This is a genomic window from Pseudomonas sp. UBA7500 (assembly GCF_002478435.1).
Taxonomy (GTDB): Bacteria; Pseudomonadota; Gammaproteobacteria; order Pseudomonadales; family Pseudomonadaceae; genus Aquipseudomonas; species Aquipseudomonas palmensis.
Window position 1 is genome coordinate 219,642 of sequence record NZ_DLNW01000044.1, and the last position, 112,187, is coordinate 331,828.

105 protein-coding genes and 1 other RNA gene (2 of these 106 cut by a window edge) are annotated in these 112,187 nt (G+C 64.2%); 66 read left to right on the top strand and 40 right to left on the bottom strand.

Annotated elements, in window-relative coordinates:
* The 3 genes from alg8 to yaaA all read right to left on the bottom strand — a co-directional run.
* Positions 1-1,138: the 5' portion of a mannuronan synthase gene (gene alg8, locus B4I46_RS18130; RefSeq protein ID WP_370409113.1), read on the bottom strand. Its footprint begins 353 nt before the window's first position; the window shows 1,138 of its 1,491 coding nt (coding positions 1-1,138); the start codon lies at positions 1,136-1,138; its stop codon lies beyond the left edge, outside the window.
* 62 nt (positions 1,139-1,200) lie between these two features.
* Positions 1,201-2,517 carry a nucleotide sugar dehydrogenase gene (locus tag B4I46_RS18135; RefSeq protein WP_043861007.1) on the bottom strand — a complete coding sequence of 439 codons (1,317 nt, stop codon included), beginning with the start codon at positions 2,515-2,517 and terminating at the stop codon, positions 1,201-1,203.
* 796 nt (positions 2,518-3,313) lie between these two features.
* Positions 3,314-4,093 carry a peroxide stress protein YaaA gene (yaaA, locus tag B4I46_RS18140; protein WP_100633490.1) on the bottom strand — a complete coding sequence of 260 codons (780 nt, stop codon included), beginning with the start codon at positions 4,091-4,093 and terminating at the stop codon, positions 3,314-3,316.
* Between the two features lie 132 nt (positions 4,094-4,225).
* On the opposite strand from yaaA, the gene B4I46_RS18145 reads away from it, so the two are divergent.
* From B4I46_RS18145 to B4I46_RS18170, 6 genes are all read left to right on the top strand, one after another.
* Positions 4,226-5,344 carry a polysaccharide deacetylase family protein gene (locus B4I46_RS18145; protein ID WP_286901248.1) on the top strand — a complete coding sequence of 373 codons (1,119 nt, stop codon included), beginning with the start codon at positions 4,226-4,228 and terminating at the stop codon, positions 5,342-5,344.
* A gap of 337 nt (positions 5,345-5,681) precedes the next feature.
* The gene (locus tag B4I46_RS18150; protein WP_286901250.1) at positions 5,682-7,076 is read left to right on the top strand and encodes a PhoH family protein; all 1,395 of its coding nucleotides are present in this window, start codon (positions 5,682-5,684) and stop codon (positions 7,074-7,076) included.
* Between the two features lie 98 nt (positions 7,077-7,174).
* A complete protein-coding gene (gene moaC, locus B4I46_RS18155; RefSeq protein WP_058540865.1) occupies positions 7,175-7,648 on the top strand; it encodes a cyclic pyranopterin monophosphate synthase MoaC in 474 nt (157 codons plus the stop codon).
* Entirely contained in the window at positions 7,645-7,890 is a 246-nt protein-coding gene (locus tag B4I46_RS18160; protein ID WP_078479511.1) for a MoaD/ThiS family protein, read from the top strand. The genes moaC and B4I46_RS18160 overlap by 4 nt, the downstream gene beginning before the upstream one ends.
* 1 nt (position 7,891) lies before the next feature.
* Positions 7,892-8,338, top strand: a complete 447-nt coding sequence (moaE, locus tag B4I46_RS18165) for a molybdopterin synthase catalytic subunit MoaE (protein WP_286901252.1) — start codon at positions 7,892-7,894, stop codon at positions 8,336-8,338.
* Positions 8,339-8,515: 177 nt separating this feature from the next.
* Positions 8,516-9,295 carry an ABC transporter substrate-binding protein gene (locus tag B4I46_RS18170; RefSeq protein WP_078479512.1) on the top strand — a complete coding sequence of 260 codons (780 nt, stop codon included), beginning with the start codon at positions 8,516-8,518 and terminating at the stop codon, positions 9,293-9,295.
* A 28-nt stretch (positions 9,296-9,323) separates the two neighbouring features.
* On the opposite strand, the gene B4I46_RS18175 is transcribed toward B4I46_RS18170, so the two are convergent.
* The 5 genes from B4I46_RS18175 to algW form a co-directional block, all read right to left on the bottom strand.
* Positions 9,324-9,950: a helix-turn-helix transcriptional regulator gene (locus tag B4I46_RS18175; RefSeq protein WP_054914846.1), complete on the bottom strand. Its 627-nt coding sequence runs from the start codon at positions 9,948-9,950 to the stop codon at positions 9,324-9,326.
* Between the two features lie 73 nt (positions 9,951-10,023).
* Positions 10,024-10,968, bottom strand: coding sequence for an ornithine cyclodeaminase family protein (locus tag B4I46_RS18180; protein WP_286901255.1), 945 nt, complete (start codon positions 10,966-10,968; stop codon positions 10,024-10,026).
* Between the two features lie 196 nt (positions 10,969-11,164).
* Entirely contained in the window at positions 11,165-12,631 is a 1,467-nt protein-coding gene (gene rhlB, locus B4I46_RS18185; protein WP_043861027.1) for an ATP-dependent RNA helicase RhlB, read from the bottom strand.
* A 102-nt stretch (positions 12,632-12,733) separates the two neighbouring features.
* Positions 12,734-13,393, bottom strand: a complete 660-nt coding sequence (locus tag B4I46_RS18190; RefSeq protein WP_286901256.1) for an alpha/beta hydrolase — start codon at positions 13,391-13,393, stop codon at positions 12,734-12,736.
* A gap of 149 nt (positions 13,394-13,542) precedes the next feature.
* A complete protein-coding gene (algW, locus tag B4I46_RS18195) occupies positions 13,543-14,700 on the bottom strand; it encodes a Do family serine endopeptidase AlgW (protein ID WP_043861017.1) in 1,158 nt (385 codons plus the stop codon).
* Between the two features lie 240 nt (positions 14,701-14,940).
* Between algW and B4I46_RS18200 the strand changes: the two genes are divergently transcribed.
* The 3 genes from B4I46_RS18200 to cysN all read left to right on the top strand — a co-directional run bounded on the left by B4I46_RS18200 (position 14,941) and on the right by cysN (position 18,669).
* The gene (locus B4I46_RS18200; protein WP_043861018.1) at positions 14,941-15,699 is read left to right on the top strand and encodes a Nif3-like dinuclear metal center hexameric protein; all 759 of its coding nucleotides are present in this window, start codon (positions 14,941-14,943) and stop codon (positions 15,697-15,699) included.
* Positions 15,700-15,835: 136 nt separating this feature from the next.
* Positions 15,836-16,753, top strand: a complete 918-nt coding sequence (gene cysD, locus B4I46_RS18205) for a sulfate adenylyltransferase subunit CysD (protein ID WP_054914845.1) — start codon at positions 15,836-15,838, stop codon at positions 16,751-16,753.
* A 14-nt stretch (positions 16,754-16,767) separates the two neighbouring features.
* Positions 16,768-18,669, top strand: coding sequence for a sulfate adenylyltransferase subunit CysN (gene cysN / locus B4I46_RS18210; RefSeq protein WP_123752848.1), 1,902 nt, complete (start codon positions 16,768-16,770; stop codon positions 18,667-18,669).
* Between the two features lie 155 nt (positions 18,670-18,824).
* Here the strand turns inward: cysN and B4I46_RS18215 are convergent, their stop codons facing one another.
* Complete coding sequence (locus B4I46_RS18215) at positions 18,825-19,304, bottom strand: Lrp/AsnC family transcriptional regulator (protein ID WP_043861021.1); 480 nt, start codon at positions 19,302-19,304, stop codon at positions 18,825-18,827.
* Positions 19,305-19,431: 127 nt separating this feature from the next.
* On the opposite strand from B4I46_RS18215, the gene B4I46_RS18220 reads away from it, so the two are divergent.
* Positions 19,432-20,628 (top strand): methionine gamma-lyase, encoded by a 1,197-nt coding sequence (locus tag B4I46_RS18220; protein ID WP_043861022.1) that lies wholly within the window; start codon positions 19,432-19,434, stop codon positions 20,626-20,628.
* A gap of 25 nt (positions 20,629-20,653) precedes the next feature.
* On the top strand, positions 20,654-23,335 hold the full coding sequence (gene mdeB / locus B4I46_RS18225; RefSeq protein WP_286901363.1) for an alpha-ketoglutarate dehydrogenase: 2,682 nt from the start codon (positions 20,654-20,656) through the stop codon (positions 23,333-23,335).
* A gap of 129 nt (positions 23,336-23,464) precedes the next feature.
* On the opposite strand, the gene B4I46_RS18230 is transcribed toward mdeB, so the two are convergent.
* Positions 23,465-23,896 carry a YhcB family protein gene (locus B4I46_RS18230; RefSeq protein WP_043862040.1) on the bottom strand — a complete coding sequence of 144 codons (432 nt, stop codon included), beginning with the start codon at positions 23,894-23,896 and terminating at the stop codon, positions 23,465-23,467.
* 137 nt (positions 23,897-24,033) lie between these two features.
* Between B4I46_RS18230 and B4I46_RS18235 the strand changes: the two genes are divergently transcribed.
* The 3 genes from B4I46_RS18235 (at position 24,034) to zapE (ending at position 27,219) form a co-directional block, all read left to right on the top strand.
* Positions 24,034-24,669, top strand: a complete 636-nt coding sequence (locus tag B4I46_RS18235; RefSeq protein ID WP_054914842.1) for an alpha/beta hydrolase — start codon at positions 24,034-24,036, stop codon at positions 24,667-24,669.
* A gap of 24 nt (positions 24,670-24,693) precedes the next feature.
* Entirely contained in the window at positions 24,694-26,043 is a 1,350-nt protein-coding gene (locus B4I46_RS18240) for a tryptophan--tRNA ligase (RefSeq protein WP_286901260.1), read from the top strand.
* Positions 26,044-26,124: 81 nt separating this feature from the next.
* The gene (zapE, locus tag B4I46_RS18245; protein ID WP_043862043.1) at positions 26,125-27,219 is read left to right on the top strand and encodes a cell division protein ZapE; all 1,095 of its coding nucleotides are present in this window, start codon (positions 26,125-26,127) and stop codon (positions 27,217-27,219) included.
* 87 nt (positions 27,220-27,306) lie between these two features.
* Here the strand turns inward: zapE and B4I46_RS18250 are convergent, their stop codons facing one another.
* Positions 27,307-28,203 (bottom strand): GlxA family transcriptional regulator, encoded by an 897-nt coding sequence (locus tag B4I46_RS18250; RefSeq protein ID WP_167400212.1) that lies wholly within the window; start codon positions 28,201-28,203, stop codon positions 27,307-27,309.
* Between the two features lie 215 nt (positions 28,204-28,418).
* Positions 28,419-29,459, bottom strand: coding sequence for an NADP(H)-dependent aldo-keto reductase (locus B4I46_RS18255; RefSeq protein ID WP_043862044.1), 1,041 nt, complete (start codon positions 29,457-29,459; stop codon positions 28,419-28,421).
* A 247-nt stretch (positions 29,460-29,706) separates the two neighbouring features.
* Here B4I46_RS18255 and rplM point away from each other — a divergent pair, with 247 nt between their 5' ends.
* The 7 genes from rplM (at position 29,707) to B4I46_RS18290 (ending at position 34,592) form a co-directional block, all read left to right on the top strand.
* Complete coding sequence (gene rplM / locus B4I46_RS18260) at positions 29,707-30,135, top strand: 50S ribosomal protein L13 (RefSeq protein WP_043862045.1); 429 nt, start codon at positions 29,707-29,709, stop codon at positions 30,133-30,135.
* 14 nt (positions 30,136-30,149) lie between these two features.
* Positions 30,150-30,542, top strand: a complete 393-nt coding sequence (gene rpsI / locus B4I46_RS18265; protein WP_043862046.1) for a 30S ribosomal protein S9 — start codon at positions 30,150-30,152, stop codon at positions 30,540-30,542.
* A gap of 284 nt (positions 30,543-30,826) precedes the next feature.
* Entirely contained in the window at positions 30,827-31,420 is a 594-nt protein-coding gene (gene petA, locus B4I46_RS18270; RefSeq protein ID WP_043862047.1) for a ubiquinol-cytochrome c reductase iron-sulfur subunit, read from the top strand.
* Positions 31,420-32,631, top strand: coding sequence for a cytochrome b (locus B4I46_RS18275; RefSeq protein ID WP_043862048.1), 1,212 nt, complete (start codon positions 31,420-31,422; stop codon positions 32,629-32,631). The genes petA and B4I46_RS18275 overlap by 1 nt, the downstream gene beginning before the upstream one ends.
* A complete protein-coding gene (locus tag B4I46_RS18280; protein WP_043862049.1) occupies positions 32,631-33,410 on the top strand; it encodes a cytochrome c1 in 780 nt (259 codons plus the stop codon). The genes B4I46_RS18275 and B4I46_RS18280 overlap by 1 nt, the downstream gene beginning before the upstream one ends.
* A gap of 118 nt (positions 33,411-33,528) precedes the next feature.
* A complete protein-coding gene (locus B4I46_RS18285; protein ID WP_043862050.1) occupies positions 33,529-34,146 on the top strand; it encodes a glutathione S-transferase N-terminal domain-containing protein in 618 nt (205 codons plus the stop codon).
* 17 nt (positions 34,147-34,163) lie between these two features.
* Complete coding sequence (locus tag B4I46_RS18290) at positions 34,164-34,592, top strand: ClpXP protease specificity-enhancing factor (RefSeq protein ID WP_043862051.1); 429 nt, start codon at positions 34,164-34,166, stop codon at positions 34,590-34,592.
* Between the two features lie 45 nt (positions 34,593-34,637).
* Here B4I46_RS18290 and B4I46_RS18295 read toward each other — a convergent pair whose 3' ends face one another.
* The 5 genes from B4I46_RS18295 to B4I46_RS18315 form a co-directional block, all read right to left on the bottom strand.
* Positions 34,638-34,856 carry a YgdI/YgdR family lipoprotein gene (locus tag B4I46_RS18295; protein ID WP_043862052.1) on the bottom strand — a complete coding sequence of 73 codons (219 nt, stop codon included), beginning with the start codon at positions 34,854-34,856 and terminating at the stop codon, positions 34,638-34,640.
* Between the two features lie 92 nt (positions 34,857-34,948).
* Entirely contained in the window at positions 34,949-35,527 is a 579-nt protein-coding gene (locus B4I46_RS18300) for a BON domain-containing protein (RefSeq protein ID WP_043862053.1), read from the bottom strand.
* Complete coding sequence (locus B4I46_RS18305; RefSeq protein ID WP_043862054.1) at positions 35,524-36,117, bottom strand: phosphoheptose isomerase; 594 nt, start codon at positions 36,115-36,117, stop codon at positions 35,524-35,526. Before B4I46_RS18305 ends, B4I46_RS18300 begins: the two co-directional genes overlap by 4 nt.
* A gap of 135 nt (positions 36,118-36,252) precedes the next feature.
* Positions 36,253-36,624, bottom strand: coding sequence for a YraN family protein (locus B4I46_RS18310; protein ID WP_043862055.1), 372 nt, complete (start codon positions 36,622-36,624; stop codon positions 36,253-36,255).
* Positions 36,624-38,438: a penicillin-binding protein activator gene (locus B4I46_RS18315; protein ID WP_058540875.1), complete on the bottom strand. Its 1,815-nt coding sequence runs from the start codon at positions 38,436-38,438 to the stop codon at positions 36,624-36,626. The genes B4I46_RS18310 and B4I46_RS18315 overlap by 1 nt, the downstream gene beginning before the upstream one ends.
* A gap of 188 nt (positions 38,439-38,626) precedes the next feature.
* Between B4I46_RS18315 and rsmI the strand changes: the two genes are divergently transcribed.
* The 18 genes from rsmI to lpxC all read left to right on the top strand — a co-directional run bounded on the left by rsmI (position 38,627) and on the right by lpxC (position 58,012).
* Positions 38,627-39,502 carry a 16S rRNA (cytidine(1402)-2'-O)-methyltransferase gene (rsmI, locus tag B4I46_RS18320; RefSeq protein ID WP_043862057.1) on the top strand — a complete coding sequence of 292 codons (876 nt, stop codon included), beginning with the start codon at positions 38,627-38,629 and terminating at the stop codon, positions 39,500-39,502.
* 67 nt (positions 39,503-39,569) lie between these two features.
* An RNA gene (rnpB, locus tag B4I46_RS18325) (RNase P RNA component class A) lies at positions 39,570-39,929 on the top strand.
* Between the two features lie 308 nt (positions 39,930-40,237).
* Complete coding sequence (gene mraZ, locus B4I46_RS18330; RefSeq protein ID WP_043862058.1) at positions 40,238-40,693, top strand: division/cell wall cluster transcriptional repressor MraZ; 456 nt, start codon at positions 40,238-40,240, stop codon at positions 40,691-40,693.
* Positions 40,690-41,637 (top strand): 16S rRNA (cytosine(1402)-N(4))-methyltransferase RsmH, encoded by a 948-nt coding sequence (rsmH, locus tag B4I46_RS18335; protein WP_043862059.1) that lies wholly within the window; start codon positions 40,690-40,692, stop codon positions 41,635-41,637. Before mraZ ends, rsmH begins: the two co-directional genes overlap by 4 nt.
* Complete coding sequence (gene ftsL, locus B4I46_RS18340) at positions 41,634-41,927, top strand: cell division protein FtsL (RefSeq protein WP_043862060.1); 294 nt, start codon at positions 41,634-41,636, stop codon at positions 41,925-41,927. Before rsmH ends, ftsL begins: the two co-directional genes overlap by 4 nt.
* Complete coding sequence (locus B4I46_RS18345; protein ID WP_162484872.1) at positions 41,927-43,660, top strand: peptidoglycan D,D-transpeptidase FtsI family protein; 1,734 nt, start codon at positions 41,927-41,929, stop codon at positions 43,658-43,660. Before ftsL ends, B4I46_RS18345 begins: the two co-directional genes overlap by 1 nt.
* On the top strand, positions 43,660-45,126 hold the full coding sequence (locus tag B4I46_RS18350) for a UDP-N-acetylmuramoyl-L-alanyl-D-glutamate--2,6-diaminopimelate ligase (protein WP_078479520.1): 1,467 nt from the start codon (positions 43,660-43,662) through the stop codon (positions 45,124-45,126). Before B4I46_RS18345 ends, B4I46_RS18350 begins: the two co-directional genes overlap by 1 nt.
* A complete protein-coding gene (locus tag B4I46_RS18355) occupies positions 45,119-46,486 on the top strand; it encodes a UDP-N-acetylmuramoyl-tripeptide--D-alanyl-D-alanine ligase (RefSeq protein ID WP_286901262.1) in 1,368 nt (455 codons plus the stop codon). The genes B4I46_RS18350 and B4I46_RS18355 overlap by 8 nt, the downstream gene beginning before the upstream one ends.
* Positions 46,486-47,568: a phospho-N-acetylmuramoyl-pentapeptide-transferase gene (gene mraY, locus B4I46_RS18360; RefSeq protein ID WP_043862064.1), complete on the top strand. Its 1,083-nt coding sequence runs from the start codon at positions 46,486-46,488 to the stop codon at positions 47,566-47,568. Before B4I46_RS18355 ends, mraY begins: the two co-directional genes overlap by 1 nt.
* Positions 47,569-47,574: 6 nt before the next feature.
* Positions 47,575-48,921 (top strand): UDP-N-acetylmuramoyl-L-alanine--D-glutamate ligase, encoded by a 1,347-nt coding sequence (gene murD, locus B4I46_RS18365; RefSeq protein WP_104571974.1) that lies wholly within the window; start codon positions 47,575-47,577, stop codon positions 48,919-48,921.
* On the top strand, positions 48,918-50,132 hold the full coding sequence (gene ftsW / locus B4I46_RS18370) for a putative lipid II flippase FtsW (RefSeq protein ID WP_054914837.1): 1,215 nt from the start codon (positions 48,918-48,920) through the stop codon (positions 50,130-50,132). Before murD ends, ftsW begins: the two co-directional genes overlap by 4 nt.
* Positions 50,122-51,201, top strand: a complete 1,080-nt coding sequence (gene murG, locus B4I46_RS18375; RefSeq protein ID WP_043862067.1) for an undecaprenyldiphospho-muramoylpentapeptide beta-N-acetylglucosaminyltransferase — start codon at positions 50,122-50,124, stop codon at positions 51,199-51,201. The genes ftsW and murG overlap by 11 nt, the downstream gene beginning before the upstream one ends.
* Positions 51,194-52,648, top strand: a complete 1,455-nt coding sequence (murC, locus tag B4I46_RS18380; RefSeq protein WP_043862068.1) for a UDP-N-acetylmuramate--L-alanine ligase — start codon at positions 51,194-51,196, stop codon at positions 52,646-52,648. Before murG ends, murC begins: the two co-directional genes overlap by 8 nt.
* Positions 52,645-53,601, top strand: coding sequence for a D-alanine--D-alanine ligase (locus tag B4I46_RS18385; protein WP_043862069.1), 957 nt, complete (start codon positions 52,645-52,647; stop codon positions 53,599-53,601). Before murC ends, B4I46_RS18385 begins: the two co-directional genes overlap by 4 nt.
* A gap of 4 nt (positions 53,602-53,605) precedes the next feature.
* Complete coding sequence (locus B4I46_RS18390) at positions 53,606-54,472, top strand: cell division protein FtsQ/DivIB (protein ID WP_286901264.1); 867 nt, start codon at positions 53,606-53,608, stop codon at positions 54,470-54,472.
* A 15-nt stretch (positions 54,473-54,487) separates the two neighbouring features.
* Entirely contained in the window at positions 54,488-55,741 is a 1,254-nt protein-coding gene (gene ftsA, locus B4I46_RS18395; protein ID WP_043862071.1) for a cell division protein FtsA, read from the top strand.
* A gap of 56 nt (positions 55,742-55,797) precedes the next feature.
* A complete protein-coding gene (gene ftsZ, locus B4I46_RS18400) occupies positions 55,798-56,988 on the top strand; it encodes a cell division protein FtsZ (protein WP_286901265.1) in 1,191 nt (396 codons plus the stop codon).
* Positions 56,989-57,100: 112 nt separating this feature from the next.
* Positions 57,101-58,012, top strand: coding sequence for a UDP-3-O-acyl-N-acetylglucosamine deacetylase (lpxC, locus tag B4I46_RS18405; protein WP_043862073.1), 912 nt, complete (start codon positions 57,101-57,103; stop codon positions 58,010-58,012).
* A 99-nt stretch (positions 58,013-58,111) separates the two neighbouring features.
* Here the strand turns inward: lpxC and B4I46_RS18410 are convergent, their stop codons facing one another.
* The gene (locus tag B4I46_RS18410) at positions 58,112-58,561 is read right to left on the bottom strand and encodes a DUF721 domain-containing protein (protein WP_054914835.1); all 450 of its coding nucleotides are present in this window, start codon (positions 58,559-58,561) and stop codon (positions 58,112-58,114) included.
* Positions 58,562-58,824: 263 nt separating this feature from the next.
* Between B4I46_RS18410 and secA the strand changes: the two genes are divergently transcribed.
* The 4 genes from secA (at position 58,825) to B4I46_RS18430 (ending at position 64,577) form a co-directional block, all read left to right on the top strand.
* On the top strand, positions 58,825-61,560 hold the full coding sequence (gene secA / locus B4I46_RS18415) for a preprotein translocase subunit SecA (RefSeq protein ID WP_054914834.1): 2,736 nt from the start codon (positions 58,825-58,827) through the stop codon (positions 61,558-61,560).
* Between the two features lie 124 nt (positions 61,561-61,684).
* A complete protein-coding gene (gene argJ / locus B4I46_RS18420; protein ID WP_286901267.1) occupies positions 61,685-62,902 on the top strand; it encodes a bifunctional glutamate N-acetyltransferase/amino-acid acetyltransferase ArgJ in 1,218 nt (405 codons plus the stop codon).
* Between the two features lie 101 nt (positions 62,903-63,003).
* A complete protein-coding gene (locus B4I46_RS18425; RefSeq protein WP_088515537.1) occupies positions 63,004-63,636 on the top strand; it encodes a glutathione S-transferase in 633 nt (210 codons plus the stop codon).
* Positions 63,633-64,577 carry a Nudix family hydrolase gene (locus tag B4I46_RS18430; RefSeq protein ID WP_043862078.1) on the top strand — a complete coding sequence of 315 codons (945 nt, stop codon included), beginning with the start codon at positions 63,633-63,635 and terminating at the stop codon, positions 64,575-64,577. The genes B4I46_RS18425 and B4I46_RS18430 overlap by 4 nt, the downstream gene beginning before the upstream one ends.
* A 78-nt stretch (positions 64,578-64,655) precedes the next feature.
* Here the strand turns inward: B4I46_RS18430 and B4I46_RS18435 are convergent, their stop codons facing one another.
* The 3 genes from B4I46_RS18435 to B4I46_RS18445 are packed head-to-tail and all read right to left on the bottom strand — an operon-like array spanning position 64,656 to position 68,219.
* Positions 64,656-65,216, bottom strand: coding sequence for a cob(I)yrinic acid a,c-diamide adenosyltransferase (locus B4I46_RS18435; protein ID WP_043862079.1), 561 nt, complete (start codon positions 65,214-65,216; stop codon positions 64,656-64,658).
* A gap of 2 nt (positions 65,217-65,218) precedes the next feature.
* Entirely contained in the window at positions 65,219-67,255 is a 2,037-nt protein-coding gene (locus B4I46_RS18440; RefSeq protein WP_054914831.1) for an ATP-binding protein, read from the bottom strand.
* Positions 67,256-67,301: 46 nt separating this feature from the next.
* On the bottom strand, positions 67,302-68,219 hold the full coding sequence (locus B4I46_RS18445; RefSeq protein WP_043862081.1) for a putative 2-dehydropantoate 2-reductase: 918 nt from the start codon (positions 68,217-68,219) through the stop codon (positions 67,302-67,304).
* A gap of 116 nt (positions 68,220-68,335) precedes the next feature.
* Between B4I46_RS18445 and B4I46_RS18450 the strand changes: the two genes are divergently transcribed.
* From B4I46_RS18450 to B4I46_RS18460, 3 genes are all read left to right on the top strand, one after another.
* The gene (locus B4I46_RS18450) at positions 68,336-68,821 is read left to right on the top strand and encodes a YajQ family cyclic di-GMP-binding protein (protein WP_043862082.1); all 486 of its coding nucleotides are present in this window, start codon (positions 68,336-68,338) and stop codon (positions 68,819-68,821) included.
* A gap of 117 nt (positions 68,822-68,938) precedes the next feature.
* Positions 68,939-69,784 carry a mechanosensitive ion channel family protein gene (locus B4I46_RS18455; RefSeq protein WP_043862083.1) on the top strand — a complete coding sequence of 282 codons (846 nt, stop codon included), beginning with the start codon at positions 68,939-68,941 and terminating at the stop codon, positions 69,782-69,784.
* Between the two features lie 195 nt (positions 69,785-69,979).
* Entirely contained in the window at positions 69,980-71,224 is a 1,245-nt protein-coding gene (locus tag B4I46_RS18460; RefSeq protein WP_043862084.1) for an MFS transporter, read from the top strand.
* Here the strand turns inward: B4I46_RS18460 and B4I46_RS18465 are convergent.
* Positions 71,221-72,774 carry an AmpG family muropeptide MFS transporter gene (locus tag B4I46_RS18465; RefSeq protein WP_043862085.1) on the bottom strand — a complete coding sequence of 518 codons (1,554 nt, stop codon included), beginning with the start codon at positions 72,772-72,774 and terminating at the stop codon, positions 71,221-71,223. The two genes, B4I46_RS18460 and B4I46_RS18465, sit on opposite strands and share 4 nt — an antisense overlap.
* A gap of 43 nt (positions 72,775-72,817) precedes the next feature.
* Entirely contained in the window at positions 72,818-73,171 is a 354-nt protein-coding gene (locus B4I46_RS18470; protein WP_043862086.1) for an MGMT family protein, read from the bottom strand.
* Between the two features lie 143 nt (positions 73,172-73,314).
* Here B4I46_RS18470 and B4I46_RS18475 point away from each other — a divergent pair, with 143 nt between their 5' ends.
* The 5 genes from B4I46_RS18475 to groL all read left to right on the top strand — a co-directional run bounded on the left by B4I46_RS18475 (position 73,315) and on the right by groL (position 77,930).
* Positions 73,315-74,322 carry a DUF481 domain-containing protein gene (locus B4I46_RS18475; RefSeq protein ID WP_043862087.1) on the top strand — a complete coding sequence of 336 codons (1,008 nt, stop codon included), beginning with the start codon at positions 73,315-73,317 and terminating at the stop codon, positions 74,320-74,322.
* A gap of 100 nt (positions 74,323-74,422) precedes the next feature.
* The gene (locus tag B4I46_RS18480) at positions 74,423-75,154 is read left to right on the top strand and encodes a HugZ family protein (protein ID WP_286901272.1); all 732 of its coding nucleotides are present in this window, start codon (positions 74,423-74,425) and stop codon (positions 75,152-75,154) included.
* Between the two features lie 66 nt (positions 75,155-75,220).
* A complete protein-coding gene (locus B4I46_RS18485; protein WP_286901273.1) occupies positions 75,221-75,679 on the top strand; it encodes an FxsA family protein in 459 nt (152 codons plus the stop codon).
* Between the two features lie 261 nt (positions 75,680-75,940).
* A complete protein-coding gene (locus B4I46_RS18490) occupies positions 75,941-76,234 on the top strand; it encodes a co-chaperone GroES (RefSeq protein WP_009050540.1) in 294 nt (97 codons plus the stop codon).
* A gap of 46 nt (positions 76,235-76,280) precedes the next feature.
* A complete protein-coding gene (groL, locus tag B4I46_RS18495; RefSeq protein ID WP_043862090.1) occupies positions 76,281-77,930 on the top strand; it encodes a chaperonin GroEL in 1,650 nt (549 codons plus the stop codon).
* 87 nt (positions 77,931-78,017) lie between these two features.
* On the opposite strand, the gene B4I46_RS18500 is transcribed toward groL, so the two are convergent.
* Complete coding sequence (locus B4I46_RS18500; RefSeq protein ID WP_043862091.1) at positions 78,018-78,773, bottom strand: phosphatase PAP2 family protein; 756 nt, start codon at positions 78,771-78,773, stop codon at positions 78,018-78,020.
* A gap of 181 nt (positions 78,774-78,954) precedes the next feature.
* Between B4I46_RS18500 and colR the strand changes: the two genes are divergently transcribed.
* The 5 genes from colR to B4I46_RS18525 all read left to right on the top strand — a co-directional run bounded on the left by colR (position 78,955) and on the right by B4I46_RS18525 (position 82,649).
* Complete coding sequence (colR, locus tag B4I46_RS18505) at positions 78,955-79,638, top strand: two-component system response regulator ColR (protein WP_043862092.1); 684 nt, start codon at positions 78,955-78,957, stop codon at positions 79,636-79,638.
* Positions 79,628-80,929: a sensor histidine kinase gene (locus B4I46_RS18510; RefSeq protein ID WP_100633518.1), complete on the top strand. Its 1,302-nt coding sequence runs from the start codon at positions 79,628-79,630 to the stop codon at positions 80,927-80,929. The genes colR and B4I46_RS18510 overlap by 11 nt, the downstream gene beginning before the upstream one ends.
* A gap of 97 nt (positions 80,930-81,026) precedes the next feature.
* A complete protein-coding gene (locus B4I46_RS18515; RefSeq protein ID WP_043862094.1) occupies positions 81,027-81,707 on the top strand; it encodes a class I SAM-dependent methyltransferase in 681 nt (226 codons plus the stop codon).
* Positions 81,708-81,711: 4 nt separating this feature from the next.
* Positions 81,712-82,425: a lipopolysaccharide kinase InaA family protein gene (locus tag B4I46_RS18520; protein WP_043862095.1), complete on the top strand. Its 714-nt coding sequence runs from the start codon at positions 81,712-81,714 to the stop codon at positions 82,423-82,425.
* Positions 82,422-82,649 (top strand): hypothetical protein, encoded by a 228-nt coding sequence (locus B4I46_RS18525; RefSeq protein WP_043862096.1) that lies wholly within the window; start codon positions 82,422-82,424, stop codon positions 82,647-82,649. The genes B4I46_RS18520 and B4I46_RS18525 overlap by 4 nt, the downstream gene beginning before the upstream one ends.
* 81 nt (positions 82,650-82,730) lie before the next feature.
* On the opposite strand, the gene B4I46_RS18530 is transcribed toward B4I46_RS18525, so the two are convergent.
* The 9 genes from B4I46_RS18530 to B4I46_RS18570 form a co-directional block, all read right to left on the bottom strand.
* A complete protein-coding gene (locus B4I46_RS18530) occupies positions 82,731-85,778 on the bottom strand; it encodes a multidrug efflux RND transporter permease subunit (protein ID WP_123752842.1) in 3,048 nt (1,015 codons plus the stop codon).
* Positions 85,779-85,791: 13 nt separating this feature from the next.
* Positions 85,792-86,943 carry an efflux RND transporter periplasmic adaptor subunit gene (locus B4I46_RS18535; protein WP_286901282.1) on the bottom strand — a complete coding sequence of 384 codons (1,152 nt, stop codon included), beginning with the start codon at positions 86,941-86,943 and terminating at the stop codon, positions 85,792-85,794.
* 174 nt (positions 86,944-87,117) lie between these two features.
* A complete protein-coding gene (locus B4I46_RS18540; RefSeq protein ID WP_078479534.1) occupies positions 87,118-88,215 on the bottom strand; it encodes a DUF1513 domain-containing protein in 1,098 nt (365 codons plus the stop codon).
* A 2-nt stretch (positions 88,216-88,217) separates the two neighbouring features.
* A complete protein-coding gene (locus B4I46_RS18545) occupies positions 88,218-89,282 on the bottom strand; it encodes an imelysin family protein (RefSeq protein WP_043862100.1) in 1,065 nt (354 codons plus the stop codon).
* Positions 89,283-89,296: 14 nt separating this feature from the next.
* On the bottom strand, positions 89,297-90,724 hold the full coding sequence (locus B4I46_RS18550; RefSeq protein WP_043862101.1) for a di-heme oxidoredictase family protein: 1,428 nt from the start codon (positions 90,722-90,724) through the stop codon (positions 89,297-89,299).
* A gap of 168 nt (positions 90,725-90,892) precedes the next feature.
* Positions 90,893-92,224 (bottom strand): imelysin family protein, encoded by a 1,332-nt coding sequence (locus B4I46_RS18555; RefSeq protein WP_043862102.1) that lies wholly within the window; start codon positions 92,222-92,224, stop codon positions 90,893-90,895.
* Positions 92,225-92,368: 144 nt separating this feature from the next.
* The gene (locus tag B4I46_RS18560) at positions 92,369-94,420 is read right to left on the bottom strand and encodes a putative bifunctional diguanylate cyclase/phosphodiesterase (protein ID WP_054914822.1); all 2,052 of its coding nucleotides are present in this window, start codon (positions 94,418-94,420) and stop codon (positions 92,369-92,371) included.
* A 294-nt stretch (positions 94,421-94,714) separates the two neighbouring features.
* Complete coding sequence (locus B4I46_RS18565; RefSeq protein WP_054914821.1) at positions 94,715-95,311, bottom strand: superoxide dismutase; 597 nt, start codon at positions 95,309-95,311, stop codon at positions 94,715-94,717.
* A 186-nt stretch (positions 95,312-95,497) separates the two neighbouring features.
* The gene (locus tag B4I46_RS18570) at positions 95,498-96,097 is read right to left on the bottom strand and encodes a LysE/ArgO family amino acid transporter (protein WP_043862105.1); all 600 of its coding nucleotides are present in this window, start codon (positions 96,095-96,097) and stop codon (positions 95,498-95,500) included.
* A gap of 122 nt (positions 96,098-96,219) precedes the next feature.
* Between B4I46_RS18570 and B4I46_RS18575 the strand changes: the two genes are divergently transcribed.
* From B4I46_RS18575 to B4I46_RS18585, 3 genes are read left to right on the top strand one after another with little or no spacing between them, the layout of a single operon-like run.
* Entirely contained in the window at positions 96,220-97,146 is a 927-nt protein-coding gene (locus B4I46_RS18575; RefSeq protein WP_043862106.1) for a LysR family transcriptional regulator ArgP, read from the top strand.
* A gap of 12 nt (positions 97,147-97,158) precedes the next feature.
* On the top strand, positions 97,159-98,154 hold the full coding sequence (locus tag B4I46_RS18580; RefSeq protein WP_043862107.1) for an NAD-dependent epimerase/dehydratase family protein: 996 nt from the start codon (positions 97,159-97,161) through the stop codon (positions 98,152-98,154).
* A 39-nt stretch (positions 98,155-98,193) separates the two neighbouring features.
* The gene (locus B4I46_RS18585) at positions 98,194-99,018 is read left to right on the top strand and encodes an ATPase (protein WP_196932591.1); all 825 of its coding nucleotides are present in this window, start codon (positions 98,194-98,196) and stop codon (positions 99,016-99,018) included.
* Positions 99,019-99,127: 109 nt separating this feature from the next.
* On the opposite strand, the gene B4I46_RS18590 is transcribed toward B4I46_RS18585, so the two are convergent.
* The 3 genes from B4I46_RS18590 to B4I46_RS18600 are packed head-to-tail and all read right to left on the bottom strand — an operon-like array spanning position 99,128 to position 101,683.
* On the bottom strand, positions 99,128-100,177 hold the full coding sequence (locus B4I46_RS18590) for an alkene reductase (protein WP_043862109.1): 1,050 nt from the start codon (positions 100,175-100,177) through the stop codon (positions 99,128-99,130).
* Positions 100,178-100,197: 20 nt separating this feature from the next.
* A complete protein-coding gene (locus B4I46_RS18595; RefSeq protein ID WP_078479537.1) occupies positions 100,198-101,367 on the bottom strand; it encodes an MFS transporter in 1,170 nt (389 codons plus the stop codon).
* Positions 101,368-101,380: 13 nt separating this feature from the next.
* Positions 101,381-101,683, bottom strand: coding sequence for an ArsR/SmtB family transcription factor (locus B4I46_RS18600; RefSeq protein ID WP_043862111.1), 303 nt, complete (start codon positions 101,681-101,683; stop codon positions 101,381-101,383).
* 159 nt (positions 101,684-101,842) lie between these two features.
* Between B4I46_RS18600 and B4I46_RS18605 the strand changes: the two genes are divergently transcribed.
* Entirely contained in the window at positions 101,843-102,433 is a 591-nt protein-coding gene (locus B4I46_RS18605; protein ID WP_043862112.1) for an ACP phosphodiesterase, read from the top strand.
* Here B4I46_RS18605 and B4I46_RS18610 read toward each other — a convergent pair.
* Both B4I46_RS18610 and olsB read right to left on the bottom strand, forming a co-directional pair.
* On the bottom strand, positions 102,409-103,194 hold the full coding sequence (locus B4I46_RS18610) for a lysophospholipid acyltransferase family protein (protein ID WP_286901285.1): 786 nt from the start codon (positions 103,192-103,194) through the stop codon (positions 102,409-102,411). The two genes, B4I46_RS18605 and B4I46_RS18610, sit on opposite strands and share 25 nt — an antisense overlap.
* Positions 103,194-103,949 (bottom strand): L-ornithine N(alpha)-acyltransferase, encoded by a 756-nt coding sequence (gene olsB / locus B4I46_RS18615; RefSeq protein WP_043862114.1) that lies wholly within the window; start codon positions 103,947-103,949, stop codon positions 103,194-103,196. Before olsB ends, B4I46_RS18610 begins: the two co-directional genes overlap by 1 nt.
* 133 nt (positions 103,950-104,082) lie before the next feature.
* On the opposite strand from olsB, the gene B4I46_RS18620 reads away from it, so the two are divergent.
* The 4 genes from B4I46_RS18620 (at position 104,083) to B4I46_RS18635 (ending at position 107,433) form a co-directional block, all read left to right on the top strand.
* The gene (locus B4I46_RS18620; protein ID WP_043862115.1) at positions 104,083-104,976 is read left to right on the top strand and encodes an acyl-CoA dehydrogenase family protein; all 894 of its coding nucleotides are present in this window, start codon (positions 104,083-104,085) and stop codon (positions 104,974-104,976) included.
* A 93-nt stretch (positions 104,977-105,069) separates the two neighbouring features.
* The gene (locus tag B4I46_RS18625) at positions 105,070-105,651 is read left to right on the top strand and encodes a YceI family protein (RefSeq protein ID WP_043862116.1); all 582 of its coding nucleotides are present in this window, start codon (positions 105,070-105,072) and stop codon (positions 105,649-105,651) included.
* A 1-nt stretch (position 105,652) separates the two neighbouring features.
* On the top strand, positions 105,653-106,810 hold the full coding sequence (locus tag B4I46_RS18630; RefSeq protein ID WP_054914815.1) for a phospholipase D-like domain-containing protein: 1,158 nt from the start codon (positions 105,653-105,655) through the stop codon (positions 106,808-106,810).
* Between the two features lie 41 nt (positions 106,811-106,851).
* Positions 106,852-107,433 (top strand): DJ-1/PfpI family protein, encoded by a 582-nt coding sequence (locus B4I46_RS18635; protein ID WP_286901288.1) that lies wholly within the window; start codon positions 106,852-106,854, stop codon positions 107,431-107,433.
* A 111-nt stretch (positions 107,434-107,544) separates the two neighbouring features.
* Here B4I46_RS18635 and B4I46_RS18640 read toward each other — a convergent pair whose 3' ends face one another.
* Entirely contained in the window at positions 107,545-109,068 is a 1,524-nt protein-coding gene (locus B4I46_RS18640; protein ID WP_043862119.1) for a fumarate hydratase, read from the bottom strand.
* A gap of 283 nt (positions 109,069-109,351) precedes the next feature.
* On the opposite strand from B4I46_RS18640, the gene B4I46_RS18645 reads away from it, so the two are divergent.
* Both B4I46_RS18645 and B4I46_RS18650 read left to right on the top strand, forming a co-directional pair.
* Complete coding sequence (locus B4I46_RS18645) at positions 109,352-110,464, top strand: GGDEF domain-containing protein (RefSeq protein WP_054914813.1); 1,113 nt, start codon at positions 109,352-109,354, stop codon at positions 110,462-110,464.
* The gene (locus tag B4I46_RS18650; RefSeq protein WP_275728552.1) at positions 110,457-111,383 is read left to right on the top strand and encodes an iron-sulfur-binding ferredoxin reductase; all 927 of its coding nucleotides are present in this window, start codon (positions 110,457-110,459) and stop codon (positions 111,381-111,383) included. The genes B4I46_RS18645 and B4I46_RS18650 overlap by 8 nt, the downstream gene beginning before the upstream one ends.
* 566 nt (positions 111,384-111,949) lie before the next feature.
* Here B4I46_RS18650 and pyk read toward each other — a convergent pair.
* Positions 111,950-112,187, bottom strand: partial view of a pyruvate kinase gene (gene pyk / locus B4I46_RS18655; protein ID WP_043862122.1) — the final stretch only. Its footprint extends 1,214 nt past the window's final position; only the last 238 of its 1,452 coding nucleotides appear in the window; its start codon lies beyond the right edge, outside the window — the gene reads right to left on this strand; the stop codon is at positions 111,950-111,952.

The following is a 112,187-nucleotide window of genomic DNA, read 5'->3' on the forward strand; positions in this document are numbered from 1 at the left end:
GGCTGGTCCACATCGACACGCGCTGGTCGAACAGCACCACGCTGGTGAACAGGCCGAGGCGGCGAACGCCCAGGCCCAGGGCGCGGGAGTTCTGGCGCAGGTTGTTGCCGTACCAGCGGTACATCAGCTTGCGGCTGGCCTTGATGAAGCTCTTTTCCGGCGGGTGCTCGACCGTGTTGATCGCCGCATCCGGCACGTAGAACGTGTCGTAGCCCAGGCGCATGAGGCTGAACCAGCTGGACTTGTCGTCGCCGGTGAGGAACTTGAAGCGGCCCAGGCGCCAGTGCTGCAGCGAGTCGTTCTCGACGTCCTTGATGAACTCGGGGTTGGTCACCACGGCGGCGCGGAACACCGACATGCGCCCGGTCATGGTCAGCACGCGCTTGGACAGGGCCATCGAGCACATGTTGATGTGGCGCTGGGCAAAGCGCAGCTTGTGCCACTCGCTCATGATGTAGCCGCCGCGCACTTCGCAGAATTCGTTGGTGGTCAGGCCACCGACATTCGGGTAGAGCTTGAACCAGGGCACGGTCTTGGCCACCACGCCTTCGCCGAGCACGGTGTCGCCGTCGATCACCGCGACCACTGCGTTCTCGTCGGGCAGGTGGCGCGAGATGGCGCGAAAGCCGTAGGCCAGGCCGTCACGCTTGCCGGTGCCGGCGATGCGCACGAAGTCCAGCGCCACGCGGTCGGGCGGGTTGAACTTGGCCCACAGGCTTTTCACCAGCAGTTCGTCGCTCATTTCCACCAGCGAGCAGACCACGGTGGTGGGGTAGCCGCAGTCGATTGCCTCGCGGATCACCGAGCTGTACACCTGCGCGGTGGTCAGGGCGTCGATGCGAAAGCTGGTGACCATCAGGTACACGTGTGACGGGTCGGCCGCGCTGCCCAGTTTGCGCACCTTGCGTCGCAGCATCGGGTAGACGATGTAGAGGAACAGCATGCCCCGCACGAAGTGCGTGGCACCCATGGAATAACGCCAGATTCCGACAGCGCCGATGAGGAAGATGAAGTCCTTGGAGTCGGGGTCGAAAACGGTCTTGGGCAAGGCCAGGGCGATCAGCATGAGCAGGCTCACGTAGAACAGCCATCCGGCGACCTGTAGCAGGCCGTGCTTGAGCCTTTGCATGGTGTGCATCCGTAGCGAATGAATGGGAAGGAACTGCACGGGGCTGGGGCGACCCCGTGCAGTGGCTGCTGTTACCAGCAGATGCCTTCGGTGCGGCTGGTGGGGCAGGTCGGCTTGCCCATGAAGCCGACCAGGTCGATGACCTGCTTGCCGGCCGGGGCCTGTTGCGCCAGCGCACGGAACTTCTCGTCGCGGTTACCCAGCACGATCACGTCGGCGTGGTTGATCACTTGCTCGAAGTCGGCGTTGAGCAGGGACGAGACGTGGGGGATCTTCGACTCGATGTAGTCCTTGTTGGCGCCGTGCACGCGGGCGTACTCGACGTTGCTGTCGTAGATGTTGAGCTCGTAGCCCTTGCCGATCAGGCGTTCGGCCAGTTCCACCAGCGGGCTCTCGCGCAGGTCGTCGGTGCCGGCCTTGAAGCTCAGGCCCAGCAGGGCAACCTTGCGCTTGTCGTGGCTTTCGATGATGTCGAAGGCGTTCTGCACCTGGGACTCGTTGCTGGTCATCAGCGAGTTGAGCAGCGGCGCCTTCACGTCCAGGCTGCCGGCGCGGTAGGTGAGGGCGCGCACGTCCTTGGGCAGGCACGAGCCGCCGAAGGCGAAGCCTGGGCGCATGTAGTACTGCGACAGGTTCAGGGCCTTGTCCTGGCACACCACTTCCATCACTTCGCGGCCATCGACGCCGCAGGCCTTGGCGATGTTGCCGATCTCGTTGGCGAAGGTGACCTTGGTGGCGTGCCACACGTTGCAGGTGTACTTGATCATCTCGGCCACTTCGATGTCCTTGCGGATGATCGGGGCGTCGAGCTCTTCGTAGAGGGCCTGCAGCACGTCGCCGCTGGCGCGGTCGAGTTCGCCGATGACAGTCATCGGCGGCTGGTCGTAGTCCTTGATCGCGGTGCTTTCGCGCAGGAACTCGGGGTTGACCGCCACGCCGAAATCGACGCCGGCCTTCTTGCCCGAGCAGTCTTCGAGAATCGGGATCACCACGTTCTTGACGGTGCCCGGCAGTACGGTGCTGCGCACCACGATGGTGTGGCGGCTGCTCTTGTCGCGCAGTACCAGACCGATTTCGCGGCACACCGACTCGATGTATTCCAGGCCCAGGTCGCCGTTCTTCTTGCTCGGCGTACCGACGCAGATCATCGACACGTCGCTGTCGCGAATGGCCTGGGCAAAATCGGTGGTGCCCCGCAGGCGCTGGTTGGCAATGCCTTGCTGCAACAGGGCTTCGAGGCCCGGTTCCACGATGGGGGATTTGCCCTGGTTGATCAGGTCGATCTTGGTCGCCGATACATCCACGCCGATCACTTCATGGCCCCGGGCAGACAGGCAGCCCGCACAGACCGCACCTACATAACCCAAACCAAAGATGCTGATACGCATCGCATTCACCTCATGTGTTTATCATGTCGGCGCACAACTAAGCGCCAGACCGGGTTGGTTGACCAGCAAATTCAGGGTGCACGGAAGTGTCACGGTTAAACCGCTAACTGCCGGCAGGCAAATTAAATTGGAGTGCGAAAAATAAACGGCACTCAAGTTGGCGGCTAATGGCCATTTACATTAGGGGGTGAGCCCTGGACGGTATCCGTCTTTATTGCAGTACCCACTGCGCGTACTGCTGTGCTTGTTATTTCAAGTGGATTAAATCCTTTGAAATCAACCACTAGGACGATTTTTAAGGGTGCTCTCTCCTGGTTTGGACGCGTAATCTTGTCGAACAATTGCGCGGACAAAAAAGTGCTTTCAAAACTTCCTGATACTGTCCATTTGTCATGTACGTCATCTCTCACATCCATCACGAGATAATCCGTACCGGTGGTATGAGCGAGCCTCAAGGGGATAAGTTCCAGGCTCGCCCGAGTCGCCGTGAAGGATTTTTTAATATTTCAACAGTTGACGATACTTTCACTTTGATAGCACACGGCAGTTTCGTCCCGTGTCTGTAGGGCAAACTTGGAGAGGGATGTTTTTATGCCAGCATGAAAAAAAATTTCAGGATATTTCGTCAGAAAACTACGAACGGTCTTATGACGTTTGGCGATAGGGCTAGAGGGGGTGGTTTTTTGGCGCCACGGGATTGGCGCCTGGCGGGCTGTGAGGACGCCATCGCGAGTCAAGCCCGCGCCCGCAAGGATTCAGGTGATCCCGGGGGGAGCGGGGTGACCCGCGATGCTTTCTACTCGGCCGGGTGGTCGCGCAGGAACACCAGGTTGTCCGGTTTGGACTGCTCGGCACTGTAGTAGTAGCCCTGCACGTCGAACTGCTTGAGCCGCTCGGGGTCGTTGATGCGCTCCTGGGTCACGAAGCGGGTCATCATGCCCCGCGCCTTCTTGGCATAGAAACTGATGATCTTGTACTGGCCATTCTTGAAGTCGCGAAACTCGGTGTTGATCACCCGCGCCTTCAACGCGCTGCGCTTGACCGCCGAGAAGTACTCGTTGCTGGCCAGGTTCAGCAGCAGGTCGTCGCCTTGTTCGGCCAGCGCCTGGTTCAGCCACTCGCTGATGCGCGTGCCCCAGAAGGCGTAGAGGTCCTTGCCGCGGGCGTTGGCCAGCTTGGTGCCCATCTCCAGCCGGTAGGGCTGCATCAGGTCCAGCGGACGCAGCAGGCCGTACAGCCCCGACAGCATGCGCAGGTGCTGCTGGGCATAGGTGAAGTCGTCTTCGCTCAGGCTCTGTGCATCCAGGCCGGTGTACACGTCGCCCTTGAACGCCAGCAGCGCCTGCTTGGCGTTGGCCGGGGTGAAGTTCGGGGTCCAGCTGCCGAAGCGCGCGGCATTGAGGCCGGCCAGCTTGTCCGAGAGGTGCATCAGGTCGCTGATCTGCTGCGGCGAAAGTTCGCGCAGTTGCAGGATCAGTTCCTGGGAGTCGTCCAGGTATTGCGGCAGGGTGTGCCGCTGGGTAACGGGCGGGGTGTCGTAATCGAGGGTCTTGGCGGGTGAGATCACCGTCAGCATGAGGTCGGCTCCTTGAATCGTGGCGTCGATTCTACGGGCGGGGGGCGCCGATCTCCAGCTATCGCGCCAATAGCCAAGACCCTGGCGGCGCTTGGCGCTATAGTGCGCGGCGAGAAAATGGAGAGTGTGATCGTGCGCATAGCCCTTCTTTTACTGGCCGGCCTGCTGAGCACGCTGGTGCACGCTGCCCCGATCGAGCTGGCCCGGTTCGACCGCAGCGTGTGGCCCGAACAACTCGACAGCCCGGCCCTGTTCGATGTGGCCTCGCGTGCCGAAATCCTCAGCTTTGCCCGCGTGCTGTATGACAGCGAGGCCCTGAGCGAGGCGCAGCTGGCCGAGCGCCTGAACCTTCGCCAGGTCAACCTGGTGACGCTGAATGCCTTGCGTCAGCGCCTGTGGCAGCGGCTGTGGCGCAACTATGACCTGGCCCAGCAGAGCTGCGAGCAGGACGCCTCGTTCTGCTACGCCATCGACAGCCTGCCGGACCTGCGCCAGCAGGCGGGCAAGTTCAGTGTTGAAGACGATTCGTTCTACGCCGGTTGGGCGCAGCCAAGCCGACGTTTTCACGAGTACTACCTGAACGAGCAGTTGCGCAAGGCGGCGCTGTTTACCCAGACCTCCAGCGAGGTGGAGCGGTTTTCCGACCAGGAGCGCGATGGCCAGGCACTCAACGACCGGCTGTTCGTGCTCAGCTTCGATGGCGGCCCGGGGCCGGCTACCGAGGCGCTGACCGACTACCTGCGCCGGCAGAAGCTTGGCGGGCTGTTCTTCGTGGTGGGCAAGAACCTGCAGGCGCGCCGCGACCAGACCTCGGCGGCGGCGCTGCAGCAACTGTATGCCGGGCAGTGCGTGGGGTTGCAGGGCTGGCAGTACAGCTCGCATGCGCAGTGGACCGGCTGGCAGGACTCGGTGGTCTCCAGCCGGGCATTGGTACAGAGCAGCCTGCCCGAGGCATTCGTGCCGCTGTTTCGCCCGCCCTACGGGCAGCGCCGCGCCGACAGTGCAGCGTTTTTTGCCGGCCAGCAGCTGCAGGTGATGTTGTGGGATATCGACGCTCAGGACCAGGCCGGGTTGAATGCCGAGCAGTCGGCGCAGCGGGTGCTGAGCCTGATGCTGCTGTGGCGCCGCGGGGTGATCCAGTTTCATGACGGCCAGCCCAGGGCCCAGGCGGCGATCGACTGGTTGCTGCAGCACACGGCCCAGAGCGGGATTGGCTGGGGCGACTGCCGGGAATTCGCCGAAACCCCGTAATCGCTGGGCGCGGCGGCACCCGGCGGAAAAAATCGCCAGGCGTTCATCGGGGTTTGATCATTAACTGTAGTGGTGCTTGCGGCTCACGCCAAGGGCTTGACCGCACAACGAAAAATAAACTTCAAAAAAACGTAAAAACGCTTTTTATCGTCACGGGTTTTGCGGTATCAAGAAGTCAGACCGCCGAACCCTGCAGCACAGGTGGCGTACTAATGGCCCCTCCTTTGTTCGCAGCTTCCCTACCGTAACGACGCGGCCAGGGGGAGACCGGCGGTCACTTCGCGGCGCAGCACCGCCCAGGTATTGCGTCGTCTGGCCCCTACAAAGGTGACCGAGTATGGATGATCAAGGACGTAACGTTTCTTCCAACCAGCCAATCCTTTACGTGCTCGATACCAATGTTCTGATTCACGATCCGAACGCCTTGCTGAATTTCGAGGAACACCACGTCGCGCTGCCGATGACCGTGCTCGAGGAGCTCGACAAACTCAAGACCGGCAAACACACGATCGCCGCCGAATGCCGCCAGGCCATTCGTCTGATCGACCAGACCCTGGGCGATGCCACGCCCGAGGATGTCGAGCAGGGCGTACCGATCCAGCGCGGCAAGAGCGGCCCCAAGGGCTTCCTGTCGATCCTGATGACCCCACGCGCCGAACCCAACCGGCTGCTGCCAGAACACCTCAACGACAACATCATCATCAACCAGTTGCTCGAGCTGCGTAGCCGGCGTGAGGAACTGGACGTGGTGCTGGTGACCAAAGACATCAACATGCGCCTCAAGGCCCGCGCCTGCGGTATCGCCGCCGAGGACTACAGTACCGATCAGCTGGTCGACGACGTTTCGTTGCTGCCCAAGGGCTACCATTCGGTCAGCGGCTCGTTCTGGGACCGCGTCAACAAGGTCGAGACCCGCCAGGAGCGCGGGCGCACCTGGCACCGCGTGCAGCTGGCCGACAACCTGCCGGCGGTTCACATCAACGAGTTCATCATCGACGAGCAGGGCTTCGTCGGCTGGGTCAAGGGCATCCGTGACAGCGAGTTGCTGCTGCTCGACCTGCATCAGGAGCCACTGCTGCACCAGGAAGCCTGGGGCCTGAAACCGCGTGACATCCATCAGGGCCTGGCGCTGTTCGCCCTGCTCGACCCCGACATCCACCTGGTCAACCTCACCGGTGCCGCAGGTTCGGGCAAGACCATCCTGGCACTGGCCGCAGCCATCGAGCAGACCATGGTCAGCAAGCGCTATCGGCGCATCATCGCCACCCGCAGCGTGCAGGGGCTGGACCAGGAAATCGGCTTCCTGCCGGGCACCGAAGCGGAAAAAATGGAGCCCTGGCTGGGGGCGATCACCGACAACCTCGAAGCCTTGCACATGGACGACGAAAACACCCATGGCAGCGTCGAGTACATCCTCGAGCGCGTGCCGTTGCAGTTCAAGTCGCTCAACTACATTCGCGGTCGCAGCTTCCAGCAGAGCCTGATCCTGATCGACGAATGCCAGAACCTCACCCCGCACCAGATGAAGACCATCATCACCCGTGCCGGGGCCGGTTCCAAGGTGATCTGCCTGGGCAACCTGGCGCAGATCGACACCCCTTACCTGTCCGCCACCAGCTCGGGCCTGACCTACCTGACCGAGCGCTTCAAGGACTTCCCCAACGGCGTGCACATCACCCTGCAGGGCGTGCCGCGTTCGGTCCTGGCCGAATACGCCGAATCCCACCTGTAACCCCTGCCCACCGGGCGGCCTTGTGCCGCCCGGTTTTTTCCGCTGCCTAATGTTGACCCCTGGGTTTACAATCGGTGCTCCTGATCAGGAGTAACCCTGTGCTGACTCATCTCGATTCCCAAGGTCGGGCCAACATGGTCGACGTCACCGACAAAGCCGTCACCTCGCGCGAGGCGGTGGCCGAAGCGCGGGTGCGCATGCTCCCGCAAACCTTGCAGATGATCGTGGCTGGCGGCCACCCCAAGGGCGACGTGTTTGCCGTGGCGCGCATTGCCGGCATCCAGGCGGCAAAGAAGACCAGCGATCTGATCCCGCTGTGCCACCCGTTGATGCTCACCAGCGTCAAGCTCGAGCTGACTGGCGAAGGCGACGACACGGTGCATATCGTGGCGCGCTGCAAGCTGGCCGGGCAGACCGGCGTCGAGATGGAGGCCCTGACGGCCGCCAGTGTGGCGGCGCTGACTATCTACGACATGTGCAAGGCGGTGGACCGGGGCATGACCATCCACAGCGTGCGTGTGCTGGAAAAACTGGGCGGCAAGAGCGGGCACTACCAGGTGGAGGCGCCATGAACATCGACGTGGTGTATTTCGCGCGGTATCGCGAGGCGCTGGGCAGCGACGGCGAACGCCTCGACGGGCTGTTCGACAGCGTCGACGATGTGCGCAAGGCCCTGCTGGCACGCGGGGAGGGGTACGCGATGCTGGGCGAGCAGAACCTGATGTGCGCGCGCAACCAGGAGTTGTGCAGGCTCGAGGAGCCGGTGGCCGACGGCGACGAAGTGGCGTTCTTTCCGCCCGTGACCGGGGGCTGAGGTGGGCGTTCGAGTGCATGCCGGCGCGTTCGACCCCGGCGCCGAGACCAATGCGATGCACGCGGCCAACGTCGGGGTGGGCGCGGTGGTGTCGTTTGTCGGCTATGTGCGCGACTTCAACGACGGTCGCGAGGTGGCGGGGATGTTCCTGGAGCATTACCCGGGCATGACCGAAAAGGCCCTGGCCAAGATCGTGCTGGAGGCCGAGCAGCGCTGGCCTTTGCTCAAGGTCGAAGTGCTGCACCGTATCGGCGCATTGCAGCCGGGCGAGCCGATCGTGTTCGTGGGTGTAGCCAGTGCGCACCGGCAGGCGGCGTTCCAGGCGTGCGACTTCGTGATGGACTATCTCAAGACCCGCGCGCCGTTCTGGAAGAAGGAGCAGACCGGCGAGGGGCCGCGCTGGGTCGAGGGGCGCCAGAGTGATGCGGACGCGGCGGGGCGTTGGTAGACGCGCCGCCGGCAAGGCTGGCTCCTGCAACGGTGCGGTGCCGCGAATCGGTTGAAAATTAATACACAAAAGTCCAGTATGGAATTATAAGTACAAAATAGTTCCAGGCTGCCTTGTGCCCGCCGCTTTTTCCTCTGTCTTGCAACACACCCCAACAACGAGCGAGAGAGACCGCTGATGAAAACCCCATCCCTGTTGGCCGCGCTGGCGTTGAGCCTGTTTGCCGCCGCCCCGTCGTTCGCCGCTGAAAAGACCCTGCGCATCGGTATCGAAGCCGCCTACCCACCGTTCGCGTTCAAGACCGCCGACGGCGCTATCAGTGGCTTCGACTACGACATCGGCAACGCCCTGTGTGCGCAGATGCAGGTCAAGTGCCAGTGGACCGAACAGGAATACGACGGCCTGATCCCGTCGCTCAAGGTCAAGAAGATCGACGCCGCCCTGTCGTCGATCACCATCACCGAAGACCGCAAGAAGTCGGTGGACTTCACCCACAAGTACTACTTCACCTCCGCACGCCTGGCCATGAAGGTCGGCAGCCAGGTCGATGACGACTTCGCCAACCTCAAGGGCAAGCGCATCGGCGTGCAGCGCGCGACCACCACCGACCGCTATGTGACTGCGGAACTGGTGCCCAAGGGCATCGAGATCGTGCGCTACACCAGCAACGAGGAAATCTTCATGGACCTGGTGGCCGGTCGCCTGGACGGTGTGTTCGCCGACACCATCCCGCTTGAACAGGGCTTCTTGGAGACGCCCAAGGGCAAGGGTTACGGGTTTGTCGGGCCAGAGCTGAAAGACCCCAAGTACGTGGGTGAGGGCGCCGGGATCGCGGTGCGCAAGGGCAACGCCGAACTGGTCGCCCAGCTGAACGCGGCCATCGACGCCATTCGCGCCAATGGCGAGTACCAGAAGATCCAGGCCAAGTACTTCAAGTCCGACATCTACGGCGACTGACCGTCGCCTGCCCGAGGCCTGAGTTCGTTCAGGCCTTGAGCTCCTTGAGGTGCTTGTACACCGTGGCCCGGCCCATGTTCAGCACGTTGGCCACGTAGTTGGCGGCGCTCTTGCCGCGAAACGCACCCTCGGCGTGCAGAGCCAGCACCAGTTCGCGCTTGTGGTCGCGATTCAGGTTGCTCAGTGCCAGCTGGCGCTCGCGCAGCCAGCTGTTGAGAAACGTGTTGATGCGCTCCTGCCAGTCATCGCGAAACAGCGCGTCGGGCTGGGCGATCAGCCGGGTGGGCGAGAGAAACAGGTCCAGCGCCGCCTTGGCGTTTTCGAACATCGAGATGTTCAGGTTGATGCACAGCACGGCCTGCGGCTTGCCCTGGGCGTCGCGCAGCACGGTGCTGAGCGAGCGGATCTTCTGCCCGTCCCAATTGAGCTTTTCGTAGGGGCCGATGTTGGTTTCGTCGGTACCTGCCTCGAACATGTCTTCCAGGGCCGCATCGTCGCCGATCTCGCGCTTGGACAGGTTATTGGCGATGTAGTCGATCTTCTGGCTGCGCAGGTCGTGCAGCACCACCTCGGCGTGGGGGAAGAACAGCGTGGCGATGGCGTCGGCAATCGCGCGAAAGTTGCTCAGGGCGGGGTCGTGGGGCGGTATCGGCATGCAGGCGGGCTCCAGGCGGTGTCAGCGCCCTAGGCGAAGGGCGCTGGGAGTGTGCCGCAAACGCGGGCGGGCGTCACCCGTGCAGGCGGTACAGGGCGTTGGCCAGGGCGATGTCTTCCAGGCCCAGGCCGATGGAGCGGAAGAAGGCATGGCGCTGGTAGGTCGGGCGCGGCGCCTGCTCGCTGAGCAACTGGGCCAGGTCGCCGATGATGGCGTCGGCCTGCCAGCCGTGCTGCTCGCTGGCGATGCGCATCTCGCCGGCCGAGCCGGGTGTGGTCAGGCGGTAGTCGCAGTACACGTCCATGTCGGTCAGGCACTCGGGCGGCACTTCGTGGGCGCGTACCGCGTTGGTGCTGATCGAGGTGATCAGGGCCGGCTTGCTCAGCTGGCGCGGGTCGATCACAGGCTTTGCCGACGAGGTGCACAGCATGATCACGTCGGCGTCGTGCAGTGCTGATTGCAGGTCGTCCACCAGGCCCAGGCGCGGGTCGAGTGCACCGAGGGCTTCGCGCTGCTCGGCGCTTTTATCCTTGAGGCCTGGCGAGTGCAGGCGGATGTCCTGCCAGTCGCGCACGCCGCGTACATAGTGCAGGTGGGCCTGGGCGATGGGGCCGCTGCCGATCACGGTCAGGCGCCTGGCGCTGGTGGGGGCCAGGGCGTCGACCGCGACGGCGGTGGTGGCAGCGGTGCGTGCGGTGGTCAGTTCGCCGGCGTCGCACAATAGCAGTGGCTGGCCGCTGTCCATGGACATCAGCAATGTCCAGGCGGTGATCAGCGGCGCGCCTTCGCGCACGATGTAGGGCGAGGTCTTGACGCCGTAGACGCGGTCTTCGGCGAGCACCCCGCCGTAGTTGATGAAGTCGCCCCTGCCGGCCGGGAACTCCACCAGCTGTTGCGGCGGCTGCACGGCCTGGCCGGCGGCCAGGTCACGGAACAGCTTGCGCAGGATCTGCGGCACGTCCACCTGCGCGAGCAGTTGGCGGGCCAGGGGCTGGTCGATCACGCGTGGGGTAGACATGTGGCGCTCCATTTGAACTATTTTGTCTATTATGGACAAATAGTTTAATTGCGCCAACCCTATCGCGGGTCGAGCCTGCCCCCCACAATCATTACTGTTGTCGCTGTGGGAGCGGGCTTGACCCGCGATGAGCCAGCCCGGTCAACGCAAAAAAAACGCAGCCGGCGAGGGCTGCGTTTTCTGTCCATCAATCGACTCAGTGATGCTTGCGCGCCACCGGCTTGAGCAGCTCGGTCGGCGGGGTCTCGCAACTGATCTTGCGCCCCAGCAATGCCTCGATACCCGGCAACTGGTACGAATCATCCTCACCGGCGAAGCTGATCGACACGCCACTGGTACCCGCACGGCCGGTACGGCCGATACGGTGCACGTAGTCGTCCGGGTCTTCGGGCAGGGTGAAGTTGATCACGTGGCTGATGCCGTCGATGTGGATCCCGCGACCGGCCACATCGGTGGCCACCAGCACGGTGACCCGGCCTTCGCGGAAATTCTCCAGGGTCTTGATGCGCTTGTGCTGCGGCACATCGCCCGACAATTGCGCGGCATTCACGCCGTCACGCACCAGGCGCTCCTCGATACGGCGCACCTCGTCCTTGCGGTTGGCGAACACGATGACCCGCTCCCACTTGTTCTCGGTCACCAGGTTGTACAGCAGCTTGTACTTGTCGGCACCGGCTACCGCATACACATGCTGCTCGACGGTTTCGCTGGCAACGTTCTCCGGCTCGATCTCGACGATGGCCGGGTCGGTGGTCCACTGTTGCGCCAGGTTCATCACGTCTTCGGTGAAGGTGGCCGAGAACAGCAGCGTCTGGCGCTCGCTCTTGGGCGGGGTCTGGCGGATGATCTGGCGAACCTGCGGGATGAAGCCCATGTCGAGCATGCGGTCGGCTTCGTCCAGCACCAGCACCTCGACCATGTCCAGGTGCGCTTCACCGCGCTGGTTGAAGTCCAGCAGGCGACCCGGGGTGGCCACCAGGATGTCGCAGTGGCGTGCCTCAAGGGCCTTGAGCTGCTTGTCGAAGTCCATGCCACCGACGAACGTCATCACGTTCAGGCCGGTGTACTTGGTCAGCTCGGCGGCGTCCTTGGCGATCTGCACCACCAGTTCGCGGGTAGGGGCGATGATCAGCGCCCGCGGCTCGCCCATGTAGCGCTCTTTGGGCGGCGGGGTCTGTTGCAGCTGGCTGATGATCGAGATCAGGAACGCGGCGGTCTTGCCGGTGCCGGTCTGGGCCCGGCCGATCGCATCCTTGCCACGCAGGGTGAAGCCCAGTACTTCGGCCTGGATCGGCGTGCAGTACGGGAAGCCCAGGTCGTGGATGGCATGCATCAGCTCGGGCGAGAGCTTGAAGTCGTGGAAGCGGGTCTTGCCCTCTTGCGGTTCCACCACAAAGTCTTCCAGTTTCCAGGTGCTGGCCTGGGGTTTTGGCTTGCGCTCGCGGCGCGGCTTGGCCTCGACCGGTTTGCTCGCCGGTTGCTCCAGGGGTTTTTCCACCGGCTTTTCGGCGCGCGCTGGCGCGGCGGCTTCGGTCTGAGCCTTGAGCGGCGCGGCGGGAGCCGGGGCCTTGGGTGCTGCGGGCGGCTGCACGGTAGCAACGCTTTCGGTGGCGAGTTGCTCAACCTCGCTCTTTCCGAACATCTTCTTGAGTGCTTTGAGCACGGTCATCTCATCAATTGGTTAAGGAATGTACGCCGGCCAGTGTAATGCAAGATTCGGGCGCGGCGTAGTGGATTGCTCCGACAACTACAGGCAAGGCGTTTTTTAGCGCAGCCGCTCGATCAGCCACGCGCCGATGTCCTGGATTTCCTCGGGCAGCACGGCGTGTTCCATCGGGTATTCCTTCCACTGCACGGTGACGCCCCAGCTGTTCAGGTACTCGAAGGCGGCACGCCCCATGGACGGGATGACCACCGGGTCGTACACGCCGTGCAGGCACAGCGCCGGAATGCGCTGCTGGCTGGCGCTGAGCACGGTGCTGTCGGTGAAGGTCGGGGCGTAGGTGGAAAGGGCCATTACCCCGCCCAGCGTCTCCTGCCACTTTACATAGGCGGTGTGCAGAACCACTGCACCGCCCTGGGAGAAGCCGGCGAGGATGATGCGCGACAGGGCGACGCCCTTGGCCTGTTCCTGCTTGATCAGGTCGATGACCGCCTGTGCCGAGGCGTCGAGTTGCGCTTCGTCGATGGCGCGTGCACCCGGCGTCAGCGCCTTGATGTCGTACCAGCTGGGCATGGCGTAGCCATGGTTGATGGTGACCGGCTGGGTGGGTGCCTGCGGCATCACGAAGCGCGTGCTCAGCAGTACTTCCTGCAGGGCTTCGGCCACCGGCATGAAGTCGTAGCGGTCGGCGCCCAGGCCATGCAGCCAGATGACACAGGCGTCGGCGGTTTTCTGGGGTTCGAGAATCAGGGGATTGGTCATGACTGCTCCGAAAAAGTGCACGCAGGCCGGGGTGCGTGCTTGAAAAAAGGCATCGCTGGCGTTGCGTGCAAGGCTGTCACAGAACAGTCGGTTGTGCCAATCACCCGCCGCACGCAGTGCTGCGCCGATGCGGCGTCAGGCCGGCGCGGTCAGTCCTCTTCCTTGGGCGCGGGTGCAGGCGGTGGACGCAGGCCGATCTCGGCGATCAGCTTCAGCGGCTTGCCGTTGCGCACCACTTCGATGGCCACCTTGTCGTTGGGCTTGATCCGCGCCACCTGGTTCATCGAGCGCCGGCCATCGCCGGCCGGTTCGCCATTGATGCTCAGAATCACGTCACCCAGCTGCAGGCCGGCCTTCTGCGCCGGCCCGTCGCGGAAGATGCCCGCCACCACGATGCCTGGCCGGCCCTGCATGCCGAACGACTCGGCCAGCTCCTGGCTCAGCGGTTGCACCTCGATGCCCAGCCAGCCGCGAATCACCTGGCCATGCTCGATGATCGACTTCATCACCTCCAGCGCCAGCTTGGTGGGGATGGCGAAGCCGATGCCCTGCGAGCCGCCGGACTTGGAGAAGATCGCGGTGTTGATGCCGGTCAGGTTGCCATTGGCATCCACCAGCGCGCCACCGGAGTTGCCCGGGTTGATGGCCGCGTCGGTCTGGATGAAGTCTTCGTAGTTGTTCAGGCCCAGCTGGTTGCGCCCGGTGGCGCTGATGATGCCCATGGTCACCGTCTGGCCGACGCCGAACGGGTTGCCGATGGCCAGCGCCACATCACCGATATGGATGTTGTCCGAGCGCCCGATGGTGATCGAGGGCAGGTTCTTGAGGTCGATCTTGAGCACGGCCAGGTCGGTTTCCGGGTCGCTGCCGATCACCCGTGCCAGGGTCTCGCGGCCGTCCTTGAGCGCCACCACGATCTGGTCGGCGCCGGAGGTCACGTGGTTGTTGGTCAGCAGGTAGCCCTCCGGGCTCATGATCACCGCCGAGCCCAGGCTCGATTCCCAGCGCCGCTGCTTGGGCAGGTTGTCACCGAAGAAGCGGCGGAACTGTGGGTCTTCGAACAGCGGGTGCGCGGTCTTGTTGACCACCTTGGTGGTGTACAGGTTGGCCACTGCGGGGGCCGCATTGCTCACCGCATCGGCATACGACACGGGGCCCTGCATCAGCCGCGTGGTCTGCGGCGCCTGCTGCAGGTTGACGTCCTGGCTGGGCAGGCCGACCCATTGGGGAAATTGCTGGATGACCAGCAGGGCGATCAGTACGCCGGTGACCAGTGGCCAGGCAAAGTAACGCAGAGCCTTGAACATGAGATGGATCCTGGGAGGTGGCCAGAGCCGATGCCGCAGTGGGGAGTAGATGAACGCGCGCGATCATACTGCGGCAAGGCCCGTGCAGGAACTGCTAAATCACGTTGAGCCATGACGGTCATGGCGCCGCGCCCCCGGGCAGTTGCCGTCGGTTTCCCCAAAAACGGTCGACGGCTCATAATGGCGGCCATTATACGAGGCCTTGTGCCACGCTGAACCGCTGAATTGAGGAGTCTTTGCATGGCTGTTGCCCTGAGCACCCTGGTCGAGGAAGCCGATCGCTACCTTGGCAGCGCAAAAATCCAGGACTACTGCCCCAACGGCCTGCAGGTCGAGGGCAACCCGCAGGTGTCGCGCATCGTCACCGGCGTCACCGCCAGCCAGGCATTGCTGGACGCTGCGGTCGAGGCGGGCGCCGACCTGGTGCTGGTGCACCACGGCTACTTCTGGAAGGGTGAGAACCCCTGCATCACCGGCATGAAGCAGCGCCGCCTCAAGACCCTGCTCAAACACGACCTGAGCCTGCTGGCCTACCACCTGCCGCTGGACCTGCACCCCGAGGTGGGCAACAACGTGCAGCTGGCGCGCCAGCTGGACATCACCGTCGAGGGCCCGCTGGACCCGGCCAACCCGCGGGTGGTGGGCCTGGTGGGCTCGCTGGCCGAACCGATGTCGGCGCGGGATTTCGCGCGCAAGGTCAGCGACGTGATGGGCCGCGAACCGCTGCTGATCGAAGGCGACGAGGTCATTCGCCGGGTGGGCTGGTGCACCGGCGGCGGCCAGGGCTACATCGACCAGGCGATTGCCGCAGGGGTCGACCTGTACTTGAGCGGCGAGGCGTCGGAACAGACTTTCCACAGTGCTCGCGAGAACGGCATCAGCTTCATCGCCGCCGGCCACCACGCCACCGAGCGTTACGGGGTGCAGGCGCTGGGCGATTACCTGGCACGTCGATTCGCTCTGGAACACCTGTTCATCGACTGCCCGAACCCGATCTGAGGCTAAAACGCCAAGGCATATTCTTATACTGTTTCGTTCTAGTAGCCTGCCTAAATAGAATCGGGTGCTGTGATAAAGTGGCCCGCTCGAACACGGCCCGCTGGCCGTCCATAAGATTGATTTTCCGTGAGTAGCCATGGTCGACAAGCTGACGCATTTGAAACAGTTGGAGGCGGAGAGCATCCACATCATTCGTGAGGTGGCCGCCGAGTTCGACAACCCGGTGATGCTGTACTCGATCGGCAAGGATTCGGCCGTGATGCTGCACCTGGCACGCAAGGCCTTCTTCCCGGGCAAGCTGCCGTTTCCGGTGATGCACGTCGACACCCAGTGGAAATTCCAGGAGATGTACAGCTTCCGCGACAAGATGGTCGAGGAAATGGGCCTGGAGCTGATCACCCACGTCAACCCCGATGGCGTTGCCCAGGGCATCAATCCGTTCACCCACGGCAGTGCCAAGCACACCGACATCATGAAGACCGAGGGCCTCAAGCAGGCGCTCGACAAGCACGGCTTCGACGCCGCCTTCGGTGGCGCGCGGCGCGACGAAGAGAAGTCGCGGGCCAAGGAGCGCGTGTACTCGTTCCGTGACAGCAAGCACCGCTGGGACCCGAAGAACCAGCGCCCAGAGCTGTGGAACGTGTACAACGGCAAGGTCAACAAGGGCGAGTCGATTCGCGTGTTCCCGCTGTCGAACTGGACCGAGCTGGATATCTGGCAGTACATCTACCTCGAAGGCATCCCGATCGTGCCGCTGTACTTTGCAGCCGAGCGCGAAGTGATCGAGAAGAACGGCACCCTGATCATGATCGATGACGAGCGCATCCTGGAGCACCTCTCGGATGAAGAGAAGGCTCGCATCGTCAAGAAGAAAGTGCGTTTCCGTACCCTTGGCTGCTACCCGTTGACGGGCGCGGTGGAGTCGCAGGCCCAGAGCCTGACCGACATCATTCAGGAAATGCTCCTGACGCGCACTTCCGAGCGCCAGGGCCGCGTCATCGACCACGATGGCGCAGGTTCCATGGAAGACAAGAAACGTCAGGGCTATTTCTAAGTTAGGGTCAGACCATGTCGCACCAATCCGAATTGATCAGCGAGGACATCCTCGCCTACCTGGCCCAGCACGAACGCAAGGAACTGCTGCGCTTCTTGACCTGCGGTAACGTCGACGACGGCAAGAGCACCCTGATCGGGCGCCTGCTGCACGATTCCAAGATGATCTACGAAGACCATCTGGAAGCCATTACCCGCGATTCGAAGAAAGTCGGCACCACCGGTGACGACATCGACCTGGCATTGCTGGTCGACGGCCTGCAGGCCGAGCGCGAGCAGGGCATCACCATCGATGTGGCCTACCGCTATTTCTCCACGGCCAAGCGCAAGTTCATCATCGCCGACACCCCGGGCCACGAGCAGTACACCCGCAACATGGCCACCGGTGCGTCCACCTGCGACCTGGCGATCATCCTGGTGGACGCGCGCTACGGCGTGCAGACCCAGACCCGCCGGCACAGCTACATCGCTTCGCTGCTGGGCATCAAGCACATCGTCGTGGCCGTGAACAAGATGGACCTCAAGGGCTTCGACCAGGACGTGTTCGAAGGCATCAAGGCCGACTACCTGAAGTTTGCCGAAGCCATCAACATGACCCCCAGCAGCCTGCACTTCGTGCCGATGTCGGCGCTCAAGGGCGACAACGTGGTCAACCGCAGCGAGCGTTCGCCGTGGTACACCGGCCCTGCGCTGATGGAAATCCTCGAAACCGTGGAAGTGGCGGCCGACCGCAACTTCACCGACCTGCGTTTTCCGGTGCAGTACGTCAACCGTCCCAACCTGAACTTCCGTGGCTTTGCCGGCACCCTGGCCAGCGGCGTGGTACACAAGGGCGACGAGATCGTGGTGCTGCCGTCGGGCAAGAGCAGCCGCGTGAAGTCCATCGTCACCTACGAAGGTGAGCTGGAGCAGGCCGGCCCGGGCCAGGCCGTGACCCTGACCATGGAAGACGAGATCGACATCTCCCGTGGCGACCTGCTGGTGCACGCCGACAACGTCCCGCCGGTGACCGACCAGTTCGACGCCATGCTGGTGTGGATGGCCGAAGAGCCGATGCTGCCGGGCAAGAAATACGACATCAAGCGCGCCACCAGCTACGTGCCGGGCTCGATTGCCAGCATCGCCCACAAGGTCGATGTGAACACCCTGGAACAGGGCGCTGCGAGTGCGTTGCAGCTCAACGAGATCGGCAAGGTCAAGGTGAGCCTGGATGCTCCGATCGCGCTGGACGGCTACGACAGCAACCGCACCACCGGCGCGTTCATCATCATCGACCGCCTGACCAACGGCACCGTGGGCGCGGGCATGATCATCGCGCCACCGGTACTGCCTCACGGCAGCACCGGCCAGCATGGCAGGCAGGCCCACGTGACCACCGAGGAGCGTGCCTTGCGCTTCGGCCAGCAGCCGGCCACCGTGCTGTTCAGCGGCCTGTCGGGCGCGGGCAAGAGCACCCTGGCGTATGCCGTTGAGCGCAAGCTGTTCGACATGGGCCGTGCGGTGTACGTGCTCGATGGGCAGAACCTGCGCCATGACCTGAACAAAGGCCTGCCGCAGGACCGTGCCGGGCGTACCGAGAACTGGCGTCGTGCTGCGCATGTGGCGCGTCAGTTCAACGAAGCGGGCTTGCTGACCCTGGCCGCGTTCGTGGCACCGGATGCCGAAGGCCGTGAACAGGCCAAGGCGCTGATCGGCAAGGAGCGCTTGCTGACCGTTTACGTCCAGGCTTCGCCGTTGGCGTGCCGTGAGCGTGATCCGCAGGGGCTGTACGCGGCCGGTGGCGACAACATCCCGGGCGAGAGCTTCCCATATGACGTGCCGCAGGATGCGGACCTGGTGATCGACACCCAGAGCGTTGGCGTGGAAGAGGGCGTCAAGCAGGTACTGGAACTGCTGCGCAAGCGTGGCGCGATCTAAGCGCTGCTGCTGAATGAAAAGCCCGCGATGGTGAAGGCCATCGCGGGCTTTTTTGTGGCGGCTGGCCGCTTCGCCGGCAAGGCCGGCTCCTACGGTGAGCGCAAGGCCATGCAGGAGCAGGCCTTGCCGGGGAAGTGCCCAGCGGACACGCCGCTTCAAATATGCTTCTGTGCCACCGGAATCACCCGCTTCTCCTTCACCGCCTTGAACGAGAAGCTCGAATAGATCTCCTTCACCCCCGGCAGCCGCTGCAGTACCTCGCGGGTGAACTCGCCGAACGACTCCAGATCCCGCGCCAGAATCTCCAGCAGGAAGTCATAGCGCCCGGAGATGTTGTGACACGCCACGATTTCGGGGATATCCATCAGCCGCTGCTCGAATGCCCGGGCCATCTCCTTGCTGTGCGAATCCATCATGATGCTGACGAAGGCGGTCACTCCGAAGCCCAGTGCCTTGGGTGACAGGATGGCCTGATAGCCGGTGATGTAGCCCGACTCCTCCAGCAGCTTGACCCGCCGCCAGCACGGCGAGGTGGTCAGGGCGACGCTGTCGGCGAGCTCGGCCACGGTCAGTCGGGCGTTGTCTTGCAGCGCGGCCAGCAGTGCGCGGTCGGTACGGTCGATGGCGCTAGGCATGTCTTGCCCTCCATAGCCTGTTCTTGTTGTTTTTATGTCAGTGAGCGGCGCTTTTCGTAGGCGTATTTGGAAAAATTTAAGCCGGTCTGTGGAATAAGCTTATAACAAACCACAAGAGGCGGTTGCCATGCACGGCTCCAACAAGCTCCCAGGATTTGCCACCCGCGCCATTCACCATGGCTACGACCCACAGGACCACGGCGGCGCACTGGTGCCACCGGTCTACCAGACCGCGACGTTCACCTTCCCCACCGTGGAATACGGCGCTGCGTGCTTTGCCGGCGAGCAGGCCGGGCATTTCTACAGCCGCATCTCCAACCCCACCCTCAACCTGCTGGAAGCACGCATGGCCTCGCTGGAAGGCGGCGAGGCCGGGCTGGCGCTGGCCTCGGGCATGGGGGCGATCACGTCCACGCTATGGACGCTGCTGCGCCCCGGTGACGAGGTGCTGCTGGGCAACACCCTGTACGGCTGCACCTTTGCCTTCTTGCACCACGGCATCGGCGAGTTCGGGGTCAAGCTGCGTCATGTGGACATGGCCGACCTGCAGGCATTGGAGGCGGCCATGACGCCGGCCACCCGGGTGATCTATTTCGAGTCGCCCGCCAACCCCAACATGCACATGGCCGATATCGCCGGCGTGGCGAAGATTGCACGCAAGCACGGCGCGACCGTGGTGGTCGACAACACCTACTGCACGCCGTACCTGCAACGGCCACTGGAGCTGGGCGCCGACCTGGTGGTGCATTCGGCCACCAAGTACCTGAGCGGCCATGGCGACATCACTGCTGGCATTGTGGTGGGCAGCCAGGCACTGGTGGACCGTATACGTCTGCAGGGCCTCAAGGACATGACCGGTGCGGTGCTCTCGCCCCATGACGCCGCACTGCTGATGCGCGGCATCAAGACCCTCAACCTGCGCATGGACCGCCACTGCGCCAACGCTCAGGTGCTGGCCGAGTTCCTCGCCGGGCAGCCGCAGGTAGAGCTGATCCATTACCCGGGCCTGGCGAGCTTCCCGCAGTACACCCTGGCCCGCCAGCAGATGAGCCAGCCGGGCGGCATGATCGCCTTCGAACTCAAGGGCGGCATCGGTGCCGGGCGGCGGTTCATGAACGCCCTGCAACTGTTCAGCCGGGCGGTGAGCCTGGGCGATGCCGAGTCGCTGGCGCAGCACCCGGCAAGCATGACTCATTCCAGCTATACCCCAGAGGAGCGTGCGCATTACGGCATCTCCGAGGGGCTGGTGCGGTTGTCGGTGGGGCTGGAAGACATCGACGACCTGCTGGCCGATGTGCAACAGGCACTCAAGGCGAGTGCCTGAACCCGTCACGGATGAGGTCAATGCAATGGTGGCAATGATGAACCTTGTGCCTGGCGACGGCGTGCCCGGTGACAGCGACCCTGGCGAAACTGCAGAGTGGCTGGAGGCGCTGGAGTCGACCCTGGCGCACTGCGGCCCAGCCCGCGCGCGGTTTCTGCTCGAACAGTTGGAGGCGCATGCCCGCGAACTGGGCCTGGAGCGTGGTGCCCAGCCGTACTCGGCGTACCGCAACACCCTGTCGCTCGAACATCAGGGCGCCTACCCGGGCGACCTGGAACTGGACGAGCGCATCACCAGCATCCTGCGCTGGAATGCCCTGGCGATGGTGGTGCGTGCCAACCATGCTTACGGTGACCTGGGCGGTCACATCGCCAGTTACGCTTCGGCCGCAGAGATCTTCGAGGTGGGGTTTCAGCATTTTTTTCGCGGCGAGGAGGGCGGCGAGCAGCGCACGGCCGACCTGGTGTTCTTCCAGCCGCACTCGGCGCCCGGCATCTATGCCCGGGCCTTTCTTGAAGGGCGCCTGAGCGAGGCTCAGCTGGCCAGCTATCGGCAGGAGGTCGCAGGCGATGGCCTGTGCTCCTACCCGCACCCGTGGCTGATGCCCGACTTCTGGCAGTTTCCCACCGGGTCGATGGGCATCGGCCCGCTCAACGCCGTGTACCAGGCGCGCTTCATGCGCTACCTGCAGCACCGCGGCCTGGCTGATACCGCGCAGCGCCATGTGTGGGGCGTGTTCGGCGATGGCGAGATGGACGAGCCCGAATCCATCGCCGGGCTGACGCTGGCGGCCCGTGAGCAACTCGACAACCTGACCTTCATCGTCAACTGCAACCTGCAGCGCCTGGATGGTCCGGTGCGTGGCAATGGCCAGATCATCCAGGAGCTGGAGTCGCTGTTCAGCGGCGCCGGCTGGAACGTGATCAAGGTGTTGTGGGGCTCGGAATGGGATGCGCTGTTTGCCCGCGACAGCGAGCACGTGCTGCTGCGCCAGCTGGCGGCAACCCCCGACGGCCAGTTCCAGACCTTGGGGGCCAATGACGGCGCCTACAACCTGGAACACTTCTTCAACCAGCACCCGGCCTTGCAGCGCCTGGTCGAGCACATGAGCTCGGCCGAGATCAACGCGCTCAAGCGCGGTGGCCATGATTTTCGCAAGCTGTATGCCGCCTTTGCCGCCGCCAAGGCGTGCAAGGGCCGGCCGACGGTGATCCTGGCCAAGACCAAGAAGGGCTACGGCATGAGTGCGGCCGGCGAGTCGCGCATGACCGCGCACCAGGCCAAGAAGCTCGACGTGCAGGCGCTGCTGGCCTTCCGTGACCGCTTCCACTTGCCCTTGAGCGATGCGCAGGTTGAGCAGTTGCAGTTCTACCGGCCGGACGAAAACAGCCGGGAGATGCGCTACCTGCGCGAGCGGCGCAATGCCCTGGGCGGCAGCCTGCCGTCGCGGCGGCCCCAGGCGCGCACGCTGCCGGTACCGGCGCTGGAGGTGATGGGCGGTTTTGCAATGCACGCCGAGGGCAAGGAGATGTCCACCACCATGGCTGCGGTGCGCATGCTCGGTGCCTGGCTCAAGGCCCCGGAGCTGGGGCCGCGGGTGGTGCCGATCGTCGCCGATGAAGCGCGCACCTTCGGCATGGCCAGCCTGTTCCGGCAGATCGGCATCTACTCGCCCCATGGGCAGCGCTACGAACCCGAAGATGCCAGTTCGCTGCTCTCCTACAGGGAGTCGCGCGATGGTCAGTTGCTGGAGGAGGGCATCACCGAGGCCGGGGCCCTGTCGTCCTGGGTAGCGGCGGCCACCTCCTATGCGGTGCATGGCGAGCCGATGTTGCCGGTGTACATCTATTACTCGATGTTCGGCTTCCAGCGGGTCGGCGACCTGATATGGGCGGCGGCCGACCAGCGTGCACGGGGCCTGCTGCTGGGGGCTACGGCAGGGCGCACCACCCTGGGCGGCGAAGGCTTGCAGCACCAGGATGGCTCGAGCCTGGTGATGGCGGCCATGGTGCCCAACTGCCGCGCCTGGGAGCCGTGCTTTGCCGGCGAACTGGCGGTGATTCTGGAACACGCGGCGCGGCGCATGCTGGTGGAGCAGTGCGACGAGTTTCACTATGTGGCGGTGATGAATGAAAGTTATCCACACCCCTCCCTGCCACCTGAGGCACATGCGGCAGTGTTGCGCGGGATGTACCGGTTTGCCGAACAGCCGGTGGAGCATGCCCTGGGGCGGGTTCGCCTGCTGGGCTCCGGGGCGATCCTGCGCGAGGTGATCGCCGCGAGCGAGCTGCTGGCGGCGGACTGGGGCATCGCCAGCGAGGTGTTCAGTGTGACCAGCTTCAGCGAACTGGCGCGTGATGCACGGGATGTGCAGCGCGGGCAGCGTCTGGGGCTGGGTGGCAGCAGCCATCTGGCGCAATGCCTGGTGGGAGATACGCCGGTGATTGCCGCAACTGACTATGTACGTGCCTGGCCGCAATTGATTGCCGAGTACGTGCCGGCGCCGTACGTGACGCTGGGCACCGACGGCTTCGGGCGCAGCGATACGCGCCAGCGGTTGCGCCAGTTCTTCGAGGTGGACCGCTTCAGTGTGGTGCTGGCCAGCTTGCAGGCGCTGGTGGATGACGGGCTGCTGGAGGTCGATGTGATGGCGCAGGCACGGGCCAGGTATCCGGCGCTGGATGCGGCGGGCCCCTGGTATCGTTGATGTGAGGGGATGAAAAAAGGGGCCGGTGATCGGCCCCTTTTTTCTTTGTATCGGATGGTTGGGTGTGGCATTCGCCGGCAAGGCCGGCTCCAGCAGGAGCGCGCCATGCCAGTGACGGGGCCGCTGCGATCAGCGCTTGAGCCCGTAATGCTCATCCAGCATGCCCGGGGTGTTCGGTGCCTTGGGCGCGTAGTCGCGTGGCACTTCGGTGTCCTTGGGCGGGGTCAGACGGTCACGCGGGCCCTGCGCTTCGGAGTGCAGTGCGGCCAGCAGGCGCTGACGGGTCTGTTCGTCCAGGGCCAGACGGTTGGCGCCTTCGGCCAGGTGGTCCTGCACTTCCTGGTAGCTCTGGGTCAGCTTCTTGACCAGCGCCGCGGTGCTGTTGAAATGGGTCACCACTTCACTCTGATAACTGTCAAAACGTTCCTGGATATCGTCCAGCTGCCGCTGGGTGCTGCTCGGGGCGGCATTGGGCAAGAGGCGGGCGACCAGGAAACCAACGACTACACCCACTACCAGGGCCAGGGTCGGCAACAACCAAACTAAGAGCGAGAGTTCCACGAGTCCTTCCTCTATAAACGGCTTTGCTTTACGTTAACGGCTCGGACCTGCGCTGTATACCGCGAGCGATCGCAAATATCTCAGACAGAATCATCAGCTAGACGAGTCGACCCCTCCAGAGGTCACGGAGTTCACCCTTGCTTATCCGCGAAACCCCCGTATTCATCGATGGCCCGGTTGGCCAGCTGGAAGCCCTGTACCTGGACGTGGCAGACCCTCGCGGCATCGTCCTGCTGTGCCACCCCAACCCCGTGCAGGGCGGCACCATGACCAACAAGGTGGTGTCGATGCTGCAGCGCACCGCACGCGATGCCGGCTACATCACCCTGCGCTTCAACTACCGCGGTGTAGGCCAGAGCGCTGGCAGCCATGACATGGGCAGCGGCGAAGTCGACGATGCACAGGCCGCTGCAGCCTGGCTGCGCGAAAAACATCCCGAATTACCTTTGACGCTGATGGGCTTCTCCTTCGGCGGCTTCGTCGCGGCCAGCCTCGGCGGCCGGCTCGAAGCCCAGGGCGTCACGCTCAAGCACCTGTTCATGGTAGCCCCGGCAGTGATGCGCCTTGGCGGTACCGACGGCCTGCCGCAGGCAGGTGCCTTGAGCGTGATCCAGCCCGAAACCGACGAGGTGATCGATCCGCAGATCGTCTACGCCTGGTCCGATGCACTGGCGCGCCCCCATGAGCTGCTGAAAGTGGCAGAATGCGGTCACTTTTTTCACGGCAAGCTGACCGACCTCAAGGATCTGGTGCTGCCACGCCTTTCGAACTGATACAAGCCTGATAAGCGATTACCCATGACCACTCGTATCCTTACCGGTATCACCACCACGGGCACGCCGCACCTTGGCAACTATGCCGGTGCCATCCGCCCGGCGGTCCTCGCCAGCCAGCAGCCGGGCGTCGACTCGTTCTACTTCCTGGCCGACTACCATGCGCTGATCAAGTGCGATGACCCGCAGCGCATCCAGCGCTCGCGTCTGGAAATCGCCGCCACCTGGCTGGCCGGCGGCCTGGACCCGGAACGCGTGACCTTCTACCGCCAGTCCGACATTCCCGAGATCCCCGAGCTGACCTGGCTGCTGACCTGCGTGGCGGCCAAGGGCCTGCTCAATCGTGCGCATGCCTACAAGGCCTCGGTGGACAAGAACCTGGAAAGCGGCGAAGACCCGGATGCGGGCGTGAGCATGGGCCTGTACAGCTATCCGGTGCTGATGGCGGCGGACATCCTGATGTTCAATGCCAACAAGGTGCCGGTGGGGCGCGACCAGATCCAGCACGTGGAAATGGCCCGTGATATCGGGCAGCGCTTCAACCACCTGTTCGGCCAGGGCAAGGACTTCTTCGCCATGCCCGAGGCGCTGATCGAGGAAAGCGTGGCCACCTTGCCGGGCCTGGACGGTCGCAAGATGTCCAAGAGCTACGACAACACCATCCCGCTGTTCACCAGTGCCAAGGAGATGAAGGACGCGATCTCGCGCATCGTCACCGACTCGCGCGCGCCGGGCGAGGCCAAGGACCCGGACAACTCGCACCTGTTCACCCTGTTCCAGGCCTTTGCCACCGCCGAGCAAGCCGAAGCCTTCCGCAGCGAGCTGCTGCAGGGGCTGGGTTGGGGCGAAGCCAAGCAGCGCCTGTTCCAGCTGGTCGACGGCCAGTTGAGCGCGCCGCGCGAGCATTACCACCAGCTGATTTCCCGCCCGGCGGACCTGGAGGATATTCTTCTGGCCGGCGCGCAGAAGGCCCGCAAGATCGCCACGCCGTTTCTTGAGCAACTGCGCGAAGCAGTGGGCCTGCGCTCGTTCCGCAGCACGGTTCAGGTCAGCGGTGAAACCAGGAAGAAGGCGGTCAAGGCGGCACGCTTCGTGAGCTTCCGTGAAGAGGACGGCAGCTTCCGCTTCCGTCTGCTGGCAGCCGACGGCGAGCAGTTGCTGCTGTCGCGCAGCTTTGCCGACGGCAAGGCGGCCGGTGCGGTGAGCAAGCAGTTGCAACTGGGCCAGCCGCTGGATGTACGTGACGAAGGCCTGGGCTTCAGCCTGTGGCTGGAAGGCGAGTGCGTGGCCGACGGCCCGCAGTTCGCCGATGCCACGGCGCGCGATGCCGCCATCGAGAGCCTGCGCGCTGCCTTGCAGCCCCAGCAGGACTGACCGTCAATCGCAAGTCTGATTGCCATTACCCGGGGCCGTCGCTACAGTGACGGCCCGCTTTTGTTGCCTTGCTAACGAATTATGACGCCCCTAGAACGATATCAAGCAGATCTGAAACGTCCCGAATTCTTCCATGACGCGGCGCAGGAAACAGCGGTGCGTCACTTGCAGCGCCTGTACGACGACCTGGTCGCGGCGCACAACAGCAAGCCGGGTGTGTTCGGCAAGCTGTTCGGCAGGAAAGAGCAGGCGCCCGTCAAGGGCCTGTATTTCTGGGGTGGGGTAGGGCGCGGTAAGACCTACCTGGTCGATACGTTCTATGAGGCGCTGCCTTTCCCGCAGAAAGTGCGTACGCACTTCCACCGCTTCATGAAGCGCGTGCACGAGGAAATGAAGACCCTCAAGGGCGAGAAGAACCCGCTGACCATCATTGCCAAGCGGTTCTCCGACGAGGCGCGGGTGATCTGCTTCGACGAGTTCTTCGTGTCCGATATCACCGACGCGATGATCCTTGGCACCCTGATGGAGGAGCTGTTCAAGAACGGCGTGACCCTGGTGGCCACCTCCAACATCGTGCCGGACGGCCTGTACAAGGACGGCCTGCAGCGTGCGCGCTTCCTGCCGGCAATTGCCCTGATCAAGCAGAACACCGACATCGTCAACGTCGACAGCGGCGTGGACTATCGCCTGCGTCACCTGGAGCAGGCCGAGCTGTTCCACTTCCCGCTGAATGAAGCGGCCCACGAAAGCCTGCGCAAGAGCTTTCGCGCATTGACGCCGGAATGCACCCAGGCGGTGGAAAACGACGTGCTGATGATCGAGAACCGCGAGATCCGTGCGCTGCGTACCTGCGACGACGTGGCCTGGTTCGACTTCCGCGAACTGTGCGACGGCCCGCGCAGCCAGAACGACTACATCGAACTGGGCAAGATCTTCCATGCGGTGCTGCTCAGTGGCGTGGAGCAGATGGGCGTGGCCACCGACGACCTGGCGCGTCGCTTCATCAACATGGTCGACGAGTTCTACGACCGCAACGTCAAGCTGATCATCTCGGCTGAAGTGGAGCTCAAGGACCTGTACACCGGCGGGCGCCTGAGCTTCGAGTTCCAGCGTACCCTGAGCCGCTTGCTGGAGATGCAGTCCCACGAGTTCCTGTCGCGGGCACACAAGCCTTAAATCGCGTCACTGCTGTCGCGGCTCACGCCCGCTCCCACAGAGGTTTGCAGCGAACCTGTGGGGGCGGGCGTGACCCGCGATAGGCCCTCAGGCCTCCTGCATGAATTGCTGCCGATACTGGTTAGGCGACAGCTCCGTGTGCTGCCTGAACAATCGCGCAAAAAAGCTGGCGTCGTCATAGCCCACCTCGTAGCTGATGGTCTTGATGCTCTTGCGCGTCCCTGACAGCAAGCCCTTCGCCGTCTCGATCCGCAGCCGTTGCAGATAATGCAGCGGCTTGTCCCCCGTCGCACTCTGGAACCTGCGCATGAAGTTGCGGATGCTCATGCCATGGTTGCGTGCCACGTCCTCGAAACGGAACTTGTCGGCGAAGTGTTCCTCCAGCCACTGCTGGATCTGCAGGATGATCAGGTCCTGGTGCAGCTTCTGTCCGCCAAAGCCCATGCGCCCCGGGGTGTAGTTGCGTTGCACCTCGTAGAGGATGTCGCGGGCCACGGCCTGGGCCACGTTGGCCCCGCAGAAGCGCTCGATCAGGTAGATGTACAGGTCGCAGGCCGAGGTGGCGCCGCCGGCGCAATAGAGGTTGTCGGCATCGGTGAGGTGTTTGTCCTGGTTCAGCGACACCTTCGGGAAGCGTTCGGCGAACTGGCCGAAGAAGCGCCAGTAGGTGGTGGCCTCCTTGCCATCGAGCAGGCCGGCCTCGGCCAGCCAGAACACGCCGCTGGCCTCGCCGCACAGCACAGCGCCTCGGGCATGCTGCTCGCGCAGCCAGGGCAGTACCTGGGGGTAGCGCTGGCACAGGGCATCGAAGTCGTCCCAGAACGCCGGCAGGATGATCACGTCGGCCTGCTCGAGGCCGCTGTCCACCGGTAGCTGCACGCCGCTGAAGCTCTGCACGGGCAGCCCGTCGGGGCTCACGAGGCGGGTTTCGAACATCGGTTGCAGGCCCAGGCCCAGTTGCTTGCCATAGCGCAGGCTGGCCAGGTGGAAGAAATCCTTGGCCTGCATCAGGGTCGATGCGAATACCTTGTCGATGGCCAGGATGCTGACGCGCCGCAGCGATGCGGTAGGTTGGGTAAACATCATTGTCGTTATTCTTATAGGGTAGAGTGGTCAATCACCGGCTGGATCGTCTTATTTTTTGGCGATTGTGTCTACCCTCGGTTCCCGCAGCGGGCTGCGGGAACCGTTGCAGCGCTTTACGGGGCGGGGTTGGGCTGATCCTGGTGGATCGCATCGATGGCGGCCAGCAGCTCGTCACCGAGCTTCAGGCTGGCGCTTGCCAGGTTGCTGTCCAGTTGCGCCAGCGAGGTGGCGCCGATGATGTTGCTGGTCACGAACGGCTGCTGGGTCACGAAGGCCAGGGCCATCTGTGCCGGGTCCAGGCCGTGCTCGCGGGCCAGGGCCACATAACGGCTGCACGCGGCGACGGTCTGCGGGTTGGAATAGCGCGAGAAGCGGTTGAACAGGGTCAGGCGGCCGTTTTCCGGGCGCGCGCCGTTCTCGTACTTGCCCGACAGCATGCCGAAGGCCAGCGGCGAGTAGGCCAGCAGGCCGCACTGCTCGCGGATGGCGATTTCCGCCAGGCCCACTTCGAAGCTGCGGTTGAGCAGGTTGTACGGGTTCTGGATCGAGACCGCACGGGGCCAGCCGCGGCTTTCGGCCAGTTGCAGGAACTTCATGGTGCCCCACGGGGTTTCGTTGGACAGGCCGATGTGGCGGATCTTGCCTGCCTTGACCTGCTCGTCGAGCACTTCGAGGGTTTCTTCCAGCGGCGTGAAGTGGTCCTGGGGCAGGTGCTGGTAGCCCAGCTTGCCGAAGAAGTTGGTACTGCGCTCGGGCCAGTGCAGCTGGTACAGGTCGATCCAGTCGGTCTGCAGGCGCTTGAGGCTGGCGTCCAGGGCTGCCACGATGTGCTGGCGGTTGTGCTTGAGCTGGCCGTCGCGAATGTGGCTGATGCCGTTGCCGGGGCCGGCCACCTTGCTGGCCAGGATCCAGTCGGCGCGATCGCCGCGCTGGCTGAACCAGTTGCCGATGATCTGCTCGGTGGCCGAGTAGGTTTCCGGGCGCGGCGGCACCGGGTACATCTCCGCGGTATCGATGAAATTGATCCCGGCCGCCTTGGCCCGTTCGATCTGGGCGAAGCCCTCGGCCTGGTCGTTCTGCTCGCCCCAGGTCATGCTGCCCAGGCACAATGCACTCACGTTGAGGTCGGTGCGACCCAGCTGGCGATACTCCATGACGATCTCCACGGCAAAAGAAGCATAAAAGCAGGTTGATATTTTTTCTGCAATCTGGATAATTCTGCACCTCTCTCAGCAGTGGAAGTGATGCCCCGCCGCCGAAGAATCTTGCCGAGTATTGGACGTGCTGACCCGAGCCCCCGATAGCGTCCGTATCCGGCTGCCTTTGACCTTGTCAAAGTACGCACTATTCAGTAAGATCTGCCGTCTTAAAATTGCGGGACGGCCCCTGAGGCTATAAAGAATGAAAACTTTTACTGCTAAACCGGAAACAGTAAAACGCGACTGGTTCGTCGTTGACGCTGCTGGCAAGACCCTGGGTCGTCTGGCCACTGAGATCGCGAGCCGTCTGCGTGGCAAGCACAAGCCAGAATACACCCCTCACGTTGACACCGGCGACTACATCGTCGTGATCAATGCCGAGCAGGTACGTGTTACTGGTGCCAAGACTTCGGACAAAATGTACTACTCCCACTCCGGTTTCCCGGGCGGCATCAAGGAAATCAACTTCGAGAAGTTGATCGCCAAAGCGCCTGAGCGCGTGATCGAGACCGCGGTAAAGGGCATGCTGCCTAAAAACCCGCTGGGTCGCGACATGTACCGTAAGCTGAAAGTCTATGCGGGCGCTGTACACCCTCATACTGCTCAGCAGCCCCAAGAACTGAAGATTTAACGGAATAGTTCATTATGTCGGCGACTCAAAATTACGGCACTGGCCGTCGCAAGACTGCAACCGCACGCGTTTTCCTGCGTCCGGGCACTGGCAGCATCTCCATCAACAACCGCTCCCTCGAGACCTTCTTCGGTCGTGAAACCGCGCGCATGGTAGTTCGCCAGCCGCTGGAACTCACCGAAACCACCGAGAAGTTCGACATCTACGTCACCGTCATCGGTGGTGGTGTCAGCGGTCAAGCGGGCGCTATCCGTCACGGTATCACCCGTGCACTGATGGACTACGACGAAACCCTGCGTGGCGCTCTGCGCAAAGCTGGCTTCGTTACCCGTGACGCTCGTGAAGTCGAGCGTAAGAAAGTGGGTCTGCGTAAAGCACGTAAGCGTCCTCAGTACTCCAAGCGTTAATTCGCTTCGGCGTTCAAAAAAAGCCCGGTTCCTGGTGGAACCGGGCTTTTTTTATGTCTTGAATAAAAGGGGCTGCCGACCCTGTGTGACAACTTGCCGCATAGACGCAGGTCAAGTGCTATAAGGGATACAGCCTTTATGCCGGGTAATAACCTTGTCTTCGATGGGTCTTTTCATTACCATGCGGCAAATTTTTAGCAGTTCGAAATTTATTTTTAGCAGTTCGAAATTTACTTAGTAGATGCCTGTTGCAACAGGCCACAAAGCTGATGGGAGAGGACTGAATGAGCAATGACGGCGTCAATGCAGGCCGGCGTCGCTTCCTGGTAGCAGCCACGTCCGTGGTGGGTGCTGCAGGAGCGGTGGGGGCTGCGGTCCCGTTCGTAGGGTCATGGTTTCCCAGTGCCAAGGCGAAAGCTGCCGGTGCACCGGTCAAGGTCAACATCGCCAAGGTGGAGCCCGGCCAGCAGATGATTGCTGAATGGCGCGGCCAGCCCGTGTTCATCGTCCGCCGCACCGAGGAGATCCTGGGCAACCTGAAGAAGATCACCGGTGAGCTCTCCGACCCCGAGTCCAAGGCGTCGGAGCAGCCGGCCTACGTCGACCCGTCGAACCGCTCGATCAAGCCGGAAATCCTCGTGCTCGTCGGCCTGTGCACCCACCTGGGCTGCTCGCCGACCTTCCGTCCCGAAGTGGCGCCTGTCGACCTGGGTCCCAAGTGGGTGGGTGGCTATTTCTGCCCATGCCACGGCTCCCACTACGACCTCGCCGGCCGCGTCTACAAGTCCCAGCCAGCGCCGCTCAATCTGCCAGTGCCACCGCACTCGTACGAGTCGGATGACATCATCGTCGTCGGCGTCGATCAGGAGAACGCGTGATGAGTAAGTTCATGGACTGGGTTGACGCCCGCTTCCCCGCCACCAAGATGTGGGAAGATCACCTGAGCAAGTACTACGCACCGAAGAACTTCAACTTCTTCTATTTCTTCGGCTCCCTGGCCCTGCTGGTCCTGGTCAACCAGATCGTGACCGGCGTGTGGCTGACCATGAGCTTCACCCCTTCGGCCGAAGAGGCGTTCGCCTCGGTCGAATACATCATGCGTGACGTCGAATACGGCTGGATCCTGCGCTACCTGCACTCCACGGGTGCGTCGGCGTTCTTCATCGTGGTCTACCTGCACATGTTCCGTGGCCTGCTCTACGGCTCGTACCAGAAGCCACGCGAGCTGGTATGGCTGTTCGGCATGCTGATCTACCTGGCGCTGATGGCAGAGGCCTTCATGGGCTACCTGCTGCCCTGGGGCCAGATGTCGTACTGGGGTGCCCAGGTGATCATCTCGCTGTTCGGCGCCATCCCGGTCATCGGCGGCGACCTGACCCAGTGGATCCGTGGCGACTACCTGATCTCCGGCATTACCCTGAACCGCTTCTTCGCCCTGCACGTGGTGGCCCTGCCGATCGTGATTCTCGGCCTGGTGGTGCTGCACATCCTGGCGCTGCACGAAGTGGGTTCGAACAACCCGGATGGCGTGGACATCAAGAAGAAAAAGGACGAGAACGGCATTCCGCTGGACGGCATCCCGTTCCACCCGTACTACACCGTCAAGGATATCGTCGGCGTGGTGGTGTTCCTGTTCGTCTTCTGCATGATCGTGTTCTTCTTCCCGGAAATGGGCGGCTACTTCCTGGAGAAACCCAACTTCGAACAGGCCAACGCGTTCAAGACCCCGGAGCACATCGCCCCTGTGTGGTACTTCACGCCGTTCTACGCGATCCTGCGTGCGGTACCCGACAAGCTGCTGGGCGTGATCGCCATGGGTGCTGCGATCGCGGTGCTGTTCGTGTTGCCATGGCTGGACCGTAGCCCGGTCAAGTCAATGCGCTACAAGGGCTGGATGAGCAAGGCCTGGCTGTGGGTGTTCTGCATCTCCTTCGTGATCCTGGGCGTGCTCGGCGTGCTGGCGCCAACCCCGGGTCGCACCTTGCTGTCGCAGGTATGTACCTTCCTGTATTTCGCCTACTTCATTCTGATGCCGTTCTACACCAGGCTCGAGAAGACCAAACCGGTTCCGGAAAGGGTGACTGGCTGATGAAAAAGCTATTTGCAGTATTGCTCCTGGCAGTGATGCCTTCGCTGACCTTCGCCGCCGAACACGGCGTGGAACTGGACAAGGTCGACATCGACCTGACCGACAAGGCCGCCATGCAGGACGGCGCACGGACCTTTGCCAACTATTGCATGGGTTGCCACAGCGCCAAGTTCCAGCGTTACGAGCGTGTCGCCGATGACCTGGGCATCCCGCACGAGCTGATGCTCGAGAAGCTGGTGTTCACCGGCGCCAAGATCGGCGACCACATGAACATCGGCATGCAGCCGGCCGACGCCAAGGCCTGGTTCGGTGCGGCGCCGCCCGACCTGACCCTGGTGGCGCGGGTACGCGGCACCGATTGGCTGTACAGCTACCTGCGGGCCTTCTACGAGGACCCGTCACGCCCTTGGGGTGTGAACAACAAGGTCTTCCCCAACGTTGGCATGCCAAACGTACTGGTGGGCCTGCAGGGGCGCCAGGTGGTCGGTTGCAAGCAGATCCAGACCGTGGTCGAGGGCAAGAAGCAGTTTGACCCGCTCACTGGTGCCCCGCTGACCCACGAAGCGTGCGATCAGCTGACCATCGTGCCGAAATCCGGTACCCTGACCGACGAGCAGTTCGACGAGAAGGTCAAGAACCTGGTGACCTTCCTGGCCTACTCGGCCAACCCGGTCAAGCTGCAGAGCCAGCGCATCGGCACCTACGTGCTGCTGTACCTGGCCTTCTTCTTCGTGTTCGCCTACCTGCTCAAGCGCGAATACTGGAAGGACGTGCACTGATCACAGGGTAAAATCTGTTAGTTTAACGCGCGCCCTGGGGTCCCTCTGCAGTATGGAGGGCCCCCAGGGCGCGTTTGCATTTGTAATTTCATAAGTTCAACACGCGAGGAGGACCCCCATGGGCGTGACCAATCGGTTAGCCTGCTACTCCGACCCCGCTGATCATTATTCTCATCGGGTGCGCATCGTTCTCGCCGAGAAAGGTGTCGGCGTCGAGATCATCAGTGTCGAAGCCGGGCGCCAGCCGCCCAAGCTGCTGGAAGCCAACCCGTATGGCAGCGTACCGACCCTGGTTGATCGTGACCTGGCGTTGTATGAGTCGACCGTGGTGATGGAATACCTCGACGAGCGCTACCCGCACCCGCCGCTGTTGCCGGTCTACCCGGTGGCGCGTGCCAACAGCCGCCTGCTGATCCACCGTATCCAGCGTGACTGGTGTTCGCTGGTGGACCTGATTCTCGACCCGCGCAGCAAGGAGCCTGCCCGCGTGCAGGCGCGCAAGGAGCTGCGCGAGAGCCTTACCGGCGTTTCGCCGTTGTTCGCCGACAAGCCTTGTTTCCTGAGTGAGGAGCAAAGCCTGGTGGATTGTTGTCTATTGCCCATACTGTGGCGTTTGCCGGTATTGGGTATCGAACTGCCGCGGCCAGCCAAGCCGCTGCTCGATTACATGGAGCGTCAGTTTGCGCGGGAAGCCTTCAAGGCCAGCCTGTCCGCCGCTGAACGCGATATGCGTTAGGTTTTAAGGAGCCGTTGATGAACTCCAGTCGTCCGTATCTGGTGCGAGCCTTGTATGAGTGGATCGTGGACAACGATTGCACGCCGCACATGCTGGTCAATGCCGAGTACCCCGCGGTGCAGGTGCCTCAGGGCTTCGCCAGCGATGGCCAGATCGTTTTGAACGTGTCGCCCAATGCCGTGCGTCACTTGCACATGGATAACGAAGCTGTGAGCTTCGAGGGGCGTTTCGGTGGGGTTGCCCACACGCTGTACGTGCCTGCCGGCGCCATCCTGGGTATCTATGCCCGTGAGAATGGCCAGGGCATGGTGTTCGAGCTCGAGCCGCCACTGATGGAGGATGACGACCTCGAGGACGAGGGCGTCGAGCCGGATGATGACGGCCCGCCGAGTGGCGGGCAGCCGCCGCGGCCAAGTGGGCGTCCGAGCCTGAAAGTGGTGAAATGAAAAAAGGCGACCTTGCGGGGTCGCCTTTTTTTTGGGCCTGTGTGCTTACAGGTCGGTGATGGTGCGCACCTGATCCTTGTTCACACGGGTGCGTTTGCCGTCGAGCTGCTGGAACTCGTAGAAGCCGGAGCTGCGTTCGAGTTTCGGCGCGTCGACCGCCTGGAACTCACGGCCATCATTGAGGGTGATCAGGCTTGGGGTGGAGCAGCCGGCCAGGGTGGCGAAGGTAGCGATCAGCAGGGTGGCGAACAGGCCGTTCTTCATGGGTATTCCTGTGGGGTGTCGGTGGGGGTTGCGGTGCGCTGGCGGCTTCACGCCCTTCACCGGCGAGGCCGGCGAAGGGCGTGAAGCCGCGGTCAGTCGATGTATTCGAACAGCTTGACGATCTTCTGCACACCCGACACGCCTTGCACCAGGTTGGTGGCCTGATTGGCTTCCTGCTGGGTCAGCAGGCCCAGCAGGTAGACGATGCCGTTCTCGGTCACCACCTTGATGCGCGAACCGGGGATGTTGCTGTCGGTCAGCATCTGGGCCTTGATCTTGGTGGTCAGCCAGGCGTCATTGTTGCGCGCCAGCAGCGAGGAGGGCGGCAGCACCTGAAGTTCGTTGTGCACCTTCTTGACCCGCTGCACCTGACCGGCGGTCTGCTCGGCCAGGCTCTTGAGGTCGGCGCGCGGGGTCTGCCCGGCCAGCAGCACGATGCCGTTGAAGCTGGTGACGACGATGTGCGAGTTCTTGTCCAGGTCCGGGCTGGCCTTGGCCACGTTCACCGCTACCTTGGTTTCGATCAGCGAGTCGTCGATCTTGCTGCCGAAGGTGCGGGTGCCGCGATCGTCCTCGATCGGGTTTTCGCGGCTGGCAGTAATCACCGAACTGCAGCCGGTGATGCTCAGGCACAGGGTCAGGGCCATCAGGCCAAGGCGATTAGGGGTCATTCTTCACTCCCGAACAATTGGCTGTCGATCAAGTCGCAAAGGCAGTGGATCGCCAGCAGGTGGACTTCCTGGATGCGTGCGGTGACGGTGGCCGGTACGCGAATCTCCACATCTTCGGGCAGTAGCAGCGAGGCCATGCCGCCGCCATCGCGTCCGGTCAGAGCTACGACAATCATTTCGCGATCATGTGCGGCCTGGATCGCCTGAATGATGTTCGCCGAGTTGCCGCTGGTGGAAATCGCCAGCAGCACGTCGCCCGGTTGGCCCAGGGCACGGATCTGCTTGGAGAAGATCTCGTTGTAGCTGTAGTCGTTGGCGATCGAGGTAATGGTCGAGCTGTCGGTGGTCAGCGCGATGGCCGGCAGGCTCGGGCGCTCGCGCTCGAAGCGGTTGAGCAGTTCGGACGAGAAGTGCTGGGCATCGCCCGCCGAGCCGCCGTTGCCGCAGGCGAGCATCTTGCCCTCGTTGAGCAGCGCGTTGACCATCACCTGACTGGCTTGCTCGATGTGTGGTGCAAGGACTTCCATCGCCTGTTGCTTGGTGTTGATGCTGGCCTGGAATAGCTGGCGAATTCGGGATTGCATGTCCATCTGTGTGACCTTAAGTGGGGCGGCTGGTCGGGCGTGTCGCAACGTCTTGAAGACCCTGCGGCACATGACTGTGCAGCCCGCGAAACAAAGAGCAAAAAAGTTGAGTGGGTAACGGATGCATCAAGCGGGGCGGGTTCAACTGTCGAAAGCGTTCTTCAGCCAGTCGAGCGGTGTGCCCGAGTGGCCGCGGCCCTGCAGGGCAATCACGTCGAAACGACAGGGCTGGTTGGCCCAGCGCGCCTCCTGCTGCAGAAAATACTGGGCCGCTAGCACCAGTTTTTGCTGTTTGCGGGTATCGACGCTGGCCAGTGCTCCGCCAAAGCCCGCGTGCAGCCGGTAGCGGACTTCGACGAATACTACTGTATCGCCGTCAAGCATGACCAGATCAAGCTCGCCGCGTTTGCATCGCCAGTTCTGCGCCAGCAACTGCAGGCCCTGCGCCTGAAGGTAATGCAGGGCCTGCTGTTCGGCCGCGATACCCGCGGCCTGGCGAGAACCGTCGGGCATCAGCGCGGGGTGTCCGGCAGGCGCTTGACCTGACCGCCGGTGAACTCGGCCCATGGCAACTGGCGTTCGATGCGCTGGTTGGCGTTCATGCTCAGGCTGCCGGACAGGCCTTCGATACGGTTGTCCGGCAGTGCCTTGAGCTGGCCCAGGCGCGGCGCGAGGCTGTAGGCATCGGCACCCATCGCGTACAGGCGACCGATGCTGCCGGCCGCTTGCGGCCACTGGCGTACCACCTGCTGGCGCAGGCTGTTGCCGGTGTCGAGCAGCCACGGCGTTTCGCAGAAGCGAATGCCGTTCATGTCGTTGTACTCGTTGACGTTGCCGCTGGCGCTGTACACGTTGGAGGTGGCGTACACCGGTACGTCACCGGCGTACTGGAAGTTCAGTGTCGGCTTGATCTGCTGGGCCTGGGTCGGGGTTGCGGCCAGGAAGATGAAATCGATGTCCTGGCGACGCGATGGCTGTGCCGAGACACTGCCGCCCACGGTGCTCTGCAGGCTCTTGGCGCGGCCTTCGCTCTGGCGCAGCTGGAACAGGTCGGCGATCTGCTGTGCCAGGGCTACCGGCTGCGACACGTGGGCAGCGGCAATCAGGGTGCCGCCCTTGGCTTCCCAGTCCTGGCGGAAGGCCTTGAGTACGCGATCGCCCCATTCGCCGCTCGGCACCAGGGCCACGGCACGACGCATGCCGTCGGCCTGGGCGCGGCGCGAGACTTCGCGGGCTTCGTCTTCGGCGGCCAGGCCGAACTGGAACAGTTGCGCCGGGCCGGTCTGGCCGGCGTCGCTGTAGTTCAGTGCCAGGGTGGTGATCGGCAGTTGCGGGTAGGCGCTCAATTGCTTGACCAGGTTCTTCTCGAGCGGGCCTACCACCAGCTGGACGCCGCTGGCCTGGGCCTTGCGGTAGAAGTCATCGAGCGAGGTCAGGCGCGAGCTGTCGAAGACTTCGACCGAAGGCGGCTTCTGGCCGGCCTGCTGGGCCTGGAAGTGCGCCGCCATGAAACCGTCGCGCAGGGCGCGGGCAACACCTGCCAGCGGGCCTTCCTGGGGCAACAGCAGGGCGATCTTGGTCAGCGGCTGGCTGGCCAGTTCCTTGAGTTTGAGCAGGGGCTGTGGCAGTTGCACGGCGGCAGGGTGGCCGGCGTGCTGGTTGCGCCAGCTTTCGATGGCGGCCTGCTGCTGTTCGAGGGTGCCGGCGCTCTTGACGGCCAGGGCCAGGCTGGTCCAGCCGGCCATCACGTCGGTGCCGGTGCCTTGCAGTTGTTCGGTGGGCAGGGCGGCAACCAGGTTCCAGATGGCCTCGTGGTTGGCACTGGCGGCGGCGCCGCTGAGCAGGGGAGCCATGGCGACGCGCTGTTGCGCGGCAGCCAGGGTCTGGCCATCGGCTTCCAGGGCGGCGGCGTGCACGCTGCGGGTGCGCACCTGAAGCTCGGGCGGCAGTTCGTCCAACCGGGCCAGGCTCGGGTGGCTCAGGGCGGTGAGGGCGGCCTTGGGCTGGTTGCGGCTCATCGCCAGCTCGGCGCCAAGGGTGCTGGCGAACACTTGCTGGGCCGGCTTGAGGGTGTCGAGTGGCACCTGCTCGAGGATCCGCGAGGCCCGTGCGAAGTCTTTCTGATGGTAGGCCAGGTCAGCGGCGCTCAGGCGCAACAATGCGGCCTTTTCAGGTGTCTTGCTGGTGGCGGCCTGGTCGAGCAGTTGCTCGATGCTGGCATCCGGAGTGCGCGGCAGCTCACCCAGGCTGGACGAGGGCGAACTGGCGCAGGCTGCCAGCAGGGCAGCGAGGCAGAGGGCTGAGAGCAGCCGCAGGCAAGCGATCATGTAAAAATCCTGTTACTCGATCAAATTAACCTGCAATTGTACCCAAGCGCTGGCCGGGGCGCGATCTTGCTGGCGTTAATCCTTCAATATAGGTTGCCCTGCGCAGGCGTGCCGCCGCTGTGGGTAACGCATTGTTGCCGCCTTACGGGCTACAATGGCGCTTTGTTCTCTATTTACAGGTGTGTGCTGTGACCGATGCTCCAGGTGCTTCCAATTCCACTGCCGGCAAGCTTTTCGTGGTGGCTACGCCCATTGGCAACCTGGATGACATGAGCGCCCGGGCCTTGAAGGTGCTGCGCGAGGCGGCGCTGATCGCGGCCGAGGACACGCGCCACTCGGTCCGCTTGCTGCAGCACTTCGGCATCAACACGCCGCTGGCCGCCTGTCACGAGCACAACGAGCGCGACGAGGGCAGCCGCTTCATCACGCGCCTTCTGGCCGGCGACGATGTGGCGTTGATCTCCGATGCCGGTACGCCGCTGATCTCTGACCCGGGCTACCACCTGGTGCGCCAGGCGCGAGCGGCGGGCATCGATGTGGTGCCGGTACCGGGCGCCTGCGCACTGATCGCGGCGTTGTCGGCGGCGGGCCTGCCGTCCGACCGGTTCATCTTCGAGGGTTTTCTGCCGGCCAAGGCGGTAGGTCGCCGCGCGCGCCTGAGCCAGGTCAAGGAAGAACCCCGTACGCTGATTTTCTATGAGGCGCCACACCGCATTCTGGAGTGTCTGCAGGACATGGAGGCGGTGTTTGGCGGCGAACGGCCGGCGTTGCTGGCTCGTGAGCTGACTAAGACCTTCGAGACCCTGAAGGGGCTGCCCCTGGCCGAGCTGCGCGCGTTTGTCGAAAACGACAGCAATCAGCAGCGTGGGGAGTGCGTGGTGCTGGTGGCGGGCTGGACCGCCCCGGAGAACGAAGAGGCCGTGAGCAGCGAAGTGATGCGCGTGCTTGATCTTCTGCTGGCAGAGATGCCGCTCAAGCGTGCAGCAGCCCTGGCGGCGGAAATTACCGGGGTGCGGAAGAATGTTTTGTATCAAATAGCGTTGGAAAAACAGAAAGACCACTAATGTCATAGTGATATTATTTGTTTTATCGCTTGTTCTCGGGGCCCGCTGCCGTTAACCTTTGCGGCGGAGAGTCGATTGGACAGTCGCTGCCTTCTTTTGTTCCGCAAAAGAGGGGGGAGGAAAGTCCGGGCTCCATAGGGCGGAGTGCCAGGTAATGCCTGGGGGGCGTGAGCCTACGGAAAGTGCCACAGAAAATAACCGCCTAAGCACTTCGGTGCCGGTAAGGGTGAAAAGGTGCGGTAAGAGCGCACCGCACGGCTGGCAACAGTCCGTGGCTAGGTAAACCCCACTCGGAGCAAGACCAAATAGGGTTCCATATGGCGCGGCCCGCGTTGGAACCGGGTAGGTTGCTAAAGGCGTCCAGTGATGGCCGTCGTAGAGGAATGACTGTCCTCGACAGAACCCGGCTTACAGATCGACTCTCCACCTTTTCCCTTCCTGCTTGATTCGATAGCAGATGTGTTCTGGTAATACCAAAAAAATCTTACTCTTCATAAATCACTTTAACTTTGCACTCTATCCGTTTGAGTGAATTTGCCTTTCCCCGTCAAAACCCCTCTCGTTTCTCCTCTTTGTATCGCCTTGTTGCTCTAAATCGCCGATCTGTAAGGGTTTTCCTTATAAGCGCGCCTTGACGGTGTGGTGGGCGGATTCCTATAGTGTGCGCAAGTGGCGGAAAGTGGCATGAAGTGGGTTTTCAGACACAAAAAAGCTAACATTTAGGGAAGTGCAGCCGTGTTTCGCGGAGCCAACGCAATCAACCTCGACGCAAAAGGCCGTCTCGCAATGCCGAGCCGGTACCGTGACGAGCTCGATTCGCGCAGTTCCGGGCAGTTGATCGTGACGATCGACGCGGTTGATCCCTGCTTGTGCGTGTATCCGCTGGATGAGTGGGAACTGATCGAAGCCAAGCTGCGTGCCTTGCCGTCGTTACGCGAAGAGAACCGTCGCCTGCAGCGTCTGCTGATCGGCAATGCGGTGGATCTGGAGCTCGACGGCAGTGGGCGTTTCCTGGTGCCACCGCGTCTGCGCGAGTACGCCAAGCTGGACAAGCGGGCGATGCTGGTGGGGCAACTGAACAAATTCCAACTGTGGGACGAGGACGCCTGGAACGCTGTTGCTGCAGCTGACCTGGTGGCCATTCAACAACCGGGCGCGATGCCTGATGAGCTGCGTGATCTGATCCTGTGACTATAGATAGTGGCTTCAAACACATCACCGTACTGCTTGACGAAGCCGTCGAGGCTCTCGCCGTACGCGCCGATGGCTGCTATCTGGATGGCACCTTCGGGCGTGGCGGGCACAGCCGGCTGATTCTCCAGCACCTGGGGCCGCAGGGTCGGCTGCTGGGGTTCGACAAGGACCCACAAGCGATTGCCACCGGGCAAGCGCTGGCGGCCGAAGACGGCCGCTTTGTCATTGTGCAGCGCAGTTTCGCCGAGCTGGGCGCCGAAGTCGCCGAGCGGGGCCTGTCCGGCAAGGTCAATGGCATCCTGCTCGACCTGGGCGTGTCTTCGCCGCAGCTCGATGACCCCGAGCGCGGCTTCAGTTTCATGAACGACGGCCCGCTGGACATGCGCATGGACCCGAGTCGTGGCGTCAGCGCCGCCGAGTTCATCGCCACCGCGCCGGCCGAAGAAATCGCCCGCGTGTTCAAGGAGTACGGCGAAGAGCGTTTCGCCAAGCGCATGGCCAACGCCGTGGTCGCCCGTCGCGAGCAGCAACCCTTTACCCGTACCGCCGACCTCGCCGAAGTGCTCAAGGTCGCAAACCCCGCGTGGGAAAAGGGCAAGAACCCCGCCACCCGTGCTTTCCAGGGGCTGCGCATTCACGTCAACAACGAGCTGGGCGACCTCGAAGCCGGGCTCGAGGCTGCCCTCGACACGCTCGAGATCGGTGGCCGTCTGGTGGTCATCAGCTTCCATTCGCTGGAAGACCGCATCGTCAAGCTGTTCATGCGCAAGCTGGCCAAGGGAGAGGCCGACAACCTGCCGCGCAACCTGCCGGTACAACACAAGCCCTTCGAGCCCAAGATCAAGGTGCATGGCAAGGCGCAGTTCGCCTCCGAGGCCGAGCTCAAGGCCAACCCGCGCTCGCGTAGTGCGGTCATGCGTGTGGCGGAGAAGCTGCGTTGAGCAGGCTTTTCGCCAAGCCTTTGCCAGGCGGCAGCTTCCTGATGCTGCTGCTGTTCATTGGCGTGCTCGTTTCGTCGGTGGCGGTGTCCTACAGTGCGCACTGGAACCGCCAGTTGCTCAATACCCTGTACGGCGAGCTGAACGAACGCGACAAGGCGCAGGCCGAGTGGGGCCGGTTGATTCTGGAGCAGAGCACCTGGACCGCCCACAGCCGCATCGAGAACCTGGCCAGCGAACAGCTGCACATGCGCATTCCCGCCGCTGACGAAGTACGGATGGTGGCGCCATGATGAAACTTGAAGGCGCACTCTACCCGTGGCGGTTCCGCGTTGTGGTCGGCCTGCTGGTGATCATGGTGGGGGCCATTGCCTGGCGTATCGTCGACCTGCAGGTGGTCGACCGCGACTTCCTCAAGGGGCAGGGCGATGCCCGCAGCCTGCGTCACATTCCGATTCCTGCGCACCGCGGGCTGATCACCGACCGCAACGGCGAGCCGCTGGCCGTGAGTACGCCGGTCACCACCCTGTGGGCCAACCCCAAGGAAATGCAGGCTGCCAAGGACCGCTGGCCGGCGCTTGCCGCCGCGCTCAAGCAGAACCCGCAGCAACTGGCCGAGCGCCTCGAACAGCAGGCCAACAAGGAATTCATCTACCTGGTCCGCGGCCTTACCCCGGAGCAGGGCCAGGTGGTGCTCGACCTCAAGGTGCCCGGCGTGTACGGCATCGAGGAGTTCCGCCGCTTCTATCCCGCCGGCGATGTCGCTGCGCACATGGTCGGGTTCACCGACCTCGACGATCACGGTCGCGAGGGGGTGGAGCTCGCCTACGACGAGTGGCTGGCCGGGGTGCCCGGCAAGCGGCAGGTGATCAAGGACCGGCGCGGCCGGCTGATCAAGGACGTACAGGTCACCAAGAACGCCAAGGCCGGCAAGACCTTGGCGTTGTCCATCGACCTGCGTCTGCAGTACCTGGCCACCCGCGAATTGCGTAACGCGATTGCCGAACAGGAAGCCAAGGCCGGTAGCCTGGTGATCATGGATGTGAAGACCGGCGAAGTGCTGGCCATGGTCAACCAGCCCACCTACAACCCCAACAACCGCCGCAGCATGTTCCCGGCGGCGATGCGCAACCGTGCCATCATCGACGTGTTCGAGCCGGGCTCCACGGTCAAGCCTTTCTCCATGAGCGCCGCCCTGCAGAGCGGACGCTGGAAGCCGACCGACAAGGTCGAGGTCTATCCGGGCACCCTGCAGCTGGGCCGCTACACCATTCGTGACGTGTCCAGGAGCGAAGGCCCGATCCTCGACCTGACCGGCATCCTGATCAACTCCAGTAACGTGGGCATGAGCAAGATCGCCTTCGATATCGGTGGCGAGTCCATCTACCGCGTGATGTCGCAACTGGGCCTGGGCCAGTACACCGGCCTGGGCTTCCCGGGCGAGCGTGTCGGCAACCTGCCCAACCACCGCGAGTGGCGCAAGGCCGAGACCGCGACCCTGTCCTACGGCTACGGCCTGTCGGTGACCGCGTTGCAGCTGGTGCATGCCTACGCCGCGCTGGCCAACAACGGCAAGATGGTACCGCTGAGCATTCTCAAGGTGGACAAGACCCCGGAAGCCACCCAGGTGGTGCCCGAGGATACCGCCAAGACCATCCAGGGCATGCTGCAGCAGGTCATCGAAGCGCCACGTGGCGTGTTCCGTGCGCAGGTGCCTTCCTATCACGTGGGCGGCAAGTCGGGTACGGCCCGTAAGGCCACGGTCGGTTCCAAGGGCTACACCGAGAACGCCTACCGCTCGCTGTTCACCGGCTTCGGCCCGATGAGCGATCCGCGCTATGCCATCGTGGTGGTGATCGACGAGCCGAGCAAGGGTGGCTACTTCGGCGGCCTGGTATCGGCGCCGGTATTCAGCAAGGTCATGTCCGGCACCCTGCGACTGATGAACGTGCCGCCAGACAACCTGCCGGCTCCTACTCCACAGCAGCAGGCCGGTGCTGCGCCCGCCAAGGGAGGGCGCGGTTGATGTCGATGCCATTGAGTAAGCTGTTTGCCCTGAGCGGCAACAACGACCCGTTGATCCGTGAACTGACCCTGGACAGCCGCAAGGTCCGCGCCGGGGACTTGTTCCTGGCGGTGCCGGGTGCGCGTGTCGACGGCCGCGAGCATATTGCCGATGCGCTCAAGCGCGGCGCGGCAGCCGTGGCCTATGAAGTGCAGAACACCACCGTGCTGCCGATCACCGATGTGCCGATGATTCCGGTCAAGGGCCTGATTGCCCAGCTGTCGGATATCGCGGGGCGCTTCTATGGCGAGCCGAGCCGCCAGCTCGAGCTGATCGGCGTGACCGGCACCAACGGCAAGACCAGCGTCACCCAGCTGGTGGCCCAGGCGCTCGACCTGCTGGGCCAGCACTGCGGCCTGATCGGCACCCTGGGTACCGGTTTCTACGGCCAGCTGCAAAGTGGCCGGCTGACCACGCCAGATCCGATTGCCGTGCAGTCGACCCTGGGCGACCTGAAGAAGGCTGGCGCCAAGGCCGTGGCCATGGAAGTGTCCTCCCATGCGCTGGAACAGGGCCGGGTAGCGGCACTGGCCTTCGACATCGTGGTAATGACCAACCTGTCACGCGATCACCTGGACTACCACGGCAGCATGGAGGCCTACCAGGCCGCCAAGGCGCGCCTGTTCGCCTGGCCCGACCTGCGCTCGCGGGTGGTCAATCTGGACGATGCCTTCGGGCGTGAGCTGGCGGCGCAGAAGGGTGATTCGCGCCTGATCAGCTATAGCCTCGTCGACGCTGCCGCCTCGCTGTACTGCCGCGAAGCGAAGTTCGACGACGATGGCGTGCGTGCGGTGCTGGTGACGGCACAGGGCGAGCATATGCTGCGCAGCCGCCTGCTCGGGCGCTTCAACCTCAGCAACATGCTGGCCGCGGTCGGCACGCTGATGGCGATGGATCATCCGCTGGACGAAATTCTCAAGGTCACGCCGCAGCTCGAAGGCCCCGTAGGGCGCATGCAGCGCCTGGGCGGTGGCAGCAAGCCGTTGGTGGTGGTCGATTACGCCCACACCCCCGATGCCCTGGAAAAGGTCCTCGAAGCCCTGCGTCCCCATGCACAAGGCAAGCTGTTGTGCCTGTTCGGCTGCGGCGGCGACCGCGATCGCGGCAAGCGCCCGCTGATGGCCGAAGTGGCCGAGCGCCTGGCCGACCGCGTGCTGGTCACCGACGACAACCCGCGCAGCGAGGCGCCCCAGCAGATTTTCGACGATATCCGCCCAGGCTTCGCCCGGGGTGAAAGCGTCGAGTTCATCGCCGGCCGTGGCCCGGCGATTGCGCACCTGATTGCCACCGCCGCTGCCGACGACGTCATCGTGCTGGCGGGCAAGGGGCACGAGGATTACCAGGAGATCAACGGCGAGCGCCATGACTTCTCCGACCTGGTCGAGGCCGAGAGAGCCCTGGCAGCCTGGGAGGCCCCGAATGCTTGAGTCAATGTCCCTCAGCCAGTTGGTAGCGCCGCTGCAGGGCCGCCTGCATGGCCAGGATGCAACCTTCGATGGCGTCAGCATCGACAGCCGCGCGATCACCCCTGGCCAGTTGTTCGTCGCCCTGGCCGGGCCGCGTTTCGACGGTCACGATTACCTGGACGAAGTGGCAGCCAAGGGCGCCGTCGCGGCGCTGGTGCAGCACGAAGTGCCGGGCAGCAACCTGCCGCAACTGGTGGTTGCCGATACCCGCCTGGGCCTGGGCCAGTTGGGGGCGCTCAATCGCGCCGCCTTCGACAAGCCGGTTGCCGCAATCACCGGCTCCAGTGGCAAGACCACGGTCAAGGAGATGCTGGCCAGCATCCTGCGCACCCGCGGGCCGGTACTGGCCACCCGTGGCAACCTCAACAACGACTTCGGCGCACCGCTGACCCTGCTGGAGCTGGCCCCGCACCATACGGCGGCGGTCATCGAGCTGGGCGCCTCGCGCATCGGCGAAATCGCCTACACCGTCGGCCTGACCCAGCCGCAGGTGGTGATCATCAACAACGCCGGTACCGCTCATGTGGGTGAGTTCGGCGGGCCGGAGAAAATCGTCGAAGCCAAGGGCGAGATCCTCGAAGGCCTGGGCCAGGATGGCGTGGCGGTATTGAACCTGGATGACAAGGCGTTCGGCATCTGGAAGCAGCGCGCCGGCCATCACCCTGTGAACACTTTCGCCCTGGCCAATGCCGACGCAGATTTTCATGCCACCGACATTCGTCACGACGAACGCGGCTGCCCCGGTTTCGAATTGCGCAGCCCGCTGGGCAACGCCCGCGTCCAGCTCAACCTGCTGGGCACTCACAATGTCAGCAACGCCCTGGCCGCCGCGGCTGCCGCACAGGCTTTCGGCGTGACACTGGAAGACATCGTCGAGGGTCTTGACGCGGTGCAGCCGGTCAAGGGCCGCACCGTGGTGCACATGGCGCCCACCGGTGTGCGCGTGATCGACGACAGTTACAACGCAAACCCCACCTCCATGTGCGCTGCCGTTGATATACTCGCCGGCTTTTCCGGGCGTACCGTCCTGGTGCTCGGGGATATCGGCGAATTGGGCCAGTGGGCCGAGGAAGGGCATCGGCAGGTCGGCGCATACGCCAGGGGCAAGGTTGCAGCACTTTATGCCGTGGGCCCGATGATGGCCGAAGCGGTCAAGGCATTTGGCACCGGGGCCCATCATTTCGCCACTCAAGCTGACTTGATCGACGCCGTTCGCGTCGAGCAGGCCAACAACACCACCATTTTGATCAAGGGTTCGCGCAGCGCTGCGATGGAAAACGTCGTGGCGGCCTTGTGCGGTTCCAGCGGGGAGAAACATTAATGCTGCTGCTGCTGGCTGAGTATCTGCAACAGTTCTACAAAGGCTTCGCGGTCTTTCAGTACCTGACCCTGCGCGGGATTCTGGGTGTACTGACCGCGTTGTCGCTGGCCCTGTGGTTGGGCCCCTGGATGATTCGTACCCTGCAGATTCGCCAGATCGGTCAAGCCGTGCGCAATGACGGCCCGCAATCGCACCTCTCCAAGTCCGGCACCCCGACCATGGGCGGTGCGCTGATTCTGTCCGCCATTGGCGTGAGCACGCTGCTGTGGGCCGACCTTACCAACCGTTATGTGTGGGTGGTGCTGATCGTCACCCTGCTGTTCGGCGCCATCGGCTGGGTCGACGACTACCGCAAGGTGATCGAGAAGAACTCGCGTGGCCTGCCAAGCCGCTGGAAGTACTTCTGGCAATCGGTGTTCGGCCTGGGCGCGGCGATCTTCCTGTACATGACCGCGCCCACCAGCGTGGAAACCACCCTGATCGTGCCGATGCTCAAGGATGTCACCATCCCGCTGGGCATCGGCTTCGTGGTGCTGACCTATTTCGTCATCGTGGGTTCGAGCAACGCGGTCAACCTGACCGACGGCCTGGACGGCCTGGCGATCATGCCGACGGTGATGGTCGGTGGTGCGCTGGGTATCTTCTGCTACCTGTCGGGCAACGTGAAGTTCGCCGAATACCTGCTGATCCCCTACGTGCCGGGCGCCGGCGAGCTGATCGTGTTCTGCGGCGCGCTGATCGGCGCGGGCCTGGGCTTTCTGTGGTTCAACACCTACCCGGCGCAGGTGTTCATGGGTGACGTCGGTGCCCTGGCACTGGGTGCCGCGTTGGGCACCATTGCCGTGATCGTGCGTCAGGAGATCGTGCTGTTCATCATGGGCGGCGTGTTCGTGATGGAGACCCTGTCGGTGGTGATCCAGGTGGCCTCCTTCAAGCTGACCGGCAAGCGCGTGTTTCGCATGGCACCGATCCACCACCACTTTGAACTCAAGGGTTGGCCCGAGCCTCGGGTGATCGTCCGCTTCTGGATCATCACCGTGATTCTCGTGCTGTTCGGCCTTGCCACCCTGAAACTGAGGTAGAAACGAGTGTCCCTGATCGCGTCTGACCACTTCCGCATCGTTGTCGGCCTCGGCAAGAGCGGCATGTCCCTGGTTCGCTTCCTGGCGAACCGGGGCATTGCGTTTGCGGTGGCCGATACCCGCGAGAACCCGCCGGAGCTGGCGACCTTGCGTCGCGACTACCCGCAGGTGGAAGTGCGTTGTGGCGAACTGGATGTGGAGTTCCTGTGCCGTGCCGACGAGCTGTACGTCAGCCCCGGCCTGGCCCTGGCGACCCCGGCCCTGCAGCAGGCGGCCGCGCGCGGCGTGAAGCTGTCGGGCGACATCGAGTTGTTCGCGCGCAATGCCAAGGCGCCGATCATTGCCATCAGCGGTTCCAATGCCAAGAGCACCGTCACCACCCTGGTCGGGGAGATGGCCGTTGCGGCAGGCAAACGTGTGGCAGTGGGCGGCAACCTCGGTACACCGGCACTGGACCTGCTGGACGACGCCATCGAGCTGTACGTGATGGAGCTGTCGAGCTTCCAGCTGGAGACCACCGATCAGCTGAATGCCGAAGTGGCCACCGTGCTCAACGTCAGCGAAGACCACATGGACCGCTACAGCGGCCTGCCGGCCTATCACCTGGCCAAGCACCGGATCTTCCGTGGCGCACGGCAGGTGGTGGTCAACCGCCAGGATGCACTGAGCCGTCCGCTGCCGATGGAAAACGTGCCGTGCTGGACGTTCGGCCTGAATGTGCCCGACTTCAAGGGCTTCGGGCTGCGTGAAGAGAACGGCGAGAAGTACCTGGCGTTCGAGTTCCAGACCCTGATGCCGGTGCGCGAGCTGAAGATCCGTGGTGCGCACAACCAGTCCAACGCCCTCGCGGCGCTGGCCCTGGGGCATGCCGCAGGCCTGCCGTTCGACGCCATGCTGGCCAGCCTGCGCACCTTTGCCGGCCTGGCCCACCGTTGCCAGTGGCTGCGCGAGCGTGACGGCGTGAGCTGGTACGACGACTCCAAGGCCACCAACGTCGGTGCCGCGCTGGCGGCCATCGAGGGCCTGGGTGCGGATATCGACGGCAAGCTGGTGCTGGTGGCCGGCGGCGACGGCAAGGGCGCGGACTTCTCGGCGCTGCGTGCCCCGGTGGCGGCGCACTGCCGCGCCGTGGTGCTGCTGGGCCGTGATGCCGAGCGCCTGGCCCAGGCGTTGGGCGACAGCGTGCCGCTGATTCGCGTCAGCAGCCTCGACGAAGCCGTGCAGCAGGGCGCCGCGCTGGCCCAGCCGGGCGACGCCGTGCTGCTGTCGCCTGCCTGCGCAAGCCTGGACATGTTCAAGAACTTCGAAGAGCGTGGGCGGCTGTTCGCCCAGGCCGTGGAGGGGCTGGCATGATCTTCGGCATCATCAAGCCTTATCCGTCCCCCCTGGTCACCGGTCGCGGCATCGACCTCGATTTCGCCATGCTCGCTGGCTGCCTGGCGCTGCTGGGCCTTGGCCTGGTGATGATCACCTCGGCCTCCTCGGAAGTGGCCGCGTTGCAGTCGGGCAACCCGCTTTACCACATGATCCGTCACCTGGTGTACGTGGCCATCGGCCTGGTCGCCTGCGTCGTCACCATGATGGTGCCGATCGCCACCTGGCAGCGCATGGGCTTCATGATGCTGGTCGGTGCCTTCGGGTTGCTGGTGCTGGTACTGGTGCCGGGCATCGGCCGCGAAGTGAACGGCTCGATGCGCTGGATCGGCTTCAGCTTCTTCAACGTGCAGCCTTCCGAGATCGCCAAGGTGTTCGTGGTGATCTACCTGGCGGGCTACCTGGTGCGCCGCCAGACCGAGGTACGCGAGAGCTGGATGGGCTTCTTCAAGCCGTTCATCGTGCTGCTGCCGATGGCCGGCCTGCTGCTGATGGAGCCGGACTTCGGCGCCACGGTGGTGATGATGGGCGCCGCCGCGGCGATGCTGTTCCTGGGCGGGGTGGGGCTGTTCCGCTTCAGCCTGATGGTGGTGCTGGCGGTGGCGGCGGTGTTCATTCTGGTACAGGCGCAGCCCTACCGGATGGCGCGCCTGATCACCTTCACCGACCCCTGGTCGGATCAATTCGGTTCCGGCTATCAGCTGACCCAGGCCCTGATTGCCTTCGGCCGCGGTGAGTGGCTGGGCGTGGGCCTGGGCAACAGCGTGCAGAAGCAGTTCTACCTGCCCGAAGCACACACCGACTTCGTGTTCTCGGTACTGGCCGAAGAGCTGGGCGTGGTCGGTTCGCTGCTGACCGTTGCGCTGTTCGTGTTCGTCAGCCTGCGCGCGATGTACATCGGTCTGTGGGCCGAGAAAGCCAAGCAGTTCTTTGCCGCCTACATGGCCTACGGCCTGGCCTTCCTGTGGATCGGCCAGTTCCTGATCAACATCGGGGTGAACGTCGGCCTGCTGCCGACCAAGGGCCTGACCCTGCCGTTCCTCAGCTACGGCGGCAGCTCGCTGGTGATCTGCTGCGTGTGCATGGGCCTGCTGCTGCGCATCGAGTGGGAGAGCCGCACGCACCTGGGCAGCGAAGAACATGAATTCGATGAGAGCGATTTTGCCGAGGAGCCAAGACATGGCCGTTGAAGGCAAAAACGTATTGATCATGGCAGGCGGCACCGGTGGCCACGTGTTCCCGGCCCTGGCCTGCGCCCGTGAGTTCCAGGCACGCGGTTACACCGTGCACTGGTTGGGCACCCCACGCGGTATCGAAAACGAGCTGGTGCCCCAGGCCGGGTTGCAACTGCACCTGATCCAGGTCACCGGCTTGCGTGGCAAGGGCAAGCTGTCGCTGCTCAAGGCGCCGTTCACCCTGTTCAAGGCGGTGCTGCAGGCGCGGCGCATCATCCGTCGGCTCAAGCCGGTGTGTGTGGTCGGCTTTGGCGGCTATGTGACCGGCCCGGGCGGTGTGGCGGCGAAGCTGGCTGGCGTACCCGTGGTGATCCACGAGCAGAACGCCAAGGCCGGTACCGCCAATCGGCTGCTGGTGCCGCTGGCAGGCCGAGTCTGCGAAGCTTTCCCGAACACCTTCGAGGCCAGCGACAAATTGCGCACCACCGGCAACCCGGTGCGCGGCGAGCTGTTCCTGGAGCCTGTGCGCGCGCCACTGGCCGGGCGCCGCGCGCGCCTGCTGGTGCTGGGCGGCAGCCTGGGCGCGGAGCCGTTGAACAAACTGTTGCCGCAGGCCCTGGCCCTGGTACCCGAGGCCCTGCGCCCCGAGGTGTTCCACCAGGCCGGCAAGCAGCATGACCAGATTACCGCCGAGCGCTATCGCGAGGCCGGGATCGAGGCTCAGGTAGAGCCGTTCATCAAAGACATGGCCCACGCCTATGGCTGGGCCGACCTGGTGATCTGCCGGGCCGGTGCGCTGACCGTCAGCGAACTGGCTGCGGCCGGTCTGCCCTCGATGCTGGTGCCGCTGCCCCATGCTATCGACGATCACCAGACCCACAACGCCCACTATCTGGCACGTGAAGGCGCCGCCTTCCTGATGCCGCAAGCGACAACTGGCGCAGCGCAACTCGCTGAACGCCTGAACGAGGTACTGATGCAACCGCAAAAACTCGACACCATGGCCAGCACCGCACGACGCCTGGCCAAACCCGCGGCTACCAGCACCGTAGTCGATATCTGCCTGGAGGTGGCCCATGGTTGAAAGCCAGAAAGCCATCCCGCAACCTGAAATGCGCCGTATCCGCCGCATTCACTTCGTCGGTATCGGCGGCGTGGGCATGTGCGGTATTGCCGAGGTATTGCTCAACCTGGGTTACCAGGTTTCCGGCTCGGACCTCAAGGCCTCGCCGGTCACCGAGCGCCTGGAGTCCTTTGGTGCCGAAATCTTCCTTGGCCACCGCGCCGAGAACGCCGCCAGTGCCGATGTACTGGTGGTGTCCAGCGCCATCAATACGGCCAACCCGGAAGTGGCGACGGCCCTTGAGCGGCGTATTCCCGTGGTACCGCGTGCCGAGATGCTCGCCGAACTGATGCGCTATCGCCACGGCATCGCGGTAGCCGGTACCCACGGCAAGACCACCACCACCAGCCTGCTGGCCTCGGTGTTCGCCGCCGGCGGCCTGGACCCGACCTTCGTGATCGGTGGCCGGCTGAATGCAGCAGGTACCAATGCACAACTGGGTACCAGCCGCTACCTGATTGCCGAAGCCGACGAAAGCGACGCCAGCTTCCTGCACCTGCAGCCGCTGGTGGCCGTGGTCACCAACATCGACGCCGACCACATGGCGACCTATGAAGGCGACTTCAACAAGCTGAAGAAGACCTTCGTCGAGTTCCTCCACAACCTGCCGTTCTACGGCCTGGCCGTGGTATGCCTGGATGATCCGGTGGTGCGCGAGATCCTGCCGCTGGTCAAGCGCCCGGCAGTGACCTACGGCTTTGCCGAGGAAGCCGACGTGCGCGCGATCAATGTGCGCCAGTCGGGCATGCAGACCCACTTCACCGTGCTGCGCCGTGACCGCGAGCCGCTGGACGTGTCGGTGAACATGCCGGGCAACCACAATGTGCTCAATGCACTGGCCACCATTGCCATCGCCACCGACGAGGGCATCAGCGACGAGGCCATCGTGCAGGGGCTTTCGGGCTTCCAGGGCGTGGGCCGACGTTTCCAGGTGTACGGCGAACTGCCGGTCGACGGTGGCAGCGTGATGCTGGTGGACGACTACGGTCACCACCCCACCGAAGTGGCGGCCGTGATCAAGGCCGTGCGCGGTGGCTGGCCGGAGCGCCGCCTGGTGATGGTTTACCAGCCGCACCGCTACAGCCGTACCCGCGACCTGTACGACGACTTCGTGCAGGTGCTGGCCGATGCCAACGTGCTGCTGCTGATGGAGGTCTACCCGGCCGGCGAAGAGCCGATTCCGGGGGCCGACAGCCGCCAGCTGTGCCACAGCATCCGTCAGCGTGGCCAGTTGGACCCGATCTACATCGAGCGCGGCATCGAGCTGGCGCCACTGGTCAAGCCGCTGCTGCGTGCCGGTGACATCCTGCTGTGCCAGGGTGCCGGCGACATCGGTGGCCTGGCCCCGCAATTGTTGAAAAGCCCATTGTTCGCGGGCGCGGTTGCCACCGCAGGGAAGGCCAAATGACTGCTCAATACTCCAAGCTGCACTCGACCATCGACCCGAAGGCCTTCGGCCGTGTCGGCGTGCTGTACGGCGGCAAGAGCGCCGAGCGCGAGGTGTCGCTCAAGTCCGGCGCCGCGGTGATCGAGGCGCTCACCAGCGCCGGCGTCGAGGTGATCGCCATCGATGTGGGTGACGATCTGCTCGACCGTCTGCAGCGCGAGAAGCTCGACCGCGCCTTCATCATTCTCCACGGCCGTGGCGGTGAAGACGGCAGCATGCAGGGCCTGCTCGAGTGCCTGGGTATCCCCTACACCGGCAGCGGCATCCTGGCGTCGGCCCTGGCGATGGACAAGTTGCGCACCAAACAGGTGTGGAAAAGCCTGGGTATTCCAACCCCGCACCACGCGGTGCTGGCCAGCGAGCAAGACTGTATTTCTGCGGGCGCGGAACTGGGCTTCCCTTTGATCGTCAAACCGGCCCATGAAGGCTCCAGTATCGGTATGGCGAAAGTGAGCAGCGTCGAAGAATTGATCGTTGCCTGGAAGGACGCCGCCACCTACGACTCGCAAGTATTGGTTGAACAATGGATTCACGGTCCGGAGTTCACCATTGCCGTGCTGCGCGGCCAGGTGCTGCCGCCGATTGCGCTGGGCACCCCGCACACGTTCTACGACTACGACGCCAAGTACGTCGCCAACGATACCCAGTACCGCATTCCGTGCGGCCTGGACGCTGCCAAGGAACAGGAACTGATCGAACTGACCGCACGTGCGTGCGACGCCATCGGCATTGCCGGCTGGGGTCGTCTGGACGTGATGCAGGACGAGCAGGGCAACTTCTGGCCTCTGGAAGTCAACACCGCACCAGGCATGACCGATCACAGCCTGGTCCCAATGGCGGCACGCGCGGCCGGCCTGGACTTCCAGCAGTTGGTGCTGGCGATCCTGGCGGCCAGCGTCGAGGCGCGAGGTTAAGCCCATGCAAGGCGCGATGGTACGTCATCAGCAACCCGCCACCGGCCGCAAGCCGGTGCCGCGCGGTGCCAGCCGGATGGTGGCCAAGGAGCCACTGTCGGCGCGCCTGCCCAAGGCCAATTTCAGCGTGTTCAAGCGTCTGCTGTGGCCGGTTCTGCTGGTAGTGGCCGGGTTCGGTGCCTACGAGGGCGCACAGCGCCTGATGCCGTATGCCGACCGGCCGATCACCAAGATCGCCGTGCAGGGCGACCTGAGCTACATCAGCCAGCAGGCCGTGCAGCAGCGTATCGCGCCCTATGTGGCCGCCAGCTTCTTCACCGTCGACCTGGCCAGCATGCGCACCGAGCTCGAGCAGATGCCGTGGATTGCGCATGCCGAAGTGCGCCGCGTGTGGCCGGACGAAGTGGTGATCCGCCTCGAGGAACAGCTGCCGGTGGCGCGCTGGGGCGACGAGGCCCTGCTCAACAACCAGGGCCAGGCCTTCACCCCGCGCGAGCTGGCCAACTACGAGCACCTGCCGCAGCTGTTCGGGCCGCAGCGGGCGCAGCAGCAAGTGATGCAGCAATATCAGATACTGAGCCAGATGTTGCGGCCCATGGGCTTCTCGATCGCCCGGCTGGAACTGCGCGAGCGGGGCAGCTGGTTCCTGACCACCGGTGCCGGCAGCGCCGGGCCGGGTATCGAGTTGCTGCTGGGGCGCGACCATCTGGTGGAAAAGATGCGCCGCTTCATTGCCATTTACGACAAGACGCTTAAAGAACAGATCACGAACATCGCCCGCATCGATCTGCGTTACGCCAATGGCCTGGCCGTTGGCTGGCGGGAACCGAATGCACCGACGACAGCCCAACCCGCTGTTGCGAAGAATTAGAGAGAGGCAGGACCCATGGCAAATGCGCATAGCGGCAAAATGATCGTCGGGCTGGATATCGGTACGTCCAAGGTGGTTGCACTGGTGGGCGAAGTGGCCGCCGATGGCACTCTGGAAATCGTCGGTATCGGCACCCATCCATCGCGCGGGCTGAAGAAGGGCGTGGTGGTCAATATTGAATCCACCGTGCAGTCGATCCAGCGCGCCGTCGAAGAGGCCCAGCTGATGGCTGGCTGCCGGATTCACTCGGCGTTCGTCGGCGTGGCGGGCAATCACATCCGCAGCCTGAACTCCCACGGCATCGTCGCCATCCGCGATCGCGAAGTCAGCGCGGCGGACCTGGAGCGGGTGCTGGACGCGGCCCAGGCCGTGGCCATCCCGGCCGACCAGCGGGTGCTGCACACCCTGCCGCAGGACTACGTGATCGACAACCAGGAAGGCGTGCGCGAGCCGCTGGGCATGTCCGGCGTGCGCCTGGAAGCCAAGGTGCACGTGGTCACCTGTGCGGTCAATGCAGCACAGAACATCGAAAAATGCGTGCGCCGCTGCGGCCTTGAAATCGACGACATCATCCTCGAGCAACTGGCCTCGGCCTACTCGGTGCTGACCGATGACGAAAAAGAGCTGGGCGTGTGCCTGGTGGACATCGGCGGCGGTACCACCGACATCGCGATCTTCACCGAGGGCGCCATCCGCCACACGGCGGTGATTCCGATTGCCGGCGACCAGGTGACCAACGACATCGCCATGGCGCTGCGTACCCCCACCCAGTACGCCGAAGAGATCAAGATCCGCTACGCCTGTGCCCTGGCCAAACTGGCCGGTGCCGGCGAAACCATCAAGGTGCCGAGCGTGGGTGATCGTCCGCCGCGCGAACTGTCGCGCCAGGCCCTGGCCGAAGTGGTCGAGCCACGCTACGACGAACTGTTCACCCTGATCCAGGCCGAACTGCGTCGCAGTGGCTACGAAGACCTGGTGCCGGCCGGCATCGTGCTCACCGGCGGTACCGCCAAGATGGAAGGCGCGGTGGAACTGGCCGAAGAGATTTTCCACATGCCGGTACGCCTGGGCGTGCCTTACACCGTGCGGGGTCTGAGCGACGTGGTGCGCAACCCCATCTATTCCACCGGCGTGGGCCTTCTGACCTATGGCCTGCAGAAGCAGTCCGAAGGCGTGACCCTGACCGGTATCAGCAGCAACAGCTATGGCGATGAACCGAAGGCCCCGGTGCTTGAGCGACTCAAGCGCTGGGTCCAGGGCAACTTTTAAGTTTCAAAGCAGTAGTAGTAGGCGCAAAAAACTAGAGAACTGAAAGGAGAGGGAAAATGTTCGAGCTCGTAGACAACGTCCCGCAAAGCCCGGTCATCAAAGTGATCGGCGTCGGTGGCGGCGGTGGCAACGCCGTCAATCACATGGTCAAGAGCAACATCGAAGGCGTCGAATTCATCTGCGCCAACACCGATGCTCAAGCGCTGAAAAACATCGGCGCGCGCACCATCCTGCAACTGGGTACCGGCGTGACCAAGGGCCTGGGTGCAGGTGCCAATCCGGAAGTCGGTCGTCAGGCCGCGCTGGAAGACCGTGAGCGCATCGCCGAAGTGCTGCAAGGCACCAACATGGTGTTCATCACCACCGGCATGGGCGGCGGTACCGGTACCGGTGCTGCTCCGATCATCGCCGAAGTGGCCAAGGAAATGGGCATCCTCACCGTTGCGGTGGTGACCCGTCCGTTCCCGTTCGAAGGTCGCAAGCGCATGCAGATCGCCGACGAGGGCATCCGTGCCCTGGCCGACAGCGTCGATTCGCTGATCACCATTCCGAACGAGAAGCTGCTGACCATCCTGGGCAAGGATGCCAGCCTGCTGTCGGCCTTCGCCAAGGCTGACGACGTGCTCGCCGGTGCCGTTCGCGGTATCTCCGACATCATCAAGCGTCCGGGCATGATCAACGTCGACTTCGCCGACGTGCGTACCGTGATGAGCGAGATGGGCATGGCCATGATGGGTACCGGCTGCGCCAGCGGTCCGAACCGTGCGCGTGAAGCGACCGAGGCGGCCATCCGCAACCCGCTGCTCGAAGACGTCAACCTGCAGGGCGCCCGCGGCATTCTGGTGAACATCACCGCAGGTCCTGACCTGTCGCTGGGTGAATACTCCGATGTGGGCAGCATCATCGAGGCATTCGCCTCCGACCACGCCATGGTCAAGGTCGGTACCGTCATCGACCCGGACATGCGCGACGAGCTGCACGTCACCGTGGTAGCCACCGGCCTGGGTGCCAAGATCGAGAAACCGGTCAAGGTCATCGACAACACCCTGCAAGCGTCCGCTGTACATACCCCAGCCCCTGCACCGGCCCGTCCGGAGCAACCTTCGGTCAACTACCGCGATCTGGAGCGTCCGACCGTCATGCGCAACCAGGCTCACGCCGGGGCCGCTGCGGCACAGAAGCTGAACCCGCAGGACGACCTGGATTATCTGGATATCCCGGCTTTCCTGCGTCGTCAGGCCGATTAATGGAATTTATCAGGGCTATGAAGGTGATTGGTGTTCAGCAAAGGCCGGGTCTGCTATTATCCTCAGCCTTTGTTGATACCAGTTCGCAATTTGCGCTGAAGCGGCCAATGCCATGATTAAACAACGCACCCTGAAAAATATCATCCGTGCCACAGGTGTCGGTCTGCACTCCGGGGAAAAGGTTTACCTGACCCTCAAGCCCGCCCCTGTGGATACCGGCATCGTATTTTGCCGTGCCGACCTCGACCCTGTGGTGCAGATCCCTGCCCGTGCGGAAAATGTCGGCGAGACGACCATGTCCACGACACTGGTCAATGGCGATACCAAGGTAGACACGGTAGAGCACCTGCTCTCGGCCATGGCTGGCCTGGGCATCGATAACGCCTACGTCGAGCTCTCCGCGTCCGAAGTGCCAATTATGGACGGCAGCGCCGGGCCCTTTGTATTCCTGATTCAATCTGCCGGCCTGGAAGAACAGGACGCAGCCAAGAAGTTCATCCGCATCCTGCGTGAAGTGACAGTGGAAGACGGCGACAAGCGCGCCACTTTCCTGCCTTTCGAAGGGTTCAAGGTGAGTTTCGAGATCGATTTCGACCACCCGGTGTTCCACAACCGGACCCAGAGTGCCAGCGTGGACTTTTCCAGCACCTCGTTCGTGAAGGAAGTCAGCCGCGCCCGTACCTTCGGGTTCATGAGTGACATCGAGTACCTGCGCAAGCACAACCTCGCCCTCGGCGGCAGCGTGGAAAACGCCATCGTCGTGGACAAGGATGGCGTGCTCAACGAAGACGGCCTTCGCTACGAAGACGAATTCGTCAAGCACAAGATCCTCGATGCGATTGGCGACCTCTACCTGCTGGGCAACAGCCTGATCGGCGAGTTCAAGGGCTACAAGTCCGGACACGCGCTGAACAATCAGCTGCTGCGCAAGCTGATCGAGGAAACCGATGCGTGGGAAGTGGTGACGTTCGAAGATGCCAGCACGGCACCGATCTCTTACATGCGTCCGGTTGCGGCAGTGTAAGTACGAACTCTCTCTTCTTTAGTTATTTTTTGGGGCTGCCTTCGGGTGGCCCTTTTTTATTGCCGCGCACTCGCAGGTTTGCGAGCGCTGTGCGCTCGTCTATCCCTTGCCGTGCCTGGCCAGGCGCTCCAGCGCCGCCTTGAGCTTGGGGTCGGTGATCCCTTCGGCCGTAGCGTGGATGTTCTGCGCCGAACGTGTCGAGATGTCCATCGGGTGCCCCGCCGCGGGTGCCACACCGGCCACCGGCTGCACCCTGAAATTGATGCGGGTCAGGCTGCTGAAGGCCTCCATCATCTGCAACTGGCGCAGCAGGCGTTTCTGCTGGTAGCGCAGGCGCGTGGCCCAGTGCCCGTCGGTGACGATCAGCAGCAGCGTACCCTCGCGCCACGAGGCCACATGGCAATGCTCACGCGCTGCCGGCTGCAACTGGCTCTCCACCAGGCGCTGCAGCTGGGCCAGGCGCTGGGCCTGGCTGAACAGGGCCTTGAGCGGTCGCGCTTCACGCAAAAGCACGGCGGGTGCACGGGCGGGCAGGGGGCGAAAAGCCATGGGCAGGGTCCGAAAAGTACAGTGGCGCCATCTTAACAGATCGCCCCGCCGGTAATTCTTCATGTGACGATGGGTTGAAGTTGGCGAAAAAGGCCTTATTGTAAAAAAGCCCCGTCAAAAAGCGCTGTGCCAGCATCGTGGAAATCCGCCACTTTCCTCACCATCGTTTCCGGGTAGAATGCTCGTTCGCATGCGGCCATAAGGGCTGCACGGGCGACTCACGGGGCCGCCCTCCATCCCTACGTGTGGAAGATCCTGCCAATATGTTTGCGCCTTTGTTAAAAAAACTTTTTGGAAGCAAGAACGAGCGTGAAGTCAAACGCATGCTCAAGACGGTACAGATCGTCAATGCCTTCGAAGAGCAGATGGTCGCCCTGACGGACGAGCAGTTGCGGGCCAAGACCGCAGCGTTCAAAGAGCGCCTGGCCAAAGGCGAGACCCTTGACCAACTGTTGCCCGAAGCCTTCGCCGTTGCGCGCGAGGCCGGCAAGCGGGTCATGGGCATGCGTCACTTCGATGTACAGCTGATCGGTGGCATGACCTTGCACGAGGGCATGATCGCAGAGATGCGTACCGGTGAAGGCAAGACCCTGGTGGCGACCCTGGGCGTGTACCTCAACGCGCTGTCCGGCAAGGGCGTGCACGTGGTCACGGTCAACGACTACCTGGCCCGCCGCGACGCCAACTGGATGCGCCCTCTGTATGAATACCTGGGCCTCACCGTGGGTGTGGTCACCCCGTTCCAGCCGCCGGAAGAAAAGCGCATCGCCTATGCCGCCGACATCACCTACGGCACCAACAACGAATTCGGTTTCGACTACCTGCGCGACAACATGGCGTTCAGCATGGAAGAGAAATTCCAGCGCGAGCTGAATTTCGCCGTGATCGACGAAGTCGACTCCATCCTGATCGACGAAGCCCGTACCCCGCTGATCATCTCCGGCCAGGCCGAAGACAGCTCCAAGCTGTACATCGAGATCAACAAGCTGATCCCGCAGCTCAAGCAGCACATCGAAGAGGTCGAAGGGCAGGTCACCCAGGAAGGCCACTACAGCATCGACGAGAAGACCCGCCAGGTCGAACTCAACGAAGCCGGCCACCAGTACATCGAAGAGATGCTCACCCAGGTCGGCATGCTGGCCGAGGGCGAGAGCCTCTACTCGGCGCACAACCTGGGCCTGCTGACCCACGTGTATGCCGGCCTGCGTGCCCACAAGCTGTTCCACCGCAATGTCGAGTACATCGTGCAGGACGGCCAGATCCTGCTGATCGACGAGCACACCGGCCGCACCATGCCGGGCCGTCGCCTGTCCGAGGGCCTGCACCAGGCCATCGAGGCCAAGGAAAACCTGAACATCCAGCCCGAGAGCCAGACCCTGGCCTCGACCACGTTCCAGAACTACTTCCGCCTGTACAACAAGCTGTCCGGCATGACCGGTACCGCTGACACCGAAGCGTTCGAATTCGCCCAGATCTACCAGCTCAACGTGATGGTGATCCCGCCGAACAAGCCGCTGGCGCGCAAGGACTTCAACGACCTGGTCTACCTGACGGCCGAAGAGAAGTACACCGCGATCATCGCCGACATCAAGGAGAGCATGGCTTCCGGGCGTCCGGTGCTGGTGGGTACCGCCACCATCGAAACCTCCGAGCACATGTCCAACCTGCTGATCAAGGAAGGCATCGATCACAAGGTCCTGAACGCCAAGTTCCACGAGAAGGAAGCCGAGATCATCGCCCAGGCCGGTCGCCCGGGTGCACTGACCATTGCCACCAACATGGCCGGTCGTGGTACCGACATCCTGCTGGGCGGCAACTGGGAAGTCGAAGTGGCTGCCATGGACAACCCGACGCCCGAGCAGGTTGCCCAGGTCAAGGCCGACTGGCAGAAGCGTCACCAGCAGGTGATCGAGTCCGGCGGTCTGCACGTGATCGCCTCCGAGCGCCACGAATCGCGCCGTATCGACAACCAGCTGCGTGGCCGTTCCGGCCGTCAGGGCGACCCGGGCTCGAGCCGCTTCTACCTGTCGCTGGAAGACAGCCTGATGCGCATCTTCGCCTCCGACCGGGTCAAGAACTTCATGAAGGCCCTGGGCATGCAGTCCGGCGAGGCCATCGAGCACCGCATGGTCACCAACGCCATCGAGAAGGCCCAGCGCAAGGTCGAAGGTCGCAACTTCGACATCCGCAAGCAACTGCTCGAATTCGACGACGTGGCCAACGAGCAGCGTAAGGTCATCTACCACATGCGCAACAGCCTGCTGGCGGCGACCAACATCGGCGACACCATCGCCGAGTTCCGCCAGGAAGTGCTCGATGCCACCGTGGCTCAGCACATCCCGCCACAGTCGCTGCCCGAGCAGTGGGACGTGCCGGGCCTGGAAGCGGCACTGGCCAGCGATTTCGGGGTCAAGCTGCCGATCCAGCAGTGGCTGGACGAAGACGACCACCTGTACGAAGAGACCCTGCGCGAGAAGTTGATGGCCGAGCTGATGGCGGCCTACAACGAGAAGGAAGAGCAGGCCAGCGCCGATGCCCTGCGTACCTTCGAGAAGCAGATCCTGCTGCGTGTGATCGACGACCTGTGGAAAGACCACCTGTCGACCATGGATCACCTGCGCCACGGTATCCACCTGCGTGGCTACGCCCAGAAGAACCCGAAGCAGGAATACAAGCGCGAGTCGTTTGCCCTGTTCCAGGAACTGCTGGACTCGATCAAGCGCGACACCATCCGCGTGCTCTCGCACGTTCAGGTTCGCCGCGAAGACCCGATCGAAGAGGAAGCACGCCTGCGCCGCGAAGCCGAAGAGCTGGCCCAGCGTATGCAGTTCCAGCACGCCGAGGCCCCCGGCCTGGAAGCGGGCGAGCTGCTTGAGGAGGGTGCCGACGTCGCCGTGGCCGCAGCGCCGGTGCGCAACGAGCAGAAGCTGGGCCGCAACGAACCCTGCTGGTGCGGTTCGGGCAAGAAGTTCAAGCAGTGCCACGGCAAGATCGACTGATCGCACCGCCGTTGCCCCCTGCTGATATCTGAACACCGCGCCGCGACGGGCCCAACCGTCGCGGCGTTGTTCCATCTCAAGCGCCGGTATCTCGAGCCGGCGCCTTTTTTCTAGGAGCGCTTTCATGGCTGTCGGTCTTGGTCCTTTGCCAACGTTGCACCCGGTTCCAGGTTTTGAACTCGGTATTGCCTCTGCGGGCATCAAGCGCCCCGGGCGCAAGGACGTTGTGGTAATGCGCTGCGCCGAAGGCTCCAGCGTTGCCGGCGTGTTCACCCTCAATGCGTTCTGCGCTGCCCCGGTGATCCTGGCCAAGCAGCGCGTGCAGGGCAGTGTGCGTTACCTGCTGACCAACACCGGCAACGCCAACGCCGGTACCGGCGCCCCCGGCCTGGCCGCTGCCGCGCGCACCTGCGCCAGGCTGGCCGAGCTGGCGGGTGTCGACGCCGATGCGGTGCTGCCGTTCTCCACCGGTGTGATCGGTGAGCCACTGCCGGTCGAGAAGATCGAAGGCGCGCTGCAGGCCGCCCTGGACGACCTGTCGGAAAACAACTGGGCCGAGGCCGCCACCGGCATCATGACCACCGACACCCTGCCCAAGGGTGCCAGCCGCCAGTTCCAGCATGACGGCGTGACCATCACCGTGACCGGCATCAGCAAGGGCGCCGGGATGATCCGCCCGAACATGGCGACCATGCTCGGCTACATCGCCACCGACGCCAAGGTGGCGCCGGCCGTGCTCAAGGACCTGCTGCTGGACGGCGCCAACAAGTCGTTCAACCGCATCACCATCGACGGCGATACCTCGACCAACGATTGCTGCATGCTGATCGCCACCGGCAAGGCCGACGTGGCTGAAGTGACCGAAGCCCGCGGCCCGCTGTTCGACGCGTTGAAAAAGGCGGTGTTCGAGGTGTGCATGGAAGTGGCCCAGGCCATCGTGCGTGACGGTGAAGGCGCGACCAAGTTCGTGACCGTTCAGGTCAACGGTGGTGGCAATCATCAGGAATGCCTGGACGTCGGCTATGCCGTGGCGCATTCACCGCTGATCAAGACCGCGCTGTTCGCCTCCGACCCGAACTGGGGCCGGATCCTGGCAGCTGTGGGCCGTGCTGGCGTGCCGAACCTGGACGTGAGCCTGATCGACGTGTACCTGGACGATGTGTGCATCGCCAGCAAAGGCGGCCGCAACGCCACCTACACCGAGGCCCAGGGCTCGGCCGTGATGGCCCAGGAAGAGATCACCATCCGCATCGACCTGGGGCGTGGCGACTGCAGCGAGACGATCTGGACCACCGACCTGTCCCATGAGTATGTGAAGATCAACGCCGAATACCGTACCTGACCGTATTGCGGGTCAAGCCCGCTCCCTCAAGGATTGCAGTAACCCTGTGGGAGCGGGCTTGACCCGCGATAGGCCCCCGCATATCCCGATGGAGCCCACCCATGAGCTACCAACTGATCATCGGCGACAAGCTGTATTCCTCCTGGTCGCTGCGCGCCGCCCTGGCCCTCGAACTGGCCAGGGTGCCCTACACCGAACTGCTGATCACCCTCAACCAGCCCGATACCCGCCAGCGCATCCTGGCGCACTCCGCCACCGGCAAGGTGCCCCTGCTCAAGTCCGAACACGGCACCATCGCCGATTCGCTGGCAATCGCCGAGTACCTGGCCGAGCGCCACCCTGAAGCCAACCTGTGGCCCAGCGACATCGCTGCCCGGGCCCAGGCGCGTTCGGCCTGCGCGCAGATGCACAGTGGCTTCTTCGCCCTGCGCAGCACCATGCCGATGAACCTGGACCACGATCAGGCCCTTGAGAGCATTCCACTCGAGGTGCAGATCGACATCGACCGCATCGTCGCGCTGTGGTCCGAGTGCCGCCTGGTGGCCAAGACCCCGGGCCCGTACCTGTTCGGCGAACTGAGCCTGGCCGACGCCTTCTTCGCCCCGGTGGCGGTGCGCCTGCGCAGCTACCGTGTCGAACTGCCAGCGGCAGCCGCCGCCTACGTCGAGGCCATCTACCAGTGGCCGGCCTTCCAGGCCTGGCAGCAGGCTGCGCTGGCGGAGCGTGCGTCGTGAAGCGGGTGCATGTTGCCGCTGCGGTGATCCGTGGCACCGATGGGCGCATCCTGATTGCGCGCCGTGCCGACAGCCAGCATCAGGGCGGCCTGTGGGAGTTTCCCGGCGGCAAGGTGGAGGCGGGGGAGGCGGTCGAGATCGCCCTGGCCCGCGAGCTGCACGAGGAACTGGGCATCGTCGTGACCCGTGCACGGCCCTTGATCAAGGTGCGTCACGACTACCCCGACAAGCAGGTGCTGCTGGACGTGTGGGAGGTCGACGGCTTTACCGGCGAGCCCCATGGCGCCGAAGGCCAGCCACTGGCCTGGGTGTCGCCACGCGAACTGCCGCAATACGACTTCCCTGAAGCCAACCAGCCCATCGTGGCGGCCGCGCGGTTGCCTGGCCACTACCTGATCACCCCGGGCGAACTGGAAGCCCCGCAGTTGCTGCGCGGCATCCAGAAGGCGATTGCCGGCGGGATCAAGCTGGTGCAGTTGCGTGCGCCCAACGGCTACGACCCCAAGTACCGCGATGTGGCGGTGGATGCGGTGGGGCTGTGTGCCGGCAAGGCGCAGTTGATGCTCAAGGGGCCGCTGGAGTGGCTGGGCGATTTCCCGGCGGCAGGGTGGCACCTTACGGCCGAGCAGTTGCGCAAATATGCGCCCAAGGGCCGACCGTTCCCCAGGGAGCGCTGGCTGGCCGCGTCATGTCACAACGCCGAAGAACTGGCGCTGGCCGAGCAGATGGGGGTGGATTTCGTCACCCTGTCGCCGGTGCAGGCGACCCAGACGCATCCCGAGGCGGTACCGTTGGGCTGGGAGCAGGCCAGCGAGCTGATCGAAGGCTTCAACCGGCCGGTGTATGTGCTGGGTGGCGTGGGGCCGGCTGATTGCGAGCGGGCCTGGCAGTTCGGCGCCCAAGGCGTGGCCGGAATTCGGGCGTTCTGGCCTGAGGCCTGAGTGAAGCCTCGCCGGCAAGGCCGGCTCCTACAGACGGCGCTGACCTTTGTAGGAGCCGGCCTTGCCGGCGAAGCGGCGTCATGGCCTGGCCGCAGCCTGCCACAACACCTCCGCCACCCCCTGGCGCCGCGCAATCACCCGCGCCGCCACGAACAGCAAGTCCGACAGCCGATTGATGTACGCCAGCCCTACCCCCGCCAGCGGCTCTGCCGCATTCAACTGCTGACACCGCCGCTCCGCACTGCGGGCCAGGCTGCGGCATACATGCGCCTGGGCAATCAGCGCCGAACCGCCCGGCAGAATGAAGTTCTCCAGAGGCCCCAGCTCTTCGTTCCAGTGGTCGATCGCCGCTTCCAGGCGCTGTACCTCGGCCTCGTTCAAGGCCTGGTAACTGGGCATCGCCAGCTCACCACCCAGGTCGAATAGCCGATGCTGACACGGCGCCAGCACTTCGACCACCTCGTCCAGGTGTTGCTCGGCCAGGCCTGCCAGCAACACACCCAGCTGGCTGTTTAGCGTGTCCACCTCGCCGATGGCCTCGATGCGCGGATGGTCCTTGGCGACGCGACGGCCGTCGCCCAGGCCGGTTTCGCCCTTGTCGCCGGTGCGGGTGTAAATCTTCGACAAGCGAAAACCCATGCTCATGACTCCATCGTTGGCGGGCCGGGGGGTGGCATCGGCAGGTTGCTCAGCGGCAGGCGCAAGGTGAAGCACGTGCCCTGACCCGGCGCCGACTGCACCTCCATCTGGCCCTTGTGGTTGTTGGTGATGATGAAATACGACACCGACAGGCCCAGGCCAGTGCCCTGGCCGATTTCCTTGGTGGTGAAGAACGGCTCGAAGGTGCGCTTGCGCACCGCCTCGGGCATGCCCACGCCATTGTCTTCGACCTGGATCTCGGCCCACGGCGGGTTGAGCCGGGTACGCAGGATGATACGCCCCGGTTCGCTGTCGTCTTCGCGCTGGTGAATCGCCTGGGCGGCGTTCTTGAGCAGGTTGAGCAGCACCTGTTCCAGCTCGTTGGCGGTGCCGGGCACCGGGCCCAGGGCCGGGTCGAACTGGCGCACGATGGCCTGGCCCTTGAAGTCGAAGCCTTCGGTCAGGTCGAAGTCGTTGCCGGCGATCTCCACCGCCTGGTCGATCAATGCCGGCAGGTCGCACGGTGCCATCTGGCGATTGCTGCGGCGGCTGAAGCTGAGCATGTGGGTGACGATCTTGGCCGCCCGTGCGCCGGCCTGCTGGATGCCATCGAGCAACTGGGGTACCTGGCGGTTTTCCAGGTACTGGTTGACCGTACCCAGGTCGATGCCGGTTTCGCTGGCCTGCTCCAGGTTTTTCGGCAGGTCGGGGGACAGGCGTCGACGGATGTTCTGCACGTTGTGCAGGATCGCACCCAGCGGGTTGTTGATCTCGTGGGCCATGCCAGCAGCCAGACCACCGACCGATAGCATCTTCTCCGACTGCACCATCATCTCTTCGAGCGACAGGCGCTGGGTGATGTCGTCGATGCGAATCACCACGCCGCGCCCGCCACCGCCCATCAGCGGGTAGAAGGTCAGGGCGTAGTGGCGCGCATCGTCGCCCCTGGTCCAGGTGACCCGCTCGATCTTGGCCACGCGGTGCTTCTCGACGCTTTCCTTGAGCTGCGGCAGGAACGGCTTGAGCGGCTCGAACGCGAGGAAGATCGGCTGGTTCAGCGCCTCGTCCAGCGGCGTGCCGGAAAGCGCGCTGGCCTCCTGGTTCCACTGGGTCACGTAGAGCTGTTCGTCCAGGGCGATCAGTGCCGAGGGCATGGAGTCGATGATGCTGTTGAGGTAGTTCTGAAAGCCGGTGAGCTTGCGCTCGATCTTGCTGCGCACCTGTACTTCGAGTTCCAGCTTGCGGTTGGTGTGACGGGTTTCCTCGGCCAGGCCCTGGGCCTGGTCATAGGCGGTCTGGAATTCGTCGCGGGCGCGCTTGAGTTGCTGTTCGCGGGCTTCGATGCGCGACAGCATGGTGTTGAACGCCTCGGCCAGGCTGCCGATTTCGTCGCGGTTGCCGGGGCGCGCGCGCAGGGCATAGTTCTCTTCGCGGGTCACCTGGCGCGAGAGCTGTTCGAGCTGGTAGATCGGCTGGGTGATCAAGCGCTTGATCTGCCGCGCAATCAGCATCCATAGCAGGATGCTGAACACCAGGATGCCCAGGCTGGCGGTCAGCGTGCCGGTATAGAAGGCCATCGGCAGCTCGCTGCTGGCCACCAGCAGCAGATGCCCGGGCGGGTTGCCGGGGCGCGGCAGGGTCACCAGCTGGGTGCTGCGAAACTCGGTCAGGCGCCAGCTCTCGATGTTTCGGTAGCGCTTGGGCACTGCCAGGGGTTCGCCGTGCTGCAACTGCGCCAGCAGCTTGCCGTCGCTGCCATACAGCGCGGCGGCGCGCAGCGGGGTGTAGCTGTCCAGTTCCTTGAGCAGGTCGTTGGCCGCCTCTGGCGAGTCGGCGGCGCGCTGTGCCAGCTCCGGGTGCGATACCAGGCGGCCGATGGTCTGCAGGGCCTGAGGCGCCATGGCCTCCTGGGAGATCCAGTAGGCGGCGCTGATGAAGGTCAGGTTGGCCACCAGCAGAATGGTGATCAGCAGCACCAGCAGGGCGGCCAGCAGCTTCTGGCCGACCGGCAGGTTTTCCAGGCGTTCGCGCAAGGGCATGGTGACGGCGTGATCCTGTGGGTGGAGGGGCAGGGTAGCGTTGCCCTCAGTCGCTGGGCAACCCGCGTGCGTTCAGGTGTTCGACCAGGCGCCGGTGCAGCCGTTCAAGGTGCGCCAGATGGCGGCCGTGGCGGGCGGCAACGCGGCAGGCGTGGCCGAGCAGGTAGTGGATCTCGGTGCGTCGGCCCTGGCGCACGTCCTGGTACATGGAAGAGTAGTTCGCCGCCGTGGCCTGGATGACCCGTTCGACCTCGACCTGCAGGTCGGTGGCGGCTTCGGGCTGGCCGCAGTGCTGCAGCAGCTCGGCCAGCTCCGCGCACAGCGTGGCCACCTCGCAGTGATGCTCGGCCAGGCCGCCGTTGCGGCACGCATGCAGCACGGTCAGTGGGTTGATGGCGCAGTTGAGCGCCAGCTTGCGCCACAGCCGGGTGAGGATGTCCGGGGTCCACTGGTGCGGGATGCCGGCGTCGGTCAGGTCGTCGAGCCAATCGGGCGGCAGCGGGTTGGCCGGGTCGCCCAGCCAGTTGAAGCCATGCCCGGCAAAGTTCACCTGCCAGTCGGCTTCGCGAAACGCGCCCTCGGTGCTGGAGGCGAAGATGCAGCGTGCGTGGGGGACCTGGCTGGCGACTTCGTCCTGGCTGCCCAGGCCGTTCTGCAGCAGCACCAGCTCGGCATTGCGCGCCAGTCGCGGCGCCAGCTGCGCCACTGCCGCGGGCGCGTCGTAGGCCTTGCAGGCCACCAGCAGCCGGTGGATAGGCGTGCCTGCATCGGCGGTTTCGGCGGGAATCGCGTGGCGCTGCGCCTGGCCGTTGTGTACCAGGCTCAGGCCGCCCGCCGCCTCGTAGGCGTGCAGGCGCGCAGGGTCGCGCAGGATCAGGCGGACCGCCTTGCCGGCCTGAGCCAGGCGGCAGGCCCAGAGGCTGCCCAGGCTGCCGGCGCCGAGAATATGCCAGGTGCTGCTCATCTGCGTTTCGCAACCGTTATAATGAACCCGCATTTTAACCGTCAAACCCGGCACGCTCCATCATGCTCTGCGACCAGGGGCCCATGAGCGTGCGTTTATTTTTTTGGAGAATGGATATGCCGTCGTTCGACGTGGTATCGGAACTGGACAAGCACGAAGTCACCAACGCCGTGGAAAACGCGGTCAAGGAGCTCGACCGCCGCTACGACCTCAAGGGCAAGGGCAGCTTCGAGTTCAAGGAAAAGGAACTGACCGTCAACCTCACCGCCGAGGCCGAGTTCCAGCTCGAGGCGATGATCGACATCCTCAAGCTGGCGCTGGTCAAGCGCAAGATCGACGTGCAGTGCCTGGAGGTCAAGGATGCCTTCGCATCGGGCAAGGTGATGAAGCAGGAAGCGACGCTGAAGGAAGGCATCGACAAGGAACTGGCCAAGAAGATCGTCGCCCACATCAAGGACGCCAAGCTCAAGGTCCAGGCCGCCATCCAGGGCGAGCAGGTACGTGTCACCGGCAAGAAACGCGACGACCTGCAGGAGGCCATCGCGGCCCTGCGTGCCAAGGAGTTCGGCATGCCGCTGCAGTTCAACAACTTCCGCGACTGATCCCCGTGCACCCGGAACCTTGGCGCCGTTTCGGCGTCCGAGGTTTCTGCGGCCGCTGAAACGATTGCGGCGCCACGCTTTCCCCGTTTTTTGCCGCCCGGCATCAGGAGACAACCTATGGATTTGAACGCTGAAGTGGATCAGCTGGTCAGGACTTCGCAGACCTGGATCCCGATGATCATGGAATATGGCAGTCGCCTGTTGCTGGCGCTGCTGACCCTGGCCATCGGCTGGTGGGTGATCAACAAGGTCACCTACCGCCTGGGCAAGCTGCTGGCCCTGCGCAACGCCGACCTGGCGCTGCAAGGCTTCATCAGCAGCCTGGCGAACATCATTCTGAAGATCCTGCTGGTGGTCAGCGTGGCCTCGATGATCGGCATCGAGACCACCTCGTTCGTGGCCGCCATCGGTGCCGCCGGCCTGGCCATCGGCCTGGCCTTGCAGGGCAGCCTGGCGAACTTCGCCGGTGGGGTGCTGATCCTGCTGTTCCGTCCGTTCCGCCTGGGCGACTGGATCGAGGCCCAGGGGGTCAGCGGTACCGTGGACAGCATCCAGATCTTCCACACGGTGCTGCGTACCGGTGACAACAAGACGGTGATCCTGCCCAACGGCAGCCTGTCCAACGGCATCATCACCAACACCAACCGCCAGCCGACCCGCAAGGTGGTGTTCGATGTGGGCGTGGACTACGAGGCCGACCTGCAGGTAGCGCGCAAGGTGCTGCTGGACCTGGCCAATGACCCGCGGGTGCTGCAGGAACCGGGCGCGCCCCAGGCGGTGATTTCGGCACTGGGCGACAGCTCGATCACCGTGTCGCTGCGAGCCTGGGTGAAGACGGCTGACTACTGGGACGTGATGTTCATGCTCAACGAGCATGCGCGCGACCGGTTGAAGGCCGAGGGCATCGACATCCCGTTTCCGCAGCGGGTAATCCGTGTGGTGCAGGAAGCGGCCGTGCAGTAACACGCCTCGAGCTCATCGCGGGTCAAGCCCGCTCCCACAGGTACATCATGTGTCTGGAGACAGTGATTACCGCGTGGGAGCGCGGCTTGCCCCGCGATGCGGATGCACCGATTACACTTGTTCACTTCTTGTTACTGTCCGACCTTTGCCTTTTCTGGCATACAGGCTGGCTGATTTTCCCTGCCAGGCCTTGCCATGCTTACCCCGCTGATAAACATCACCCCGTTCCGGGCATTCTGTTTCGCCATGACCCTGGCGCTGTTCGAGCTGCTGACCTACCTGGCCAGCGACGTGGTGATGCCTGCCATGCCCACGGTGGTGGGCGACCTGAATGCCAGCCCCGAATTCATCCCCCATGCGCTGAACCTCTACCTGCTTGGCGGTGTGCTGCTGCAGTGGCTGATCGGCCCGCTGGCCGACCGCTACGGGCGGCGTCCGCTGCTGCTGTGGGGGTGCGCCATCTTCTGCCTGGCCTGCCTGGCTACCTACTGGGTCGAGGGCATCGAGCTGTTCAACCTGCTGCGCCTGTTACAGGGCATTGGCCTGGGCTTTGTGGTCACGGTCAGCTACCCGGCCCTGAACGAAGCCTTCAGCGAGGCGGATGCGGTGCGCATGATGGCCCTGCTGGCCAACATCGCGCTGCTTTCGCCGCTGCTCGGCCCACTGGTAGGCACCGTGCTGCTGGAGTGGGTGTCGTGGCGCTGGCTGTTCGTACTGTTCGCAGGGTTCGCCGTGCTGACCTGGTGCGCGCTGTACCGCTTCATGCCTGAAACCCTGGGGGTGGAGCGGCGCGACGGTACGCGCCTGGCCTTCCAGCCCATCCACCTGCTGCCCTTGCTGGCCGGTTACGGGCAACTGCTGGGCAACCGCCGCTTCGTTGCCGGCAGCGCTGCCCTGGGCCTGGTGGGCCTGCCGCTGATCGGCTGGATCGGTCTGTCGCCGGTGCTGCTGATTCATGACGAGGGCTTGAGCACCCTGGACTATGCGCTGTGGCAATTGCCGGTGTTCGGCGGCCTGATTGCGGGCAACCTGATCATCAACCGTATTGCCGAGCGCTACAGCCTGCGCGCGCTGATCCGCAAGGCCCTGTGGCCGTATCTGATCGGCCTGGGCGCGGCCATGCTGGGCACCTGGCTGTACCCTTCGGTGTTCAGCCTGGTGGCGGGCATGTCGCTGTACGCATTGGGCCTGGGCATCGCCAACGCGGTGCTGTACCGCATGACGCTGTTCTCCAGCGAGCAGAGCAAGGGCCTGGTGTCGGCGATGCTGGGCATGATCACCATCGCCTTGCTGGGCCTGGGCGGCGCCTTGCTGGCGATGCTGGGGGCAGGGGCGAGCCTGTTGAGCTTCGCCCTGGCGGCAGGTTGCGCCGGGTTGCTGGCGCTGTGGCCGTTGCGCACGGTGCTGCAGGACGACGCCGAATTGGCTTCGCTGGCCTAGGCTCCGGGGCGCTCGGTGGTCTCGGGCTCCACGGGGGCCAGCTTGCCGCGCCGCAGTTCCTGGTGCCAGTGCAAGGCAATCAGGATCAGCGTTGGCACCCCGAGCATCGCGGTGATCAGGAAGAAGTCGTGATAGCCGTACTTCTCGACCATCACGCCTGAGTAGCCACCGATCAGGCGCGGCAACAGCAGCATGATCGAGCTGAGCAGGGCGTACTGGGTGGCCGAGAACTTCAGGTTGGTCAGGCTCGACAGGTAGGCCACGAAGGCCGAGGTCGCCAGACCCGAGCTGAAGTTGTCGAGCGAGATGGTCACCACCAGCATCTGCAGGTTCGGCCCCATGTCGGCGAGCATCAGGAACAGCAGGTTGGTCGCCGCAGAGGTCACACCGCCGATGAACAGGATCGGCAGGATGCCGAAGCGCACGATCAGCAGGCCGCCCATGCCGGCCCCGAACAGGGTCATGAACAGGCCGAAGATCTTGCTGACGCTGGCGATCTGGTCCTTGGTGAAGCCCTGGTCGATATAGAACACGTTGGCCATCACGCCCATCACCGTGTCCGACATGCGGTAGGTGGCGATCAGCCCCAGCAGCAGCAGCGCCTGCCAGCGGTAGCGCACGATGAAGTCGTTGACCGGGGTCAGCACCGGGGCCAGCCCGCGTCGTCCCATGGACGACAGGCACAGCGTGGTGAGGGTGATGTAGAGGATCGCGCGCAGGAAGGCGCGGTCTTCAAGCAGCAGGTCGAGCAGGCTGGCGCCTTCGAACAGCACGCTGGCGAAATCGGTGTTGTACAGCTGGGTGAACATCGCCGGTACCGACACCAGCAGAATGATCAGCACGAAGACCGAGGCCAGCTGGTGGCCGAAGCCGTAGCGCGCCGCCGACAGCTGGGTACGCAGGGGTACGGGCGGCTCGCGCATCAGCAGGCTGGTGATCAGGGCGGGCACCATCAGCACGCCGAACAGCACATAGGTGCCGGTCCAGGCGCTGTGCTTGTAGCTGAAGCCGGTGGAGCCGAACCCTTCGGCAAAGAACAGCGCGCCCGCGGTGGCCAGCAGGGCGGCGACCCGGTAGCCGGCCATGTAGCTGGCGGCCAGGGCGGCCTGGCGCTGGTCGCCGGCGATCTCGAGGCGGTAGGCATCCACGGCGATGTCCTGGGTGGCCGAGGCGAAGGCCACCAGCACCGCCAGCGCGATCAGCCACGACAGGTGCTTCTGCGGGTCGCAAAAGCCCATGCCGACCAGGCCGATGACCACCAGGATCTGTGACAGCACCAGCCAGGAACGGCGTCGGCCAAGCTTGCCCAGCAATGGCAGGCGCCATTGGTCCAGCAGTGGCGACCATACCCACTTGAAGGCGTAGGCCAGGCCGATCAGGCTGGCATAACCGATGGTTTCACGGGCAACCCCGGCTTCGCGCAGCCATACCGACAGGGTCGAGAACACCAACATATAGGGCAGGCCGGCGGCAAAGCCGAGCAGCAACAGCACCAGGGTTGACGGGCTGGCATAGGCAGCGAGCGCAGCGCGCCAGGTTTTACGGGGCATGGGCCAACATCTGCCTCAAGTTTGCGAAAACAAAGCGCGCACTCTAACCGCTGTGCTCCATCGGGCGCCAGCCATGGCGCAACATATCCACACGATTGTTCCGGACGGTCACCCCTTCGGCCCGCAGGCGGGCCCGCTGCTCATCCCCGGAGGGCGTGCCAAGGGCCAGGCTCAGGCGTCCGCCGGCGCCCAGCACGCGGTGCCAGGGCAGGCGAGTGTCGCTCGGCAACTGGCTGAGGGTGCGCCCCACCCAGCGCGCCGCGCGGCCCAGGCCGGCGATGGCCGCCAGTTCACCATAGCTGACCACCTTGCCTGGCGGCAGTTGGCCCAGCACCAGGTAGAGCGCCGTCCGTCGGTCTTCTGCGCGCTGCTGCGCGTCGGTCAAGGCCGCGCTCATCGGGGCGTTGCGGGGCAGTGAAGGGGGCAGGGCGCACAAATACGAATTGAACTCATCGGCATTGGCTGGGTCAGTCCTTGTTCTGCTGGCGGGTATCTGGATAATGCCCGATTTTTCTGCGAACCCGAGTTTCTGTACTGCCTATGTATTCTAGAGCCTTGTTGTGCCTTGTGATGACCGGTGTCTGCGCCCCTGCGGTGGCCGATACCGTATGGATGAAGAACGGCGACCGGCTCAGCGGCAAGATCAAGGTCTTCGACGGTGGCAAGCTGGTGCTGCAGACCGAATACGGTGGCTCCATCGCGCTGGACTGGAAGAAGGTCAAGACCCTGGAGAGCGACCAGGAACTGCTGGTCAAGCAGGACGCCTACACCGGCGAGAAGGCCAAGTCGCTGCAGGCCGGTGAAGACGGCCAGGTGATCCTGGCCAATGGCGAGGCGCCCAAGGCGGTTGAACTGGCCAGCATCCAGCAGATCATGAAGCCCAAGCCGCTGGTCGAAGACATGCTGTGGAAGGGCAACATCGACCTGGCACTGGACTACAAGCGCGCCGAAACCGACAGTGACGACTACGACGTCGACTTCAAGACCACCGCCCGTCACGGTCGCTGGCGGCATAACGCCGAGGGCGAGTACAACCGCGAGACCAAGAACGACACGACCACCACCAACAACTGGAGCGCCGAATACGCGCTGGACCGCTTCATTACCGAGCAGTGGTTCTGGCAGGGGCGTCTGAACTACAAGCGTGACCACATCGAAGACCTGACCCGCCAGCGCACGGTCGGTACGGGCCCGGGCTACCAGTTCTGGGACGACGAGCTGGGTGCGTTCTCGCTGGGTTCGCTGCTCAACCGCACCGACTACGAGTACAGCGACGGCGGCAAGGACAACTTCTATTCGCTGGGCGTGAAGTGGGACTACAACCGCTACCTGATCGGCAAGTCGGTCGAGCTGTTCACCAACGGCGAGGTTGGCAAGCCGCTGGGCGGCGTGGCGGACTACAGCCTGGATGCCGAGGTGGGCCTGCGCTACAAGGTCACCGAATGGGCGTCGCTGAACCTGAAGGCCGAGAAGGACATCATCAGCGGCACCAGCGACAGCGACCTGGACAAGACGCGCTACACCGTCGGCTTCGGCGTGGCCTGGTAAACCGCTTTCGCATTCAGGGGCCGGCGCCTGCAGGCCCCTTGGCAATCGCCACTGATAATGATTAGCTTGTCGCGATCACACCTTTCCCAGGAGCACCCCCGTGAGCGCGAAGGCTGCAAGGCAGGCAAGAGAGCTGCTGCTCAAGGAGTACCGTGGCGTACTCTCGACCCATTCCAAATCGATGCCCGGCTTCCCCTTCGGTTCCGTGGTGCCGTATTGCCTGGACGCCGACGGTAACCCGCTGATCCTGATCAGTCGCATTGCCCAGCACACCCACAACCTGCAAAAAGACCCCAAGTGTTCGCTGCTGGTAGGCGAGCGCGATGCCGAGGACGTGCAGGCGGTGGGTCGTCTTACCTTGATGGCCGAGGCCCACAAGCTGGCCGACCCCGAGGCCATCGAGGCCGCCGCCGGGCGCTATTACCGCTACTTCCCCGAATCGAGCCAGTACCACAGTGCCCACGACTTCGACTTCTGGGTGCTCAGGCCGGTGCGCCATCGCTATATCGGTGGCTTCGGCGCGATTCACTGGCTGGACGACGTGACCCTGGCCAACCCGTTCGCCGGCAAGGCCGAGGTGAGCATGGTCGAGCACATGAACGACGACCATGCCAACGCCATCGCGCACTACGTCGAACTCAGCGGCCTGCCGGCCAGTGCATCGGCCTCGCTGGTAGGGATCGATACCGAGGGCATGCACCTGCGCATCGGCCAGGGCCTGCACTGGCTGGCGTTTCCAAGGTCTTGCAATACACCGATACAAGTACGCGAAGCCCTGGTTTTGCTGGCCCGCGCCGAACAGTGGCCTGATCGCGAGGCGGTCGAGGGTTGAAATTGCAACGGCCAGCAACCATTTAAGGTCGTACCTGCAAGGACATCTTGCGTAGAGGAACCCTTGATGCGTGCTTTTCTACTGCTGTTTCTGCTTTTCCCGGTGCTCGAGCTGTATGTGTTTTTCAAGGTCAGCACCGCGATCGGATTTTTCCCGGCGCTGCTGCTGATCATCGCGGGCTCGGCCCTCGGTGTGCTGGTGGTGCGGGTCGCGGGCCTTGCCACTGCGCTGCGTGCGCGGGCGAGCCTGCAGCGCGGCGAATTGCCGGCCGAAGACATGTTCCACGGCCTGATGCTGGCCCTGGGTGGCGGTCTGCTGTTGCTCCCCGGCTTCATCAGCGACGTGATCGGCCTGATCGTGCTGTTGCCGTTCAGCCGCCGGTTGCTGGCCAACAAGCTGCGCCAGCGCGCCGAAGCCCAGGCCATGCGTCAGCGCGCCTTCGGCGACGACCCGTTCAATGCGCCGCCAGGTACACCGCGTCATCCCAATGTGATCGAAGGCGAATACGAAAAGCGTGACCCGTGACGCGAGCGCTCGCCCGCGTAGCATGAAACGGCCCTTCGGGGCCGTTTTTCATTTGGCGCGCCGGGCTGCAAAAATTTTCATCGGCAAGCCTTGTAATCGCCTTGGCCGACCTCATGTATGGGTCACCGCAAGGTTTCTGGGCATTTGCCCCAGACAATACATGCGTGGCCCGCCCCGCGGTCCACGATCGGCTACGCCGAAAGCATCAACACGCCGGTAACGATACCGGCCGATGAAAACCACTATCAGGAGAGATCGACAATGAAGCTTCGTCCTCTGCATGACCGCGTCGTCATCCGTCGCAGCGAAGAAGAATCGAAAACCGCTGGCGGTATCGTTCTGCCAGGCTCGGCCGCTGAAAAACCCAACCGTGGCGAAATCGTCGCCGTGGGTACCGGCCGCATCCTGGACAACGGCGAAGTGCGCGCGCTGGCCGTGAAAGTGGGTGACAAGGTGGTTTTCGGCCCGTACTCGGGCAGCAACACTGTGAAAGTTGACGGCGAAGACCTGCTGGTAATGGCTGAGAACGAGATTCTCGCCGTTATCGAAGGCTGATCCGCTGGTTTCCCGTTACTCCAAAGTATTCAAGGATTAAACGATCATGGCTGCTAAAGACGTAAAATTCGGCGATTCCGCCCGTAAGAAAATGCTGGTTGGCGTCAACGTTCTGGCTGACGCGGTAAAAGCGACCCTGGGCCCGAAAGGCCGCAACGTGGTTCTGGCCAAGAGCTTCGGCGCGCCAACCATCACCAAAGACGGTGTTTCGGTTGCCAAGGAAATCGAACTCAAGGACGCCTTCGAGAACATGGGCGCCCAACTGCTGAAAGACGTGGCCTCCAAGGCTAACGACGAAGCGGGCGACGGCACCACCACCGCTACCGTTCTGGCTCAGGCCATCGTCAGCGAAGGCCTCAAGGCCGTTGCTGCCGGCATGAACCCGATGGACCTCAAGCGCGGTATCGACAAGGCCACCATCGCCATCGTCAAAGAGCTGAAGAACCTGTCCAAGCCATGCGCCGATTCCAAGGCCATCGCTCAGGTCGGTACCATCTCGGCCAACTCCGACACCTCCATCGGTGAAATCATTGCCGAAGCCATGGAAAAAGTCGGTAAAGAAGGCGTGATCACCGTCGAAGAAGGCTCGGGCCTGGAAAACGAACTGTCGGTTGTAGAAGGCATGCAGTTCGACCGTGGCTACCTGTCCCCTTACTTCGTCAACAAGCCGGACACCATGGTTGCCGAGCTCGACGGCCCGCTGCTGCTGCTGGTCGACAAGAAGATCTCCAACATCCGCGAACTGCTGCCAGTACTGGAAGCCGTTGCCAAGGCCGGTCGTCCGCTGCTGATCGTGGCTGAAGACGTTGAAGGCGAAGCGCTGGCTACCCTGGTGGTCAACAACATGCGCGGCATCGTGAAAGTGGCTGCGGTCAAGGCACCTGGCTTCGGCGACCGCCGCAAGGCCATGCTGCAGGACATCGCCGTTCTGACCGGCGGTACCGTGATCTCCGAAGAAATCGGCCTGAGCCTGGAGTCGACCACCCTGGAGCACCTGGGCAACGCCAAGCGCGTGACCCTGTCCAAGGAAAACACCACCATCATCGACGGTGCTGGCGTTGAAGCCGACATCGAAGCACGCGTCAAGCAGATCCGTGCCCAGATCGAAGAGACTTCCTCGGACTACGACCGTGAAAAACTGCAAGAGCGTCTGGCCAAGCTGGCTGGCGGTGTTGCCGTGATCAAGGTCGGTGCCGGCACCGAAGTTGAAATGAAAGAGAAGAAAGCCCGCGTTGAAGACGCTCTGCACGCTACCCGCGCAGCCGTCGAAGAAGGCGTGGTACCTGGCGGTGGCGTGGCGCTGGTTCGCTCGCTGCAGGCCATTGCCGAGCTCAAGGGCGACAACGAAGACCAGAACGTGGGTATCCAGTTGCTGCGTCGCGCCGTCGAGTCCCCACTGCGCCAGATCGTTGCCAACGCCGGCGACGAGCCAAGCGTGGTAGTCGACAAGGTCAAGCAAGGTTCGGGCAACTTCGGTTACAACGCTGCTACCGGCGAGTACGGCGACATGATCGAAATGGGCATCCTGGACCCTGCCAAGGTGACCCGTTCGGCTCTGCAGGCCGCGGCCTCGATCGGTGGTCTGATGATCACTACCGAAGCCATGGTTGCCGATGCGCCTGAAGACAAGGCTGCCGGTGGCATGCCTGACATGGGCGGCATGGGTGGCATGGGCGGCATGGGCGGCATGATGTAAGCCAGCCTTACCCGCTTGAAGAAGAGCCCCGCCTTGTGCGGGGCTTTTTTATGTCTGGCAGAAACCCTTCGCCAGCAAAGCTGGCTCCTACAGACGTTCAGCGAACCCTGTAGGTGCCAGCCTGGCTGGCGAAGCGGCCAGTGACGGCTTGCGATACAACACCAGCCAGTAGCACCCCAACCCGATCAGCCAGCAGAACACTGCGGTCCACACATTGTGCGAAAAGAAGTGGGCGCCCTGCAGCATCCTGCCCACCGAAAACACCACCCCCAGGCCAAAGGCGAACACCAGCGCGGCCTTGGCCAGGCGTGGCTTGCGATCACGCAGGACAAAAAACAGCGCAAACAGGGTAAACCCCGTGGCCGCATGCCCGCCCGGCCAGCAGCGCCCTGGCTTGTCGGTGGCGGGGCGGGCCTCTAACAACTTGCTGTAGGTTTCCTGGCCGCCGAATTCGCTCAGGCTCCAGGGGCACTGCACCGCCGTCGCGGCCTTGAGCGGCGTCACGAAGCCGGTCGACAGGCCCATCGCCAGCACCAGGCAACCCAGTTCCCGGCGCCAGCTCTTGAGACGCTGCAGCACAAAGCTGGCGGCAAAGCCGACGATGGCCAGCACCGCGAACAGGATCACCAGCTCCTTGGCGCGGTCATGCAGGATGTCTTCGAGAAAATAGCTGTGACGACCGATGAACTGGCCCGCCTGCGGGTCGAACGCGAGGTTGGCCAGGGCCATGTCCAGGTCGGTCAGCTCCAGCAGGATCAGGCACACGGCGGTCAGCAGCGGAATGCCCAGGGCAATCCACAGGTTCAGCGGGCGGGACGCGGGCAAAGGGGGAATGGCAGGCATGGCAGGGTCCAGGCAGGCAATGGAAACTGCCGATTGTGTGCCGGCGCGCCTACGCTATGTGTGAAGCTGGGGTGAAAAAAATGTCAGTTGCGATTAAATCCATGCGGCGCTGGCGGGGCCTGGACGATGGCCTTAAGCTGCGCCTGCCAAGCAGGCAAACGAGGACGGGGGAGAGGTACCGATGCGAATTCTACTGGTTGAAGACAACCGCGATATCCTGGCCAACCTGGCCGATTACCTGGGCCTCAAGGGCTACACCGTCGACTGCGCCCAGGACGGCCTGTCGGGCCTGCACCTGGCTGCCACCGAGCACTACGACCTGATCGTGCTCGACATCATGCTGCCCGGCATCGACGGCTACACGCTGTGCAAGCGCCTGCGCGAGGATGCCCGGCGCGATACCCCGGTGATCATGCTGACCGCCCGCGACCAGCTCGACGACCGCCTGCAGGGCTTTCGCTCCGGCGCCGACGACTACCTGCTCAAGCCGTTCGCCCTGTCGGAACTGGCCGCGCGCATCGAAGCGGTGCTGCGCCGGGCCCAGGGCGGTGGCCGGCGCAGCCTGAACGTCGGCGACCTCAGCTACGACCTCGACACCCTGGAGGTCACCCGCCAGGGCAAGTTCCTCAAGCTCAACCCGGTCGGCCTCAAGCTGCTTGCAGTGCTGATGCAGAAGAGCCCCCACGTGCTGCGCCGCGAGGTACTGGAAGAAGCCCTGTGGGGCGACGACTGCCCCGACAGCGACAGCCTGCGCAGCCACGTCCACCAGTTGCGCCAGGTGATCGACAAGCCATTCGACAAGCCCCTGCTGCATACCGTGCACGGTGTTGGCTATCGACTGGCCGAGGGTCGTGATGGAGTTTAAGCAAAGCCTTGCCCAGCGCATCATCATCGCCTTCGCGCTGATGAGCGCGCTGGTGGCCGGGGCCTTCGCCTTCGGCATCGTGGCCACCGTGCACCTGGTGGAAGAGCGCCTGATTTCCTCGGTACTGGGGGGCGACCTCAAGCGCATGCTGCTGATGGACAGCGTATCGGAGTGGAGCCACCGCCCGCGGCCCGACCAGTTGTTCTACTACAGTGGCGGGCGCGACGACTTCGACCTGCCCAAGGACCTGCGCCACCTCACCCCGGGGTTTCACGAAGTGTTTCGCGAGCACCTGTCGTACCACGCCATGGTCGAGGTGGTGGACGGGCGGCACTACGTGCTGCTGCAGGACCAGAGCGATTTCGAAGAACGCGAGCGCGTGCTGTTCGCCGTGGTGGTGGTGGGCTTCGTGCTCAGCCTGGCACTGGCGGTATTCCTCGGGTGGGTGCTGGCACGGCGGGTGATGGCCCCGGTGATCCGGCTGGCGCGCCAGGTGCGCCACCGCGACCAGTTGCTGGGCCTGGCGCCGCCCCTGGCGCCGGACTACGCGGCCGACGAAGTGGGGCAACTGGCGGTGGCCTTCGACGCCACCCTGGGGCGCCTGCGCGATGCACTGACCCGCGAGCGGCTGTTCACCAGCGATGTCAGCCATGAGCTGCGCACGCCCCTGATGGTGCTGGCCAGCTCGTGCGAGCTGCTGCTGGAGAACCCGGCCATCGACAATCGCGCCCGCGCCCAGGTCGAACGCATTTCGCGGGCCACCGAAGAAATGCGCGAGCTGGTGCAGACCTTCCTCATGCTCGCCCGCGCCCAGCGCGACGAGGGTGCCGTCGCTTCGCGGGCAAGCCTGCGCGAGGTGGGCAACGAACTGATCGGCGTCTGGCGCGACACCATCGAGCAGAAGGGGCTGACCCTCACCTACCACGACACCGGCGCGCTGCCGACCCTGTACAACGCCACGTTCCTGCAATCGGTGATGGGCAACCTGCTGCGCAATGCGGCGCACTACACCGACCAGGGGTACATCCGCCTCACCCTGGAGCCCGATGGCTTCACCGTCGAGGACAGCGGCGTGGGGATTCCCGAGGAGCATCGCGAGGCCATGTTCCAGCCGTTCGTGCGCGGCGGCGAAAAACGCGGGGAAGGGCTCGGGCTGGGCCTGTCGCTGGTGCAGCGGATCTGCGAGGACCAGGGCTGGAGCGTCAGCCTGAGCGCCGCCGAACCCCATGGTTGCCGGTTCCATGTGAAATTGGGCACGGCCGGGTCGCAGGCCCCCGGAAACACCTTGTAACTTACCGACGCAACCTGACATTTTTTTCACGTTCGCATGACCTGACGCCAACGTCGCCCTGCTTAAGGTAGGCGGCATTGGAGTCAGGAGATGCACCATGCGCAGTCCCATCAAGCTCAAGTTTTCCGAAAAGTACGACGAGCAGCACGCTCAACAGTACCTGCACAAGCACCAGGACGGCATTGCCCGCCGCTTGTCCCACCAGCGTGACGAGCAATTGGCCCGGCGTGCCCTGGCGCTGGCCGGCGAGCCTGGCCTGGTGCTGGACCTGCCCAGCGGTGCCGGCCGTTTCTGGCCGCTGCTGGCCGAAAAGGCCAACCGCGTGATCATCGGCGCCGACAATTCCGCCGCCATGCTGCAGATCGCCTGCGGGTCGCAACCGGCAGAAGTGGTCAAACGGGTACGGCCCTTGCAGACATCAGCCTTCGCCATCGATCTGCCAGACAACGCGGTAGACAGCATTTTCTGCATGCGGCTGTTCCACCACATTGGCGAAGCGGCCCATCGCAAGGCGATTCTTTCGGAGTTTCAACGGGTTAGCCGCGACAGCGTGATCATCTCGTTGTGGGTGGACGGCAACATCAAGGCCTGGCGGCGTAAACGCCTGGAAGCACGCCGTAACAACGGGCAGGCCGATGGCAGTTACCAGAACCGTTTTGTGTTACCAGCTGCTACGGTTGAACAGGAGTTCGAGGCCGCAGGTTTCCGTATTCAGGAACGAATGGACTTTTTGCCGTTCTATGCGATGTGGCGAGTTTACGTATTGCGCAAGGGGTGAAGGAATGGCTGTGGAAGGAACGGGCGGTACGGCGGTCTCGGATCAATTCGATTACTTCTGGCAGCGCCAGGGCGAATGGGTGGAGGCACCCAACCAGCGGCGTGGCGGCGAAAGCGGCGTGCAGCGCCTGAGCGATGAGACGGGCCATCTGCTGTATGCCAAGCGCCAGGTCGGGCATATCTACCGCAGCCTGCTGCACCCCTTCGGTCGCCCCACGGTATTGCGTGAGTTCGCTGCCCTGAGCAGTTTCGAGCAGTTGGGCGTGCGGGTGCCGCATATCGTCTATTGCGGCGTGGAGCGCGATGCCCAGCACCAGTGGCGGGCGCTGCTGGTCAGCGAGGCGCTGGACGGTTTCGAGGAGATCGACCTGTGGTACGCCGGCGGCGGGCGCGAGCAGCACGGCGAGGCGCTGCACGACCGGGTGCTCGAGGACCTGGCCGGCAACCTGGCGCGCATGCACCGCGGGCACTGGCAGCATGGCTGCCTGTACAGCAAGCATATTTTCGTGAAGGTGACCGGAGAGGGCGCGGATGCGCGTGCCGAGGTCGCCTTGCTGGACCTGGAGAAGTGCCGCCGGCGCATCAGCTGCCAGCGTGCGGCCGCCAATGACCTGAAGCAACTGCGCCGCCATTCGTCGTGGAACGATGCGGACTGGAAGAAGTTGCTCTACTTTTACGAAGTGGCGTTTGGCAGCGCTGTCAAAGGTTTAGAGCAATGAAACTAGAAATAGCACGAGGTTTGTTTCTGCTTGTGGCGTTGGCGGTGGCTTCGGTGGCTTTCGCCGCGTGGGAGGAGCCGCGTCCGCAGGTGCTCAGTTCCATCGACCTGGGCGCGCAGTGCCCGCTGCCGCGGACGGCCAAGCCGGTCGTCACGGCGCAACCGGACCATGATCTGCTGTTGTTCCTGTTCGGCATGAGCCGGGGGCTGCGCTCCAACGGGTGATGAAGTGTATCGGCGCGGGTCAAGCCCGCTCCCACAGGGTTGCAGTGATCCTTGCGGGAGCAGGCTTGACCCGCGATGCGTTCAACTCGATTCGAGCGCCGTACTTGGCATTTCCTTCCTGGCCAGCAACGTGTACACGCACGGCAACACGAACAACGTGAACAGCGTGCCCACCGACATCCCGGTGGCGATCACCATGCCGATGTCGAACCGACTCACCGCCCCGGCGCCCGTCGCCAGTATCAGCGGCACCATGCCGAATACCATCGCCGCCGTGGTCATCAGCACCGGCCGCAGGCGTATCGCTGCCGCTTCCTCTACGGCATCCCGCGCAGTCAGCCCCCTGTGCAGGCGCAACTGGTTGGCGAACTCGACGATCAGGATGCCGTGCTTGCTGATCAGCCCGATCAGCGTCACCAGCCCCACCTGGGTGTAGATGTTCATGCTCGACCACCCCAGAAACAGCGGGATCAATGCTCCACAGATCGACAGGGGCACCGTCACCAGGATCACCAGCGGGTCGCGGAAACTCTCGAACTGCGCCGCCAGCACCAGAAAGATGATCGCCAGCGCCAGGCCGAAGGTCACCCACAGCGCACTGCCTTCCTGCACGAACTGACGTGCCTGCCCGCTGTAGTCGAAGGCGAAGCCTGCCGGTGCCTCCTGTTGGGCGATGCTGCGCACCGTCTCCAGGGCCTCGCCCATGCTCACCAGCGGGAAGCCCTGGATGATCGCCGAGTTCAGCTGCTGGAACTGGTTGAGCTGGCGCGGCCGCGCGCGGTCGCTGACGCTGATCAGGGTCGACAGGGGCAGCATCCGGCCCTGCTCGTTCTTCACGTAGTAGTTGTTCAGCCAGCCGGGGTTGTCGCGGTAGGCCTGCTCGACCTGGGCGATCACCTTGTAGCTGCGCCCCTCGATGGTGAAGCGGTTGATCTCGGCCTCGCCCAGCAGCGTGGCCAGGGTGCCGCCCAGGGCATCCATCGACACCCCCATCTGCGCCGCCTTGGCCCGGTCGATATCCACCACCACCTCCGGCTTGTCGAATGCCAGGTCGATGTCCAGGAAGGCGAACTTGCCCGAGGCCTGGGCGCGGTCCTTGACCCGCTGCGCCACTTCCAGCAACGACACGTAGTCATTCGGCGTGTTGATCACGAAGGCGAATGGCAGGCCTTCGCCGGTGCCCGGCAGGGAGGGCAGGTTGAAGCCGAAGATCTGCAGGCCGCTGATGGTCGCCAGCTTGGCCTGCACCTCGGGCAGCAACTCCATCTGGGTGCGGCTGCGCTGGTTCCACGGCTTGAGCAGAAAGCCGCCGATGCCCGATTGCACGCCGTTGAAGCCGTTGATCTGGAACGAGGAGTAGTACTCGGGGAATGACTTGAAGATCGTGATGAACTCGTCGGTGTAGGCGTTCAGGTAATCGAGGTTGGCCGGTTGCGGGGCGGTGGCCATCATGAAGATGATGCCCTGGTCTTCGTCCGGGGCCAGCTCGTTCTTGCTGAACATCAGAAACACCGGGATCAGGCACAGCACGATCAGGGCGAACACGATCACCACCGGCCGGGTCTCGAGGGTGCCGTGCAAAAGCGTCTGGTAGCGGCGCTTGAGCCGCTCGAACAACTGGTCGAGGCGATGGGCCAGGCCGCTGGGGTTCTGCTCCGGGCGCAGCAGCAGGGCACACATCATCGGCGACAGGGTCAGCGCGACGATGCCGGAAATCACCACGGCCCCGGCCAGGGTCAGGGCGAACTCCTTGAACAGGGCCCCGGTGAGGCCCTCCAGGAAACCGATGGGGGCGTACACCGCCGCCAGGGTGATGGTCATCGAGACCACCGGCATGGCGATCTCCCGGGCGCCTTCCAGCGCGGCGTCGAACGGCGTCTTGCCCTCCTCGATATGGCGGTGGATGTTCTCTACCACCACGATCGCATCGTCCACCACCAGGCCGATGGCCAGCACCATCGCCAGCAGCGTCAACAGGTTCAGCGAGTAGCCCATCAATTGCATGAAGAACAGCACGCCGATCATCGACAGCGGGATGGTGATCACCGGGATCAGCACCGAACGCAACGCACCGAGAAACAGGAACACCACCACGATCACGATCAGCACCGCCTCGACCAGGGTCTTGACCACCTCGTCGATGGAGGCCTGGATGAACAGCGTGGCGTCATAGGCGATGGAGGCCTTGAGGTTGGGCGGCAACTGCGCTTCCAGCTCCGGCATCAGCTTGCGCACCTCCTTGATCACGTCCAGCGGGTTGGCGGCCGGGGTGGCCTTGATGCCGATGTACACCGACGGCGTGCCGTCGAACGAGCTGACCGTGTCGTAGTTCTCCGCGCCCATCTCCACCCGTGCCACATCGCCCAGCAGCACGCGGCTGTCGCCCTTGGTCTTGAGCGGGATGGCGGCGAAGGCTTCGGCCGACTTGAGTTCGGTGGTGGCGTTGATGCTGGTGACCACGTACTGGCCCTTGACCTCGCCGGCGGCGGACAGGAAGTTGTAGCGGCGCACCGCGGCGGTCACATCGCCGGCGCTCAGGCCGTAGCCGGCCAGCTTCACCGGGTCGATCCACAGGCGCATGGCGAACACCTGGTTGCCGAGAATCTCGGCTTCGGCCATGCCGGGCAGGGTAGCGAGTTTGGGCTGGATCACCCGCGACAGGTAGTCGGTGATCTGCGGGTTGCTCAGCTCCTTGCTGTAGAAGCTGATGTACATCAGCGCCGAGGCATCGGCGGCCTCCTTGCTCAGCACCGGGTCCTCGGCATCCTGGGGTAGCTTGTTCTTGACCTCGTTGGCCTTGGCCAGCAGCTCGGTGAACAGCCGGTCGCTGTCGGAGCCGATGCGCGCGTAGATCGAAATCACCGAAAAATTCTGTCGGCTCACCGAGGTCATGTAGTCGATGCCTTCGGCACTGGCCAGGCTCTGCTGCAGGGGCTGGGTGATGTAGCCCTGGATGGTTTCGGCGTTGGCCCCTGGGTAGGCGGTGGTCACCGTGATCAGGGCGTTTTCCATCTGCGGGTACTGGCGGATCGGCAGCTTGCTCCAGGCCTGGAACCCCAGCAGCACGATCAGCAGGCTGACCACGCTGGCCAGCACCGGGCGACGGATGAACGGGTCGGTAAAGGCCATGGCGGTTCCTTGGTCAGTCGGCGCCGGGCTGGCTGATCGGTTCGGCTTGCAGGGTCTTGTCGGCGCTCAGGGTGACGGCAGCGCCCTGGGTCAGCTTCAACTGGCCGGCGGTGACCACCGTTTCGCCGGGCGTGAGGCCCTTGGCGATCACCACCAGGCCGTCGCGGCGCTCGCCGGTCTCGACGAAGCGCCGCTCGGCGATCAGTTGCGGCTGGCCATCGGCCGTGGTCTGCACCTTGCCGTCTTCGGACTTTTGCGGCACGGCGACATACACCGAGTTGCCATAGAGGGTGTAGGTGACGGCGCTCTGCGGCACCACCACCGCGTTGCGCGGGTTGGGCAGCAACACCTGCAGGCTGGCGAACATGCCCGGCAGCAACGTGCCGTCGGGGTTGGCCAGGGTGGCGCGCACCTGCAGGTTGCGGGTGGTGTCGTCGACCTTGGGGTTGATCGCGCTGAGGGTGGCGGTGAAGCTGCGATGCGGGTAGGCGGCCACCGAGACCAGCGCCTGCTGGCCGAGGCTGAGGTTGGGCAGCGCCTGTTCCGGCACGAAGAAGTCGACATACAGGCTGCTCAGGTCCTGCAGGGTGGCGATCACCGTGCCGCTGGCCAGGTAGCTGCCCAGGTCGACCTGGCGGATACCGATGGTGCCGGTGAACGGCGCGTTGATGCTCTTTTTCGCCAGGGATGCCTTGAGTTGCGCCACTACCGCCTGGTTGCGCAGCAGTTGGGCGCGCAGGCGGTCGAATTCGCCCTTGGAGATGGCCTGGCTGCCGACCAGCTGGCTGCCTCGCTGATAATCCACCTGGGCCAGCCCGAGGTCGGCCTGGGCGGTGCCGAGCAGGGCCGTCTCCACGTCGCTGTCCAGCTGCAGCAGCAGTTGCGCGGCCTTGACCTGCTGGCCGGATTCGAAGTGCAGGGCCTTGACCGTGCCGGCGATCTCCAGGCTCAGGTCCACCCCTTGCAGGGCCTTGAGGCTGCCCACGGCGGGCAGGCGGCTTTGCCAGGGCTGCTCGCGCGCCTCGACGGCGGCGACGCTGACCGGCGGCTTGGGCGCGGAGAACTGCTGGATCTGGCGGTAGATGGACAAACCCTTGTAGCCGCCCAGGGCCAGCACCAGCAGCAGGACGATACCCAGCATGATGAGCATGCGACGGCGCAGCATGGACCAGCTCCCTGGAAGCGTTGTTGCGCAAGTCTAGTCGGTCGCGGCGCAGGGGGCGGTGTGCTGGTTCGGTATATTTTATGTTGTCTGTACCGACGTCATCGCGGGTCAAGCCCGCTCCCACAAGGTTCCAGGTGTTCCCTGTGGGAGCGGGCTTGACCCGCGATTGCTATATCAGATCAGGTGCAGATGGTTGTCCCACAACCCCGAAGGCAGTTGCAGCGGTTGCCCCACCAGCGCTGCCTTGCGGCAGTCGTACAGCCGGCAACGCCCTTGCCCGGAGGTCACCACAAAGCCATCGGCCACTGCGCCCACGCCCGCGCAGTCCGGCATCGGCGCATCCAGCTTCACCTCGGCACTGTCCAGGTCCCAGATGAACAGGCGGTTGGCCCGTGGCGCGGTCATCGCCACCAGTCGCAGCTCGCTGTGCACCGCCACGCTGGCGGTGTACTGGGCCATGGACTGCAACTGGCGCTCCGGCACCGGGAAGGCCACGAACGGCTGCCCCGGACGCTTGATCGCCAGCAATTCGGCGGTTTCTTCCGAGCCGCCCATGAACTGCTGGCACGCCAGCACGGTGCCGTCGTCGGCAATCGCCAGGTGGCGCACGCTGTTCATCTGCTGGCTCAGGGTTTCCTTGCTCAGCAGGGTGCCGTCGCGCTGCATCAGCACCAGGCTGGGCTGCATCGCATCCAGGTTCATCTCCACCCGGCTCTCGGCTTCGGTGCGGATACCGCCATTGGCCACCACCAGGGTCTCGCCGTCAGGCAGCCACGACACCTGGTGCGGGCCGATGCCGTGGGTCGGGATTTCCGAATGATGGGCCAGGCGTTCGCCTTCGAAGCGGTACACACCCAGCACGCCACGGCCCGGATCGGTGGTGTCGTTCTCGGTGGCGTACAGCCATTCGCCGCCCTTGTGGATCACCGCGTGGCCATAGAAGTGCCGGTTCGGCTGCGAGGCCAGGGTCTGCAGCAGACGCCCGTCGCGCAGGTCGATCAGATAGCTCTCGGTGCCGGGGCGGCGCGCCACGAACAGCGCGATCGGCCGCTCGGGGTGGTTGATGATGTCGTGGCAGCGCAGGCCGACCTGGGTGGCGAACACCTGGGTGCCGTCCAGGCGATAGCCCACGGCATAGTGCTTGCCGTCGGCATCGTCACGGGCCGACAGCAGCAGCGGCTGCTGGCCCTTGCTGCGCCACAGGGTCCAGCCACCCAGGGTCAGGGCGCTGAGCAGCACGCTACCGAGTTTGAGGGCCTGGCGTCGCAACATGATCAGTCACCGTCGTTGGCATTGAAGCCCAGCTGGATGTTCAGCGCCTTGGCCAGTTCACCTTCATGCAGGCGGTGAACCACGTTCAGGCTGTCGTAGAAGGCGTTCAGTTGCTCGCGGCCGGCATCGTCCTGGAGCATTTCGCCCAGGGGCCGGTCGATCGCCTTCAGTTGCTTGAGGGCATCAGCATAGGCCGCGTCGATCTTGTCGGCCAGGGCCTTCTGGTCCTTGCCCAGCAGGCCGCGCAGGCCCTGGTTGTCGACCCCGACCCACACGGTCTGGGCGGCGATCAGGCTGGCTTCCAGGCTCTTGAGCGAGGAGTGGCTGCGCCAGGCTTCAGCCTGCAGCGGCTGCGGGATGCCCTTGCTCAGGCGCCCCATCGGCGTGCCGAGCTTCTTCTTCAGGGTGTCCAGCGCGGTGACCTGGGCGCGCAGCAGGTCGGCGATCGCCTCATGGGAGTCGGCGTAGCGCTGGTTGGGGAACTTGGTCATCTGCGCCAGCATGCCGTCGGTGCTGTTCCAGCCCTTGAGGATCTCTTCGGCGAGGTTCTTCTGGTGTTCGCCGATGGCCACCAGCAGCGGGCAATAACGGGCCTTCTGTTCGGCGGTGGCGACGTCCGGCTTGCTGTCGAACAGGATGTACTCGTAGGCCGACAGGCCGCGCACCACGACGCTGGACTTGGCCACGGTCTCGGCATCCACCGGCTTGTCGCCGTTGACCAGTTGCTCGACCTGACGGCCCACCAGGTTCTTCTTGTCGGGCCAGAACTGCACCTGCCAGGCGCGGTTGCCCTCGGCCAGCGGGCCGATCAGCAGCGGTTGCAACTCGGCCCAGGCTTTTTGTGCGTGCAGGAAGTCGGCGCGTGCGGTGGCCAGGTCGGCCTTGCCTTCGCAGAAGGCCAGGGCGCTGACGGCCAGCTGGCGGTCGGCTTCGACCCAGCGGCTGTAGGTCGGCAGGATCACCTGCTTGGCGATCGCGGCAGAGGTCACGGCCTGCGGGTCCTGCGGCGAGCAGGCGCCCAGGGCGATGGCGGCGAGGCTGGTGAACAACAGCTTGGGACGGAACATGTCCGGCTCCTTCTCTAGAGTGAGTTCAGGAACGCCAGCAACGCGGCGCGTTGCTCGGCATTGAAGGTCAAGACGTGCTGGCGCGCAGGCTCGGCTTCGCCGCCGTGCCAGAGCACGGCCTCGAGCAGGTTGCGGGCGCGCCCGTCATGCAGAAACTGGGTATGGCCACTGACGGTCTGGTTCAGGCCGATGCCCCACAGCGGCGCGGTGCGCCAGTCCTGGCCACCGGCGGCGAATTCGCTGCGGTTGTCGGCCAGCCCCGGGCCCATGTCGTGCAGCAACAGGTCGCTGTAGGGGCGGATGGTCTGGTTGGCCAGCTCCGGCTCGGCGGCATTGGCCGAGGTGGTGAATGTGGGGGTGTGGCAGCCCTGGCAGCCGGCCTGGAAGAACAGGTTCTTGCCAGCCAGCACCTGGGGCGAATCGACGTCCTTGCGTACCGGCACCGCCAGGTTGCGGGTGTAGAACAGCACCAGGCGCAGGATGTTGTCGCTGACCTCCTGCTCGCCATCGGCGCCGTTGCCATTGGGCTGGGCCAGGCAATCGAGCTGCGCCGGGGTGCAGTCGTCGCGCGGCACCAGGCTGCTGGTCAGGCCCATGTCGCTGGAGAACGCATGGGCGTTCTGCTGGTTGAGGTTGGGTTGCCCGGCCTTCCAGCCGAAGCGGCCAAGTACCTGCTTGCCCTGGGCGTCGTCCCATACCAGGTTGGGCCGGCCACGAATGCCGGTGCCGTTGCGCCCCTCGGGGTCGGCGTTGGCCAGGATGGCCTCATCAGGGATGGCCTCGAGCAGGCCCAGGCCGATCATCGGCGGCGCGACGCGTGCCGAGAAGCGTGTGTCGGGGTGCATCGGGCCGTAGCCAAGCTGGGTGATCTGCAGCTGCGGCTTGCGCAGTTCGACCTGGGTGCCGTCCTTGAAGGTGACGTTCACCGGGGTGTAGCTGACCCGCACCTTGCCCTCGGGGGCCACGCCGGGCACGGCCATGTCCTGCAACTGCCCGCCATAGACCGGCTCGGGCACGATGCCCAGTTGCTCGATCACCTTGGCGTATTCGGGCTGGTCGGGGATCGACAGGCGCACCAGCATCGATACCGCGTTTTTGGCGCCCTCTGCGGGCGGGTGCCCGCGCCCGTCGCGAATATGACAGTTCTGGCAGGCGTTGGTGTTGAACAGCGGGCCCAGGCCATCGCGTGCGGTGGTGGTGGACGGGGCGATCACCCACGGGCTGCGGAAGAAGCTGTTGCCCACGCTGAAGTCCAGGCGCTGGCTCGGGGTGAGGTTGGCCGAGGGCATGGAGTAGGCGTTGCGGTCGCGCTTGTTCACGGTGGTGCTGCCACCGGCACGCGCCTCGCCAGGTTCGGCCTTGGTGAAACGCGGGGCGTCGTCACAGGCGCTCAGGGCCAGGGCCAGTAGCAGGGGAAGGGCGCGGTGAAGCGGAGCGGGCATCGAGAATCCTGAATGGCTAGCGTAAAACCGGCGTGCAAGCTTAGCAGGCGCGGGGGATATGAATAAGAGGGATTTGCGTTTGCTGGATGAAATCTGCTTCAGCTTCCAGCGAAGAGGTCCCACAAAAAAGGCGACCCGAAGGCCGCCTCTGTTTCAGCACGCTACCACTCAGAACTCGTGGTCAGCGGTGTCCGGGTTCAGGTCGGTGATGCCCAGTTTGCCCGCAGCCTGTTCGATGGCACCGGTCTGCTTGACCAGCGCGGCGATGGCGTCACGCACGATCTGGTTGCCCGCAGCGTTGTCGGCAGCGATCAACTGGTCGTAGTGCTCACCCTTGAGGGCGTGGTCGACCATCACCTGGATCTTCGCCTCGGTGGCTTCCAGATCGGCCTTCAGGGTGTTGTCGGTGGCCGGATCGACCTTGGCCACCAGCGACGACAGGCTCGGGCCGCTCAGCTTGGTGCCGTCGGTGCGGGTGTACTCGCCCAGGTAGACGTTGCGGATACCCTTGGCGTCGTAGAAGTGCGAGTAGTGAGTATTGTCGCTGAAGCAGTCCTGCTCGTCCTCAGGCGAGTTGGCTTCCAGCGAGACCTTCATGCGCTCGCCCGCCAGTTCGCCCAGCGACAGGCTGCCCATGCCGAACAGCATCTTGCGCAGGCCGTTGGCGACAGGTTCTGCCTCCAGGGTGGCGCGATAGTTGTCGGCCACTGCCGGCTTCCAGTTGCCGACCATTTCTTCCAGGTCGTTGACCAGCAGCTGGGTCACGGCCTTGAGGTAGGCACGACGACGCTCGTTGTGGCCGCCGGTGGCGCCTTCGCCTTGCAGGTAGTCCGAGGCAGGGCGGTTGCCGGCGCCCGGGCCGGTGCCGTTGAGGTCCTGGCCCCACAGCAGGAATTCGATGGCGTGGTAGCCGGTGGCGACGTTGGCTTCCGAACCGCCCAGCTCGTTCAGGCTGGCCAGCTTCTCGGGGGTCAGGTCCTTGACGTCGACCTTGTCTTCGCCCACCTGGATCTCGGTGTTGGCGATGATGTTGGCGGTGGCGGCCGGGTTGCCCAGGGCGTGTTCATAGCTCTTGTCGACGTAGTCGATCAGGCCTTCGTCCAGCGGCCAGGCGTTCACCTGACCTTCCCAGTCGTCGATGATGGTGTTGCCGAAGCGGAACACTTCGCTCTGCAGGTACGGTACACGGGCGGCTACCCAGGCAGTCCTGGCGGCGGCCAGGGTGTCGGCGTCGGGCTTGGCAAGGAAGGCATCGACTGCGGTCTGCAGGGTCTTGGCGGTGCTCAGCGAGTCGCTGTACACGGCATACACCATCTCGGCGTAGTGCTTGACCACCGCCTGGGCGGCGGCTTCGTCGACGGCCCCGGACGCCTGGGTGGTGCTGGCGGCAGCAGGTGCGGCGGCCTGTGGTGCGGCGGCCTTGTCCTTGTCATCGCCGCAGCCGGCGAGGGAGATGGCAATGGCCAGCAGACTGGCGGTGGCCAGAGGCATACGAATCATGGGCTATTCCTGCGTCGAGAGGTTGAACAGGCGTGCAGCCGCACGCAAAGGTGCAACATAATGCGAAAGATATGCATTTTCTGTAAAGAGGTTGCCACGTAAAAATTCAAATGCTGTTCACGCTGCCCTTGGCGGCAGCGTCACTCACAGAATCGATACCTGGTTGCGTTGCGCTGCTTTGAGGAAGGCGGTCAGCTCGCGTGCCGGCAGCGGCTTGCTGTAGTGGTAGCCCTGACCTTCATGACAGCCCTGGGCAATGATGTAGGCTTCCTGCTCGGCGGTTTCCACGCCCTCGGCGATCACCTGCATGCCCAGGCTCTTGCCCAGCTGGATGATCGCGCGAACGATGGTGGCGTCGTCGTCATCGTCGAGCAGGTCCTGCACGAAGCTCTTGTCGATCTTGATCTTGTCCAGCGGCAGCGACTTGAGGTAGCTGAGCGAGGAGTAGCCGGTGCCGAAGTCGTCGATCGCGATCAGCGCGCCGGAGCGGCGCAGGCTCAGCAGGTGCTGGGCGGCAGTGCTGATGTCTTCCATCAGGCCGGTCTCGGTCACTTCCAGTTCCAGGCTGCGCGGCGGCAGGCGGTAGATCTGCAGCAGGTTGTTGACCACCCGGGGCAGCTCGCTGTGGTGCAGTTGCACGGTCGACAGGTTGACTGCCATGCGCAGGTCGCTGAAGCCCTGGTCGTGCCATTCGCGCAGTTGCCGGCAGGCCTGGTCGAGCACCCATTCGCCGATCACGATGATGTTGCCGTTCTGTTCGGCCAGCGGTATGAACTGATCGGGCGGAACCATGCCCAGCTCCGGGTGCTGCCAGCGCAGCAGCGCCTCGACGCCCACCACGCGGTGGTCGCGGTAGCTGATCTGCGGTTGGTAAACCAGGTACAGCTGATTGCGCGGCAGGGCTTCGCGCAGGTCCTTTTCCAGCTCGCGGCGCCGGCGCATCTCGCTGTCGACGCTGGCGATGTAGAACTGATAGCGGTTGCGCGAACGGCTCTTGGCCAGGGTCATGGTCTGTTCGGCCTTTTGCAGCAGCTTCTCGGTGCTGTCGCCGTCTTCGGGGAACAGGGTGATGCCGATGGTGGCGCGCAGTCGGATCTCCTGATGGTCCAGGGCGAATGGCGCTTCCAGGTCATCGAGAATGCTCTGGGCCAGCTCGGCGGCCTCGTAGGGTTGTTCGATGTCGGCCTGCACCAGCGCGAACTGGTCGCCGCCCAGGCGGGCGAGGGCACCCAGGCGACCGCTGTGGGCACGCAGGCGGTCGGCCAGGGCCAGCAGCAACTGGTCGCCGGCCTGGTAGCTGAATTGTTCGTTGATGCCCTTGAAGTCGTCCAGGCCTACGCACAGCACCGCAACCCGGCGCTGGAGGCGCCCGGCATCGACCAGGATCTTGTCCAGTTGCTGTTGCAGTTGCTGGCGGTTGGGCAGGCCGGTGAGAAAGTCGTACTGGGCCATGCGCAGCAGGCTGTTCTCGGCCTCGTGGCGCAGGTGGGTATTGCGTTCGATGGACGCCAGCAGTTGGTTGGCGGTGTTCACCCACAGACCAAGTTCGTTCTTCTCGTGGCCCTTGAGCAGCGGCAACTGATGCTGGCTGGGGCGGTCGGGGTTGATCTGAGTGAGGTTCTCGATGAGCTTGGACAGTGGCTTGGTCAGCAGCCAGTGATAGACCAGGTACAGCACCAGCCCCATGGCCAGGGCGCGGAGCACGCCGGCAATGAAGATGATCACCGAATTGACCACGAAGCCCTGGCCGTAGGCGCCGGTATCGAGGGTGATGCTCAGGTCGCCGTAGTATTCGCTGTAGGGCGCGCGGCCGACGAGCTGGGTGGTGTAGGTGCGTTCCTGGCCGAGGATCAGGTCGGTGAGCCAGCGGGTCGGCAGTTCCTGCAGAGGGCGCGACTTTTCTGCCAGCATGGTTTCGTTGGGGTGGCCGATGGAGGCCATGCGCACGGACTCATCCTGGAACAGCCCCTCGATGACCTGCATGCCCATTTCGCGGTCCAGGCTGTATACGGCCTGGGTGGAAGGGTCGCGGAACATGTCGAGGATTCGCTGGGCGTCGTTGGCGACAGCCTGGCGGGTCTTGTAGGCATCGAAGACGATCTGCGCACAGCTGAGTACCACGCCCACGGCCAGTGCCGAGAGCAGGACCACTCTGAGCAACTTGACCGACAAGCTGTTTTTGAGTTCCAGCTTCAATGGGGTTTCCTTAATCCATGCGCATGGCATCATTTTGCCATCATCTGTGGCAATCCACTATCGGCCGTTGGCAGGATTCATGATCCAGCGGTCACTGTATCGGTTGCCCGGCCTTGCGACTTGAGCGATGTACGACAAGTTTCCCAACGATTGATGTTAGCGCGGTATGGGGGGGCAGCAAGAGAGGGTGTTGGTGAAATTGGTTAAAAAAGGTTGGTGGGTGGGGTTTTGCTCTTTGCCGCTTTTTCGGCATAAAAAAACCCGGCCTGAGCCGGGTTTTTTCAGAAGCAGCACTTATGCAGTGAAGGTCTTGCCTTCGAACTGCTCAGCCACGAACTTCCAGTTGACCAGGTTCCAGAACGCCTCGACATACTTCGGACGCACGTTACGGTAGTCGATGTAGTAGGCATGCTCCCACACGTCGCAGGTCAGCAGCGGGGTGTCACCGCTGGTCAGCGGGTTGCCGGCACCGATGGTGCTGGCCAGCGCCAGGGAGCCGTCAGCTTTCTTGACCAGCCAGCCCCAACCGGAACCGAAGGTGCCAACCGACGTCTTGGTGAACTCTTCCTTGAACTTGTCGAACGAACCGAACGCGGCGTTGATGGCTTCAGCCAGCGAACCGGTAGGCTGGCCACCAGCGTTTGGCGCCAGGCAGTTCCAGTAGAAGGTGTGGTTCCAGACCTGAGCGGCGTTGTTGAAGATACCGCCCGAAGAAGTCTTGACGATCTCTTCCAGGGTCTTGCCTTCGAACTCGGTGCCTGGCACCAGGTTGTTCAGGTTCACGACGTAGGTGTTGTGGTGCTTGTCGTGGTGGTATTCCAGGGTTTCCTTGGAAATGTGCGGCTGCAGGGCATCGTGTGCGTAAGGCAGCGGCGGCAATTCAAAAGCCATGGTGATTCTCCTAATCAGGTCTGTTGCGGTGAGCGCAAGGCCGATCACGGGCGGCCGGAATGCATCGGCGAGTTTTTACTCTTTGCGACGCAGATTCGGGATCATAGCACCGGGCCCTGACCTAAACCACGCAACAAGTGTATGGAATAGAGGTTCCAGAGCCTTTGCCGACACCTGACGAACGGGTCAGCCCAGCGCCAGTTGCAACGCCACCGCAAACATCATCACCGCCACCATCAGGTCCAGCAGGCGCCAGGTGCCAGGCCGGGCCAGCCACGGCGCCAACCATGCCGCACCCAGCGCCAGGGTGAAGAACCACAGCAGCGAGGCACTGGCCGCACCCGCCACGTAGGCACCCGGCACGCTTTGCTGCGCACCCAGTGAGCCGATCAGCAACACGGTATCCAGGTACACGTGGGGGTTGAGCAGGGTCACCGCCAGGGCACTGAGCAACACCGCGCGACGCGAACGCTGACCCAGGCCCTCGCCCTGCTCCAGGCTCTGGCTGGAGCAGGCGCGGATCAGCGCCTTGCTGCCATACCACAGCAGAAACACCACCCCACCCCAGCGCGCGACCGCCAGCAGGGTCGGGTTCTGCGCCAGCACCGTGGCCAGACCGAACACGCCAAGCGCCACCAGCACCGCATCACAGAACACGCACAGTGCCGCCACCGGCAGGTGGTGCTCACGGCGCAGGCTCTGCGCCAGCACGAAGGCGTTCTGGGTGCCGATGGCCATGATCAGCCCGAAGGCGACCAGCAGGCCGTTGAGGTAGCTTTGCCACATGGGAGGTGCTCCGCGAAGCAGCCACACGGGCTGCCGAAAATACAGGGGGGATCGCTGGCTATTGTGCGGGCAGTGGGCGTATAAGAAAAACCAATAAACCTCATCCGGCATTAGGGAAACTGATGTTCGACTACAAGTTGCTTTCCGCCCTGGCGGCGGTAATCGAGCAGGGCGGTTTCGAGCGGGGCGCACAGTTGCTCGGGCTGTCGCAATCGGCCATTTCGCAACGTATCAAGCTGCTGGAGGCGCGCGTCGGCCAGCCGGTGCTTGTACGTGCCGCGCCGCCAGCGCCCACCGAGATCGGCAAGCGCCTGCTCAACCATGTACAGCAGGTGCGCCTGCTCGAGCGCGACCTGCAGCATCAGGTGCCGGCGCTGGACGATGGCGGCCAGCCCGAGCGTCTGCGGGTAGCGCTCAACGCCGACAGCCTGGCCACCTGGTGGGCGGCGGCGGTCGGGGCGTTCTGTGCGCAGGAGCGGGTGCTGCTGGAGCTGGTGGTGGAAGACCAGGAGGTGGGCCTCAAGCGCATGCGCGCCGGCGAAGTGGCGGCCTGCCTGTGCGCCAGCGAGCGACCGGTTGCCGGGGCGCGCAGCGAGCTGCTCGGCGCCATGCGCTACCGTGCGCTGGCCAGCCCCGACTTCATGGCGCGCCACTTTCCCCAGGGGGTAGAGGTGGCGCGTCTGGCCCGCACCCCGGCCGTGGTGTTCGGCCCGGACGATTTTCTGCAGCACCGCTACCTGGTGTCGCTGGGTATCGATGGTGCATTCCTGCATCACCTGTGCCCGTCTTCGGAGGGCTTTCTGCGCATGACCGAGGCCGGCGTGGGTTGGGGCCTGGTGCCCGAATTGCAGGCCCAGGCGCAACTGGCCAGCGGGCAGCTGGTGGAAATTCTGGCGGATAAGCCGATCGATGTGCCGCTGTACTGGCATCATTGGCGCAATGGCGGGCAATTGCTCGGCCAACTCACCGACCACCTGCGGCGCAGCGCCAGCAGTTGGTTGGTGCCGTGGTCGGGTTTGCCGGCGTCTGCATCATCTGCAAACAAGTAGGCGGAGTGCTTCATGCGAATTCTGGTCACCGGCGCAAGCGGCTTCATTGGCGGGCGCTTTGCACGCTTTGCCCTGGAGCAGGGCATGGAGGTACGGGTCAATGGCCGGCGGGCCGAAGGCGTCGAGCACCTGGTGCGCCGCGGCGCCCAGTTCATTCCGGGGGACCTGGGCGACCCGGAGTTGGCCCGGCGGGTCTGCCAAGGCGTCGAAACCGTGGTGCACTGCGCCGGTGCGGTGGGCAACTGGGGACGCTACCAGGACTTTCACCAGGGCAACGTGGTGGTCACCGAGAACGTGGTGGAGGCGTGCCTGAAGGAACACGTTCGTCGCCTGGTGCACCTGTCCTCGCCGTCGATCTACTGGAACGGGCGCTCGCGCCTGGGGGTGACCGAAGAGCAGGTGCCGCGGCGCCTGCACGATGCCTACGCGACCACCAAGTACCTGGCCGAGCAGAAGGTTTTCGGTGCCCAGGAGTTCGGCCTGGAAGTGCTGGCCCTGCGCCCGCGCTTCGTCACCGGGGCAGGGGATGTGAGCATCTTCCCGCGCCTGCTCAAGATGCAGCAGAAACGCCGTCTGGCGATCATCGGCAACGGCTTGAACAAGGTCGACTTCACCAGCGTGCAGAACCTCAACGAGGCGCTGATCAACGCGGTGCTGGCTGGCAACGACGCGCTCGGGCAGGCCTACAACATCAGCAACGGCCACCCGCTGCCGCTGTGGGACGTGATCAATTACGTGATGCGGCGCATGGATCTGCCCCAGGTCACGCGCTACCGCTCCAGTGGCCTGGCCTACGGCCTGGGCGCGCTGAACGAGGGGGCCTGCCTGCTGTGGCCGGGCCGTCCGCAACCGACCCTGTCGCGCCTGGCGGTGCAGGTGATGAACAAGGATTTCACCCTGGACATCAGCCGCGCCCGCCAGCAACTGGACTACCGCCCGCAGGTCAGCCTGTGGGCGGCGCTGGATGAATTCTGCGGCTGGTGGAAGGCCCAGCACGGCGGCCACTGACTTATACTGGCGCTCATTTGCACTCACGGCGGTTGATCCATGCGCAACGATGCTCACGACGATTTCGATGATGTACCCAGCCTCAAGGCCGGCGGTCGCGATGATGACGACTTTGCCCCGGCGCCAGGTGCACGGGTGGCCGCCGTGCGCGGCAAACCGCGCAAGCCGGCGGCCACCGGGCCGTTGTGGGCACTGGTGGGCGCTTCGTTCATCGCCCTGGCCGGGCTTGGCTGGTGGAGCTTCCAGCAGATTTCGCTGATGGAGCAGCAACTGGTGGCCACCCAGGAAAGCTTTGCGCGCATCAGTGAAGAAGCTGCCGGGCGCCTGCAGGACATCAGCGGTAAGGTGGCGGCCAGCGAGTCGAGCGTCAGCACCGGCAGCGAGGCATTGAAGCTGCAGATAAAGCAGTTGCAGGCCAGCCTCGCCGAGCAGAGCAAGCAGCAGCAGGGCGTAGCCGGGCAGCAGGGTGACCTGGGCAAGCGGCTGGAGCAGGCCCTGGCGCAGGTTGGCGAGCAGCAGGCGACCAATGCCCAATTGCAGGCGCAACTCAAGGCTGTGGCCACGGAGCTGGCTGCGGTGAAGGCGGCGCAGGCTGATACCGGTAAGGTCGATGCGCAGCTCAAGAGCCTGTCGACGGAGATTGCCGCACTGAAGAAGCAGGGGGATCCGGGGGCGGCGATCCAGCGCCTGGAACAGGACCTGATCGTGCTCAAGAGCGAGCAGGAGAATCGCCCGGCGGTGGCTGCCGGGGCGGGTGCCTCGACGGCGGAGTTCGATGCGTTTCGCGGGCAGGTGACCCGCAACCTCACTACCTTGCAGAGCCAGGTGCAGAACCTGCAGCGGCAGATCAACGCCAAGCCCTGATCCGCTGTGAACCTACCGCGGGTCAAGCCCGCTCCCACCGGTACAGTGGCTGTCTGCAGACCACCGATACCCTTGTGGGAGCGGGCTTGACCCGCGACAGAGCCGACGCTTACATCACCGGGTAATCGATGTACCCGACCGGGCCCTTGGAGTAGAACGTGTCAGGCCGTGGCTCGTTCAGCGGTGCATCCGCTTGCAGCCGTGCCGGCAGGTCAGGGTTGGCAATGAACGGCACGCCGAAGGCCACCGCATCGGCCGTGCCGTTGGCAATGGCAGCATTCGCACTGGCCTTGTCGAAGCGTTCGTTGGCGATGTACGGCCCGCCAAACGCCTCTTTGAGCAACGGCCCGATGCTGTCTTCGGCCACTCGCTCACGCGCACAGATGAAGGCGATGCCACGTTTGCCGAGCTCCCGCGCCACGTAGGTGAACGTCTCGGTCAGGTTGGCATCGCCCATGTCGTGCAGGTCGGCCCGTGGCGACAGGTGCACGCCCACGCGCTGTGCGCCCCACACGTCGATGAGCGCATCGGTCGCTTCCAGCAGCAGCCGTGCACGGTTCTCCAGCGAGCCACCGTATTCGTCGGTGCGCTGGTTGGTGCTGCTCTGCAGGAACTGGTCGATCAGGTAGCCGTTGGCCGCATGCAGCTCCACACCGTCGAAGCCGGCCGCCTTGGCGTTCTCGGCACCGACGCGGTAGGCCTCGATGATGTCGGCGATTTCCTCGGTTTCCAGCGCGCGCGGGGTGACGAATTCGGTGATCGGGCGCACCAGGCTCACATGCCCCTTGGGCTGCACCGCGCTCGGCGCAACCGGCGTTTCGCCGTTCAGGTACAGCGGGTGCGAGATGCGTCCCACGTGCCACAGTTGCAGGAAGATGCGCCCGCCAGCACCGTGCAGCGCCTTGGTCACGTTGGTCCAGCCACGCACCTGGTCGTTGCTCCAGATGCCCGGTGTGTCGGGGTAGCCCACGCCCAGCGGGGTCACCGAGGTGGCCTCGCTGAGAATCAGCCCGGCGCTGGCGCGCTGTACGTAGTACTCGGCCATCAGCGCGTTGGGTACGCGGCCTTCGTCGGCCCGGCAGCGGGTCAGCGGGGCCATGATGATGCGGTTGGGCAACTCGAGGTCGCCGAGGGTGATCGGGTCGAATAGCGTTGTCATGTGCGTGAACCTCGTGGCAATCAGTGAGTGGCAGGTGCCAGTTCGGCTTTGTTGCCGCCCTGGCTGAATGTGATAAGGGTGACGATCAGGGCCAGCACGGCCAGCGCCGCTGCCGCCAGGGGCACGCGGGTCAGGCCCAGGCCCTGGTCGATCACGGTGCCGCCGACCCAGGCGCCCAGCGCATTGCCCAGGTTGAAGGCACCGATGTTCAGGGTCGACACCAGGTTCGGTGCCGCCTTGCCGAAGCTCACCACGTTGACCTGCAGGGCCGGCACGGCGGCGAACGCGGCAGTGGCCCAGAGGAACAGGGTGATCTCGGCCGGAATCAGCGCGGTACTGGTCCAGCTCAGGGCGGTGGAGATGACCGCCATGGCGGCGAACACGCCCATCAGCGTGGCGGCCAGGCGACGATCGGCCAGCTTGCCGCCCAGGATGTTGCCCAGGGTCAGGCCCAGGCCGATCAGCAGCAGGGTCCAGGTCACGCCGCGCGGCGACACGCCGGTGACATCACCCAGCAACGGCGCCACATAGGTGAACAGGGCGAACATCGAGGCCGAGAACAGCACGGTCATCGACAGCGACAGCCAGATGCCGGCGCCCTTGAGCGCAGCCAGCTCGGCACGCATGTCGAGTTTCTCTTCGTCGCGCTTGATCGGCAGGAAGCGGATCAGGCCGATCAGCGCGATCACGCCGATCACGGTCACTGCCCAGAACGTCGAGCGCCAGCCGTACACCTGGCCCAGCGCGGTACCCAGTGGCACGCCCAGCACGTTGGCCAGGGTCAGGCCGGTGAACATCAGCGCCACGGCCGAGGCGCGGCGGTTGGCCGGAACCAGGTTGGCCGCCACCACCGAACCGATGCCGAAGAAGGCGCCGTGGCACAGCGCGGTGACCACGCGGGCAAACATCAGCACGTTGTAGTCGGTGGCCAGGGCGCACAGCAGGTTGCCGATGATGAACACCCCCATCAGCGCCACCAGTGCGGCCTTGCGCGGCAGCCGGGCGGTGGCCAGGGCCATGAACGGCGCGCCGATGGCCACGCCCAGCGCGTAGCCGGTCACCAGCCAGCCGGCACCGGGGATGGACACACCCAGGTCGCTTGCCACATCCGGCAGCAGGCCCATGATGACGAACTCGGTGGTACCGATGGCGAAGGCGCTCAGCGCCAGGATCAACAGCGAAAGGGGCATTGCAAGGTCCTTGTCAGAGCTCTTGGCTCATCTGCTGGAGGAAGGCCTGGATGGTTTCCTCGTTGCGTTTGAAGAAGTGCCACTGGCCAATCTTCTGGCTGCTGATCAGCCCCGCGCGCTGCAAGGTGGCCAGGTGGGCCGAGACCGTGGACTGCGACAGGCCGCAGCGTTGGTCGATCTGCCCGGCGCACACACCGTGTTCGGTGCTGTGGTGCTGGTCAGGGAAGCAGGCTTGCGGGTCTTTCAACCAGTTCAGGATTTCTCGCCGTACTGGGTGGGCCAGGGCTTTTATTATTTCGTCGAGATCAAGAGGCATGGGTGGGCTCGTGGTGGGTATAGCGTTATATCGCGATGGGGCGAAATATAAATCGGTATTTCGCGATATACAAATATGATTTGGTTCTGTCGTGCGTATGAATCGCTATATCGGGTTATAACGATATTCAAGCGGGCAAGCGGTGCTAGACTGCGGCCTATGAACTACCTCGCACACCTTCACCTGGGCGGCCAGCAGCCCGAACAACTGCTCGGCAGCCTGTACGGCGACTTCGTCAAGGGGCCGTTGCAGGGGCGCTTTGCCCAGCCGCTGGAAGCCGCCATCCGCCTGCACCGCCAGATCGACGTGTACACCGACAGCCACCCGCGGGTACTGGCGGCGCTGGCGCGTTTTCCGCGTGAGCGGCGCCGTTATGCCGGGATCATCCTCGATGTGTTTTTCGACCACTGCCTGGCGCTGCACTGGCACGACTATGCCCGGCAGCCGCTGAGCCAGTTCACCGGGCGCGTGTACCAGGTGCTGGCGGCCGAGCCCGAGCTGCCCGGGCGCCTGGCGCAGATTGCGCCGTACATGGCGGCGGACGACTGGTTGGGCTCGTACCGCGAGTTCGCGGTGCTTGAACAGGTGTTCAACGGTATCGCCCGGCGCCTGTCCCGCCCCGAGGGTATGGCAGGCGCGATGCAGGAGGTACAGGCGCTGTACGGCCCGCTGATGGAAGACTTTCGCCACTTCTACCCCGAACTGCAGGGTTTTGCGGCCGACGCTCAGGCCGCCTTGGCGCGGCGCTGAGGCTGGGCCACCGGCTGGGCGCCGAACAACGCCGTGTGGATCGCCAGCTGGGCATTGAACGCCAGTGCCGCACGTTCCTGGCCGGCGCTCTGGATGGGCGCCAGCAGGTGGATCTGCACCTCGCCACAGTCGTGGGCAAACAGGCGCAGCAGATGCGAGAGCAGGTCGTCATCGCCCACGAACGGCGCGATGGGGTCGGGTTTGCCGCCCCGCAGGTAGCGCACGGCCACCGGTTGCACGGGCGTGGCGGTGTCGATTGCGCTGGCCAGCAGGCGCCCGTGGAAGGTGCGCAGGCTGCGCCCGTCGGTGGTGGTGCCTTCGGGGAAGATCAGCACCGGGCAGGCCTGTTGCAGGTGGCGCGCGATCTGCTGGCGCAGCAGTTGGCTGTCGCCGCCGCCGCGGCGGATGAACAGGGTGCCGGCCTTGAGCGCGAGCCAGCCGGCTACCGGCCACTGGCGCACCTCGGCCTTGGAGAGGAACGACATCGGCGCGAGCATGCCCAGCAGCGGGATGTCGGTCCACGACACGTGGTTGCTGACCCACAGCATCGGTTGCTGCGGGCGGTTGCCGATCACCGTGACCTTGAACGGCAAGGCCCGGGCAAGCCGGGCCATGAACAGTTGCGACCAGCGCTGGCGGCGGTCGTCGGGAGTACTCAGGTGCAGGCGCTCGTACAGGCTGAACAGGCTGGCCATGCCCAGCCCGAACAGCACCACCAGCAGCACCCGGACGATTCGCGCATTCACGCGCAGGCGTTGCATCACACCGCCGCCTTGAAGTGGCGGGCGTAGCGTGGGCACAGCTCGTCGCGCTTGAGCAGGATGAACACGTCGGCCACCTGGAAGTCTTCGTCCCAGCACGGCTCGCCGCAGATCTTGGCGCCCAGGCGCATGTAGGCCTTGAGCAGCGGCGGCATCTCGGCGATGACGTTGCCGGGCAGTGCCAGGCTGGGCAGCGGGTTCTTCGGTTCGGCGCGCAGGTGCTCGGTGCACAGGTAGCGCTCGCGCAGGCGTTGCATGATCGCGTGGGCCTGCACGCCGCCGTCCTGCATGGGGATGCTGGCGCAACCCATCAGGTAGCTGTAGCGGCCCTCGTTGAGTACCTCGGCAAGCTCGCCCCACAGCACCGCGATGGTGCCGCCGTTGCGGTAGGCCGGGTCGACGCAGGTGCGCCCCAGTTCAAGGATGGGGCCCTGCAGATGGCCCAGGCCATGCAGGCTGAACTCCTCTTCGCTGTAGAAGCGCCCCAGGCTGCTGGCGGCCTGGTGGTCGAGCAGGCGGGTGGTGGCCACCAGGTGCCCGCTGTTGAGGTCGCGTACGCCGATGTGCTGGCAGTGGATGTCGTAGTCGTCCATGTCCAGCCCGTGTTCGGCGCCTTTGAGCCTGGCCTTGAATTCGCTGCTGAACACGCGAAAGCGCAATGCCTGGGCTTCGTGCAGCGCCGCGGGGCCGACCAGGCGCTCGGCCTGCAGACGGCGTTCGTTACGGGTGTCGCCAGGGCATGCAGTCAGGGTCATTGCGAGTCTCCATAAGCCAGCCATGGGGTTGCGGCCGGTCGACTATGTTGTGCAAGCTCAGCCTAGGTAGACGCGGTGTCACCCCCATGAAGCTTTGGTGATGCTTGTATGACAGCCCTCAAGGAGCACGCCGATGGCCTGGCTGCAGCGACTCAACGACCCCATTCCGCCCTTGGCAACCGGTAACCTGGGTGACACCTACGCCAGCCTGCTGGAGCAGCTGGGCACGGTCAGCCCGTTCGAGCTGGCAGTGCTGGGCGGGCAAGCCATGCCGACCCCGGGGCTGGCGTTTCTGGTGGGCTACCAGGCCGCCTTGCGCGTGCTGTGGCCCAGCGCTCCGGCGGGCCTCGGCGCCCTGTGTGCGAGTGAGCGGCGCAGCGTGCGCGCCGCCGACATGGGCATGCGCCTGGCGCTCGACACGCTGCGCCTGAGCGGCAGCAAGGACTTCGTCACCGCCGGGCCGGACGCCGACTGGCTGCTGGTGGCGGCGCGCTGCGAAGCACCGGGCCAGGCGCCTCGGCTGAGCCTGGCGGTGGTGTACCCGGGGGAGCCGGGTGTGCGCGTGGAGCCCTTGCCGAGCCTGCCGTTGATGCCTGAGGTCGGGCATGCCCGCCTGCACCTTGAACAGGCCCTGTGCGAACGCCTGGCCGGTGACGGCTGGGATGCCTACGTCAAGCCGTTCCGCTCGCTGGAAGACCTGTACGTGCTCAGCGCCCTGAGCGCCTGGCTGTACGGGGTAGGCCGCGCCAATGCCTGGCCGCAGGGGCTTTTGCTGCGCCTGATCGGGCTGCTGGCCGGGTGTGCCGAAGGCAGCCGGCAATGCGCCGATTCGGCGGCGTTCCACCTGTTGCTGGGCGGCCTGTTCGCGCAGTTCTCGCAACTGAGCGGCGAGCTCGACCAGGCGCTGACGAGCACGCCGGGGCCCTGGGCCGAGCTGTGGCAGCGCGACCAGGGCATCCTGCAGATCGCCAGCGCGGCGCGGGCCAGGCGCCTGGCCAAGGCATGGGCCGGCAGCGGGCTGGCCTGAGGTTGCCGGGCTGCCCGCATGGCCACAGGCTGTCGCTTGCTGCCGTGCGGGCAGGCGGGTAATGTTGGCGGCTTTACGCTTTCAGGAACCTGCATGTTCAGCCTGCCCCGAATCGCTCTCGCCCTGCTGGCCCTGGCGAGCCTGCCTGCCCAGGCCAACTGGCACCTGGACGGCGAATCGTCGCGCCTGTCGTTCATCACCAGCAAGAACGGCAACGTGTCCGAGGTGCATCGCTTTCTGGTGCTGCATGGCAAGGTCGATCGCAAGGGTGCGGCCGAGCTGCAGATCGAGATGGACTCGGTCAGCAGCGGCATCCCGCTGCGTGACGAGCGCATGCGCAACGACCTGTTCGAGGTGGCCAAATACCCCGACGCGACCATCCAGGCGCAGATCGACCTGCGTCCGATCAACGACCTGGCCAACGGTGCCCAGGTCGAGCTGCGCCTGCCGGTGACCGTCAACCTGCACGGCAAGACCCACAGCTACAACGCGCAGTTGCTCGCCACCCGGCTCGACGAGCGGCGCTTCCAGGTGGTGACCCTGGAGCCGCTGGTACTGAGCGCCGATCACTTCGACCTGCTGCCCGGCCTCAAGACGTTGCAGAAGCTCGCCGGGCTGCAGTCGATCAACCTGTCGGTGCCGGTGGGTGCGGTACTGATCTTCACGGCGCGCTGAAATGGCCGGGCCGGTGTTTCCATGGCGTGCCGGCAACCAGTTCGAACTGCTGATCGACGGCCCGCAGTTCTTCCCGCGCATGCTGCAGACGATCATGGGTGCCGAGCACCAGGTCGACCTGGAGCTGTACCTGGTCGAGGCCGGGGCGTGTGCCGAGGCCATGGTGCAGGCGCTGGTGCAGGCCGCCGAGCGCGGCGTGCGGGTACGCTGCCTGTTCGATGACTACGGCTCGCTGGCCTTTACCTTGAGCCTGCGTCAGCGCCTGCTGGGCGCCGGCGTTGAGTTGCGCTGGTACAACCGCCTGCGTTGGCGCCGGGGGCTGCGCAACCTGTACCGCGACCACCGCAAGCTGCTGCTGGTGGACCAGGCCTGGGCGGTGGTCGGCGGTACCGGGGTCACTGACCAGTTCTGGACACCGGGCGAGCCGGTCAGCGAATGGCACGAGGTGATGGTGCAGATGCAGGGGCCGCTGGTGGCCGACTGGCAGATGCTGTTCGATCGCCAGTGGCGTTCCAACCTGCGCCGCACCGCGTGGCGCCCACCCACCCATTTCGGCCTGGCGCACCTGCCGCGGGTGCCGGTTGCAGGCCCGGGCCTGGGCCGGGTGGCCTATGCCGACGCCCGCCAGCACCGCGACATCCTGCAGTCGCTGGTGCGCGCGCTGATCAGCGGCAAGCGTCGTATCTGGCTGGCCACGCCGTATTTTCTGCCCACCTGGAAGGTGCGCCGGGCTTTGCGCCGCGCGGCCGCGCTGGGCATCGATGTGCGCCTGCTGCTGACCGGCCCGCGTACCGACCATCCTTCGGTACGCTATGCCGGTCATCGCTATTACCCGCGCCTGCTGCGGGCAGGGGTGAAGATATTCGAATACCAGCCATGCTTCCTGCACCTGAAGATGGTGCTGGTGGACGACTGGGTGAGCATTGGCTCATGCAATTTCGACCACTGGAACCTGCGTTTCAACCTTGAGGCCAACGTCGAGGCCATCGACCCGCAACTGACCGCCGACGTGGTGGCGAGCTTCGAGCGCGACTTTGCCCTGAGCCGCCAGGTCGACCTGGACGACTGGCAGGCGCGGCCGCTGTGGCGGCGTGTGAAACAGCGTATCTGGGGCTGGCTGGACCGGGTGGTGGTCAACCTGCTGGACCGGCGCGACTGAGGTTCTTTCGATTTTCCCCCGCATCAGAAGGAGTTGACGAAATGGCAGCGAAAAAGATTCTCATGCTGGTCGGCGATTACGTCGAAGACTATGAAGTGATGGTGCCGTTCCAGGCGCTGCAGATGGTTGGCCACACGGTGCATGCGGTGTGCCCGGGCAAGTCGGCCGGGCAGTCGGTACGTACCGCCATCCATGACTTCGAGGGCGACCAGACCTACAGCGAGAAGCCGGGGCACAACTTTGGCCTGAACTTCGATTTCGCCCAGGTGCGTGCCGAAGACTACGACGCGCTGGTGATCCCGGGCGGGCGTGCGCCGGAGTACCTGCGCTTGAATGAAGAGGTGCTGCAATTGGTGCGCGCCATCGACCAGGCGGGCAAGCCGATTGCGGCGGTGTGCCATGGGGCGCAACTGCTGGCGGCGGCCGGGGTGCTGGAGGGGCGCGAGTGCAGTGCGTACCCGGCGTGTGCGCCGGAGGTGCACCTGGCAGGTGGGAGTTACGTCGAGATCGAGGTGACGGCGGCGCATGTGCAGGGCAACCTGGCCAGTGCGCCGGCCTGGCCTGCGCACCCGGCGTGGCTGGCGGGGTTCCTGGGGTTGCTGGGGACGCGCATTACCCTCTGAGCGCCTTCGCTGGCGTGCCGGCGAAGAGGCCGGTACAGGCAACAAAAAAGCGGCAAGGGATCACTCCCTTGCCGCTTTCAGCTTTCAGCTTTCAGCTTGTAGCGCTGGCGCTTACTTCACTTCCACTGCCAGGCTTTGCGCGATCTTGCTCTGCCACAGTGCAGGCCCGGTGATGTGCACCGACTCGCCATTGCTGTCGACCGCAACGGTCACCGGCATGTCTTTCACGTCGAACTCGTAGATCGCTTCCATCCCCAGTTCGGCAAATGCCAGCACCTTGGATTTCTTGATCGCCTGAGCCACCAGGTAGGCAGCGCCACCCACGGCCATCAGGTACACGGCCTTGTTGTCCTTGATCGCGTCGATGGCGGTCGGGCCGCGCTCGGACTTGCCGATCATGCCCAGCAGGCCGGTCTGCTCCAGGATCTGACGGGTGAACTTGTCCATCCGCGTTGCGGTGGTCGGGCCTGCCGGGCCAACCACTTCTTCGCGCACCGGATCAACCGGGCCGACGTAGTAGATGAAGCGGCCCTTGAGGTCCACCGGCAGCTCTTCGCCACGGTTGAGCATCTCGACCATGCGCTTGTGCGCGGCGTCGCGGCCGGTCAGCATCTTGCCGTTGAGCAGGATGGTCTCGCCCGGCTTCCAGCTCTGCACGTCTTCCGGGGTCAGGGTGTCGAGGTTGACGCGACGGGCCGACGGGCCGGCTTCCCAGACGATTTCCGGGTAGGCGTCCAGCGACGGTGCTTCCAGCTCTGCAGGGCCGGAACCATCGAGCACGAAGTGCGCGTGACGGGTGGCTGCGCAGTTGGGGATCATGCACACCGGCAACGAGGCCGCGTGGGTCGGGTAGTCCATGATCTTGACGTCGAGCACGGTGGTCAGGCCGCCCAGGCCCTGGGCGCCGATGCCCAGCTGGTTGACCTTCTCGAACAGTTCCAGGCGGATCTCTTCGATGCGGTTCTGCGGGCCACGGGCCTTGAGCTCGTGGATGTCGATGGACTCCATCAACACTTCCTTGGCCATCACCGCGGCCTTCTCGGCAGTACCGCCGATACCGATGCCGAGCATGCCCGGCGGGCACCAGCCGGCGCCCATGGTCGGAACGGTCTTGAGCACCCAGTCGACGATCGAGTCGGACGGGTTGAGCATGGCCATCTTCGACTTGTTTTCCGAACCGCCGCCCTTGGCCGCGACATCGACCTCGACCTTGTCGCCAGGGACGATCGAGTAGTGGATCACGGCCGGGGTGTTGTCCTTGGTGTTCTTGCGGGCACCTGCCGGGTCGGCCAGGATCGAGGCGCGCAGCACGTTCTCGGGCAGGTTGTAGGCGCGACGCACGCCTTCGTTGATCATGTCGTCCAGGCTCATGGTCGCGCCATCCCAGCGCACGTCCATGCCGACGCGCACGAACACGGTGACGATACCGGTGTCCTGGCAGATCGGCCGGTGGCCGGTGGCGCACATGCGCGAGTTGATCAGGATCTGCGCGATGGAGTCGCGCGCAGCCGGCGACTCTTCACGCAGGTAGGCCTCGTGCATGGCCTGGATGAAATCGACGGGGTGGTAGTACGAAATGAACTGCAGGGCGTCGGCAACGCTCTGAATCAGGTCGTCTTGCTTGATCACGGTCATGCAGCGCGCTCCTCTTAAAGACGGGAACATTCATTAAGGTATCGCGACGTTCACGGGCCGAGGCGTCGCAATGACCTTTCAAGGCGCGCCGACACGCAGTGGCCGACGCAAAAAGGCGCGGCAGTATAGCGCGCATCGCCTGCCGGTACACGCGCCAGTGCGGCCAACCATGGTCGCCTGCTGCCAGGCACTGTTTTTGCGTGGCAATTATTTCGAACACGTCCTACAGTACCGACTGCCCCCCGTCACAACCGCTGCCGCTCGGCTGCCTGGTGAGTCACCCGTGACCGAAACCGCTCTGCAAAAGCTTCTTCTCAAGCGTTTCCTGCTGGCTGCCGGCAGTTACCTGCTGGTGCTGCTGCTGGCCTGGGTCGCCGTGCTGGGCGGGCATGTGCAGGCGCCGGTGCCGGTCATCGGCGCGAGCAGTGTGCTGCTGGTGCTCAACCTGGCGTGGCTGGGCTGGGTGTTTGCCAGTGGTGTCAACCTGCGCTGGCGCGACCCTAGCCTCACGGAGTTCCAGGTGCTGCTGGCAGCGGCCTGGCAAACCTGGCTGCTGGCCAACCTGGACCAGGCCCGTGGCACCTTCCTGGTGCTGTACCCGTTGATCCTGATGTTCGGCCTGTTCCACCTCAACGGCCGTTCGTTCACCCGCTGCGCGCTGGTGGTGCTGTGCAGCTTTCTCGGCCTGAACCTGTGGGAGTGGGGCAACGGGCGCCTGTCGGACCCGGCGCTGGCGGCGTTGCAGGTATGCACGCTGTTCGTGGTGCTGTGCTGGTTGTGCCTGTATGCCCGCTACGTGCAGGCCTCGCGCCAGCGCATGCGCCAGCGCCGCATCGCCCTGCAGGCGCACCAGGACACCTTGCGCGGCATGATGGGGCAACTGGAGGAACTGGTGGCCACCGACGAGCTGACCGGCCTGTTCAACCGCCGGCATTTTCTGCGCCTGGCCAGCGATGCCCTGGCCAGCATGCCCATGGGGAGCCGGCATGGTCTGGCGCTGATCGACCTGGACCATTTCAAGCGCATCAACGACGCCCACGGGCATGCGGTCGGCGACCGGGTACTGCAGGCCTTTGCCCAGGTTGCCAGCGAGCACCTGTGCGACGCCGCGGTGCTGGCCCGCTATGGCGGCGAGGAGTTCGTGCTGCTGTTGCCCGATTGCACGGCCCAGGCCCTGGAACATTGCTGCGAGCGTCTGCGTCAGGCCTTTGGTGCGTTGCCCTCGGCGGCGATGCAGGGGCAGGTGGGGCCCTTGAGCCTGTCGGTCGGCATGACCCTGCTGACAGCCGAGGATGACCTGGACAATGCATTGCACCGTGCCGACCAGGCGCTGTACCGCGCCAAGCGCAGTGGCCGAAATCGCTGTGTGCCGGCCTGGGAGGTGGTGGATGCCTGAGTTGTGCGTAGGTGAGCGCAGTTGGCAGGTGGCCGAGGGCAGCAACCTGCTGGATGCGCTGAACGAGGCTGGCGTGGGCGTGCCCTACAGCTGCCGGGCGGGGAGCTGCCATGCATGCCTGGTGCGCTGTCTGGCGGGTGTGCCGGGTGATGCCAGGCCCGATGCGCTGAGCGAAGGCAAGCGCCTGGAGGGCTGGCGGCTGGCCTGCCAGTGCCGGGTCGAGAGTGACCTGCAGGTGGCGGTGTTCGACCCGGTGCGCGATGGGGCGCCGGCGCGGGTCGTTGCGCTGGACTGGCTGGGCGCGCAGGTGCTGCGCCTGCGCCTGCAACCGGACAGGCCGTTGCGTTATCAGGCGGGGCAGCATCTGGTGCTGTGGAGCGCGCAGGGTGTTGCGCGACCGTATTCGCTGGCCAGCGTGCCAGGCGAGGATGAATGGCTCGAATTTCACCTGGATTGCCGGCATGCCGGGGCGTTCTGCAGCGCGGCGCAGGGGTTGCAGGTGGGCGACCTGGTGCGCCTGGGGGAGTTGCGCGGTGGCGCGCTGCATTACGATCCGGATTGGCAGGCCCGGCCGTTGTGGCTGCTGGCGGCGGGTTCCGGGCTGGCGCCACTGTGGGGGATTGTGCGCGAGGCGCTGCGTCAGGAGCATCAGGGGGCGATCAGGGTGGTGCATGTGGCGAGCGAGGCGGGTGGGCATTACCTGCAGCGGGAGCTGGATGACCTGGCGCGGCGGTACCCGCAGGTGGAGGTGCAGTTGCTGATACCGGAGGAGTTGGGGCCGATGCGTCTGGCATCGCGTCAGACGATTGCGCTGGCTTGTGGCTCTGCGTCGAGTGTGGAGCGGTTTGCGCGTGGGATGTTTCTGGCGGGGTTGCCGCGTAATCAGCTGTTTGCGGATGTATTCGTGGGGCATGCCTGAGCTCCTATTCCCATAAGGAGGTACTGCAGGCTCCTGCGGCGTTTGCGCTGGCCTTGGCTCTGGCTCTGGCTCTGGCTCTGGCTCTTGATCTTGATCTTGATCTTGATCTGCTTTTGATTTTGATCTTCCGTCCCCCAGAAGGCCGAGTGGAGGTGTCGTGCAGGGGGCGGGGCGAAGCCCCTTCGGCGTTAGCCGAAGCGAGCGACTGTTAGAGTTGCTTGCAACTCGGGTCGCGTGCCCCCGGAGCGGCGCCGGAGGGAGGGGACCCGTAGCGAAGCGTAGGGCCTGATGATGGACGGAGCGGTTTTGCTTACTTTTTCCAAGAAAAAAGTAAGCCGCTGTAAGAGCGGAAGGGGCCCTCGGCGTCTGTATTCATGTTGGATATGCTCGCTGTCATTGGAACCACTGATCCAGAGTCGAGAGATTATCCAGCCTGGATGGCGACTCCACTCGGCCTTCTGAAGGGCCGGCAGATCAAAGCCAGCTCAAGATCACCGGCACCGGCGTATCGCACCCATAAAAAAGCCCCGCCATCAAGGCGGGGCTCTAGTGACAACCGGTCAGCTTCAGACCAACGGATCACCGACATGCAGAATCTTCATGCCATTGGTGCCACCGATGGTGTGGTAGCTGTCACCCTTGGTCAGGATGACCCAGTCACCTTGCTCGACCACGCCACGCTTGAGCAGCTCGTCCACCGCCGCCTGGCTGACTTGCTCCGGCGCCAGCGCCGCAGGGTCGAACGGTACGGTGTACACGCCACGGAACATCGCAACCCGCGCCTGGGTCTCGCGGTGCGGCGAG

What these genes read in the sequence shown, in the direction of transcription:
- B4I46_RS18135 (WP_043861007.1), bottom strand. Translation starts at nt 2,517, where the DNA reads ATGCGTATCAGCATCTTTGGTTTGGGTTATGTAGGTGCGGTCTGTGCG.
- yaaA (WP_100633490.1), bottom strand. Translation starts at nt 4,093, where the DNA reads ATGCTGACGGTGATCTCACCCGCCAAGACCCTCGATTACGACACCCCG.
- B4I46_RS18150 (WP_286901250.1), top strand. Translation starts at nt 5,682, where the DNA reads ATGGATGATCAAGGACGTAACGTTTCTTCCAACCAGCCAATCCTTTAC.
- B4I46_RS18160 (WP_078479511.1), top strand. Translation starts at nt 7,645, where the DNA reads ATGAACATCGACGTGGTGTATTTCGCGCGGTATCGCGAGGCGCTGGGC.
- B4I46_RS18170 (WP_078479512.1), top strand. Translation starts at nt 8,516, where the DNA reads ATGAAAACCCCATCCCTGTTGGCCGCGCTGGCGTTGAGCCTGTTTGCC.
- B4I46_RS18175 (WP_054914846.1), bottom strand. Translation starts at nt 9,950, where the DNA reads ATGCCGATACCGCCCCACGACCCCGCCCTGAGCAACTTTCGCGCGATT.
- B4I46_RS18180 (WP_286901255.1), bottom strand. Translation starts at nt 10,968, where the DNA reads ATGTCTACCCCACGCGTGATCGACCAGCCCCTGGCCCGCCAACTGCTC.
- B4I46_RS18190 (WP_286901256.1), bottom strand. Translation starts at nt 13,393, where the DNA reads ATGACCAATCCCCTGATTCTCGAACCCCAGAAAACCGCCGACGCCTGT.
- algW (WP_043861017.1), bottom strand. Translation starts at nt 14,700, where the DNA reads ATGTTCAAGGCTCTGCGTTACTTTGCCTGGCCACTGGTCACCGGCGTA.
- B4I46_RS18200 (WP_043861018.1), top strand. Translation starts at nt 14,941, where the DNA reads ATGGCTGTTGCCCTGAGCACCCTGGTCGAGGAAGCCGATCGCTACCTT.
- cysD (WP_054914845.1), top strand. Translation starts at nt 15,836, where the DNA reads ATGGTCGACAAGCTGACGCATTTGAAACAGTTGGAGGCGGAGAGCATC.
- cysN (WP_123752848.1), top strand. Translation starts at nt 16,768, where the DNA reads ATGTCGCACCAATCCGAATTGATCAGCGAGGACATCCTCGCCTACCTG.
- B4I46_RS18215 (WP_043861021.1), bottom strand. Translation starts at nt 19,304, where the DNA reads ATGCCTAGCGCCATCGACCGTACCGACCGCGCACTGCTGGCCGCGCTG.
- B4I46_RS18220 (WP_043861022.1), top strand. Translation starts at nt 19,432, where the DNA reads ATGCACGGCTCCAACAAGCTCCCAGGATTTGCCACCCGCGCCATTCAC.
- mdeB (WP_286901363.1), top strand. Translation starts at nt 20,654, where the DNA reads ATGGTGGCAATGATGAACCTTGTGCCTGGCGACGGCGTGCCCGGTGAC.
- B4I46_RS18240 (WP_286901260.1), top strand. Translation starts at nt 24,694, where the DNA reads ATGACCACTCGTATCCTTACCGGTATCACCACCACGGGCACGCCGCAC.
- zapE (WP_043862043.1), top strand. Translation starts at nt 26,125, where the DNA reads ATGACGCCCCTAGAACGATATCAAGCAGATCTGAAACGTCCCGAATTC.
- B4I46_RS18255 (WP_043862044.1), bottom strand. Translation starts at nt 29,459, where the DNA reads ATGGAGTATCGCCAGCTGGGTCGCACCGACCTCAACGTGAGTGCATTG.
- rplM (WP_043862045.1), top strand. Translation starts at nt 29,707, where the DNA reads ATGAAAACTTTTACTGCTAAACCGGAAACAGTAAAACGCGACTGGTTC.
- rpsI (WP_043862046.1), top strand. Translation starts at nt 30,150, where the DNA reads ATGTCGGCGACTCAAAATTACGGCACTGGCCGTCGCAAGACTGCAACC.
- petA (WP_043862047.1), top strand. Translation starts at nt 30,827, where the DNA reads ATGAGCAATGACGGCGTCAATGCAGGCCGGCGTCGCTTCCTGGTAGCA.
- B4I46_RS18275 (WP_043862048.1), top strand. Translation starts at nt 31,420, where the DNA reads ATGAGTAAGTTCATGGACTGGGTTGACGCCCGCTTCCCCGCCACCAAG.
- B4I46_RS18280 (WP_043862049.1), top strand. Translation starts at nt 32,631, where the DNA reads ATGAAAAAGCTATTTGCAGTATTGCTCCTGGCAGTGATGCCTTCGCTG.
- B4I46_RS18285 (WP_043862050.1), top strand. Translation starts at nt 33,529, where the DNA reads ATGGGCGTGACCAATCGGTTAGCCTGCTACTCCGACCCCGCTGATCAT.
- B4I46_RS18290 (WP_043862051.1), top strand. Translation starts at nt 34,164, where the DNA reads ATGAACTCCAGTCGTCCGTATCTGGTGCGAGCCTTGTATGAGTGGATC.
- B4I46_RS18295 (WP_043862052.1), bottom strand. Translation starts at nt 34,856, where the DNA reads ATGAAGAACGGCCTGTTCGCCACCCTGCTGATCGCTACCTTCGCCACC.
- B4I46_RS18300 (WP_043862053.1), bottom strand. Translation starts at nt 35,527, where the DNA reads ATGACCCCTAATCGCCTTGGCCTGATGGCCCTGACCCTGTGCCTGAGC.
- B4I46_RS18305 (WP_043862054.1), bottom strand. Translation starts at nt 36,117, where the DNA reads ATGGACATGCAATCCCGAATTCGCCAGCTATTCCAGGCCAGCATCAAC.
- B4I46_RS18310 (WP_043862055.1), bottom strand. Translation starts at nt 36,624, where the DNA reads ATGCCCGACGGTTCTCGCCAGGCCGCGGGTATCGCGGCCGAACAGCAG.
- B4I46_RS18315 (WP_058540875.1), bottom strand. Translation starts at nt 38,438, where the DNA reads ATGATCGCTTGCCTGCGGCTGCTCTCAGCCCTCTGCCTCGCTGCCCTG.
- B4I46_RS18345 (WP_162484872.1), top strand. Translation starts at nt 41,927, where the DNA reads ATGAAACTTGAAGGCGCACTCTACCCGTGGCGGTTCCGCGTTGTGGTC.
- B4I46_RS18350 (WP_078479520.1), top strand. Translation starts at nt 43,660, where the DNA reads ATGTCGATGCCATTGAGTAAGCTGTTTGCCCTGAGCGGCAACAACGAC.
- B4I46_RS18355 (WP_286901262.1), top strand. Translation starts at nt 45,119, where the DNA reads ATGCTTGAGTCAATGTCCCTCAGCCAGTTGGTAGCGCCGCTGCAGGGC.
- mraY (WP_043862064.1), top strand. Translation starts at nt 46,486, where the DNA reads ATGCTGCTGCTGCTGGCTGAGTATCTGCAACAGTTCTACAAAGGCTTC.
- ftsW (WP_054914837.1), top strand. Translation starts at nt 48,918, where the DNA reads ATGATCTTCGGCATCATCAAGCCTTATCCGTCCCCCCTGGTCACCGGT.
- murG (WP_043862067.1), top strand. Translation starts at nt 50,122, where the DNA reads ATGGCCGTTGAAGGCAAAAACGTATTGATCATGGCAGGCGGCACCGGT.
- murC (WP_043862068.1), top strand. Translation starts at nt 51,194, where the DNA reads ATGGTTGAAAGCCAGAAAGCCATCCCGCAACCTGAAATGCGCCGTATC.
- B4I46_RS18385 (WP_043862069.1), top strand. Translation starts at nt 52,645, where the DNA reads ATGACTGCTCAATACTCCAAGCTGCACTCGACCATCGACCCGAAGGCC.
- B4I46_RS18390 (WP_286901264.1), top strand. Translation starts at nt 53,606, where the DNA reads ATGCAAGGCGCGATGGTACGTCATCAGCAACCCGCCACCGGCCGCAAG.
- ftsA (WP_043862071.1), top strand. Translation starts at nt 54,488, where the DNA reads ATGGCAAATGCGCATAGCGGCAAAATGATCGTCGGGCTGGATATCGGT.
- ftsZ (WP_286901265.1), top strand. Translation starts at nt 55,798, where the DNA reads ATGTTCGAGCTCGTAGACAACGTCCCGCAAAGCCCGGTCATCAAAGTG.
- lpxC (WP_043862073.1), top strand. Translation starts at nt 57,101, where the DNA reads ATGATTAAACAACGCACCCTGAAAAATATCATCCGTGCCACAGGTGTC.
- B4I46_RS18410 (WP_054914835.1), bottom strand. Translation starts at nt 58,561, where the DNA reads ATGGCTTTTCGCCCCCTGCCCGCCCGTGCACCCGCCGTGCTTTTGCGT.
- secA (WP_054914834.1), top strand. Translation starts at nt 58,825, where the DNA reads ATGTTTGCGCCTTTGTTAAAAAAACTTTTTGGAAGCAAGAACGAGCGT.
- argJ (WP_286901267.1), top strand. Translation starts at nt 61,685, where the DNA reads ATGGCTGTCGGTCTTGGTCCTTTGCCAACGTTGCACCCGGTTCCAGGT.
- B4I46_RS18425 (WP_088515537.1), top strand. Translation starts at nt 63,004, where the DNA reads ATGAGCTACCAACTGATCATCGGCGACAAGCTGTATTCCTCCTGGTCG.
- B4I46_RS18435 (WP_043862079.1), bottom strand. Translation starts at nt 65,216, where the DNA reads ATGGGTTTTCGCTTGTCGAAGATTTACACCCGCACCGGCGACAAGGGC.
- B4I46_RS18440 (WP_054914831.1), bottom strand. Translation starts at nt 67,255, where the DNA reads ATGCCCTTGCGCGAACGCCTGGAAAACCTGCCGGTCGGCCAGAAGCTG.
- B4I46_RS18445 (WP_043862081.1), bottom strand. Translation starts at nt 68,219, where the DNA reads ATGAGCAGCACCTGGCATATTCTCGGCGCCGGCAGCCTGGGCAGCCTC.
- B4I46_RS18450 (WP_043862082.1), top strand. Translation starts at nt 68,336, where the DNA reads ATGCCGTCGTTCGACGTGGTATCGGAACTGGACAAGCACGAAGTCACC.
- B4I46_RS18455 (WP_043862083.1), top strand. Translation starts at nt 68,939, where the DNA reads ATGGATTTGAACGCTGAAGTGGATCAGCTGGTCAGGACTTCGCAGACC.
- B4I46_RS18460 (WP_043862084.1), top strand. Translation starts at nt 69,980, where the DNA reads ATGCTTACCCCGCTGATAAACATCACCCCGTTCCGGGCATTCTGTTTC.
- B4I46_RS18465 (WP_043862085.1), bottom strand. Translation starts at nt 72,774, where the DNA reads ATGCCCCGTAAAACCTGGCGCGCTGCGCTCGCTGCCTATGCCAGCCCG.
- B4I46_RS18470 (WP_043862086.1), bottom strand. Translation starts at nt 73,171, where the DNA reads ATGAGCGCGGCCTTGACCGACGCGCAGCAGCGCGCAGAAGACCGACGG.
- B4I46_RS18475 (WP_043862087.1), top strand. Translation starts at nt 73,315, where the DNA reads ATGTATTCTAGAGCCTTGTTGTGCCTTGTGATGACCGGTGTCTGCGCC.
- B4I46_RS18485 (WP_286901273.1), top strand. Translation starts at nt 75,221, where the DNA reads ATGCGTGCTTTTCTACTGCTGTTTCTGCTTTTCCCGGTGCTCGAGCTG.
- B4I46_RS18490 (WP_009050540.1), top strand. Translation starts at nt 75,941, where the DNA reads ATGAAGCTTCGTCCTCTGCATGACCGCGTCGTCATCCGTCGCAGCGAA.
- groL (WP_043862090.1), top strand. Translation starts at nt 76,281, where the DNA reads ATGGCTGCTAAAGACGTAAAATTCGGCGATTCCGCCCGTAAGAAAATG.
- B4I46_RS18500 (WP_043862091.1), bottom strand. Translation starts at nt 78,773, where the DNA reads ATGCCTGCCATTCCCCCTTTGCCCGCGTCCCGCCCGCTGAACCTGTGG.
- colR (WP_043862092.1), top strand. Translation starts at nt 78,955, where the DNA reads ATGCGAATTCTACTGGTTGAAGACAACCGCGATATCCTGGCCAACCTG.
- B4I46_RS18510 (WP_100633518.1), top strand. Translation starts at nt 79,628, where the DNA reads ATGGAGTTTAAGCAAAGCCTTGCCCAGCGCATCATCATCGCCTTCGCG.
- B4I46_RS18515 (WP_043862094.1), top strand. Translation starts at nt 81,027, where the DNA reads ATGCGCAGTCCCATCAAGCTCAAGTTTTCCGAAAAGTACGACGAGCAG.
- B4I46_RS18520 (WP_043862095.1), top strand. Translation starts at nt 81,712, where the DNA reads ATGGCTGTGGAAGGAACGGGCGGTACGGCGGTCTCGGATCAATTCGAT.
- B4I46_RS18525 (WP_043862096.1), top strand. Translation starts at nt 82,422, where the DNA reads ATGAAACTAGAAATAGCACGAGGTTTGTTTCTGCTTGTGGCGTTGGCG.
- B4I46_RS18530 (WP_123752842.1), bottom strand. Translation starts at nt 85,778, where the DNA reads ATGGCCTTTACCGACCCGTTCATCCGTCGCCCGGTGCTGGCCAGCGTG.
- B4I46_RS18535 (WP_286901282.1), bottom strand. Translation starts at nt 86,943, where the DNA reads ATGCTGCGCCGTCGCATGCTCATCATGCTGGGTATCGTCCTGCTGCTG.
- B4I46_RS18540 (WP_078479534.1), bottom strand. Translation starts at nt 88,215, where the DNA reads ATGTTGCGACGCCAGGCCCTCAAACTCGGTAGCGTGCTGCTCAGCGCC.
- B4I46_RS18545 (WP_043862100.1), bottom strand. Translation starts at nt 89,282, where the DNA reads ATGTTCCGTCCCAAGCTGTTGTTCACCAGCCTCGCCGCCATCGCCCTG.
- B4I46_RS18550 (WP_043862101.1), bottom strand. Translation starts at nt 90,724, where the DNA reads ATGCCCGCTCCGCTTCACCGCGCCCTTCCCCTGCTACTGGCCCTGGCC.
- B4I46_RS18555 (WP_043862102.1), bottom strand. Translation starts at nt 92,224, where the DNA reads ATGATTCGTATGCCTCTGGCCACCGCCAGTCTGCTGGCCATTGCCATC.
- B4I46_RS18565 (WP_054914821.1), bottom strand. Translation starts at nt 95,311, where the DNA reads ATGGCTTTTGAATTGCCGCCGCTGCCTTACGCACACGATGCCCTGCAG.
- B4I46_RS18570 (WP_043862105.1), bottom strand. Translation starts at nt 96,097, where the DNA reads ATGTGGCAAAGCTACCTCAACGGCCTGCTGGTCGCCTTCGGGCTGATC.
- B4I46_RS18575 (WP_043862106.1), top strand. Translation starts at nt 96,220, where the DNA reads ATGTTCGACTACAAGTTGCTTTCCGCCCTGGCGGCGGTAATCGAGCAG.
- B4I46_RS18580 (WP_043862107.1), top strand. Translation starts at nt 97,159, where the DNA reads ATGCGAATTCTGGTCACCGGCGCAAGCGGCTTCATTGGCGGGCGCTTT.
- B4I46_RS18585 (WP_196932591.1), top strand. Translation starts at nt 98,194, where the DNA reads ATGCGCAACGATGCTCACGACGATTTCGATGATGTACCCAGCCTCAAG.
- B4I46_RS18590 (WP_043862109.1), bottom strand. Translation starts at nt 100,177, where the DNA reads ATGACAACGCTATTCGACCCGATCACCCTCGGCGACCTCGAGTTGCCC.
- B4I46_RS18595 (WP_078479537.1), bottom strand. Translation starts at nt 101,367, where the DNA reads ATGCCCCTTTCGCTGTTGATCCTGGCGCTGAGCGCCTTCGCCATCGGT.
- B4I46_RS18600 (WP_043862111.1), bottom strand. Translation starts at nt 101,683, where the DNA reads ATGCCTCTTGATCTCGACGAAATAATAAAAGCCCTGGCCCACCCAGTA.
- B4I46_RS18605 (WP_043862112.1), top strand. Translation starts at nt 101,843, where the DNA reads ATGAACTACCTCGCACACCTTCACCTGGGCGGCCAGCAGCCCGAACAA.
- B4I46_RS18610 (WP_286901285.1), bottom strand. Translation starts at nt 103,194, where the DNA reads ATGCAACGCCTGCGCGTGAATGCGCGAATCGTCCGGGTGCTGCTGGTG.
- olsB (WP_043862114.1), bottom strand. Translation starts at nt 103,949, where the DNA reads ATGACCCTGACTGCATGCCCTGGCGACACCCGTAACGAACGCCGTCTG.
- B4I46_RS18620 (WP_043862115.1), top strand. Translation starts at nt 104,083, where the DNA reads ATGGCCTGGCTGCAGCGACTCAACGACCCCATTCCGCCCTTGGCAACC.
- B4I46_RS18625 (WP_043862116.1), top strand. Translation starts at nt 105,070, where the DNA reads ATGTTCAGCCTGCCCCGAATCGCTCTCGCCCTGCTGGCCCTGGCGAGC.
- B4I46_RS18630 (WP_054914815.1), top strand. Translation starts at nt 105,653, where the DNA reads ATGGCCGGGCCGGTGTTTCCATGGCGTGCCGGCAACCAGTTCGAACTG.
- B4I46_RS18635 (WP_286901288.1), top strand. Translation starts at nt 106,852, where the DNA reads ATGGCAGCGAAAAAGATTCTCATGCTGGTCGGCGATTACGTCGAAGAC.
- B4I46_RS18640 (WP_043862119.1), bottom strand. Translation starts at nt 109,068, where the DNA reads ATGACCGTGATCAAGCAAGACGACCTGATTCAGAGCGTTGCCGACGCC.
- B4I46_RS18650 (WP_275728552.1), top strand. Translation starts at nt 110,457, where the DNA reads ATGCCTGAGTTGTGCGTAGGTGAGCGCAGTTGGCAGGTGGCCGAGGGC.